General features: G+C 39.8%; 109 protein-coding genes, 5 pseudogenes and 1 other annotated feature (1 of these 115 only partly in view). Of the genes and pseudogenes, 81 read left to right on the top strand and 33 right to left on the bottom strand.

Annotated elements, in window-relative coordinates:
• Positions 1 to 18 precede the first annotated feature (18 nt).
• The 25 genes from spoIIR (at position 19) to spoIID (ending at position 22732) form a co-directional block, all read left to right on the top strand.
• Positions 19 to 663: a stage II sporulation protein R gene (gene spoIIR / locus NSR00_RS11985; RefSeq protein ID WP_063389029.1), complete on the top strand. Its 645-nt coding sequence runs from the start codon at positions 19 to 21 to the stop codon at positions 661 to 663.
• Positions 664 to 727: 64 nt separating this feature from the next.
• Positions 728 to 1159 (top strand): GNAT family N-acetyltransferase, encoded by a 432-nt coding sequence (locus NSR00_RS11980; RefSeq protein ID WP_340788995.1) that lies wholly within the window; start codon positions 728 to 730, stop codon positions 1157 to 1159.
• A gap of 174 nt (positions 1160 to 1333) precedes the next feature.
• Positions 1334 to 2377, top strand: a complete 1044-nt coding sequence (locus NSR00_RS11975) for an L-threonylcarbamoyladenylate synthase (RefSeq protein ID WP_340788992.1) — start codon at positions 1334 to 1336, stop codon at positions 2375 to 2377.
• Positions 2378 to 2639: 262 nt separating this feature from the next.
• Entirely contained in the window at positions 2640 to 3185 is a 546-nt protein-coding gene (locus tag NSR00_RS11970; protein WP_094244717.1) for a manganese efflux pump MntP, read from the top strand.
• A gap of 215 nt (positions 3186 to 3400) precedes the next feature.
• Positions 3401 to 3853, top strand: coding sequence for a low molecular weight protein arginine phosphatase (locus tag NSR00_RS11965; protein ID WP_082829607.1), 453 nt, complete (start codon positions 3401 to 3403; stop codon positions 3851 to 3853).
• 16 nt (positions 3854 to 3869) lie between these two features.
• Positions 3870 to 5165 (top strand): methyl-accepting chemotaxis protein, encoded by a 1296-nt coding sequence (locus NSR00_RS11960; protein ID WP_117016858.1) that lies wholly within the window; start codon positions 3870 to 3872, stop codon positions 5163 to 5165.
• Positions 5166 to 5181: 16 nt separating this feature from the next.
• Positions 5182 to 5628, top strand: a complete 447-nt coding sequence (gene rpiB, locus NSR00_RS11955; protein WP_340788988.1) for a ribose 5-phosphate isomerase B — start codon at positions 5182 to 5184, stop codon at positions 5626 to 5628.
• A gap of 12 nt (positions 5629 to 5640) precedes the next feature.
• Positions 5641 to 6189: a TIGR01440 family protein gene (locus NSR00_RS11950; protein WP_063389023.1), complete on the top strand. Its 549-nt coding sequence runs from the start codon at positions 5641 to 5643 to the stop codon at positions 6187 to 6189.
• 505 nt (positions 6190 to 6694) lie between these two features.
• Positions 6695 to 7936: a serine hydroxymethyltransferase gene (glyA, locus tag NSR00_RS11945; protein WP_063389022.1), complete on the top strand. Its 1242-nt coding sequence runs from the start codon at positions 6695 to 6697 to the stop codon at positions 7934 to 7936.
• A gap of 188 nt (positions 7937 to 8124) precedes the next feature.
• Positions 8125 to 8754, top strand: coding sequence for a uracil phosphoribosyltransferase (gene upp / locus NSR00_RS11940; RefSeq protein WP_063389021.1), 630 nt, complete (start codon positions 8125 to 8127; stop codon positions 8752 to 8754).
• 262 nt (positions 8755 to 9016) lie between these two features.
• Positions 9017 to 11263: a S8 family serine peptidase gene (locus NSR00_RS11935; RefSeq protein ID WP_340788984.1), complete on the top strand. Its 2247-nt coding sequence runs from the start codon at positions 9017 to 9019 to the stop codon at positions 11261 to 11263.
• A gap of 183 nt (positions 11264 to 11446) precedes the next feature.
• A complete protein-coding gene (locus tag NSR00_RS11930) occupies positions 11447 to 11674 on the top strand; it encodes an AtpZ/AtpI family protein (RefSeq protein ID WP_340788980.1) in 228 nt (75 codons plus the stop codon).
• A gap of 2 nt (positions 11675 to 11676) precedes the next feature.
• Entirely contained in the window at positions 11677 to 12060 is a 384-nt protein-coding gene (locus NSR00_RS11925) for an ATP synthase subunit I (RefSeq protein WP_063389019.1), read from the top strand.
• Positions 12061 to 12066: 6 nt separating this feature from the next.
• The gene (gene atpB, locus NSR00_RS11920; RefSeq protein ID WP_327873303.1) at positions 12067 to 12777 is read left to right on the top strand and encodes a F0F1 ATP synthase subunit A; all 711 of its coding nucleotides are present in this window, start codon (positions 12067 to 12069) and stop codon (positions 12775 to 12777) included.
• A 69-nt stretch (positions 12778 to 12846) separates the two neighbouring features.
• A complete protein-coding gene (atpE, locus tag NSR00_RS11915; protein WP_340788977.1) occupies positions 12847 to 13059 on the top strand; it encodes a F0F1 ATP synthase subunit C in 213 nt (70 codons plus the stop codon).
• A 282-nt stretch (positions 13060 to 13341) separates the two neighbouring features.
• On the top strand, positions 13342 to 13806 hold the full coding sequence (atpF, locus tag NSR00_RS11910) for a F0F1 ATP synthase subunit B (protein ID WP_082830384.1): 465 nt from the start codon (positions 13342 to 13344) through the stop codon (positions 13804 to 13806).
• Positions 13803 to 14342 (top strand): F0F1 ATP synthase subunit delta, encoded by a 540-nt coding sequence (locus NSR00_RS11905; protein ID WP_117016857.1) that lies wholly within the window; start codon positions 13803 to 13805, stop codon positions 14340 to 14342. Before atpF ends, NSR00_RS11905 begins: the two co-directional genes overlap by 4 nt.
• A gap of 15 nt (positions 14343 to 14357) precedes the next feature.
• Positions 14358 to 15866, top strand: a complete 1509-nt coding sequence (gene atpA, locus NSR00_RS11900; RefSeq protein ID WP_063389014.1) for a F0F1 ATP synthase subunit alpha — start codon at positions 14358 to 14360, stop codon at positions 15864 to 15866.
• Between the two features lie 90 nt (positions 15867 to 15956).
• Positions 15957 to 16814, top strand: a complete 858-nt coding sequence (atpG, locus tag NSR00_RS11895) for an ATP synthase F1 subunit gamma (RefSeq protein WP_340788974.1) — start codon at positions 15957 to 15959, stop codon at positions 16812 to 16814.
• A 36-nt stretch (positions 16815 to 16850) separates the two neighbouring features.
• Entirely contained in the window at positions 16851 to 18269 is a 1419-nt protein-coding gene (gene atpD, locus NSR00_RS11890) for a F0F1 ATP synthase subunit beta (RefSeq protein WP_094244710.1), read from the top strand.
• A 28-nt stretch (positions 18270 to 18297) separates the two neighbouring features.
• Positions 18298 to 18711 carry a F0F1 ATP synthase subunit epsilon gene (locus NSR00_RS11885; RefSeq protein WP_063389011.1) on the top strand — a complete coding sequence of 138 codons (414 nt, stop codon included), beginning with the start codon at positions 18298 to 18300 and terminating at the stop codon, positions 18709 to 18711.
• A gap of 384 nt (positions 18712 to 19095) precedes the next feature.
• Positions 19096 to 19326 carry a DUF1146 family protein gene (locus tag NSR00_RS11880; RefSeq protein WP_162877012.1) on the top strand — a complete coding sequence of 77 codons (231 nt, stop codon included), beginning with the start codon at positions 19096 to 19098 and terminating at the stop codon, positions 19324 to 19326.
• A gap of 112 nt (positions 19327 to 19438) precedes the next feature.
• The gene (locus NSR00_RS11875) at positions 19439 to 20173 is read left to right on the top strand and encodes a YwmB family TATA-box binding protein (protein WP_340788966.1); all 735 of its coding nucleotides are present in this window, start codon (positions 19439 to 19441) and stop codon (positions 20171 to 20173) included.
• Between the two features lie 32 nt (positions 20174 to 20205).
• On the top strand, positions 20206 to 21519 hold the full coding sequence (murA, locus tag NSR00_RS11870; RefSeq protein WP_340788963.1) for a UDP-N-acetylglucosamine 1-carboxyvinyltransferase: 1314 nt from the start codon (positions 20206 to 20208) through the stop codon (positions 21517 to 21519).
• A 193-nt stretch (positions 21520 to 21712) separates the two neighbouring features.
• Positions 21713 to 22732 (top strand): stage II sporulation protein D, encoded by a 1020-nt coding sequence (gene spoIID, locus NSR00_RS11865; protein WP_066251285.1) that lies wholly within the window; start codon positions 21713 to 21715, stop codon positions 22730 to 22732.
• Positions 22733 to 22986: 254 nt separating this feature from the next.
• On the opposite strand, the gene NSR00_RS11860 is transcribed toward spoIID, so the two are convergent.
• Positions 22987 to 23424 carry a VanZ family protein gene (locus tag NSR00_RS11860; protein WP_130157937.1) on the bottom strand — a complete coding sequence of 146 codons (438 nt, stop codon included), beginning with the start codon at positions 23422 to 23424 and terminating at the stop codon, positions 22987 to 22989.
• 134 nt (positions 23425 to 23558) lie between these two features.
• On the opposite strand from NSR00_RS11860, the gene NSR00_RS11855 reads away from it, so the two are divergent.
• From NSR00_RS11855 to NSR00_RS11800, 12 genes are all read left to right on the top strand, one after another.
• Positions 23559 to 24422, top strand: a complete 864-nt coding sequence (locus NSR00_RS11855; RefSeq protein ID WP_340788958.1) for a M23 family metallopeptidase — start codon at positions 23559 to 23561, stop codon at positions 24420 to 24422.
• 265 nt (positions 24423 to 24687) lie between these two features.
• On the top strand, positions 24688 to 25191 hold the full coding sequence (locus NSR00_RS11850; protein WP_340788956.1) for a GNAT family N-acetyltransferase: 504 nt from the start codon (positions 24688 to 24690) through the stop codon (positions 25189 to 25191).
• Positions 25192 to 25722: 531 nt separating this feature from the next.
• A complete protein-coding gene (gene pxpB / locus NSR00_RS11845) occupies positions 25723 to 26457 on the top strand; it encodes a 5-oxoprolinase subunit PxpB (RefSeq protein WP_117017303.1) in 735 nt (244 codons plus the stop codon).
• Positions 26454 to 27242 (top strand): LamB/YcsF family protein, encoded by a 789-nt coding sequence (locus tag NSR00_RS11840; RefSeq protein ID WP_340788954.1) that lies wholly within the window; start codon positions 26454 to 26456, stop codon positions 27240 to 27242. Before pxpB ends, NSR00_RS11840 begins: the two co-directional genes overlap by 4 nt.
• A complete protein-coding gene (locus NSR00_RS11835) occupies positions 27220 to 28179 on the top strand; it encodes a 5-oxoprolinase subunit C family protein (RefSeq protein ID WP_340788952.1) in 960 nt (319 codons plus the stop codon). The genes NSR00_RS11840 and NSR00_RS11835 overlap by 23 nt, the downstream gene beginning before the upstream one ends.
• A gap of 596 nt (positions 28180 to 28775) precedes the next feature.
• Positions 28776 to 29051, top strand: a complete 276-nt coding sequence (spoIIID, locus tag NSR00_RS11830; RefSeq protein WP_063388999.1) for a sporulation transcriptional regulator SpoIIID — start codon at positions 28776 to 28778, stop codon at positions 29049 to 29051.
• A 144-nt stretch (positions 29052 to 29195) separates the two neighbouring features.
• Positions 29196 to 30197 carry a rod shape-determining protein gene (locus NSR00_RS11825; protein WP_063388998.1) on the top strand — a complete coding sequence of 334 codons (1002 nt, stop codon included), beginning with the start codon at positions 29196 to 29198 and terminating at the stop codon, positions 30195 to 30197.
• A 289-nt stretch (positions 30198 to 30486) separates the two neighbouring features.
• Complete coding sequence (locus NSR00_RS11820) at positions 30487 to 31305, top strand: flagellar hook-basal body protein (protein WP_063388997.1); 819 nt, start codon at positions 30487 to 30489, stop codon at positions 31303 to 31305.
• A 16-nt stretch (positions 31306 to 31321) separates the two neighbouring features.
• A complete protein-coding gene (locus NSR00_RS11815) occupies positions 31322 to 32152 on the top strand; it encodes a flagellar hook-basal body protein (RefSeq protein WP_340788950.1) in 831 nt (276 codons plus the stop codon).
• A 188-nt stretch (positions 32153 to 32340) separates the two neighbouring features.
• Positions 32341 to 32607: a DNA-directed RNA polymerase subunit beta gene (locus tag NSR00_RS11810; protein ID WP_094244698.1), complete on the top strand. Its 267-nt coding sequence runs from the start codon at positions 32341 to 32343 to the stop codon at positions 32605 to 32607.
• 199 nt (positions 32608 to 32806) lie between these two features.
• Positions 32807 to 33229 (top strand): 3-hydroxyacyl-ACP dehydratase FabZ, encoded by a 423-nt coding sequence (gene fabZ, locus NSR00_RS11805; RefSeq protein ID WP_094244697.1) that lies wholly within the window; start codon positions 32807 to 32809, stop codon positions 33227 to 33229.
• Positions 33230 to 33707: 478 nt separating this feature from the next.
• On the top strand, positions 33708 to 33968 hold the full coding sequence (locus tag NSR00_RS11800) for a hypothetical protein (protein ID WP_094244696.1): 261 nt from the start codon (positions 33708 to 33710) through the stop codon (positions 33966 to 33968).
• Between the two features lie 357 nt (positions 33969 to 34325).
• Here NSR00_RS11800 and NSR00_RS11795 read toward each other — a convergent pair whose 3' ends face one another.
• Both NSR00_RS11795 and NSR00_RS11790 read right to left on the bottom strand, forming a co-directional pair.
• A complete protein-coding gene (locus NSR00_RS11795; RefSeq protein WP_340788945.1) occupies positions 34326 to 34784 on the bottom strand; it encodes a YwpF-like family protein in 459 nt (152 codons plus the stop codon).
• Between the two features lie 73 nt (positions 34785 to 34857).
• Positions 34858 to 35259 carry a helix-turn-helix domain-containing protein gene (locus NSR00_RS11790; protein WP_066248034.1) on the bottom strand — a complete coding sequence of 134 codons (402 nt, stop codon included), beginning with the start codon at positions 35257 to 35259 and terminating at the stop codon, positions 34858 to 34860.
• A gap of 260 nt (positions 35260 to 35519) precedes the next feature.
• Here NSR00_RS11790 and NSR00_RS11785 point away from each other — a divergent pair, with 260 nt between their 5' ends.
• Together NSR00_RS11785 and NSR00_RS11780 are read left to right on the top strand one after the other, a co-directional pair.
• Complete coding sequence (locus NSR00_RS11785; protein ID WP_117017298.1) at positions 35520 to 35915, top strand: hypothetical protein; 396 nt, start codon at positions 35520 to 35522, stop codon at positions 35913 to 35915.
• 148 nt (positions 35916 to 36063) lie between these two features.
• On the top strand, positions 36064 to 36447 hold the full coding sequence (locus NSR00_RS11780; protein WP_311066645.1) for a single-stranded DNA-binding protein: 384 nt from the start codon (positions 36064 to 36066) through the stop codon (positions 36445 to 36447).
• Between the two features lie 822 nt (positions 36448 to 37269).
• On the opposite strand, the gene NSR00_RS11775 is transcribed toward NSR00_RS11780, so the two are convergent.
• Entirely contained in the window at positions 37270 to 40014 is a 2745-nt protein-coding gene (locus NSR00_RS11775) for a DEAD/DEAH box helicase (RefSeq protein ID WP_340788943.1), read from the bottom strand.
• Between the two features lie 48 nt (positions 40015 to 40062).
• Positions 40063 to 41676: an SWIM zinc finger family protein gene (locus tag NSR00_RS11770; protein WP_340788940.1), complete on the bottom strand. Its 1614-nt coding sequence runs from the start codon at positions 41674 to 41676 to the stop codon at positions 40063 to 40065.
• A gap of 177 nt (positions 41677 to 41853) precedes the next feature.
• Here NSR00_RS11770 and NSR00_RS11765 point away from each other — a divergent pair, with 177 nt between their 5' ends.
• The 12 genes from NSR00_RS11765 (at position 41854) to NSR00_RS11710 (ending at position 53712) form a co-directional block, all read left to right on the top strand.
• The gene (locus NSR00_RS11765; RefSeq protein ID WP_186439282.1) at positions 41854 to 41997 is read left to right on the top strand and encodes a hypothetical protein; all 144 of its coding nucleotides are present in this window, start codon (positions 41854 to 41856) and stop codon (positions 41995 to 41997) included.
• A gap of 1015 nt (positions 41998 to 43012) precedes the next feature.
• Entirely contained in the window at positions 43013 to 43147 is a 135-nt protein-coding gene (locus tag NSR00_RS11760) for a hypothetical protein (protein WP_339210625.1), read from the top strand.
• A 163-nt stretch (positions 43148 to 43310) separates the two neighbouring features.
• Positions 43311 to 44057 carry a YveK family protein gene (locus tag NSR00_RS11755; protein WP_340788937.1) on the top strand — a complete coding sequence of 249 codons (747 nt, stop codon included), beginning with the start codon at positions 43311 to 43313 and terminating at the stop codon, positions 44055 to 44057.
• Positions 44047 to 44745 carry a CpsD/CapB family tyrosine-protein kinase gene (locus NSR00_RS11750; protein WP_340788934.1) on the top strand — a complete coding sequence of 233 codons (699 nt, stop codon included), beginning with the start codon at positions 44047 to 44049 and terminating at the stop codon, positions 44743 to 44745. The genes NSR00_RS11755 and NSR00_RS11750 overlap by 11 nt, the downstream gene beginning before the upstream one ends.
• Positions 44746 to 44840: 95 nt before the next feature.
• The gene (locus tag NSR00_RS11745) at positions 44841 to 45605 is read left to right on the top strand and encodes a tyrosine-protein phosphatase (RefSeq protein ID WP_340789248.1); all 765 of its coding nucleotides are present in this window, start codon (positions 44841 to 44843) and stop codon (positions 45603 to 45605) included.
• Between the two features lie 637 nt (positions 45606 to 46242).
• A complete protein-coding gene (gene galU / locus NSR00_RS11740) occupies positions 46243 to 47124 on the top strand; it encodes a UTP--glucose-1-phosphate uridylyltransferase GalU (RefSeq protein WP_340789246.1) in 882 nt (293 codons plus the stop codon).
• A gap of 67 nt (positions 47125 to 47191) precedes the next feature.
• Complete coding sequence (locus tag NSR00_RS11735) at positions 47192 to 47830, top strand: sugar transferase (RefSeq protein ID WP_445659581.1); 639 nt, start codon at positions 47192 to 47194, stop codon at positions 47828 to 47830.
• Between the two features lie 23 nt (positions 47831 to 47853).
• Positions 47854 to 49116: a UDP-N-acetyl-D-mannosamine dehydrogenase gene (gene wecC, locus NSR00_RS11730; protein ID WP_340788931.1), complete on the top strand. Its 1263-nt coding sequence runs from the start codon at positions 47854 to 47856 to the stop codon at positions 49114 to 49116.
• Positions 49117 to 49124: 8 nt separating this feature from the next.
• Entirely contained in the window at positions 49125 to 51119 is a 1995-nt protein-coding gene (locus NSR00_RS11725; protein WP_340788928.1) for an alginate lyase family protein, read from the top strand.
• On the top strand, positions 51119 to 52216 hold the full coding sequence (locus NSR00_RS11720) for a glycosyltransferase family 4 protein (RefSeq protein WP_340788926.1): 1098 nt from the start codon (positions 51119 to 51121) through the stop codon (positions 52214 to 52216). Before NSR00_RS11725 ends, NSR00_RS11720 begins: the two co-directional genes overlap by 1 nt.
• Position 52217: 1 nt before the next feature.
• The gene (locus tag NSR00_RS11715; RefSeq protein WP_340788925.1) at positions 52218 to 53516 is read left to right on the top strand and encodes a flippase; all 1299 of its coding nucleotides are present in this window, start codon (positions 52218 to 52220) and stop codon (positions 53514 to 53516) included.
• Positions 53503 to 53712: a hypothetical protein gene (locus NSR00_RS11710; protein WP_340788923.1), complete on the top strand. Its 210-nt coding sequence runs from the start codon at positions 53503 to 53505 to the stop codon at positions 53710 to 53712. Before NSR00_RS11715 ends, NSR00_RS11710 begins: the two co-directional genes overlap by 14 nt.
• An 8-nt stretch (positions 53713 to 53720) precedes the next feature.
• On the opposite strand, the gene NSR00_RS11705 is transcribed toward NSR00_RS11710, so the two are convergent.
• On the bottom strand, positions 53721 to 54890 hold the full coding sequence (locus NSR00_RS11705) for an ISL3 family transposase (RefSeq protein ID WP_021292746.1): 1170 nt from the start codon (positions 54888 to 54890) through the stop codon (positions 53721 to 53723).
• A gap of 131 nt (positions 54891 to 55021) precedes the next feature.
• Here NSR00_RS11705 and NSR00_RS11695 point away from each other — a divergent pair, with 131 nt between their 5' ends.
• The 7 genes and pseudogenes from NSR00_RS11695 (at position 55022) to NSR00_RS11665 (ending at position 61156) form a co-directional block, all read left to right on the top strand.
• Positions 55022 to 55282, top strand: a complete 261-nt coding sequence (locus NSR00_RS11695; protein WP_445659580.1) for a serine O-acetyltransferase — start codon at positions 55022 to 55024, stop codon at positions 55280 to 55282.
• 384 nt (positions 55283 to 55666) lie between these two features.
• Positions 55667 to 56803, top strand: a complete 1137-nt coding sequence (locus NSR00_RS11690; RefSeq protein WP_445659567.1) for an O-antigen ligase family protein — start codon at positions 55667 to 55669, stop codon at positions 56801 to 56803.
• Positions 56787 to 57190, top strand: a pseudogene (locus tag NSR00_RS11685) (IS1634 family transposase); the annotation flags it as partial. The gene NSR00_RS11690 and the pseudogene NSR00_RS11685, both read left to right, overlap by 17 nt.
• 229 nt (positions 57191 to 57419) lie before the next feature.
• Entirely contained in the window at positions 57420 to 58715 is a 1296-nt protein-coding gene (locus NSR00_RS11680) for a glycosyltransferase (RefSeq protein WP_340788921.1), read from the top strand.
• A 23-nt stretch (positions 58716 to 58738) separates the two neighbouring features.
• Positions 58739 to 59971, top strand: coding sequence for a glycosyltransferase (locus NSR00_RS11675; protein ID WP_340788919.1), 1233 nt, complete (start codon positions 58739 to 58741; stop codon positions 59969 to 59971).
• Positions 59958 to 60737: a WecB/TagA/CpsF family glycosyltransferase gene (locus NSR00_RS11670; RefSeq protein ID WP_235603549.1), complete on the top strand. Its 780-nt coding sequence runs from the start codon at positions 59958 to 59960 to the stop codon at positions 60735 to 60737. Before NSR00_RS11675 ends, NSR00_RS11670 begins: the two co-directional genes overlap by 14 nt.
• A gap of 23 nt (positions 60738 to 60760) precedes the next feature.
• Positions 60761 to 61156 carry a hypothetical protein gene (locus NSR00_RS11665; protein ID WP_340788915.1) on the top strand — a complete coding sequence of 132 codons (396 nt, stop codon included), beginning with the start codon at positions 60761 to 60763 and terminating at the stop codon, positions 61154 to 61156.
• Between the two features lie 154 nt (positions 61157 to 61310).
• On the opposite strand, the pseudogene NSR00_RS18110 reads toward NSR00_RS11665, so the two are convergent.
• Positions 61311 to 61508: pseudogene (locus NSR00_RS18110) on the bottom strand (IS1634 family transposase); the annotation flags it as partial.
• Between the two features lie 247 nt (positions 61509 to 61755).
• Between NSR00_RS18110 and NSR00_RS11655 the strand changes: the two are divergent.
• The 8 genes and pseudogenes from NSR00_RS11655 to NSR00_RS18105 all read left to right on the top strand — a co-directional run bounded on the left by NSR00_RS11655 (position 61756) and on the right by NSR00_RS18105 (position 67632).
• Positions 61756 to 61962 carry a DapH/DapD/GlmU-related protein gene (locus NSR00_RS11655; RefSeq protein ID WP_340788912.1) on the top strand — a complete coding sequence of 69 codons (207 nt, stop codon included), beginning with the start codon at positions 61756 to 61758 and terminating at the stop codon, positions 61960 to 61962.
• Positions 61963 to 62045: 83 nt separating this feature from the next.
• The gene (locus tag NSR00_RS11650) at positions 62046 to 63422 is read left to right on the top strand and encodes a sugar phosphate nucleotidyltransferase (protein WP_340788909.1); all 1377 of its coding nucleotides are present in this window, start codon (positions 62046 to 62048) and stop codon (positions 63420 to 63422) included.
• Between the two features lie 292 nt (positions 63423 to 63714).
• Complete coding sequence (galE, locus tag NSR00_RS11645) at positions 63715 to 64686, top strand: UDP-glucose 4-epimerase GalE (protein ID WP_340788907.1); 972 nt, start codon at positions 63715 to 63717, stop codon at positions 64684 to 64686.
• A 426-nt stretch (positions 64687 to 65112) separates the two neighbouring features.
• Positions 65113 to 65220 carry a putative holin-like toxin gene (locus NSR00_RS11640; RefSeq protein ID WP_044747468.1) on the top strand — a complete coding sequence of 36 codons (108 nt, stop codon included), beginning with the start codon at positions 65113 to 65115 and terminating at the stop codon, positions 65218 to 65220.
• Between the two features lie 283 nt (positions 65221 to 65503).
• The gene (locus tag NSR00_RS11635) at positions 65504 to 65806 is read left to right on the top strand and encodes a VanZ family protein (protein ID WP_327856133.1); all 303 of its coding nucleotides are present in this window, start codon (positions 65504 to 65506) and stop codon (positions 65804 to 65806) included.
• 360 nt (positions 65807 to 66166) lie between these two features.
• On the top strand, positions 66167 to 66730 hold the full coding sequence (locus NSR00_RS11630; RefSeq protein ID WP_340788901.1) for a BglG family transcription antiterminator: 564 nt from the start codon (positions 66167 to 66169) through the stop codon (positions 66728 to 66730).
• 187 nt (positions 66731 to 66917) lie between these two features.
• Positions 66918 to 67451, top strand: a pseudogene (locus NSR00_RS11625) (ATP-binding protein); the annotation flags it as partial.
• A complete protein-coding gene (locus NSR00_RS18105; RefSeq protein ID WP_327848440.1) occupies positions 67444 to 67632 on the top strand; it encodes an IS3 family transposase in 189 nt (62 codons plus the stop codon). The pseudogene NSR00_RS11625 and the gene NSR00_RS18105, both read left to right, overlap by 8 nt.
• A gap of 283 nt (positions 67633 to 67915) precedes the next feature.
• Here the strand turns inward: NSR00_RS18105 and NSR00_RS11620 are convergent, their stop codons facing one another.
• Entirely contained in the window at positions 67916 to 69454 is a 1539-nt protein-coding gene (locus NSR00_RS11620; RefSeq protein ID WP_340788898.1) for an amidase, read from the bottom strand.
• An 812-nt stretch (positions 69455 to 70266) separates the two neighbouring features.
• Between NSR00_RS11620 and NSR00_RS11615 the strand changes: the two genes are divergently transcribed.
• The 6 genes and pseudogenes from NSR00_RS11615 to NSR00_RS11590 all read left to right on the top strand — a co-directional run.
• A complete protein-coding gene (locus tag NSR00_RS11615; RefSeq protein WP_340788896.1) occupies positions 70267 to 71619 on the top strand; it encodes an AAA family ATPase in 1353 nt (450 codons plus the stop codon).
• Positions 71603 to 72160 carry a hypothetical protein gene (locus tag NSR00_RS11610; RefSeq protein ID WP_340788895.1) on the top strand — a complete coding sequence of 186 codons (558 nt, stop codon included), beginning with the start codon at positions 71603 to 71605 and terminating at the stop codon, positions 72158 to 72160. Before NSR00_RS11615 ends, NSR00_RS11610 begins: the two co-directional genes overlap by 17 nt.
• Before the next feature lie 81 nt (positions 72161 to 72241).
• Positions 72242 to 73018: a UDP-glucose 4-epimerase GalE gene (gene galE, locus NSR00_RS11605; RefSeq protein WP_445659566.1), complete on the top strand. Its 777-nt coding sequence runs from the start codon at positions 72242 to 72244 to the stop codon at positions 73016 to 73018.
• 38 nt (positions 73019 to 73056) lie between these two features.
• Positions 73057 to 73929 carry a HipA domain-containing protein gene (locus NSR00_RS11600; protein WP_340788894.1) on the top strand — a complete coding sequence of 291 codons (873 nt, stop codon included), beginning with the start codon at positions 73057 to 73059 and terminating at the stop codon, positions 73927 to 73929.
• 1 nt (position 73930) lies between these two features.
• Positions 73931 to 74677, top strand: coding sequence for an HIRAN domain-containing protein (locus NSR00_RS11595; protein ID WP_091705233.1), 747 nt, complete (start codon positions 73931 to 73933; stop codon positions 74675 to 74677).
• Between the two features lie 69 nt (positions 74678 to 74746).
• A pseudogene (locus NSR00_RS11590) lies at positions 74747 to 74975 on the top strand (UDP-glucose 4-epimerase GalE); the annotation flags it as partial.
• Between the two features lie 54 nt (positions 74976 to 75029).
• Here NSR00_RS11590 and NSR00_RS11585 read toward each other — a convergent pair.
• From NSR00_RS11585 to NSR00_RS11570, 4 genes are all read right to left on the bottom strand, one after another.
• Positions 75030 to 76400 carry a GntP family permease gene (locus NSR00_RS11585; protein WP_340788888.1) on the bottom strand — a complete coding sequence of 457 codons (1371 nt, stop codon included), beginning with the start codon at positions 76398 to 76400 and terminating at the stop codon, positions 75030 to 75032.
• Between the two features lie 50 nt (positions 76401 to 76450).
• Complete coding sequence (gene pdxA / locus NSR00_RS11580) at positions 76451 to 77467, bottom strand: 4-hydroxythreonine-4-phosphate dehydrogenase PdxA (protein ID WP_340788885.1); 1017 nt, start codon at positions 77465 to 77467, stop codon at positions 76451 to 76453.
• Positions 77451 to 78773: a four-carbon acid sugar kinase family protein gene (locus NSR00_RS11575; RefSeq protein ID WP_340788883.1), complete on the bottom strand. Its 1323-nt coding sequence runs from the start codon at positions 78771 to 78773 to the stop codon at positions 77451 to 77453. The genes pdxA (NSR00_RS11580) and NSR00_RS11575 overlap by 17 nt, the downstream gene beginning before the upstream one ends.
• 152 nt (positions 78774 to 78925) lie before the next feature.
• The gene (locus NSR00_RS11570; protein WP_327848436.1) at positions 78926 to 79693 is read right to left on the bottom strand and encodes a DeoR/GlpR family DNA-binding transcription regulator; all 768 of its coding nucleotides are present in this window, start codon (positions 79691 to 79693) and stop codon (positions 78926 to 78928) included.
• A 259-nt stretch (positions 79694 to 79952) separates the two neighbouring features.
• Between NSR00_RS11570 and NSR00_RS11565 the strand changes: the two genes are divergently transcribed.
• Positions 79953 to 81479 carry a YifB family Mg chelatase-like AAA ATPase gene (locus NSR00_RS11565; RefSeq protein WP_340788881.1) on the top strand — a complete coding sequence of 509 codons (1527 nt, stop codon included), beginning with the start codon at positions 79953 to 79955 and terminating at the stop codon, positions 81477 to 81479.
• 5 nt (positions 81480 to 81484) lie between these two features.
• The gene (locus NSR00_RS11560) at positions 81485 to 82030 is read left to right on the top strand and encodes a transposase (protein ID WP_340789239.1); all 546 of its coding nucleotides are present in this window, start codon (positions 81485 to 81487) and stop codon (positions 82028 to 82030) included.
• 532 nt (positions 82031 to 82562) lie between these two features.
• On the opposite strand, the gene NSR00_RS11555 is transcribed toward NSR00_RS11560, so the two are convergent.
• Genes NSR00_RS11555 through NSR00_RS11540 form a run of 4 tightly spaced genes read right to left on the bottom strand, consistent with a single transcriptional unit; the run spans position 82563 to position 86598 of the window.
• Positions 82563 to 83390, bottom strand: coding sequence for an energy-coupling factor transporter transmembrane component T family protein (locus tag NSR00_RS11555; protein ID WP_130158466.1), 828 nt, complete (start codon positions 83388 to 83390; stop codon positions 82563 to 82565).
• On the bottom strand, positions 83362 to 85092 hold the full coding sequence (locus tag NSR00_RS11550; RefSeq protein WP_340788878.1) for an ABC transporter ATP-binding protein: 1731 nt from the start codon (positions 85090 to 85092) through the stop codon (positions 83362 to 83364). Before NSR00_RS11550 ends, NSR00_RS11555 begins: the two co-directional genes overlap by 29 nt.
• A gap of 50 nt (positions 85093 to 85142) precedes the next feature.
• A complete protein-coding gene (locus tag NSR00_RS11545) occupies positions 85143 to 85697 on the bottom strand; it encodes an ECF-type riboflavin transporter substrate-binding protein (RefSeq protein WP_094244297.1) in 555 nt (184 codons plus the stop codon).
• A gap of 31 nt (positions 85698 to 85728) precedes the next feature.
• Complete coding sequence (locus tag NSR00_RS11540) at positions 85729 to 86598, bottom strand: SAM hydrolase/SAM-dependent halogenase family protein (RefSeq protein ID WP_094244298.1); 870 nt, start codon at positions 86596 to 86598, stop codon at positions 85729 to 85731.
• Positions 86599 to 86654: 56 nt separating this feature from the next.
• Positions 86655 to 86950 (bottom strand) — a binding site (T-box leader).
• Positions 86951 to 87687: 737 nt separating this feature from the next.
• Here NSR00_RS11540 and NSR00_RS11535 point away from each other — a divergent pair.
• The 4 genes from NSR00_RS11535 (at position 87688) to ltrA (ending at position 91414) form a co-directional block, all read left to right on the top strand.
• Positions 87688 to 88629 (top strand): Rpn family recombination-promoting nuclease/putative transposase, encoded by a 942-nt coding sequence (locus NSR00_RS11535; protein WP_412675388.1) that lies wholly within the window; start codon positions 87688 to 87690, stop codon positions 88627 to 88629.
• Positions 88617 to 88919, top strand: coding sequence for a hypothetical protein (locus NSR00_RS11530; RefSeq protein ID WP_327856123.1), 303 nt, complete (start codon positions 88617 to 88619; stop codon positions 88917 to 88919). Before NSR00_RS11535 ends, NSR00_RS11530 begins: the two co-directional genes overlap by 13 nt.
• A 133-nt stretch (positions 88920 to 89052) precedes the next feature.
• Positions 89053 to 89292: a hypothetical protein gene (locus NSR00_RS11525; protein WP_340788874.1), complete on the top strand. Its 240-nt coding sequence runs from the start codon at positions 89053 to 89055 to the stop codon at positions 89290 to 89292.
• Between the two features lie 862 nt (positions 89293 to 90154).
• Positions 90155 to 91414, top strand: coding sequence for a group II intron reverse transcriptase/maturase (gene ltrA, locus NSR00_RS11520; protein WP_094245397.1), 1260 nt, complete (start codon positions 90155 to 90157; stop codon positions 91412 to 91414).
• Positions 91415 to 91606: 192 nt separating this feature from the next.
• Here ltrA and NSR00_RS11515 read toward each other — a convergent pair.
• From NSR00_RS11515 to NSR00_RS18100, 12 genes and pseudogenes are all read right to left on the bottom strand, one after another.
• Positions 91607 to 91842: pseudogene (locus NSR00_RS11515) on the bottom strand (hypothetical protein); the annotation flags it as partial.
• Between the two features lie 122 nt (positions 91843 to 91964).
• Positions 91965 to 92873, bottom strand: a complete 909-nt coding sequence (locus tag NSR00_RS11510; protein ID WP_340789236.1) for a branched-chain amino acid ABC transporter permease — start codon at positions 92871 to 92873, stop codon at positions 91965 to 91967.
• Between the two features lie 97 nt (positions 92874 to 92970).
• A complete protein-coding gene (locus NSR00_RS11505) occupies positions 92971 to 93837 on the bottom strand; it encodes a branched-chain amino acid ABC transporter permease (protein ID WP_340788871.1) in 867 nt (288 codons plus the stop codon).
• Between the two features lie 19 nt (positions 93838 to 93856).
• Entirely contained in the window at positions 93857 to 94555 is a 699-nt protein-coding gene (locus NSR00_RS11500) for an ABC transporter ATP-binding protein (protein WP_340788869.1), read from the bottom strand.
• On the bottom strand, positions 94533 to 95306 hold the full coding sequence (locus NSR00_RS11495; protein ID WP_063388913.1) for an ABC transporter ATP-binding protein: 774 nt from the start codon (positions 95304 to 95306) through the stop codon (positions 94533 to 94535). Before NSR00_RS11495 ends, NSR00_RS11500 begins: the two co-directional genes overlap by 23 nt.
• Positions 95307 to 95365: 59 nt before the next feature.
• Positions 95366 to 96586: a substrate-binding domain-containing protein gene (locus tag NSR00_RS11490; RefSeq protein ID WP_340788866.1), complete on the bottom strand. Its 1221-nt coding sequence runs from the start codon at positions 96584 to 96586 to the stop codon at positions 95366 to 95368.
• 14 nt (positions 96587 to 96600) lie between these two features.
• Positions 96601 to 98445 carry a 6-bladed beta-propeller gene (locus NSR00_RS11485; protein ID WP_340788864.1) on the bottom strand — a complete coding sequence of 615 codons (1845 nt, stop codon included), beginning with the start codon at positions 98443 to 98445 and terminating at the stop codon, positions 96601 to 96603.
• Positions 98446 to 98451: 6 nt separating this feature from the next.
• Complete coding sequence (locus NSR00_RS11480) at positions 98452 to 99459, bottom strand: 3-oxoacyl-ACP synthase (RefSeq protein ID WP_340788862.1); 1008 nt, start codon at positions 99457 to 99459, stop codon at positions 98452 to 98454.
• On the bottom strand, positions 99456 to 99872 hold the full coding sequence (locus NSR00_RS11475; RefSeq protein WP_044894214.1) for a MaoC family dehydratase: 417 nt from the start codon (positions 99870 to 99872) through the stop codon (positions 99456 to 99458). The genes NSR00_RS11480 and NSR00_RS11475 overlap by 4 nt, the downstream gene beginning before the upstream one ends.
• On the bottom strand, positions 99872 to 101368 hold the full coding sequence (locus NSR00_RS11470) for an o-succinylbenzoate--CoA ligase (RefSeq protein ID WP_340788854.1): 1497 nt from the start codon (positions 101366 to 101368) through the stop codon (positions 99872 to 99874). Before NSR00_RS11470 ends, NSR00_RS11475 begins: the two co-directional genes overlap by 1 nt.
• 16 nt (positions 101369 to 101384) lie before the next feature.
• Positions 101385 to 101990, bottom strand: coding sequence for a TetR/AcrR family transcriptional regulator (locus NSR00_RS11465; protein WP_340788853.1), 606 nt, complete (start codon positions 101988 to 101990; stop codon positions 101385 to 101387).
• A 349-nt stretch (positions 101991 to 102339) separates the two neighbouring features.
• The gene (locus NSR00_RS18100; RefSeq protein WP_419177808.1) at positions 102340 to 102648 is read right to left on the bottom strand and encodes an aminotransferase class I/II-fold pyridoxal phosphate-dependent enzyme; all 309 of its coding nucleotides are present in this window, start codon (positions 102646 to 102648) and stop codon (positions 102340 to 102342) included.
• A gap of 488 nt (positions 102649 to 103136) precedes the next feature.
• Here NSR00_RS18100 and NSR00_RS11455 point away from each other — a divergent pair, with 488 nt between their 5' ends.
• Positions 103137 to 104465 carry an MFS transporter gene (locus NSR00_RS11455; protein WP_340788851.1) on the top strand — a complete coding sequence of 443 codons (1329 nt, stop codon included), beginning with the start codon at positions 103137 to 103139 and terminating at the stop codon, positions 104463 to 104465.
• A 464-nt stretch (positions 104466 to 104929) separates the two neighbouring features.
• Here the strand turns inward: NSR00_RS11455 and pdxA (NSR00_RS11450) are convergent, their stop codons facing one another.
• The 5 genes from pdxA (NSR00_RS11450) to gabR form a co-directional block, all read right to left on the bottom strand.
• Positions 104930 to 105925, bottom strand: coding sequence for a 4-hydroxythreonine-4-phosphate dehydrogenase PdxA (gene pdxA, locus NSR00_RS11450; RefSeq protein WP_311066615.1), 996 nt, complete (start codon positions 105923 to 105925; stop codon positions 104930 to 104932).
• Complete coding sequence (locus tag NSR00_RS11445) at positions 105922 to 107214, bottom strand: four-carbon acid sugar kinase family protein (RefSeq protein ID WP_311066614.1); 1293 nt, start codon at positions 107212 to 107214, stop codon at positions 105922 to 105924. The genes pdxA (NSR00_RS11450) and NSR00_RS11445 overlap by 4 nt, the downstream gene beginning before the upstream one ends.
• 56 nt (positions 107215 to 107270) lie before the next feature.
• On the bottom strand, positions 107271 to 108254 hold the full coding sequence (locus NSR00_RS11440) for a 2-keto-3-deoxygluconate permease (protein WP_117017418.1): 984 nt from the start codon (positions 108252 to 108254) through the stop codon (positions 107271 to 107273).
• A gap of 160 nt (positions 108255 to 108414) precedes the next feature.
• Complete coding sequence (locus NSR00_RS11435) at positions 108415 to 110208, bottom strand: sigma-54-dependent Fis family transcriptional regulator (RefSeq protein WP_117017417.1); 1794 nt, start codon at positions 110206 to 110208, stop codon at positions 108415 to 108417.
• 733 nt (positions 110209 to 110941) lie between these two features.
• The gene (gabR, locus tag NSR00_RS11430; protein ID WP_445206639.1) at positions 110942 to 112357 is read right to left on the bottom strand and encodes a MocR-like transcriptional regulator GabR; all 1416 of its coding nucleotides are present in this window, start codon (positions 112355 to 112357) and stop codon (positions 110942 to 110944) included.
• 339 nt (positions 112358 to 112696) lie between these two features.
• On the opposite strand from gabR, the gene NSR00_RS11425 reads away from it, so the two are divergent.
• Together NSR00_RS11425 and gabT are read left to right on the top strand one after the other, a co-directional pair.
• Positions 112697 to 114079 carry an APC family permease gene (locus NSR00_RS11425; protein WP_340788844.1) on the top strand — a complete coding sequence of 461 codons (1383 nt, stop codon included), beginning with the start codon at positions 112697 to 112699 and terminating at the stop codon, positions 114077 to 114079.
• A gap of 225 nt (positions 114080 to 114304) precedes the next feature.
• Positions 114305 to 115343, top strand: the 5' portion of a protein-coding gene (gene gabT, locus NSR00_RS11420; protein ID WP_066248811.1) for a 4-aminobutyrate--2-oxoglutarate transaminase. The gene runs 263 nt beyond the window's last position; only the first 1039 of its 1302 coding nucleotides appear in the window; the start codon lies at positions 114305 to 114307; its stop codon lies off the right edge, out of view.

Raw genomic sequence — 115343 nt, 5'->3', positions numbered from 1 at the left:
GAAGGGAGAGGAAAAACGATGAAAAAGAAATTATCTGTTATATATATTTTTTTAATGCTGTTTGGCAGCCTATTAACAGCTTATGAAATGCCGACAGACGCAAAACAAAATGAGACGGTGATCATTCCTGACGAAGCCATTCGTCTGCGAATTTTAGCAAATAGCGATTCTCCGGAAGATCAAGCTTTAAAACGGAATGTTCGGAATGCGGTCAATGAAGCAATTAATCAATGGGTTCAGGATCTAACTTCGATTGAAGAGGCGCGTAAAATCATTCGAGCAAAAATACCAGAAATTAAGGATATCGTCCAAAGCGTTTTAAAACAGGAAAACAGCAGCCAATCCTTTACAGTGGAGTTTAAAAAAATTCAATTTCCGACAAAGCTTTATGGAAATTTCCTTTATCCGGCTGGAAACTATGAAGCCATATTGATCACTCTTGGAGAAGGAAAAGGAGCCAACTGGTGGTGCGTGTTGTTTCCGCCGCTTTGCTTTGTCGACTTTTCAAGCGGTGAAGCTATTCAACAGGATGAAGAAAAGGATAAAGTAAAAGAAGAAAAGAAATTAGAGAAAACAAAAAACTTATTCGCTCCTGAAGAACATGATGAGGAAGTAGAAGTGAAATTTTTCTTAGTAGAATGGTTTACAAATCTGTTTTCATAGGTCTAATTCAGCTTTTGCCTCATACATTGATTACTAGATTTGTCCGAATAAAAGGGGTGAAAGCGTGTATTATTCATTGCGGTTTGCGGAAAGGGAAGACTTAAAAACCATTCAACAATTTGCAGATCAAGCGGGCGTTTCCACGGAAGGCTTCGACAACAGCCATTTTATTATTATGGAGACTGATCATGGTGAAATAGCGGGATGTCTAGGAATGGAAGTCATCAATCAGGATGGTCTCCTCCGCTCTTGCGTTGTGTCCAGCAATTTGAATCAAGGACATATCATTTCCCTATTAAAATCGGCAGACTTATTAATGGAACAGTTTCGTTTGAAAAATATTTATTTTGCAGTCAACAAAAATTCTGTAGCAGAGTTATTAGAAATATTGGGATTCAAGAGGATTCAAGCGGATGAATTGCCTTCCCACATGCTTGCGTCAAATCTGGTGAATCAGTTGGTATCCGTTCCAAATGTAGAGTTTATGGTAAAATAACGCTAAGGATACGTATAAATTATACACAATATCCACAATATTTATCCACTGCAATCAGCAGCTTTATCCACAATTTGTGGATAAAACTTGTTCTTGAAAAATAATTGAACAGTTTCACTATTGCTTAGAAAGATTCATAACACTCGTTCATGTATTAGCAAAGGAGTAAACGAAATGAAAACGAAGCATTGGATTGTGGATAATTTAGAGCATGTTACAAAAAATTCTCCACAAATTGTTCAGGCAGCCGAACTATTGAAAAAAAATGAATTGGTTGCCTTTCCAACAGAAACAGTCTATGGACTAGGAGCAAACGCGAAAAGCGATGAAGCAGTAGCAAAAATTTATAGCGCGAAAGGAAGACCGAGCGATAATCCGTTAATTATCCACATTGCTAAAAAAGAACAGTTAACAGAGATTGTGGATAGCTATCCCGATTGGATTGATCCATTAATTGACCGTTTTTGGCCAGGCCCTCTCACCCTTGTTTTGCCAAAAAAAGAAGGTCTGTCGAATCTTGCCACAGCAGGATTATCAACAGTAGCAGTGCGCATGCCGGATCACCCTGCAGCATTAGCATTAATCGAAGCAGCAAATCTGCCGATTGCAGCTCCGAGCGCCAATCTTTCCGGAAAGCCAAGTCCCACTTCTGCTAAACATGTCATGGATGATCTCGAAGGGCGAATCCCGGGAATTGTCGATGCAGGCCCTACTGGACTTGGCGTAGAATCAACAGTACTTGACTGCACCGAGGGTATTCCAGTGATCCTGCGTCCAGGTAGTGTTACAAAGCAGCAATTAGAAGAAGTCATCGGTTCGGTGCGCATAGATGCTGCGCTGCTGAATCAGGAGGAATTGCCGAAAGCGCCGGGCATGAAATATACACATTATGCACCTGATGCTCCTTTAACGATTGTCGATGGAAGCAAAGAATTTATTGAACAATTAATACAAAAAGAGAAAGAAAAAGAAAAAAAAGTCGGGGTGTTGACAACAGAAGAAAATAGTCGTTTTTACAGTGCGGATAAAATTGTTGTCTGCGGAAAAAGAAGCGATTTGCGAACAGTTGCCAGCGCACTGTATGATTCGCTCAGAAAGTTTAATGAAGAACAGCTGGATGTATTATTCAGCGAAGCGTTTCCTACGGAAGGAGTTGGACAAGCTATTATGAATCGCTTGTTAAAAGCTGCATCCCACCGGATCATAAAAGAACGGTAAACTTTTAATGCCTTGAACAAAAATCGGCGCTCAGGCCGGTTTTTTTGAGTCCAGACTTTCTGATCCTTTGTTTAACAGGCGGAATTGACAGATCAAAAGCAAATATAAAAATGGTAAAGGCTCATCTGCCATCGCACGAATAGGCAGAAACAGATCGCGCAGTTAAATAAACAGAGATCAATGAACCGGGCGCCATTCTTTGTCATAATGTCCCTCTGACGTGCATATCGTTCAATATGCGTGTCCGGGGGAGGTTATCTATATGGCTGCAGAAATAGTAACTTTATTTTTAATGGCATTTGCATTAGGGATGGATGCCTTTTCAGTTAGCCTTGGGATGGGCTTAGTTCGTTTGCGATGGAAGCAAATTTTTGACATCGGTATATACATTGGGATTTTTCATATGATCATGCCGCTTATCGGAATTGTCTTGGGGAAAGTACTATCGGAAAAGTTTGGTTTAGTTGCCATGTATATTGGAGGATGTCTGCTCACTCTTTTAGGAATTCAAATGATTTATTCGTCTTTTAAACGCGATGAATCGCCTTTCATTGCACCGGTCGGCATCGGCCTGTTCCTTTTTGCGCTGAGCGTCAGTTTAGACAGTTTTTCGGTAGGATTAAGTCTAGGTATCTACGGAGCGGAGGTTTTGTTAACCGTCGTAATGTTTGGTTTTATGAGCATGGTGCTCACTTGGAGCGGGTTATTGATCGGCAAACGGGTTCAAGATTGGTTCGGCTCATATAGTGAAGCTTTTGGCGGGAGCATTTTGCTTGTATTTGGCTTGAAATTATTATTTTCAATGTAGAAAGCTGTATTGTCTAAACCAATCATTTGAGCACAGTCATTGGACGTGCTTTTTTTTGTTAATTTTTTTGGTTAAATATGCCTATTATGCAAAAAAATTGTGACTTTTTGTCGATAATAAAAATAAAAAAAATTCCTCATGGTTTCCATTCTTTCGAACTTTTTGATTATAATGAAGGTAACATCAAAAGGGAGAGATAGAAGGGAGAAAACCTTGTGACAAACATTTTATTCGTTTGCACCGGAAATACATGTCGAAGCCCGATGGCGGAGGCTATTTTTAAGCATTTGCAAAAAAACGGCCGATTTAACGTTCGTTCAGCAGGCGTGTTTGCATTGGATGGGCAAAAAATTTCAGAAAATGCAAAAAAAGTGCTGGAGGAAAAGGGAATACATGTTGAGCACAGTGCTTCAAAACTTACGGAAGAACATATCGATTGGGCAACATATGTATTTACGATGACTAAAGATCATAAAAACATATTATGCCAATTTTTTCCTAAAGCAGCTGAAAAAACATTTACGGTAAGCGAGTTCGTTGTTGGAAAAGATGAGGAGATACGTGATATTACCGATCCGTTTGGCAGTTCCGTGGAAAAGTACAGAAAAACAAGGGAAGAGCTGGAGCAATTGCTTCAAAAGCTTATTTCAAAATTAGAAACAAATTAGCAGGCAGGTGGACTCTGTGAAAAACAAGAATCGATACAAATTCAGCATCCGTTTAAAAATTGTCATCTTTATTACGATTGTTGCTCTTATTACATATTCAACAAGCGGATTTTTCATTTATGTTGTATACGAGTATGTGAAACAATATATTGACCGAACATCTTTTACCATTTTGACGTTGACTCTTGGAATTATATGGTCAGGGGTTTTAACAGCTATTGCAGCTGGATTTCTTATTTCTCCGCTAAAGCGGCTTGAAAAAGCTGCTCTTATAGCGGCCGATGGCGATATTTCCGTAAATGTTCCTGACATCAAATCAGATGATGAAATTCGGTCCTTAAGCAGAGCCTTTAATGAAATGCTTTCCAATTTAAGACATATGGTGAAAAACATTGAAATAAATTTTGAGCAAACAAATGAGCAGGTGAAACAAATACATGCTGCAACAGAACAGGCAACAAGACAAGCTGAAAGCATTTCATATACGATTAAGGAAATTTCAACAGGAGCCGACCAATCGGCGGCTGCTATTCAGGAAACAGCAGAAGCGGTGGAAGATACGGTAGAGCTTGCTAGTCAGGTAAAAGAAAAAGCAAAAGTATCCGAAAAAATGGCGAATGAAATGGTTCAATCACTTGACCAAAGCAAAAAGATATTTCAATCTTTAATTAAAGGGATTCAATCGTTGGCCGAAAAAAACGAGCAATCTATTTTGGCGGTACAGCGTCTTGAAGAAAATGCCAAAAAGGTGGAGACTATTGTATCCCTTGTCGGCGATATTGCCGATCAAACAAACCTGCTGGCGCTGAACGCGTCAATTGAAGCGGCAAGAGCAGGTGAACACGGCAGAGGGTTTGCTGTCGTTGCGGAAGAAGTTCGAAAGCTTGCTGACCAAAGCGCCAAAGCTGTTCAAGGAATTTCCGAGCTGATCTCTAACATTCAAAAAGAAGTAAGCAATGTTGTTGAACAGATTGGAGATCAAGTGAAAACAGCTCGACAAGAAGCGCAAAGAGGGAAAGAAACAGAGAAAATTCTTGTCGAGATGTCGAAATCGATTTTGCATGTTGCCGAAGCGGTTAAGGTGATCAGCGAGCTGATGGACGAACAGCAAAAAAGCATTCAACAAACAGGAGCGCAATCCGAAGAAGTGGCAGCGATTGCCGAAGAGACATCTGCTGGTGCACAGGAAGTGGCCTCATCTGTACAAGAACAAGCTGATAATATTTCTAACATTAATCAATTAACGAGAGAGCTTGAAGCAAGCGCTCAGCAGCTAAAGAAAGTAATCGATCGATTTACTTATGAAAAATAAAAAGGAGGAGCAGCTAGTGAAAGTTATAATTGCCTCAGATCACGGAGGGGTCAACATACGTGAAGAAATCAAAAAATTGCTTGACGAGATGAATATCGAATACGAAGATATCGGCTGCGACTGTGGGACATCAGTTGATTATCCTGATTACGCATTGCCAGCAGCTGAACGAGTAGCGAAAGGCGAATTTGACCGCGGTATTTTAATTTGCGGAACAGGGATCGGAATGTCAATAGCGGCCAATAAAGTAAAGGGTATTCGCTGCGCCCTTGTACATGATGTGTTTAGCGCAAAAGCAACCCGGGAGCATAACGACAGCAACATGCTTGCAATGGGTGAACGTGTCATCGGGCCGGGACTTGCCCGCGAAATTGTGAAAACGTGGCTGACAACTGAATATGTGGGAGGCAGGCATGCGAATAGACTAGAAAAAATTTCAAAATATGAAGAAACCCATTTATAAGGTGATGATCGAATGCCGGAATTGCAAGAATACCGGGAACAGCTTTTAACAGTGTTGGCCGATTTTAAAGAAAAAGCACCAATTCAAAAAGGGCAGCTGATTGTCATAGGGTGCTCAACGAGCGAAGTAATCGGAGAAAAAATCGGCACTGCCGGAAATACGGATGTTGCCGAAATGATATTTTCTGCATTATCGGAATTTCAAAAAGAAACAGGTGTAGAGCTCGCTTTTCAATGCTGCGAGCATTTGAATCGCGCTCTTGTCGTTGAACGGGAAACAGCAGAAAAGCGCAATTACGAAATCGTTTCTGTCATCCCAATCCCGAAAGCAGGCGGTTCCATGGCAGCGTTTGCTTATGAGCATATGAGGGATCCGGTTGTTGTTGAATTTATTAAGGCAGATGCAGGCATTGACATCGGAGATACACTTATTGGCATGCATTTAAAGCATGTTGCTGTCCCTGTTAGAAGTTCGGTCAAGCAAGTCGGACAAGCCCATGTAAACTTAGCTTTTAGCCGGCCGAAGCTTATCGGCGGTGCGCGGGCAGTTTATACAAAATAAACATTCGAATATTAGCAGTGCGAACTTACGTCATGGTTTGTGCTGCTATTTTTTTATAAAAGAAGTGGAGCGGAACGAAAAAAAACATGCACATCATTTCTTTGAAGTATCGGGGCCCCTCCATCTTTAGAAATTGTAAGCAAAAGTCGTATCAAACTTTGATGCGATTTTGTTTCACTGAAAATACAGGTTGCCGATCATTTCCTGCTTGACGACTCTGTGCATTGAGCTAGGTATAGAAGCTCCGCTGGTCGAGTTGTACAAGACATGATTCATTTTACAAACTGATAGTTTAAGTATACAGGCAGAATCGAGGTTTTAAGAAATTCCGAATTAAAAACTATTCATGCCAAAAAAAAGTTTGGGAAGAATGCGCTTACATAAAAGAAAAGGGTTGCCAAAGGATGAGCAATACGGTTATTCTGATTAATAAGTAGATCGGCATGACGATTTTGTCGCTCGCCTGTGCCGTTCAATCGATGAAAGACTAGAGGGGGAACATTTCATGAAATATATTCAACAACAGGATCCTGAAGTATATGAAGCGATACAGAACGAATTAAAGCGCCAGCGTACGAAAATCGAACTGATTGCGTCAGAAAATTTTGTCAGTGAAGCGGTAATGGAAGCCCAAGGTTCTGTATTAACAAATAAATATGCAGAAGGTTATCCGGGACGTCGCTACTATGGAGGATGCGAATATGTTGACGTTGCGGAAGATTTAGCTCGCGAACGGGCGAAAAAAATTTTTGGAGCTGAGCATGCAAACGTTCAGCCGCATTCCGGTTCTCAAGCCAATATGGCTGTTTACTATGCTGTCTTAAATCATGGGGACACTGTTCTCGGAATGAATTTGTCTCACGGCGGCCATTTAACGCATGGAAGTCCGGTAAACTTCAGCGGAATGCAATTTAATTTTGTTGAATACGGTGTTGATCCTAACACTCATCTTATCGATTATGATGATGTTCGAGCTAAAGCTCTTGAGCATAAACCGAAAATCATTGTTGCTGGTGCCAGCGCTTATCCTCGTGAAATTGATTTTAAAAAGTTTCGGGAAATCGCTGATGAAGTGGGAGCTTACTTAATGGTTGACATGGCTCATATTGCCGGCCTTGTTGCTGCAGGTCTTCATCAAAATCCTGTGCCGTACTCCCATTTTGTAACAACTACGACGCATAAAACACTTCGCGGTCCAAGAGGCGGAATGATTTTATGCAAAGAAGAATTTGCAAAACAAATTGATAAAATCATTTTCCCAGGCATTCAAGGCGGTCCGTTAATGCATGTTATTGCAGCAAAAGCGGTAGCATTGGGAGAAGTTTTACAAGAAGAATTTAAAACATATGCGCAAAACATTATCAACAATGCGAAGCGGCTGGCAGAAAAATTAAAAGAAGAAGGACTGACTTTAGTATCTGGAGGAACAGATAACCATTTGATTTTAGTTGATGTCCGCAACTTGCAATTAACAGGAAAAGTTGCTGAACATGTTTTGGACGAAATCGGCATTACTGTGAATAAAAACGCGATTCCATACGATCCTGAATCACCTTTTGTTACAAGCGGAATCCGTATTGGAACGGCAGCTGTCACAAGCCGCGGTTTTGGTTTGGAAGAAATGGATGAAATCGGATCGATTATTGCATTTGCATTGAAATTCCATCAAGACGAAGCTAAATTGGAAGAAGCGAGAAAACGGGTGCAAGCTTTAACAGAAAAATTCCCGCTCTACCCAAATTATTGAGGAAATATTGAGTGTTCGAAGCCACATGCTTCGGACGCTCTTTTTTTATTTTAATTTTCTGCCTCTTAAAACTATTTAAAATGGATTTCATCGTTTGGAATGTTGTCGAAAAAGGTTGATGAAAATGTTGAAACTCAAAAATTTTTTCTGTAAAATCTATTGAGGCAAAAGAAAAGGAGATGTGAAACTTGGGCAAAGTGTTTGTATTTGATCACCCGTTAATTCAGCATAAGCTATCCTATATTCGCGATAAAAAAACCGGAACAAAAGAATTTCGAGAGCTTGTGGATGAGATTGCTACATTAATGGCGTTTGAGATAACACGAGATCTTCCGCTGGAGGAAGTGGAAGTAGAAACCCCGGTAGGAGTAGCGAAAACAAAAATCTTGTCAGGAAAAAAACTTGGGGTTATTCCCATTTTGCGTGCGGGGCTAGGAATGGTTGACGGCATTTTGAAACTGATTCCTGCCGCAAAAGTCGGCCATATCGGGTTATATCGGGATCCGAAAACATTAAAGCCTGTAGAATACTATGTAAAACTTCCTTCTGATGTGGAAGAGCGGGATTTCATCGTTGTTGACCCAATGCTGGCTACCGGCGGTTCAGCAGTTGAAGCAATAGAGTGTCTAAAAAAACGCGGTGCAAAAAATATCCGTTTCATGTGTCTAGTAGCTGCTCCTGAAGGGGTAAAAGCAATGGAAGAAGCTCATCCAGATGTCGATATTTACATTGCCGCACTTGATGAGAAATTAAACGACCATGGCTATATCGTACCAGGTTTAGGAGATGCAGGAGACCGTTTATTTGGTACAAAATAACAGGAGAGGGCGAAGTGAAGTGCCCTCTCTTTCTTTTTAGATTCATTAATATAAGGAGCTGTCTTGAAAGTCAAATCCCCATTAAAAACACAAAATCATAAACATCGATATATCAACGTTTCTAAAACATTAATGGGCGTCAATAAGCCGTAAAAACGACTTATTAAACAGCTCCATCAATTTCTCACTTTTCCCTTAAAACGACTTTTTTCATGCAATAAACTGATGTTCATAGCGAACAATAAGTGCTGAGGTGATAGAAATGGGAAACCCTTCAGTGCGAATTTGTTTGCTTTTTTTCTTCATTTTCCACGTTTTTGATGTAACTGCTTTTGCAAAGACCTTCCCCGAACATCCGCAAATCCCTGAAGAGAATGCGGATGAACAAGTGACAATGATCATTGTTTTGTCAGATCAGAACCTTTCAAAAATAAAAGAGTTGATTCAAAAAAAATATCCGGAAATAAACATTTGCTGGGAATATAAAAAAACGTTTACCGGATTTTCAGTAAAAGGGAAAAAAAGAGATCTAGATCAGCTAGTAAAAGAGCCTTACATTGAACATGCAGAGCCTGTAACGACTTTTCAAGCAACGGTTGAAGAAAGTGTTCCTTTTATAGGCGGCATCGATGCACGCGGCTATTTTGACGCGAAGGATGAAAGATTGACGGGAAAAGGAGTGAAAGTAGCTGTTATAGATACGGGGATCGACTACAACCACCGAGATTTACAAAAAAATTATCAAGGCGGATTTGATTTTGTAGATCAAGACAAAGACCCAATGGAAACAGTCGCGAAAGACAATTCGAGGACAATTCACGGCACTCACGTAGCAGGAATTATAGCCGCAAATGGAAAATTGAAAGGGGTTGCTCCGGATGCCTCCATCATTGCCTATAGAGCGCTTGGCCCTCATGGATACGGGACGACAGACCAAGTTATTGCAGCGATTGAAAAATCGATTGAGGATCAGGTAGATATCGTAAATCTTTCTCTTGGCAATGATGTGAACGGCCCGGATTATCCGACAAGCCTGGCGTTAAACCGAGCCGTTGAAGAGGGGATAACTGCAGTTGTATCAAGCGGAAACTCTGGTCCTAACATTTGGACCGTCGGTTCGCCTGGCACTGCAAGCAAAGCAATTTCCGTCGGCGCATCGACACCGCCGCTTGACGTAAAGTATTTAACCCTTTCAGGATTTCAAAAGAAAATGCCAGCTGACTCTTTGTTCAATTCTGCCCCTTGGACAACAATTAGAGGACGAATAGAATATGCAGGCTTAGGGGAGAAAAAAGACTTTAAACCTTCTGTTAAAGGAAAAATAGCCTTGGTGAAGCGCGGGGAAATCACGTTTGCCGAAAAAGTGAAAAATGCAAAATCAGCCGGAGCCCAAGCGTTGATTATTTACAATAACATGAAAGGGAGATTTACCGGCAATTTAGAAGAAAAATTGGACTTTCCTGTTGTCTCCATCTCAAAGGAAGATGGCGAATGGCTGCTGAAACAATTGAATAAAAAATCGTTCATCAAAACAACCATTCAGATAGAACAAGATCGCCTCGCACCCTTTTCATCAAAAGGGCCGGTAACAGTCACATGGGAAGTGAAGCCCGATCTTGTCGCGCCTGGTGTAGCAATTGACAGCACAATACCTAAAGGGTATATGGCTCTTCAAGGAACAAGCATGGCTGCTCCGCATATAGCAGGTGCAGCGGCATTGATCAAACAAAAGCATCCAGATTGGTCGCCGGAACAAATAAAAGCAGCTATGATGAATACTGCTAAACCGCTTTATGATCAAAATGGAAGGCTGTACAAGGTGTTTGAGCAGGGGGCGGGAAGAATCGATATTTTATCGGCTGTTCAGACAAGAGCTCTCGTTTATCCGGCATCTCTATCATTCGGTCAATTTCACAAAAATATCGGCAGGAAAAAGAAAGAGATCACGTTAACTCTTGAAAATCTCTCCGATCAAGAAAAAACGTTTGTTTTTTCTAAACCGCATTATCAAAAAGGGGTTCAATGGCAGCTCCCTATTTCCGTAAAGGTTCCTGCTAACGGGAGAAGAGAAGTATCCGTCTCGATTGATGTTGCACCAAAATCATTGAGGGAAGGATTGTATGACGGGACTCTTGTTGTGACAGCCGGCAGCCAGACAATCCGCCTTCCATATTTATTCGTTGTTGGCGAACCGAATTATCCAAAAATCATGGGATTTGAATTTGGGCTTGCCGATCAAGGGAATATGTACCATTATGAGCTTTATTTGCCGCAAGGGGCGGATGAATTCGGGATTGCCCTGTATGATCCGGACACTTTAACATTCAAAGGCTTTTTAGACTGGCAAAGAAATATTCCGGGAGGTTTGTTGAAAAGAGACATTTCCGGGCAATTTAAGGACATTCCAAACGGCGTTTACAAAGCGCTTATTTTTGCAAAAAAAGACGGGGAAGAAAGCAGCTATGAAACGACAATCATTTTAGATAAAAAAATATTAAAAAGTCAATAGAAACGGCAAAAATATTTGTGAACAAATTGTGATATTCTTAACAAATAGCACAACTTTTGACGTGAAACAGATTGACATTGATTGGTGCCTATTGTATGCTAAACGGGGTGGGATGATAAGGTTTTCAACAGCCTTTTGATATAATAAAAAATAAGGTAATTTTATATTGTGAGGACATACCCAATGCGGCAAAAAGAGCACCATCCGCTCCGAGCATACGCTTTAATGACCGCCATTCTTTCCTATTTGGCAGGATCAGTGCTCGTTGGGATTTTTGCAGGAAGATGGCTTGATCGACAGTTGCATACAGAACCCGTTTTTTTGATCATTGGTCTTCTAATTGGACTGGCTGCGGGAATAATTGCGATGCTGAGATTAGTCCAACATTTTTTTCAGGAGAATGAACGGTAACTATGGATCGTATTGAAAAATTGTTTGTGCGCAGCAAAAAATATTTGCTGTTTTTGCTTGCCATCTATGTGTTAGCATGGGGGTTTACTCCTTATCAAGATATTTTCCTCGGTCTTGCCCTTGGTACAAGCTTTAGCCTCTATAATTTATGGATACTAGTGCGTAAATCAAAGCAAATACAGCAAGCAATCGAAGAAGGCCGTACAGCACGTTCGCTTGGAACGGTTTCAAGGATGGCAGCCGCAGGATTGGCGGTATTAATCGCACTCAAATTCCCTGAACATTTCCATTTAATTAGCGTGGTTATTGGTTTAATGACAATCTATATTGTCATTATGATAGATTCTATTCTATACATTTGCGGACAAGCTTGGGAAGAGAGGTGAATTTTGTTGGGTCACGAAGCGCCGATAGTAAAATTATTAGGACTTGAATTTAATTTGTCCAATATTTTGATGATACTTGTTTCTAGCGCAATTGTATTTATCATCGCCGTATTGTCGACCCGCTCTTTGGCAATGAAGCCAACGGGTATGCAAAACTTTTTGGAATGGGTCATGGATTTTGTGAAAAACATTATTAACAGCACGATGGACTGGCAGACAGGTGGCCGATTCCTTACTTTAGGAATGACGCTCATCATGTACATTTTTGTTTCCAATATGCTTGGTTTACCATTCGCTATCGTTGTTGACCATGAGCTTTGGTGGAAATCGCCTACGGCTGATCCTACCATAACGCTGACACTGGCCATTTTAGTCGTCGGTTTATCGCATTATTACGGGATTAAATTAAAAGGCTTTTCCGCCTATGGAAGCGACTTTTTCAAGCCACTGCCGTTTTTGTTCCCGCTTAAAATTATTGAAGAGTTTGCAAACACGTTGACGCTTGGTCTTCGTCTTTACGGTAACATCTATGCTGGGGAAATTTTGCTAGGTTTGCTTGTCAGCTTGGCAACTAGCGGAGCATTCGGCTTCATCGGGGCAATTATTCCGATGATGGCGTGGCAGGCATTCAGTATTTTTGTAGGTGCAATCCAAGCTTTTATCTTTACAATGTTAACAATGGTTTATATGGCGCATAAAGTTAGCCATGACCATTAAAAATAAATGACTTCATCACAATGTTTGTGTAAAAAATTATTTTTAAACAAATAAAGGAGGACTTTATTCATGAATTTATTAGCAGCTGCAATTGCAATTAGTTTAGCGGCACTTGGTGCTAGTATTGGTAACGGACTTATCGTATCTCGTACATTAGAAGGTATTGCTCGTCAACCTGAGGCGCGCGGTATGCTTCTAACTACTATGTTTATCGGGGTTGCGTTGGTTGAGGCGATTCCGATTATCGCGGTTGTTATTGCATTTATGGCTTTTGGTGCGTAATTTGAAAATTTCAAAAGAGCCTTGCCTAGATTGGTGTTGAAAAAGGCTTTTTAGAAATCGACATGCAATCAATTTGCGTGAAGTCCGAATCGAAAGGACAGCAAGTGAAAAAGAGGAAATGGCGAAGTTATTTAAGCATCTTCGCCATTCCTTTATGTTGTGAATGGTAAAAGAGTCCCAATATAGCCGGTAGTTGGAAAACGGAAGTTTTGAAGGGAGTGAAACGAAGCCGTGTTAACAGTTGAATTTGCCCTCGGAGCTGGAGGCTTCGCAGCAGGAGATATGCTCGTTCAGCTCGTTGTATTTTTAGTTTTGTTAGCATTGCTCAAAAAATATGCTTTTGGTCCGCTTATGGGCATTATGAAACAGAGGGAAGAATTTATTGCAAATGAAATAAATGCTGCGGAAGAAAAGCATGCGGAAGCCAAAAAGCTTGCCGAAGAGCAGCGTGAGCTATTAAAGCAAGCCCGCATCGAAGCACAGGAGCTTGTTGAAAATGCGAAAAAACTCGGCGAACAGCAAAAAGAAGATATCATCCAAGCGGCTCGTGCGGAGGCAGAAAGACTGAAAGAAGCAGCCAAGAAAGAAATCGAACACGAAAAAGAGCAAGCTGTTGCTGAATTGCGTAATCAAGTGGCATCATTATCCGTTCTTATTGCTTCTAAAGTGATTGAAAAAGAATTGAATGAAGCTGAGCAAGAGAAGCTGATCAATGATTATATTAAAGAGGTAGGAGAACAGTTATGATTGGCGGAGTGGCAAAGCGCTATGCGTCAGCTCTTTTTCAAATTGCAAAGGAAAAAAATCAAGTGAAGCAGTTTGAAGAAGAATTGCGGATTGTAAAGCAGGTGTTTATTGAAAATCAAAAATTGCTGCAAATTTTAGAGCATCCGAAGGTGTTGCTCGAAAATAAAAAATCATTGGTCAATGAAGCGTTTTCTTCATTGAGTGCTGAAATTATCAATACTCTTCTTCTGCTTATCGATCGCCATCGCATCCGCTTAGTTCCTGAACTTGTAGATAACTTTGTGGAGCTTGCAAATGAAGAACAGCAAACAGCAGAAGCAACGGTTTACTCCGTCCGTCCGTTGAAGGATGAAGAAAAGCAGGCTCTTTCAGAAGTATTTGCGCAAAAGGTCGGAAAAAAATCGCTTAAAATCACAAACGTCATTGATCAGAACTTAATTGGCGGACTGAAACTTCAAATCGGCAATCGTATTTTTGACGGTAGCATCAAGAGTAAGCTCGAACGAATCGGGCGGAATTTAGCGAAAAGTTCGTAGATAGGGGTGAAACTCATGAGCATCAAAGCTGAAGAAATTAGTGCACTGATAAAAAAGCAAATTGAAAACTATCAGTCTGAAATAGAAGTTAGCGATGTCGGCACAGTTATTCAAGTAGGTGACGGGATCGCACGTGCTCATGGCCTCGACAATGTCATGGCCGGTGAGCTTGTCGAATTTTCAAACGGCGTTATGGGATTAGCCCAAAACCTTGAAGAAAATAACGTCGGTATTGTTATTTTAGGCCCTTTTAAAGACATTCGTGAAGGCGATGAAGTGAGAAGAACAGGACGGATTATGGAAGTTCCTGTTGGAGAAGAGCTGATCGGCCGCGTTGTAAATCCGCTTGGACAACCAGTGGACGGGTTAGGCCCGATTGAAACAACAAAAACACGTCCGATTGAAAGCCCTGCCCCAGGCGTCATGGACCGGAAATCTGTTCATGAACCGCTGCAAACGGGTATTAAAGCGATCGACGCTCTTATCCCAATTGGCCGCGGACAACGCGAGCTCATCATCGGTGACCGTCAAACAGGTAAAACACAAATTGCGATCGACACAATCATTAACCAAAAAGAAGAAAACATGATTTGTATTTATGTTGCGATCGGACAAAAAGAATCAACAGTTCGAAATGTTGTTGAAACACTCCGTAAACACGGTGCATTAGATTATACGATCGTTGTAACGGCATCTGCGTCTCAACCGGCTCCATTGCTTTATTTGGCCCCATATGCCGGTGTATCTATGGGCGAATATTTTATGTACCAAGGAAAACATGTCCTTATCGTATATGATGATCTTTCAAAGCAAGCTGCCGCTTACCGTGAGCTTTCTCTATTACTACGCCGTCCACCTGGACGTGAAGCGTTCCCTGGGGATGTCTTTTACTTGCACTCCCGTCTATTGGAACGCGCAGCAAAACTTAGCGATGCAAAAGGCGGCGGATCTTTGACGGCATTACCATTTGTTGAAACACAGGCTGGCGACATCTCAGCGTACATTCCTACGAACGTAATTTCCATTACAGACGGACAAATTTTCTTGCAATCTGACTTATTCTTCTCAGGTGTGCGCCCTGCGGTAAACGCCGGATTGTCCGTTTCCCGCGTCGGCGGTGCAGCGCAAATCAAAGCGATGAAAAAAGTTTCGGGTACGCTTCGGTTAGACCTTGCAGCATACAGAGAGCTTGAAGCATTCGCTCAATTCGGTTCTGATCTAGATAAAGCAACTCAGGCGAAGTTAAACCGTGGTATGCGTACAGTTGAAGTATTGAAGCAAGGCATCAACAAGCCGATCCCAGTTGAAAAACAAGTTATGATCCTTTACACCTTAACAAAAGGATTTTTAGATGATATTCCTGTTGAGGATATTCGCCGCTTTGAAGAAGAATTTTATGCTTATTTAGATCAAAATGAAAAAGAGCTTCTTGAAGAAATCCGTTCGACAGGAAATCTGCCTGAAGACGAGAAAATGGAAAAAGCCATCAAAGGATTCAAAAAAACTTTTGCAGTTTCTGAATAAAGAACGATAAGGCTGTGAAAATACGGGGATTCTTTTCACAGCCGTTTTCAAAACATGATCGGCTATTTTTCAAAAAGGTGGTGAGAACCTTTGGCATCGTTGCGCGATATTAAAACACGCATCAATTCGACGAAGAAGACAAGCCAAATTACAAAGGCGATGGAGATGGTTTCAGCTTCGAAGCTGAATCGGGCGGAAACCAGCGCCAAGTCATTTGTGCCTTACATGGAGAAAATTCAAGAAGTTGTGGCAAACATCGCCCTTGGGAGTACGGACGTAAGCCACCCGATGCTTGAAAAGCGTCCGGTCAAAAAGACAGGATACGTTGTCATTACATCGGATCGCGGGCTTGCCGGTGCGTTTAACAGCAACGTGCTGCGCGCTGTTTATCAAACGATTCAAGAACGGCATCGTTCGACGGATGAATATGCCGTGATTGCCATCGGAAAAGTCGGCCGCGATTTTTTCAAAAAACGCGGTATGCCTGTCGTTGAAGAAATTGTCGGATTAGGCGATGATATAAACTTTTCGGATATTAAAGAAATTGCTTCCAATACAGTCAAGCTGTTCGAGGATGGAAAAGTAGATGAAATTTATATGTTCTACAACCATTATGTCAGCGCCATCCAGCAGGAAGTAACGGAGAAAAAGCTGCTGCCGCTTTCGGACATCGCTGCGAATAAAAAAATGACGTCTTATGAATTTGAACCGTCTCAGGAAGACATTTTGGCAGTGCTTTTGCCGCAATATGCTGAAAGTTTAATTTACGGCGCCTTGCTTGACAGCAAAGCAAGCGAACATGCTGCGAGAATGACGGCAATGAAGAATGCAACAGACAACGCAAAGGAACTGATCAATACGCTGACTCTTTCCTACAACAGAGCTCGTCAGGCAGCGATTACGCAAGAAATTACAGAAATTGTTGGCGGGGCATCAGCGCTTGAATAGATCACTGAAACAGTACGTTAGGAGGGAAACAGGAACATGAAAGGACGCGTAGTTCAAGTAATGGGTCCGGTAGTGGACGTAAAGTTTGAAAGCGGACATTTGCCGGAAATTTATAACGCCCTAAAAATTTCACATAAAGCGCGCAATGAAAACGAGGTAGACATTGATTTAACGTTGGAAGTAGCGCTACATTTAGGGGATGACACCGTTCGGACAATCGCTATGGCTTCAACGGACGGCGTAACGCGCGGAATGGAAGTCGAAGACTTAGGCGCTCCAATCTCCGTGCCAGTTGGAGATGTCACATTAGGACGGGTATTCAATGTGTTAGGGGATCATATTGACCTTGGAGACCCGATTCCAGCGGAAGCGCGCCGGGATCCAATTCATAAGCCTGCTCCGAAATTTGAACAGCTGTCAACACAAGTTGAAATTTTGGAAACAGGAATCAAAGTTGTTGACTTGCTTGCTCCATATATTAAAGGTGGAAAAATCGGCTTGTTCGGCGGTGCAGGAGTTGGAAAAACAGTTTTAATCCAAGAGCTGATCAATAACATTGCACAAGAGCACGGCGGTATTTCCGTATTTGCTGGAGTTGGGGAGCGTACTCGTGAAGGAAACGATCTATACTTTGAAATGAAAGACTCCGGCGTTATCAGCAAAACAGCAATGGTGTTCGGACAAATGAACGAGCCGCCTGGAGCGCGTATGCGCGTTGCATTAACAGGTCTGACAATGGCTGAATATTTCCGTGATGAGCAAGGGCAAGACGTTCTCTTCTTCATCGACAACATCTTCCGCTTTACACAAGCTGGTTCCGAAGTATCTGCGTTGCTTGGACGCATGCCTTCTGCTGTTGGATACCAACCGACGCTTGCGACAGAAATGGGACAATTGCAGGAGCGGATTACATCAACAAACGTAGGTTCTGTTACATCGATTCAGGCCATTTACGTGCCTGCTGACGACTATACAGACCCTGCTCCGGCTACAACATTCGCACACTTAGATGCGACAACAAACCTTGACCGTAAGCTGTCAGAGATGGGTATTTATCCAGCGGTGGATCCACTTGCTTCAACGTCACGTGCATTGGCTCCGGAAATCGTCGGTGAAGAGCATTACAACGTTGCCCGCCAAGTTCAGGCAACATTGCAAAGATATAGAGAGTTGCAAGATATTATTGCAATCCTTGGTATGGACGAGCTTTCAGATGAAGATAAGCTAGTTGTACATCGTGCTAGAAGAATCCAATTCTTCTTATCACAAAACTTCCACGTTGCTGAGCAGTTTACAGGACAGCCTGGTTCATATGTGCCTGTAAAAGAAACTGTACGTGGATTTAAAGAAATTCTTGAAGGTAAGTACGACCACATTCCTGAAGATGCGTTCCGCTTAGTGGGCACAATTGAAGATGTCCTTGAAAAAGCGAAGCAAATGGGCGTTGAAGTATAATATTTTGGGACCCTAGGAGGAACTGAATATGAAGACCGTACAAGTCAGTGTCGTCACTCCCGATGGCCCAGTTTATGATGCGGATATAGAATTGGTCAGCGCCAAAGCTCAAAGCGGCGAGCTTGGAATCTTGCCTGGTCATATTCCAATGGTTGCGCCGCTTGCAATTGGCGCAGTTCGGCTGAAAAAAGGAAATAATACAGAACTCGTGGCTGTCAGCGGAGGTTTTTTGGAAGTTCGCCCTGATAAAGTCACGATCTTGGCACAAGCAGCTGAAAGAGCTGAAGATATCGATGTTGCCCGCGCGGAAGCTGCAAAGAAACGTGCTGAGGAACGCTTGCAGCGCAAAGGTCAAGGGCAGGAAGACATAGATTTTAAACGTGCTGAGCTGGCGCTGCAACGTGCCATCAATCGTATTAACGTGGCGAAGAAGAACTTCTAATTTCTCATTTAAGACGTCCCGGCGTTTAAGTTCGGGCCGTCTTTTTTGAAAAAACTAAGAAATCATGATCATGGCTATTTTGCAATGTTGGCTCTAGCCTGGATGCAAAAAATCGGCAACTTACTTTTATTGACAGCAAAAAATGGACAACATGTAATCGCATCATTCAACTCTAAAACTGCAAATCCAAAAATAACGAATTGACCTCCTATCTACATTCCACATCAATGAATGCTTCATTTATAAGAAATAACAACATGAAAAAACTGCCTAACCATTGTTTTTCACAAAATCAAATAAAAAGTGTGCATGAATAGGAAAGATTTTTATATAATAAAGTGGGTTTGTGAAACAAGAAAGGAAGATTTCGGAAGGAGGAGTAATGTGGCGGGGCTAGGCCAGCAGGCGCTCATTAGCATCATAGTAAATTTAGTATTTATTTTTCTAACTTGGCGGGCTTTACAGGCTCTTCAAATTGAAAAAATCATTCGTAAAGGAAGAGTTGTCGAGACAAGGCTTTTGCTCATTTTATTGACCATCGCCATTGCGTCATCAGTGAGCAATTTTTTCTTGAACTATTTTTTTTGGTCACAGCAGCTGCAATATCTTTTTTAAACATGTCGAGGGACAATGAATACATAAAGGCTGTTGTCTAATCTTGACGACTTTTTCCACGTATGCCAAAACCCTTTCCGGCAACACTTTTAATAAGGAAAGGGTGATGGCGGTGAAAAATTTATATTTTGTCTTTATTTTCATATTTTTATTCGGTTTTCTTTTGTCAGCTTGGCACACAGAACGAACGAATGCTGAAAGACACGATATTCATGTAGTGGAAATCGTGGAGCAATTTCATCAACAAAACATAGATGTGGCAGAATGGTCAATTTTTGCAAAATTTTCTTTTTCTCAAAAAAGCAAAAAAGTGAAACGAATCTACACACAGTTTCGTCAATTTAATTGGTCTTACTTGGAAAGTGGTAATTTTGAAAAGTGGACCGGCACTTATTACAACAGCGATAAGCAGATCACTGAAACATTGCAAATTATTAAACCTCATGCAAAAGCAAGCCCGAAAATTCAAGTTATATATGATGCAACAGGGAAACGTTGGAATGGCCGTGCATGGATGAAGCTGGAGCGCTATTTTAACCGTCACATTTTCGACAAAATTCCTGGAAATCCTACATTTTTCACTTGTGTCAAAGGCTATACAGATGATAAGATGAAAGGTGTTTTGTTTTTTGAGGCAAATAACCTTTTAAAAAGGTTTCATGCAAAACCGGTGGAAAGCTTAAACGAGCAACGCTTCGTTTCCATATCCGGTTTTACAAACGATTGGGATCATTCTATTGAAACGAAAAATGGAAAGATGAACATTCAAATTTCGCTCAGAAGTGCAGGAATGGGCGAAAGAACTACTGTAACAGTAGGAACACCTATTATTACAACTGAATATTAATATAGAGAAAATGGGACGCGGAGGGGAATACCTTGGAAAAAATCATCGTCCGCGGCGGTCGAAAGTTAAACGGTACAGTAAAGATCGAAGGAGCTAAAAATGCCGTTTTACCTGTCATCGCTGCATCTTTATTAGCTAGTGAAGGAAAGAGTGAAATTTGTGATGTTCCTAAGCTCTCCGATGTTTACACGATAAACGAAGTTCTCCGCTATCTCGGAGCAGAGGTTCGTTTTGATGGTAATCAAGTAGTTGTCGATGCATGCGGAGAGCTTTTAACGGAAGCATCATTTGAATATGTTAGAAAAATGCGTGCATCTGTGCTTGTTATGGGACCTCTTCTTGCCCGCAAAGGCCGTGCACGTGTTGCTTTGCCGGGAGGATGTGCCATCGGATCCCGTCCGATTGATCAGCACTTGAAAGGCTTCGAAGCGATGGGTGCAACGATAAAAGTCGGCAACGGCTTTATTGACGCAGAAGTGAATGGCAGACTTCGCGGAGCCAAAATTTATTTGGATTTCCCAAGTGTCGGCGCAACAGAAAACATTATGATGGCAGCCGCACTTGCAGAAGGAACAACTGTAATCGAAAACTGTGCAAAGGAGCCTGAAATTGTCGATCTTGCGAATTTTATAAACAAAATGGGCGGAAATGTCCGTGGCGCAGGCACTGGTACTATCAGAATTGAAGGTGTAGATTCCTTGCACGGTGCAAAGCATTTAATTATTCCAGATCGTATTGAAGCAGGAACATTTATGGTTGCTGCTGCCATTACGAAAGGGAATGTCCTTGTAAAAGGAGCAGTTCCGGAGCATTTGACATCATTAATTGCGAAAATGGAAGAAATGGGCGTAACCATTATCGAGGAAGAAGAAGGCATTCGTGTCATTGGTCCGGAAACATTGAAGGCAGTGGATATTAAAACAATGCCTCATCCAGGTTTTCCTACTGACATGCAGTCTCAGATGATGGCCCTGCTGCTTCAGGCAAACGGAACTAGCGTAATTACCGAAACGGTATTTGAAAACCGCTTTATGCACGTAGAAGAATTTCGTCGTATGAACGGAGATATTAAAATCGAAGGCCGCTCTTGTATCATCAACGGTCCTGTAAAGCTTCAAGGTGCAGAAGTAACGGCAACCGATTTAAGAGCGGCGGCTGCATTAATTTTAGCCGGGCTTGCTGCAGAAGGGTATACACGGGTTACGGAGCTGAAGCATTTAGATCGCGGCTACGTCCGTTTTCATGAGAAGTTAAAAGAACTTGGCGCATATATTGAACGCGTCAATGATGAAGCAGACATCCCGGCAATTGAACAACAAGCCGTTGCAACGAATTTAAATGCATAATTTCACAAAAGAAGCTAGCCTCTTTTAGGAGATGCTAGCTTCTTTTTCGTATTACCCGCTTATTTTTTTCATATTTTTTCGTTTTATACTTAAAACTCCCCCTGCAAACAGCATCTCCGATTTCAGTCATAAAAGGTTGTCCTTCCCCATAAACTTTACTGAAGTCAGCGATAAAAGAAATGGGGGCTGTAATATGAAACGAGTGAAACCGTTCTTTCTTTTTTTTGCAGCAATATTTTTCATTATTTTGATGGTGCCAAGTTTGCTGGTAGCCCCGTTTGCCGAAAAGACGAAAGCTACGCTTGGCGAGGAACTAGCCGAGAAGAAAACAACGGATGTGCTACAAAAGGAATCAAAAGTTTCTGTACCGATTTATCGTTCCCAAGAAAAAAAAATTGATGAAGTTCCGCTTGAAGAATATGTGGTTGGTGTTGTCGCCGCCGAGATGCCCGCAGAATTTGAAAAAGAAGCGTTAAAGGCTCAAGCTTTAGCTGCTAGAACGTACATCGTGAAAGAGCTGTTTACGGGCCAAAATGTCGGCTCTCCCAAAGGAGCGGTAGTCACGGATACTGAGCTCCATCAAGTTTATAAAAATGAAGAAGAATTAAGGAGAATTTGGAAAAAAGATTTTGATTGGAAAATAAAAAAGATTAAAGAAGCTGTTGCCGAAACAAGAGGCCAAATTTTAACGTATGACGACAAGCCGATTGATGCTTCTTTTTTTTCAACGAGTAATGGATATACGGAAAATTCGGAGGCCATTTGGCCGAACGCCCTTCCTTATTTAAAAAGCGTGGAAAGCCCTTGGGATGAGAAATCGGAAAAATTTCTCGCCAGAGAGGTATTCACCGTTCAAGAGTTTGAACAAAAATTAGGGATTAAAATAGGGAAAGGCAATTCAATTGGAAAAATTATCGAAAGGACGCCAGGACACAGGGTCGCTCTAGTCGAAATTAACGGGAAAAAGTTTACTGGAAGAGAAATAAGAGAAAAGCTAGGTCTAAGGTCAACGGATTTTTCGTGGACATTGAAAGGCGACCAAATTATTGTTACGACAAAAGGATACGGACACGGAGTCGGCATGAGTCAGTACGGTGCCAATTTTATGGCGCAGGAAGGGAAAAATTATAAAGAGATTGTCTCACATTACTACCAGGGAATTGAAATTTCGCAAGCCAACCCGTTTTTATCAAAATATATGGCGAAAAAATAAAAAATCGGTGCGTTTTGTGAGAAAATCGGTAATCGGTGTTCTCACATTTGTTTCTTTAGGGCTACCGCTGATAGTGCCATTAAGCTGCCAACTTCATTTCGAACTAAATGAAATATTGATCGATTCGATAAATTCTTTTTTAGAGGGGCTGTCCAGAAAGTCAAATCCCCATTGAAAACAAAAATCATAAACACCGATATATCAACGTTTCTAAAATATTCATGGGGGCGTCAATAAGCCGTAAAAACGACTTATTAGACACCCCCTCTTTTTAATGCTGCTAATTTGCAAAAAAACGTTTTCAGCTTCGATTCGTCTTTTTGGAAATAAAAGATTTTGACGATATAGTAGGATACGAAAACACCGATTGTATCTTTAATAAGATCAATGATTGTCGCAGATCTTGAAGGAACGAAATATTGATGAATTTCATCACACAGCCCGTAAAAAACAGCGATCATCGCTGAGGCGAAACTTAATTTTTCTGTAAGCTTTTCATGGACAGCGAAGGCGAAAATGAAAAGCCAATAAAGAATTCCGAACTCAATGAGATGAAGCGACTCTTTCAATAAATGGTCGAACGAAAACGGCGTTTTGACGAAAGTGTCAGCTGGATAGCTAGATAAGATCCAAATGACCGCCATATACATAATCGGTAAAATACTGATTACATATACCGCAAACTTCTTCATGATCCAAACTCCTTCAAATATTTTTCAACAATATGCATAGAAAAAAACAAATAGCAAAAAATAAAAGAAAAAATTTTATTTTGATGTATAGATTCTCTCAAACTTGTTCACAATGGTTGCTGAGGTGATGAACAATGAGAGAGGAAGAAAAGAAACGTACTTCTCAAGGCTCGAAGTTCCAACAGTTTTTCAGAAAAAAATGGGTTTTTCCTGCTATTTATTTAGTCAGTGCAGCCGTTATTTTAACAGCCGTTTTATGGTATCAAGCAATCCGCAACAATGATGCAAACGATTTATCAACGGACGATGGTACAGACGTTTCCTATAATGAAGAACAATCGGTGGAAGTAAATCAATCCGTCGAAAACTTCAAAATGCCGGCCATCGATCCTGATGCTGTGAAGGTAGTAACAAACTTTTATGACTTTAATGCTTCAGAAAAAGAACAAGAAACGGCACTTGTCTTCCATAATAACACATACCATCCAAACCAAGGTATCGATATCGCATCAAATGATGGAAAAGCATTTGAAGTCACTGCATCTTTAAGCGGAACGGTTGCAAAAGCTGAAAAAGATTCTCTTTTAGGATATGTCGTAGAAATTGAACATGAAAACGGTGTAAAAACCATTTACCAATCGCTTGCCGATACGAAAGTACAGACCGGCGACAAAGTTAAACAAGGAGAAATTATCGGACAAGCTGGGAAAAACCAATTCAATAAAGACGCTGGCGTCCATGTTCACTTTGAAATCCGCAAAGACGGTAAAGCCTACAATCCATTAAACTACATGGACGAGCCGTTAACAAGTTTAACTGAAAAATCTGTTGAAGAGCCTTCTGACGGGGCAGCACAAAAAGAAGATAATAAAGATGGAGAGGAAGCTACTTCAGACGAAACAGCCCCATCAGATGAAACTCAGCCTGATGAAGAACAATCTCAGTCAAAGGAAAATTCAGAACAAGAAAAATCTGATAATTCTACAACTAAACCTTAACTAATACAATCCTACTCAAACGAGTAGGTTTTTTTTTGTCTAAATCATATCTGGTAAAAATTAAATGAGCATAGGCTGCTGAATTTTTCATAAAGAACAGACCGAAAAATTTTTCATAAACGGTACAAGAAACAACGTACGGTAAGGTGCAAGCGAGAAAGAGGCTTGCCGAAGCATTTTTTCAAAACATAATGTGAAGCGATCGAAAATTCACTTTATTCCATATATAATAGAATCAATCTAAGCAAGAGAAAGGAAGAAGCACGTGGAAAATATTCTCTTTCGAGATGCAACGATACATGACTTGCCTAAAATCGTCTCGATCTACAATTCAACGATCCCAAGCCGGATGGTGACAGCTGATACTGAACCTATTTCAGTGGAAGACCGCATACAGTGGTTTCATGAGCACAATCCAAAAACGAGACCGTTGTGGATGATCGAGCAGGATGGGAAGGTAGCTGGCTGGCTCAGCTTCCAATCTTTTTATGGAAGGCCTGCATATAACGGAACCGCGGAAATTAGCATTTACATTGATGAACAGTACCGGGGAAAACAAATCGGCGATTTTGCCTTGAAGATCGCTATAGAAAAGGCTCCAAGCCTCCAAATAAAAAATTTGCTTGGCTTTATTTTCAAGCACAACATCCCGAGCTTAAAGCTGTTTTACAAAAATGGATTCCGAGATTGGGGGCACTTTCCCCGTGTGGCGGTACTGGACGGTGTTGAGCGAGATTTAGTGATAGTGGGGAAACGTGTAGCCGATTGAACGTATTAACAGTGTCTCCGCTCGCAATATAGTATTTTAGCTTCTTTTTCATTCGCCAGTTGAGAAAAAAGCGTCTTTTTAGCAAACTGCAATCCTTTTTTAGGATAGACATGATTGTTCGACTGTTTAAATTTGTTTGAATCTATAGACTGATGTTGAGTTTTCCTGCGGAAAATTGTTCGCTGCATGATTATGGGCGATCCTGTTTTCTGGCAGTTTGTGCAGCGAAAGAAATTCAATCAGATCTGCCATCTGCGAGTATGTATAATTTAATTGCGTACCAGAGTATTAAATAAATGTTTGCTTCCATTGAGTGATCGGGGCTTTTTTATGCCGATTTCTTTTTGATACGAACGCTTCGATTAACGGTTTATGTGGACTGGAAAACTTGCTTAACAGCAGCAATCCACCAGTGCTGAAAAAAACATCCGCAGCAGCCGTTTTGGCCGGATTGACAAGCTTTACACAGAAGCAGCAAAAGTAAGTGTTTTGCTGCGTAAAAGCACTTTTTCAAAAGGAGGGTGGAAAACGGTGGAATTTTCGATTCAACCGCTTGGTGATACAGGAATCATCATTCAATTTGGTACGGAGATTTCCGAAGCAATTTATCAACAAATCCGTCAATATGTATATTGGCTGGAACAAAGCTGCATTGAAGGAATAGTCGAATGGGTTCCTGCTTACACCACCCTTGCTGTTTTTTATCGACCAAATATTATTTCGTACGATGAACTTTCTCAAAAGCTTTTAAAAATTGGAGAAAAGATAGAAAGCATGCCAGTGCCGGATCCAATAGTCATTGAAATTCCGACATTATATGGCAAGGAGGCAGGGCCAGATATTCAGTTTGTTGCTGAAACGAATGGATTGTCGGAAGAAGAAGTAGTGAAGATTCATTCATCCTCCGATTATTTGATTTATATGATTGGGTTTGTTCCAGGTTTTCCATATTTAGGCGGAATGGACAAAAGAATTGCGGCGCCGAGGAAAAAGACACCCAGATCTAGAATTCCTGCCGGTTCAATCGGAATTGCCGGGGAGCAAACAGGGATTTATCCTTTGGAAACACCGGGAGGCTGGCAAATCATCGGGAGAACACCTGTCAAATTGTATGATCCGCAGAAACAAGATCCAATATTGCTAAAAGCCGGTGATTACATCCGATTTGTCCCCATTACGGAAAGAGAATATGAAAAAATTGAACAGCAGGTGCTAAAGGGTTCATATAAAGTGGTCAAATATAAAAAGGAGGCGGCAGAAACATGATATCTGTTGACTTAAACAGCGATTTAGGGGAAAGCTTCGGCCATTTTAAAATTGGCAATGATGAAGAACTGCTTCGCTGTATTTCTTCAGCCAACATTGCTTGTGGATTTCATGCCGGCGACCATAATGTCATGATGCGGACTGTAGAGCTTGCGAAAAAGTTTGATGTGGCGATAGGCGCTCATCCAGGGTTGAACGATTTAGCCGGATTCGGACGAAGGGAGTTGAAAGTATCTCCTGAGGAAGTCTACAATATGGTCGTTTATCAAATTGGAGCTTTGCAGGCTGTGGCGGCATCAAAAGGGATGAAGCTGAACCATGTGAAGCCCCACGGCGCTCTATACAATATGGCTGAAAAAGACAAGGCGTTAGCGGAGGCGATTGCTCAAGCAGTAAAAGATGTTGACGAGTCGCTTATCCTATATGGACTCTCAGGAGGCGTCCTTTGCCGTGCGGGGGAAAAGATCGGGCTTACGGTCGCGCATGAAGTCTTTGCCGACAGAACGTATCAGCCTGACGGAACATTAACTTCAAGATCAGAAAAAAATGCAATCATACACGATCTAGAGGAAGCGGTAGAAAGAGTTCTCCGTATGGTGAAGGAGGGAAAAGTAGCGGCAATAAACGGGCATGACATTCCCATTCAAGCTGATACAATCTGCATCCATGGCGACGGTCCAAAGGCATTAGCAATTGCTGAAGCTTTAAAAAGCAAACTGGAAGAAGAAAATATTCGTATTGTCAATCCGGGAGCGAAAAAAGATGAAAGAAATATTGTTAGTTGAAAAGCCTGGTTTGTTAACGACTGTTCAAGATTTAGGAAGAACGGGCTATCAGCAATACGGAGTTGTTGTTGCCGGCGCTATGGATTCGTTTTCCATGCAAATCGCAAATCTTTTAGTCGGCAACCGAAAAGATGAAGCGGTGCTGGAGGCAACAATCGCAGGTCCTTCCTTAAGGGCCGTCCGTGATATTGTGATTGCGATATGCGGAGGCGATCTAGCGGCAAAAATCAATGGGAAAGACGCTCCGTTATGGAAAAGCGTGCTGCTGAAAAAGGGAGATCAGCTTTCTTTTACCGGTTTAAAAAGCGGAGCGAGAGCCTATATCGCAATCGCAGGCGGAATTAGCGTCCCTAAGGTCATGGGAAGCAAATCAACGTACTTAAAAGCGGGAATAGGAGGATTAAATGGAAGAGCCCTTCAAAAAGGGGATGTAATCATGGGTTCAGATGCTGTAAAAACAAGCACGATTGGCCGAATGTTATCCCCTTCCCTTATCCCGAAATACGAAAAGCACATGACCATTCGCATTGTCCCGGGTCCACATGAAGAGGCGTTTACAAAAGAAGGAATCGATACTTTTTTTTCTTCTGTATATGAAGTCACACCGCAATCGGACAGAATGGGTTATCGGCTGAAAGGGCCGAAAATTTCTCATAGAAAGCCTGCCGACATTTTGTCGGAAGCTGCTCCCCTTGGCGGAATTCAAATACCTGCTGACGGACAGCCGATCATTTTAATGGCTGATCGGCAAACAACGGGCGGATATACGAGAATCGGAACAGTCATTACAGTGGATTTGATGTACGTTGCTCAAGCAGTGCCAGGGGCAAAGATTCGCTTTCAGCCGGTTTCCGTTCAAGAGGCTCAAAAGCTTTATTTTGAGCAGATGCGCATCATACGCCAAATTTCAGTCGGAGCTGGCATATATGATGAATAAACGAAAGTTGGAAAGTGAACATGTAGGATCATTGAACGAAATTTTATTAAATAGACCCGATAAGGTCTGAACAATTTCGGTATCTGCGCTAATAAAAGCCTGAACAAGTCAAATATTTTAGGAACATAAAAAAGCAAGAGAGAACTTGTCCACATTGCCGAAGAGCTCATCAAACATGTTTTTCTGTTTTGTCATAAGAATCAAACCATTCTCCATTTCTCGACATCTGTTCCAAAAAGGAGCAGATGTTTTCTTTTTTTCACTGGAATTATACATATTTCCCGGAAAATGATTGGCGCATATCGTCGAAAAACTAATCAATGAAAAGTGTCGAAACATGCCCTCGACTTTAAGTGGAAAATAAATTTTCATAAATCCCTTGTCCTTCTTGACTTTTCAAGAATATATCTTCACCCAAGCTAATAAAATGTTACAAACCTAACAAGAGAGTGTTTGAGGTGAGGGATCGTGGAGATAGATGATCAATACAGCAAAAATGGCAACTTTAGATTCTACATCATGTATATAGCTGTATACACTGTGCATGCGAATCTCATTTCACACTTCTCACATCCACATTAGGGAGGTCGAGTGGTGTGCACGATTACATCAAAGAACGCACAATCAAGATTGGAAAGTATATCGTGGAGACGAAAAAAACTGTTCGTGTAATCGCGAAAGAGTTTGGCGTTTCCAAGAGTACTGTCCATAAAGATTTAACGGAAAGGCTGCCGGAGATAAATCCTGATTTAGCAAACGAAGTAAAGAAAATACTAGATTATCATAAATCGATTCGCCATCTTCGTGGCGGAGAAGCAACAAAATTAAAATATAAAAAAGAAGAACAGCAAAAAGAACCGATAAAACGATGATGATTCTCGACGCCAACCGACAAAACTCTCCGAAAATCTTGTCTTTTTTTACAAAATCATACTTTTTATGCAATTATATGATACAATAAGAAATTAGGATATTAGTTGGAGAGATGATGATTGGCAAGGGAGGATCATAGTAATATGTTTTCAAAAGATGTAGGAATCGACCTAGGAACAGCAAATGTGCTGATTCATGTAAAGGGCAGAGGCATTGTGTTAAATGAGCCTTCTGTTGTGGCGCTTGACCGCAACAACGGAAAGGTGTTAGCGGTTGGCGAGGAAGCGAGACGTATGGTTGGCCGTACACCTGGCAATATTGTTGCCATACGCCCGCTGAAGGATGGTGTCATCGCAGATTTTGATATTACAGAAACAATGCTCAAACATTTTTTGAATAAGTTAAATGTCAAAGGCATTATATCAAAGCCGCGGATTTTAATTTGCTGCCCGACAAACATTACTTCAGTGGAGCGGAAAGCGATCCGAGAGGCAGCTGAAAAATGCGGCGGCAAGCAAGTCTTTTTAGAGGAAGAACCAAAAGTAGCTGCAATTGGCGCTGGGATGGAGATTTTCCAGCCTAGTGGAAACATGGTGGTGGATATTGGCGGCGGGACGACGGACATAGCTGTACTATCCATGGGTGATATCGTTACCGCCTCGTCCTTGAAAGTGGCTGGAGACAAATTTGATCTTGAAATTTTAAATTATATTAAACGGGAGTATAAGCTTCTGATCGGTGAACGAACTGCAGAAGATATTAAAGTGAAAGCGGCAACAGTATTTCCAGGTGCACGCGACGAAGAAATCGATATTCGGGGTCGTGATATGGTCACAGGACTGCCTCGGACGATCACTATTAGGTCGAAAGAAATCGAGCAAGCATTAAAAGAACCTGTCGAAGCCATTATTCAAGCAGCTAAAAATGTGTTGGAGCGCACACCTCCTGAGCTGTCTGCAGACATCATTGACCGCGGTGTTATTTTAACAGGCGGCGGAGCACTCCTGCATGGGCTTGATCTGCTCTTGTCTGAAGAGCTGAAGGTTCCGGTTACCATAGCGGATGATCCGCTGCACTGCGTTGCTGTCGGAACAGGAATCATGCTTGAAAACATGGACAAACTGCCAAAAAGAAAGTTTATATAACAAAATCGTAGCAATAAGTTTTTTAGAAATCGGCTTTTACGCCGATTTTTTTACTTTCAAATCTGAAAGACCAATTCTTGCTTTTACATACCCATTCAGCTCCCAACATCCAAATGATATTTATCTTTATGAACAGTTTGGAAAGGAGACGGAAGATAAAAGACCTATCAGAAAATTGTGATCTTTTACCTATAAGATAATAAAAAAATTGTAATGAGAATCATCGAAAAGTCCTTTATAATATAAAATTAGGAGAACATGTCGGATTTGTTGGATGGGGTGAAAAATCATGCTTCGAGGATTCTATACAGCTGCAGCAGGAATGCTCACACAGCAGCGCCATGCGGAAATGCTTTCAAACAATATAGCCAACGCTAACACGCCGGGATATAAATCTGACCGGGCTGCAATACGGGCTTTTCCGGAAATGCTTTTGTCAAGAATTGAAACAAAAAACGGTGTGACAAATATTTCGGAAGTTGGATCTGTCAATACAGGCGTTTATATGCAAGAATTGATTCCACTATTTACCCAAGGGGATATCCGTGCAACTGATTTGCCGACTGATGTAGCTTTAGTGGAAGAAGCGGTTCCAATTCATGAAGAAACGAATTTAAAAGGCACTCTCTTTTTTGCTGTTGAAACGGGAAATGGTGAAGTGAAATATACGAGAAACGGCCACTTTACGATTGATGAGCAAGGCCGCCTGACAATGGCAGGAAACCCTGTCCTGTCTGTAGCCGGAACGCCGATTATTATTGAAGGTAACGATTTTACTATTACGCCTGAAGGAGAAGTGCTGGAAAACGGACAATACACAGGTCAAACGATCGATATTCGGTTTGAAGATGATGTCCGCAATCTTGTCAATGAAGGGAACGGCTTGTTTCGAACGGCTGACGGAACAGAGCTGCCAAGTGCAATTGGAAACGGCAATGTGCAATATGTGCTGCGCCAAGGATATATTGAACGTTCCAACGTTGATGTTGCAAGGGCTTATACGGATATGCTGACAGCCTATCGTTCTTTTGAAGCAAATCAGAAGGTGCTGCAAGCATATGACAGAAGCATGGACAAAGCAGTCAATGAAATCGGCCGCATCGGCTGACAAAGAGGTGTTGTAAATGCTCCGCTCAATGATTACAGCGACTAATACGATGAATCAGTTACAGCAGCAATTGGATGCAATCGGTCATAACTTAGCGAATATCGATACAAACGGCTATAAAAAAACGAGCACAACCTTTCACGAATTGATGAGACAAGAGCTGAACAACCAGCCGGATCTTGAAAAAGAAACAGGCAGATTGACTGATTACGGCCTTCGTCTTGGCGCCGGCGCCAGACTGGATAAACAGCTTGTCTTTCATCAAGGCGCTATTAAAACGACAGGCAGAGAGCTAGATGTTGCGCTTTTACACAAGGATCAGTTTTTACAAGTGGAAGTAGACGGCGAGGTCCGGTATACAAGAGACGGTGCTCTTTATTTATCTCCTGCAAACGATGGTACGAACCGCCTTATGCTTGTGACGAAAGACGGCTACCGAGTGCTTGATGAAAATCAAAACCCGATTTACTTGGACGGAGATATTCGAGATATTGTCATTTCTGCAAACGGGACGCTTACAGCAGCGTCACGGAATGAAGGAGAACTGCCGCAAACGGTTAATCTTGGAGTTGTCAGAGTAGATCGTCCGAGCATGATGATTTCACTCGGCAATAATATATACGGCTTACAGCAATTAGGAAACGTGCCCATCACAGATGTGCTGACGAATTTGGAAGGGGATTTGCGGACGGAAATCGGCATGCGGCAAGGGGCTCTGGAAAGCTCAAATGTCGATCTGACTCAAGAAATTACAGACTTAATGATCGCACAACGCTCCTACCAACTAAATGCTCGGTCAATCACGATCGGCGATCAAATGCTTGGACTAATCAACACCGTGAGGTAATAGAGCGATTTCTGCAATTGTGTTGAACAGTTGAAAATCGGCAAAAATTCAATTTAACAAGTTTTACCTCTAGCCTTAAACGGGTGTTCACCGTGAATATAGAAATAGGTCTTTTTGATCTTTGACCTTAAAAGAAGCTGCTGTATCAGCTTTTTAAAACTTGTTATTTTTTTAAGGGAGTTTTTATGATGGCTGCTCAGGAAAAAGTTGATATTTTAACAAGGGAAGAACGGAAAAAAGCGAAAAAAGAGGACGGAGTCAAGAGAAAAACGCGCACACGAGTCCGGCTTATTCCAATTTGGCTTCGTCTCATTTTACTTGTTTTTGGAATGGTCATCAGCATGGCAATCGGTGCGATAATCGGATATGGAGTGTTGGGGGACGGACGTCCACTAGATGCACTTAAACCGTCTACATGGCAGCACATCATAGATCTTGTTGAAAAGGACGCGTAATTCTAATATACTTGATGAAAGGCTGGGAGAATTTTCCTTCTTGTTAAGATCTTCTGCAAGACTGGTTCTAAGAAACGAGCTGATGCATTGCTCAGATGCCGGAGATCGGGAGACGAAAAAATGGGGCATAAATCGTTTATTAGAGCCATAAAAAGCTGCGGAAACAGACTATCGTTTTAATCCTTAAGGAGGCATCTTCATGTTGGATATTCAGCAAATAAAAGAGATCATACCACATCGATATCCGTTTTTGCTAGTCGATCGAGTTGTTGAATTAGAGGAAGGCAAGCGGGCGGTCGGCATCAAAAATGTCACAATTAATGAACCGTTTTTTAACGGACATTATCCGGATTATCCGGTTATGCCAGGCGTTTTGATCGTTGAAGCACTGGCTCAAGTAGGCGGCGTTGCCATGATGAAAAAAGAAGAATATAAAGGGAAGCTCCCTCTTTTTGCTGGCATTGATAAATGCCGTTTTAAAAGACAAGTACGCCCCGGGGATCAACTAAAACTGGAAGTGGAAATGATCGCACAGCGGGGTCCGATCGGAAAAGCAAAAGGAATTGCAAAGGTTGATGACGAAATCGCTTGTGAAGCTGAATTAACATTTGCTGTGAAATAAACGGGTGCCTTCAAATGGCATCTGTTTTTTATTAAATAAGCACATTAGACAGCCGCTTTTTTCATAAGTTCAAGAAGGCTGTTGTATTGACCTCGTTTTGAATGTACTTGCATCTTAAAAGATCTTCTTTCTGTATTCTCTCCCAAAATTTTCGATGTGCTCCAGTACGGTGTATTCATCTCTATATCTTCATTTTTTATTTCTTCTGATGTTGAAAATATGGCTTTCGTTTGTTTTTCCCCGATTATGAGCCCTTCTAAAGTGTTTTCTCTTACATTTCGATATGAAAATGTTGGATTGCAAAAGTTTATTTTCGAAATCGTTCTTTTACGAATATTTCTTCTTATCCTTTCTTCAATCTATGTCATCATATACTGAAGGTTGAAAAATTCAATCTGTGTTTTAGAAAAATTTGTTGAATGTGTTAAAAATACTTGGGCATGTTAAGAACGTATAACAATAAGAAAGGAGCAATCATATGAAAAAGAAATGGATGTACATGTTATTTAGCATGCTAATGGCGTTGATGGTGGTGACAGGGTGCAATACGAATGATGAGGTCCCTCCGGACAATAATGACGATACAGAAGAAAATCTAGGTCCAACAGATGAAGACAATGACGGGAATACATTAGATGAAGAATTGCCACCGGATGATGAAGAAGGTGCTGATAACAATCAAGATGATACTGCCGACGATAATAACGACGAAAACAACGAAGAACAAGAAAATCAATAATAAAGAAGGCCGTTCGTGCCTTCTATTTTTATTTTTAGGAATCAAACGAGACGAAAAAAAAATTAATTTTACCTCATAACTGATTCAAGTTAAATTGTATAAAGGTGCAAACTCTGCATAACGTTCCAACCCGAAAAATTGGAGATTATCAGAGGCCAATTATGCGCAAAGATGAGCCGGTAAATAACGACTCGCTCGTAAAGAAATCGTTGCCGCAAAACAAAAGCTTGCGGATGTGATCCGTCATGTTATGTAAAATGGGATCAGCGGAAAAAGGCATGAAATATTGTACACAAATGTGACTTGGACTAAAATAATTTCCCGACTTTTTTATCATAAAGTTGCAAGACTGTCCTTTCAATTTTTTTTAAATCGGGATTTTACTTTCGGATCATTGATTTTATGGATTGTTTTACTAAATGCCTCCAGCAGCTCTTGTCCGGATAGACCTTTTGAAATTAGTTCTCTGAGGACCATTTCTGCTTCCTGCTTGGAAGTTCGGTTATTATAGATTCTGCCGTCAAAAAGGACAGAAATATGATCCTTTAACATAGTGATCGAACGAATTTTTGCAATGATATGAGCGGGTCTATTATTTTTTTTAGTAATCGTGGCTAAAAGCTTGAGTTCATCATTATTTTGCAAATGGTGTTCAAAATAAGGACGAAACTGTTTAGAAAGAAGCGCCTCAATTAACCACGAATTTTCGCCGTCCTCTTTATTAATGATCAGCCCATCAGCAAGAGGTAAATTTTCGATGCGGTTTTCCTGATCTTTCCTCTCAACTTTCAATTCGACAAGCTTAAAGGTTTTCATGGTTCAAGGCCCCCAACTAGAGTTTATGCTTTATTATAACATAAAATAAAAAAGGCTTGACAAAAGTCAGCCTTTACTCTATTTTCAACAGTTCATGAATCATCGTAGCAACATACTGGGATAATTGCTGTTGATTATGATTCGTTTTCGCTAATTTTTTAATCGCATCGTATAAATTGGGATGTTTTATTAAAAAGTCAATTACTTCCTCCAAATGTTTTTCTGACCGATATGGTTCAAGCACTTCTGCCAACATGCTCGGGGTACCGCCTTGACCAACTAGATGATCAATGCTGATTTCGAGTGCTTCACTAATCGAAACAAGCTGCTCCAGACTAGGCTGCTGCACTCCAGTTTCCAATTTGCTGATTACTGATCTTGTCATATTCAATTTTTCGGCCAGCTGTTTCTGAGTCCATCCTTTTTCTTTTCGGAAAAATTTCATATTCATTTGAAATTTTTGCTGTGCGTTCACGATTCCACCAACTTTTCCATACCATTAAAAAATATGGTAAAGGAAAAAGAAGGCATCGTCAGATCGTAATAAGATCAATAAAATAAACGTTCAGTATTAGAACGAAATTGAAAAATGAAGAAAATACAAGAGATAAGGAGAATTTTCGACATTTTATAGGAAAAATGAACTAAAATACATATATTACAAATATTTCGTAAATATAGATGATTTTGACATTAAGGATTATACTTTTTTAAAAAGGCCTAAGGGGGGATTTGATGACGAAATATAAACTCAAAAAAATTCATATTATCCGCGGTCATGAAAATAGAACTAGAAATAAGGAATTCATGATGTTGAGGATTGGCGATTTTTCCGAAAATGAGCTTAGCTATCATTATTTTCAAATCCCGAGCGATGCGGTAATTGATGTATATTTTCAAATGGAGGATAAATTGTCAATATTGCGGGTAATGTTTGGTATGCAAGAAAAGCAGTTTTATGTTCAATTGTTTACATACGACCACACAACTCTTCGCTATAAAGAAGAAATCATCGATGAGCAAATGAAATCTTCTCCAATCTTCTCAAAGCTCTTGCAGAACATACACATCTATGGGTCGAATCATTTTTCCTTCATTGCGACAAAAAATATGAAAAATCGCGAAAATTAATAAATCGTTGTTTATTTTCGAAAAATAGCTATAGGAAAATGAGAAAATCAACGTCGTTAAAGGCGGAAAAATCTAAAAATAGACATTTTTCTATTTTTTTAACTTCAGCTACAATAAGGGTGCACATTTACGAGAAGGGAGGGATGATGTGATCAACCATGTGACGCTCGTCGGTCGATTAACGAAAGATCCTGAAATCCGCTATACAAGTGAAGGGGCTCCTGTTGCCAATATTACGCTGGCTGTGAGCCGCAACTTTCGCAATGCGGCAGGGGAAATCGACACAGATTTTGTTCATTGTACACTTTGGAGACGAACAGCTGAAAATACTGCAAATTACTGCCGGAAAGGATCGATCGTTGGCGTAATCGGAAGAATTCAAACGCGCAACTATGAAAACAGCGAGGGCAAAAAAGTTTACGTAACAGAAGTTGTTGCGGATTCCGTTCGATTTATGGGCACTCCGCCGCAAAGAATACGGGCAAGAGAGCTTTTCGATCCGGAATCCGCACCTGAACAGTCTGAGGCATAGTAAGTCTGACTTTAGAGGAAAAACAATCCTTTTCGTCCTCAGCAAAATAAGGCATGTTTGAAGTAAAGTAAGTTTGCTTTTGATTCCGCAGAAGAAACGAAAATCAATCTTATGAGAAGAAAAGTCCACCTTTTGACTCAAATCGAAAATGGACTTCCGTTAGCTAAGTCGTCCGATTTTTTTCCTTCCAGTGAAAAGAAAAAATCACAAGGCATCCCCTAAAAGCTCCCTCAACCTTTGGCCAGCCGTTTTTTTGAGGCTGGCTGTTTTGTTGAGAGGAAAGGCATTATCAGCTAATGAAAGGCAAGAGCCGTTTTTTAGAAATGACGTTTTGATCCATTTTGTTCAAATTTTTTAGAGATGAAAATGATGCTTCATTTTATAAAAGCTTCAACCGCTCCATTCTTGGCTTCCTTTTAATGTATTTATGCTGTTTCGTCGAGACTGCTTCCAGCTTCCGGTCTTTGCCTCAGCCTCATTAAAATTGATAAGACTCCCAGATATTTTTTTGTGGTGTATAGACGCCGCTGCTCACTCCCAAAAAGAGTAGTTAAAAGAGTTCTTATTTATTTGCAGCTTTTATTAATTCTTCATAAAGTTTTTCCCATTCCGGGGCATGTGCTTCCGTTTTAGAATCTTTTTTTGCCAAGAAGATTCCCTCCTTTTTTAACAGCTTAAGAATGGAATAATCCCTTTGCTTTCAAACTTTGATAAAAGAAGTCGCTAAAGTAGACACGGTCACTTTTTAAAAAGCTTTACATTTTAACACTTTATCTCTTTTTTCATTCCTCAGTCGTTTTCGATCGATGCAGACACGCTTTATCACCTTTCTTCATTCCTCAGCGTTATTAAGTCCTTCAATTCTTCTGTGGAAAGTTCGGTGATCCAATTGTCGCTTTGGATCAATTCTTCGTTTAAAGCTTGTTTCTTCTCGATCATGTCGTCGATTTTTTCTTCAATTGTGCCGGTAGTAATCAGTTTATGCACGTGGACAAACCGCTTTTGGCCGATGCGGTAGGCGCGGTCGGTTGCCTGGTTTTCAACGGCCGGGTTCCACCAGCGGTCAAAATGGATAACGTGATTGGCGGCTGTCAAATTTAATCCTGTACCTCCAGCTTTCAGCGACAAAATAAATAAGCGGCTGTCTCCTCTTTGGAACTTCTCGACGAGCTTGTCCCTTTCTGTTTTGGATAAGCTTCCGTGCAAAAATAAAACGTCTATTTTAAATGTTTTTTCAAGCAAGTTTTGCAGCATTTTTCCCATTTGAATGTATTGGGTAAAAATTAAACAGCTTTCGTCTTGATTCAAAATAGCTTCAACTAATTCAAGCAGCTTATCGATTTTATGAGACCGGCCTTGAAGAGGAGAAGAAGCCTCTTCCTTCAAATAAAGAGCGGGGTGATTGCAAATTTGTTTCAGCTTGCCCAGCATTTTTAAAATGAGCGCTTTCCGCTCGAAGCCGTCCGCTTTCATAACTTCATCAAATGTGTCTTTGACAAGCTGTTCATATAATGATGCCTGCTCGACGGTGAGCGGCACGTACTCCTTTTGTTCTTGTTTTTCCGGTAAATTCAGGGCAACATGCTCATCGCGTTTCGTTCTTCGAAGCAGAAACGGCCTGATGATGCTGCGCAGTTTTTGAATTTTGTCCGGTTTTTCCCCTTTTTCGATCGGAAGCACATATTGCTTCTGAAATTGGTGAAGGCTTCCTAAAAGACCTTTATTGATAAAATCAAAAATGGCCCAAAGCTCCGTTAGGCGATTTTCTATCGGCGTTCCTGTTAGCGCAATGCGCTGATGGCTGTTCAATTTCCGGATAGATCGCGATTGTTTCGTATGGGCGTTTTTAATATTTTGCGCTTCATCGATGCAGAGGCTGGACCAATGAACGGAAGAAAGTTCGTCAAAATCTACGTGGCTCAAGCCGTATGACGTCAAAACAATATCGGAGCCCAAAACCTTTTTTTGAAATGCTTCGCCTTTTTTCCGGTTTTGGCCGTAATGTAAATAAACGTTTAATTGAGGCGCGAATTTTTCTATTTCCTTTTGCCAATTGCCGAGCACGGACGTCGGCACGATGATCAGTGCGGGCGTTTCCGGCTTCTCCCGTTCCTTTACATATTGAAAATAAGCGATCATTTGTACTGTTTTCCCGAGCCCCATGTCATCTGCTAAACATGCGCCAAAACCGAAGCGGCGTAAAAATAACAGCCAATCCACGCCTTGTTTTTGATAAGGGCGGAGGGTTCCGGTGAAATGTTTCGGCAGGCTTACCGAAGGAATTTCCGAAAGCTCACCCAGCTGTTTCACCATTTTTTTCAATGTGCTGTTCAATTTGATTTCGATCCCAGCAAATGGACGCTCTGGCTCGTCCTCTTCTGCGTGATTTCGCCCAAATTCCTGCTCTAAAATATCAAAAATGTGGAGGCCCTCTTTTTCTGCACGCTTCAGCATTTTCTTCATCTGTTCGATCATTGACGGATCAAGCATGATCCATTTTCCCCGTATGTTAACGAGCCGCCGTTTTTGCTCAACCAGCTGCTCAAATTCTTCTTCGGTCAGCTCCACGCCGTTTGTTGCAATCCGCCAATTAAAGTCGATGAGGGAATTCATCCCGACAAACGATCTTCCTTTTGGAGCGGATTTCACATGCGCTTTTAATGCCAAGCTCGATTGCTTCACCGCCTGCCACCAAGATGGAAGGAGAATCTCGACGCCTGAATTGATGAATGTTTCGCTTGCTTCAAATAAAAAACGCCACGCCTCCTGTTCGCTTAATAGAGCTTCTCCATTTTCAAATGCAAGCCATGGGACGATTGTAGAAAATCGCTGCTGTTCACGCTCAATCGTGTCCGTATATTTCCGCCATTTAGCCGGCAGAGAGCTTTTCCCTTTGTATAAAAGCAAAGAATTTTTGTCTGTTTGATCACGCAAAAACATTTCCAGTCTCCAAATGCCGCCATCCTGTTCAGGTTCATTTAAACGAAAGCCGATTTGAAACGGCTGATCGTTTAATCGCCAGCCTATTTTCTCAAGCCAGTCCTGTTCATCAAGAAAATGCCCTTCAAATGATGTGAGCAAAGGATATGTTTCGACAAGCTGATCCCAAGCACGTTTCGCTCCTGCGCTTCTTTCCAAAAGGTCAGAAACGGCAGCGGAAAACCATGGAAGATCAATTTCCTTAACCGTGTTATCCTTCGGCTTCCAGCCCAGCTTTCCTTTTTGCCAAGATGAATAGTCAGGCATGAAGTTACCGGTCTGAACAAGCTGAAAAATCAGTTCAGCTGTTTGCGATGTCTGGTCAAGATCGCTAGAAAAGGAAATATTGAGCAAAGAGTTGACCGGTCGTTTGGCAAAAAATTCGACCGCCTGCCACGGCGAAAGCAGAATACAATTGTCTGATACACGCAAATCGGTGCCATAAAAGGAAGAAGTATGCCAAATAAATGCGTATTGCTGCCATTGCTTAAGCGAAAGAAAGGTGCCAGCTTCATCTGTACACCAAATGCTGTATTGATGATCTCCGATTTTCTCAGCACAAATCACAAGACTAGTTGTGGTGAACATGTCCCCACTTCCTTTTCTGTTGAATACTTTTGATATTTAAGCTGTGTATTACATCAATTTTCCTTTTACGAGCTCCTCTTGAAAAGCGCGAAGGCGTTTATACTCGCTCGTAATATGCTGAAAATAGTGTTCCCAAGTGTCCATATCGCCCATTTTTTTATAAACGCGTTTCAGCCTTTTTAAATATTTCACAGCGTCTTTGTAGCTTGATCGTTTTTTTACAGCGATTTTGCCGGCAATTTCTTGATGCAATAGGGGAAGCAGCACACCGGGTGCTTTTTTTTCAATGACAGTAAGAAGCCGGCTCTCTACATCATCTAGAGAGAAACCGATCGAAAGCTGAAGCTCCGCCCATGTATGAAACAGGCCTTTTTCTATTAAATATTCATGATAAACTGCATAGCTGTACGGAAGAAGCTTTCGGCAAGCGTGTTCGAACGTCTCGTCATCCCCAACTTGAGCACGGTAATGTTCAAACTCATTTAATAAATAATATATCGTTTCTTGTCGATCGTAAAAATATTCTACTTGAATATACAAATTGGCTTGATCAAGAATTACCGGAACCCATTTTCGGAACCGTTTAAATTCTTTTCTTTTATTCATCGATATAATCCAATCAAACAATAACGGCAAAAGTGGAAGCTCAGTTTCGTTCAAATAATGGATGATGCGGTCATCTTTTTTGTCCAAAAAATCAAAATGGAAAATAGCGAGTTCGCATTCAAGAATGAACAAACCGCCTTTTTTCATTTCATCATCTTTTCGATGTTCAAGAATCGTCCGCTCTTCTTCTATCCACTTTTTTCGGTTCAGCAAATGCTCCCAGATGATCCGGTAAATAACGACTCGCTCATAGAGAAAAGCTTTGCCGCAAAACAAAAGCTCGCGGATGTGATCCCTCATGTCATGTAAAATGGGATCAGCGGAAAAAGGCAAAGGCGTTGTTTTGATTTGCTTTACATGTTCAATGATCTCAAGCTGCAATTCTTCTATCACTTGAGCAGCGTATTGGAAAAGAGCTGGCGAATTTGTATTTGTTTCGTTTTGATGGCAAAAGCGGCAAATTTCAACAAGCAGACTACTTGCCAGCATGATATGGTAGAGAGGTTTTAACCCTCGGTTTTTAGGCTCCTTTTTTTTCAGAAGAGGATACACTTTATGCCAAATCGCATAAATTCTTTGTGTACCGAAGAGTGTTTCAACATTGTCCAGTTCGCCTTTAAAAAGCTCCGCCCAATCGTCGGCCGGTTGTTCACTCGGCTTCATTCCTTTTTGAATCAAGCCTTCCTCCTTCCACATGGCAAGTTTTTTGTTTGGATTTTCTTTCAATTTGCTAAAAAAATTACCGAGATCGTCTGTAAATGCATAAATATATAAAAAAACAGCAATGAGATGACGGCATGGAAACTCATTAGAACAGGAGCAGCTTGACAGCTGAAAATATTCCAAATCAAGCTTGACATGAGCGCGTTTTACGTCCTCAACTGCCGCCGTAATAAATATTCCTTCTTGCTTGACATTAAACACGTTTCCTTGTCTATATAAAAGAAACCCTTTTTTCATCCATTCACGTTGTTCCTCTGTTTCAGGGGAAAGCATGTTTATCACTTGTTCTGAACAATGAAGCACTAATTGTTTATCGAATATATGGGAAGGCATGAGAAGTCCGCTCCTTTGTCGTTTATAGCAACACGTTCCTTACGATTATAGCGCAAAATGCGAAATTAAACACGATTCTTGTCTAGTAAACTATTGCAACTTTGATTTGATGTTTGTATAATTGTCATATCTTGCTGTTTAATTTTGTAAAAATTTGAAGAAAGGAAATTTTTCAGAATGAAAGAGACAAAGAAGATCCAGGACGAATTTCTGAAAATTCTCCTTAATGCGTATAAGCAAGGTGAAACGAACGAACATGTCACAACGAAAGAGTTATTAAAACAGCTTGAACACGAGATTAAAAAGGTGTATGTATCATAGCTGTGGGATTGTGGCATTATCCCGCAACATACTGAAAGTAGCTGGCATCCGCCAGATACTTTCAAACAAAAATAGAAATATACGAAATCAAGTAGAGAAAAACGGTTTGTTTTTCTCTACTTGATTTATGTGCGCCCGGCATGTACATGAACTATAGGGTGTAAGTCCCGAACCCCGAAGACAGAAGTAGAGGTTAGCCAAGAGCAAGGGTGTCCGTGGTGACGCGGAATCTGAAGGAAGCTGGAGGCAAAACACCGGTCCGAGGAACACGAACCTCATATAAGGCTAGGTATGATTGAGTGAGTTTGCATAACAAAACAAAGCTCTTTCTGTCGAAGGTCATATCGAGTAAATGAGGCGGATAGATGGTGTGAAAGTGCATGTACTTACCCGGGGAGGTCTGGCGGATATGTGAAGTACTCTTCATAACCTACTTAGTGATAAGTAGCTGAACCGTCAGAAGTCAGCAGAGGTCATAGTATTAGTTGGTCTAGAACAACTAAGAAGGACCGAACAATTAAGAGAGAATAGCCCTTGGCATTCAGTGAGTCATGATGAACACAGAAAACGTAGTACCTCACTTGAGGGAGGAAGCGGTGAATCCCGTGGGAGATCTCTTGGAGGGTGGAGTGACCACTGGCATAAAGAGAACAGCTATTCACGGAAGTTATAAAGACTTGCGTCAATTATCTTAATTGAACCGCCGTATACGGAACCGTACGTACGGTGGTGTGAGAGGACGGGAGTTAATCGCTCCCTCCTACTCGATTTTAAGCGACTTATCTGACATCTCCTTTCATTCTGCATGTTTTAAAAGCTAGGGAACGTTTGATTGTTCTATCTCCTCCGAACTAAAAATAAGCCTTTTTTCCTGTAAACATCATAAGGCGGCTGACCGATATGGGTAATGTAGTTCTTACTTCATATTATTTTTGTAAGGATTTGTGAAGTTTTTGATGACGCTTTCTTGGTATTTGCTAGGAGAAGCGCATCAGGGGAAGGAGAGGGTGAAGGGTTGAAAGGTCAATGGTTGACACCGGAAGAAATCGAGGCGAGAAGAAAAATTAAAAAAATGTGCCTTTATATCATTTTTCCGGTTTTTGCTGTTGCCATTGGGGTGGCTTCTGCAATTTTGCTGAATACGATGTAGGAAGAAAGTGTCAGGAGGTGAATTGAAGCGATTCGCCTCCTTACGCTTTTTTCTGAAAAAGGACAAAATTCTCTATAAAAATTGTCGAATCAACTAGATGTTGGAAGAATTTAATATTATAATAAATTGATAGGTAATGACATTTTTTGCAACGGAGGTAAACATGGAAGAAACAATTAGTTTAAAAGAGATATTGGATACATTGAAAAAACGGATCAGTTTAATTATTCTCATTACGGCGATTGCAACGGCGGCAAGCGGCATTGTCAGCTATTTTTTTATGACTCCGATTTATCAAGCTTCCACCCAAATTTTAGTCAACCAAACGAAGGATGACCAAGCCGCTTTTCAATACAACGAAATTCAAACGAATTTGCAACTCATTAATACATACAATGTCATTATTAAAAGTCCAAGAATTTTGGAGCTGGTGATTGAAGAGCTGGGTTTAAACGAGACGGTCGACGAATTAAATGAAAAAATTACAGTCGGAAGCGAAAAGGACTCGCAGGTCGTCAACATTTCCGTTCAAGATCCTGATCCGAATCATGCAGCAAATATTGCCAACACGATCGCGAGCGTTTTCCAAAAGGAAATTAAAAATATTATGAACGTTGACAACGTCAACATTTTGTCGAAAGCGGAAGTGAAAGAGAATGCTTCCCCTGTCAAGCCGAAGCCTGTCTTAAATATGGCGATTGCGTTTGTTGTCGGATTGATGGCCGGCGTCGGACTTGCGTTTTTGCTTGAGTATCTTGACAACACGGTAAAGACGGAGCAGGATATTGAGAAGCTTTTGGAGCTTCCTGTGCTTGGGGCAATTTCTGAAATGGATAATGAAATGAACAGTTCGACAATGAATCAAGCGGTCAAAAAATCGAGAGTCAGGGGTGAGACGTATGGCGCCTAGAGCGAAAGGAATGAAGCAAAAACAGCGCACATTGATCACGGCGCTCAACCCGAAATCGCCGATCTCTGAACAGTACCGGACGATTCGGACAAACATTCAATTTTCGTCTGTGGACCATGAAATTCGTTCAATCATGATTACATCAACTGGCCCTGGAGAAGGGAAGTCGACAACGGCGGCAAACTTGGCTGTTGTGTTTGCTCAACAAGGGAAGCAGGTGCTGTTAATTGACGCTGATTTGCGCAAACCGACAGTTCATTATACATTCCGTCTGCAAAACATTCACGGATTGACAAGTGTGTTGTTGAAAAATGCGACTTTGCAGGAAGCTGTGTCGGTAAGTGAAGTTGATCATTTGGACGTTTTAACGAGCGGACCGATTCCTCCGAATCCAGCCGAGCTTTTGTCATCGAGAAGCATGGTGGAGCTGCTCAAAGAAGCTTACGATCAATACGACATTGTAATTATCGACTCTCCGCCTCTTTTAGCGGTAGCGGATGCGCAAATTTTGGCTAATCAAGTCGATGCGTCGATCATGGTGGTGGCAAGCGGAAAAACCGAAAGAGAAGCAGCGTTAAAAGGAAAAGAATCATTGTTGTCGGCAAAAAGCAAGCTGCTAGGAGTTGTATTAAACGGCAAGCCGCAGAAAGACAGCCATTATTACTATTATTACGGCGGGAAAAATTAGGTATTTTTTCCTATTTTTCTTTGAAAAAAACAGTCTACTTGTTTAAAATGAGAATATCTGATTTTTTTCCGTGATTTGAAGGATGGTGTCGTATGATGATTGATCTGCACTGTCATATATTGCCGGAAGTGGACGATGGAGCGAAGCATTTGACGGAAAGCATCGAAATGGCGCGAGCGGCTGTCCGTCAAGGGATTTCGGTCATTACCGCTACACCGCACCATAAAAACGGGAAGTTTGACAATGAATGGAGCTTCGTTAAAGAAAAGACAGAAAAATTGAATGAAACATTGAAACAGGAAGGAATTCCGCTTACAGTTGTTCCCGGCCAAGAGATCCGGCTGTACGGGGAACTGCTTGAAGACTTTTCGGCTGGGAACTGCGGCGGTTTAAATCAGTCAAACTATATTTTAATTGAGTTTCCTTCAAACCATGTGCCAAGATATGCGGAACGGTTGATATTTGATATGATGATGGCCGGGCTGAATCCGATCATTGCCCATCCAGAGAGAAACAGCGAAATTGCGCAAAATCCCGACCTTTTGTACAAGCTTGTAAAGCAAGGAGCGGCAGCCCAGCTGACAGCAGCAAGCCTTACGGGAACGTTTGGCAGCAAAATTAAAAAATTTTCTTTCGAGTTGCTAAATTCCAATCTTGTTCATTTTATTGCTTCAGATGCGCACGATTTGAAGTATAGGAGCTTTCACATGCAGGAAGCTTTTGCGGAAGTGGAAGAACAATTTGGCATAGATGCGGTCGAATATTTCAAAGAAAACGCCGACTGCGTCATTCGAAACGAAGCGATTTACAAAGAACCGCCCGAGCGCATCAAAAAAAAGAAGTTTTTTGGAATTTTCTAAATTACAATATATGACTGGCTATTTGACAGATTGTTTTGTGAAATAAAAGATGCCTAAAAAAGGTGATGTCTCTTTACCTTTATCAATAGAGGCACTCGGCCGCGCTGTGGGTGCTTCCAAAAGGACACCTTAGACGCTAGTCGTCGATGGTGCGGTGTGAGGGCGGGTTAGATGCCCGGTTTATAAACAAAAGAAATTATTAATGGGTGCCAAAATGAATGAGCAGCTGTTAAAGTATCCTTTGATCTGTATTAAAGAAGGATAATACTAATTCATGATGATAAATGTGAAACAAGTGCAAAAAATAGAAAACGTCGAGGAATGAAGCATCGTAATACATAAGAAAAAATTTTTTGATAAAAACTTGCTCAAAAAGATATTGAGCTTTGATCATAAATGAGATGCCTGAAAAACATACAGAATAGAAAGCAAAACAATTACTGAACTAGGGAGAGCTATGGATGGTGTATTTTAGCAAAAAATGTTAAAACTAAGGAGTAAACTGGAAAACCACTGGGGACGACATCAAGTGGTTATTTTTTTTCAAAACCGATATGTATCTACGTATGCTCTATGATGAATAGATTATACGTAGGTCCGTATAAACAAAAAGTACAAAGGGAAGTGAGTGAGTATATTGAAAAAAGTGAGGAAAGCCATCATACCAGCTGCGGGGCTCGGAACAAGATTTTTGCCCGCAACGAAAGCGATGCCGAAAGAAATGCTGCCGATCGTTGATAAACCGACGATTCAATACATAGTAGAGGAAGCGATCGAATCCGGAATTGAGGACATCATCATCGTCACCGGAAAAGGAAAAAGAGCGATCGAAGATCATTTTGACAACAACTTTGAGCTTGAACACAATTTAGTGGAAAAAGAAAAATTTGATCTCTTGGAAAAAGTGCGCCAATCTTCCAAAGTAGATATTCATTACATACGGCAAAAGGAACCAAAAGGGCTTGGACATGCCGTCTGGTGTGCCCGAAAATTCATCGGCGACGAACCGTTTGCGGTGCTTCTTGGAGATGACATCGTGCAGGCGGACAAGCCTTGCTTAAAACAGCTGATGGACGAATATGGAAAAACGGGAGCATCGATCATCGGCGTACAGCCTGTTCCTGAAGAAGAAACACACCGCTACGGCATCATCGAACCGCTCGAACAAACGGGCCGCCGGTACGAGGTCAAAAACTTCGTCGAAAAACCGGCAAAAGGAACCGCGCCATCCAATCTCGCCATCATGGGTCGGTACATACTAACACCTGAAATTTTTCAATTTTTAGAAGAACAAAAAATTGGAGCCGGCGGGGAAATTCAGTTGACTGACGCCATCCAAAAACTAAATGAAATCCAACGTGTCTTCGCCTACAACTTCGAAGGAAAACGGTATGATGTCGGAGAAAAGATCGGATTTATTAAGACGACGATTGAGTTTGCGATGAAAAACGAAGAACTAAAGCCAGATTTGATACAGTTTATGGAAGAGTTGATAAAAGAGGAAAGGATAACAAAATAGAGAAAAAGGGTGAGTCGATTTGGCCTTTGTGAAAGCATCTAATCAAGAGGATACAAATCATCAGCTATTGTTAATTGACAAAACAGCGGTTAATCATAAAAGAGGATATTTGCTTGTGAAGCGAATTATGGATTTATTGGGAGCGTTTCTTGGAATTATACTGTTATTACCTGTCTTTATCATTGTCGCTATTTGTATCAAACTTGAAGATCCAAAAGGCCCTGTGTTCTTCAAGCAAGTGCGTGTCGGCAAAGACGGCAAAAATTTTTATATGTATAAATTCCGATCGATGGTTGTAGATGCGGAAGAACGACTAAATGATCTATTAAAATATAACGAAGTATCCGGTGCGATGTTTAAAATAAAAGAAGATCCAAGAATAACAAAGATAGGAAAATTCATCCGAAAAACAAGTATTGATGAGCTTCCACAACTTTGGAATGTATTAAAAGGGGAAATGAGTTTAGTAGGTCCAAGACCGCCGTTGCCAAGAGAAGTAGCGGAGTATACGGAGTATGACAAACAACGGTTGCTTGTGACACCGGGGTGTACCGGACTTTGGCAAGTGAGTGGGAGAAATGATTTAGGATTCAACGAGATGGTGGAATTGGATTTGAAATATATTCGTGAACGTTCGATTTTATATGATTTAAAAATAATATTGAAAACTATTAAAATAATGATTAAACCTAATACTGCCTATTAAATAAGAAAAGAGGAATGTTTAAAATGAAAAAGGTTTGTGTGGTTGGCTTGGGGTATATTGGATTACCAACAGCGACTGTATTAGCGAACAACGGATTTGAAGTTTACGGGGTTGATATTAACGAAAAAGCGGTTGAATTAATCAATAATGGGCAAGTACATATTTATGAACCCGATTTAGATATAATGGTCAAAAAAGCGGTAGAGAGCGGGTATTTGAAAGCATCTGTTGTACCTGAAAAAGCAGATGTTTTAATTATTGCCGTTCCGACGCCGTTTAAAGAAAATCATAAACCGGATTTGACTTATGTGGAACAAGCCACAAAATCCATTGCTCCTTACTTAGAGCCAGGAAATATTGTTATTTTAGAGTCAACAAGTCCTGTTGGAACAACAGAGAAAGTCGCAGAATGGATTTTAGAAGAGAGAGAAGATTTGAGTATCGATGAAAATCATGAAAACCGTATATTTGTTTCTCATTGTCCAGAGCGAGTTCTCCCAGGAAAAATTTTAAAAGAGTTAATTGAGAATGACCGTATTATTGGTGGCATTAATGAGGAATCGACGAAAAGAACAGTTGAATTTTATAAGAGATTTGTAAAAGGGAAAATATTAGAAACGAACGCGAGAACGGCAGAGTTATCTAAATTAGCAGAGAATGCGTTCCGCGATGTAAATATCGCGTTTGCCAATGAACTCTCTATGATTTGTGATGAACTAGACATTAATGTATGGGAATTAATTAACTTAGCAAATCATCATCCACGTGTAAATGTTTTGCAGCCAGGCCCTGGAGTAGGAGGACACTGCATAGCGGTCGACCCTTGGTTTATCGTGGATGCAGCTCCTAAAACAGCAAATTTAATTCGAACAGCTCGTATGGTAAATGACTCCAAACCGTATTTTGTCATTGAAAAAATTAAAGAAGCAACGAAAAATCTCCAAAACCCAACAATTGCATGCCTAGGTTTAGCGTTTAAGGCAAACGTTGATGATTTGAGAGAAAGCCCAGCTGTGAAAATTGTAAAAGAATTATCTGCTATTTATGATCAAACTATATATGTAGCTGAGCCGCATATTGAGGAGCTTCCAAAAGATTTACTAGAATTAAATGTCCAACTCGTAAAAACAGAGGAAGCGATTGAAAAAGGTGACGTGGTTGTTTTATTGGTGGATCATGATTATTTTAAAGTAATAGATAAGAAAACACTTTCGAATAAAATTGTTATTGACATGCGTGGGGTGCTCCCGATAACAAGTAATATAGATGTATCGATGACAATTTAGGAGGAAATATGGGAGAGCTAACACGAAAGATACAAAATTTAAGAAAACTGCCAATCGATAAAGCTTTAAAGAAAATTGTGATTAAATTATATGAAATACTTTATTACAAGATAAGAAAAGAAATAATTAAGCTTAAGCCAATTGATATAGATGATAAATATTTTATTAATTTTAAACCCAACTGTAATTTTTTCTTTAGTACTACAGATAAACAATTATTAATAGAAAAAATTAAACAGCTAAATATTGAAATGCAAATTATTAATGATGCTGATAAAATTTGTTCCCATATATTTAACCTGCTGGGTTCAGGCGATATATATCTTGGAGAGCAGTTGCCTTGGAATACAGACTTTAAAACAAACTTTGTTTGGGAAAACAAGTTTTATAAAGATATTAAAATAATAGACTTGTCAAACAATGCAGATGTTAAAGTTCCTTGGGAATTATCTCGTTTTCAACATCTATTTACGTTAGGTAAGGCTTATTGGTTAACTAACGATGAAAAATATGCCATAGAGTTTAAAGAAGAAATAGAAGATTGGATAGAAAAAAATCCGGTTGAGATGTCGGTCAATTGGACCTGTACAATGGATGTTGCAATAAGAGCTGTGAATTGGATTGCAGCTTATTTCTTTTTTAAAGACTCTCCATCAATCGATAAGAATTTTTGGACTCAATTTCATAAGTCTCTATACCTACATGGTCGATTTATTATTAAAAACTTAGAAAATAAAGGACCACATACCGGCAACCATTACTTATCCAATATTGTTGGATTAGTTTGGCTTGGGCTTTACTTCGGTTCATTTATTGTTAATGACCGAAATAAGAGCAATAATCCTAAAAAATGGCTTGACTATGGACTTAGTGAATTAGAAAAAGAAATGTTTGTTCAAAATAATCCAGATGGTACAAACTACGAAGCCTCTACGTCTTATCATCGGTTAGTAACAGAGTTATTCTTAAAGACTACGGTGCTATGCAATAAGAACAATATACGTTTCTCCAAGGATTATATGGATAGGTTGGAAAAAATGTGTGAATTTATTATGAATATCACTAAGCCAAACGGGTTAGCTCCAATTATTGGTGATGCTGATGATGGCAGGCTATTAATTTTATCTATTTATAGTGCATGGGTAAGAAATGATTTCCGGCATTTACTAGGGATAGCAGGAGAGTTGTTTGATCGTGATGATTTCCGCTATTATGGAAAAGACTACATTGAGGATGCACTATGGATTTATCAAAATTATAAGAGTAATGTAGAAAAACCCAAACCATTAACATCCGTTTCCTATACAGACGGAGGGTATTATATTTTAAGAAATGATCGAGTTTATTGTTGTATTAGATGTGGAGAGCTTTCATTCAGAGGAGATGGAGTCCATAGTCATAATGATCAGTTAAGCTTTGATCTCAATGTAGATGGAGAGGATTTTATTGTTGATCCAGGTTCGTATGTCTACACGGCTGATTATAAAATGAGAAATCTCTTTAGAAGTACAGAAATGCATAATACAGTACAAGTAGAAAAGCTTGAACAAAACGATTTTGAAGAATATAACCTATTTTATATGAAAGAACAAACACATGCTAAAAATCATGGATTTAACATGAACTTTTTTGAGGGGACGCATATAGGATTTAAAGAAAAGTGCAACGTTATTCATAAACGAACCGTATTATTAGAGGAAAGTAGTGTTTTAATAAAAGATCAGTTAATTGGGGATACAAATAAAAATGCTCAACTCACGTTAATCTTATCTCCAGATGTAGTGGTCAAACTAGAGGAAAATGAAAATAAAATTGTACTTGAAAAAGGAAGTATATGTATCAAATTTGATTATATACGAGATCTCAAAATAGAAAATTGTTGGGTTTCGAATTCATATGGTTATAAGCAATCGAGCAAAAAGATAACCATACCTTTTAGCAAGGAACTTTCAATTAAAATGACTATTGAAACAAAAGATAAATTGAATTGGATGGAGAGTTAATGGTAAAAAAAATAGCTTTATTTGGAACTTATCCTCCTCCCTATGGTGGCCGATCAATTCATGTAAAAAGATTGGCAAAGAATTTAGTAGACCAAAATGTTGAAGTCCATATATATTCCAATACAGGAGTTTTAAAGAAAAGAAAAGGGATTAAATTACGCAAAACAAAAAGCATATTATTTTATATTTTAAAAGAAAAATATGATATTTTACATTTTCACGATAGAAATTTTAAATTAATTGCTATACTTGTCTTTCTATCAAAAATCCTTAAATATAAAACAGTTTTAACTTATCATAGCTTTAGAGACGATCCACAGTCTTATAATCTTATAGAAAAATTACTTTTTAAATACTGTATTAAACGAATTGATCAATTTATATGCGTTGGTTCGAATGAAAAAGAAAAATTAAGTCAATTTGTTTCTAATTCAAAAATTAAAGTCATCCACAGCTATATACATCCTTTTGAAGACGAAGGGGATTATCATTTAATACCAGATAATGTAAAAGATTTTATTCAAAATAGCAACTTTTTAATTACCGCCAATGGAAATATAAAGTTCTTTAATAATGAGGATATGTATGGTTTCGATTTATTAATAGAACTGCTAAATTACTTAGTTAATCATAAGAGTTATAATGTACAATTGCTACTAGCAGTTCTTGGAGTAAATGAACAGACTAAGGATGAAAAAGAATATTACAATCTCCTTCAGAAAAAAATCCAACAGTATAAACTCAATAAATATATTTGTATTTATGAAGTAAAAGACACAGAGTTATTTCCGATATTAAAAAGATCAAAATTATTTATAAGACCAACAAATACAGATAGTTATGGAATTTCGATAGCTGAGGCAATCTATGCGGGTATTCCAGCTATAGCAAGTAATGTATGCGAAAGACCCGAAGGGACAGTATTATTTGAATCGAGAAATATAGAGGATTTATGTAGTAAAACGCTGGAGATAATAGAGAATTATGAATATTCCAAGCAAAAGATTAATAACTTTAAATCTGAAGATTGTTTTAATTCCATTTTTTCTCTGTATAAACGAATATATGATGATATTAAAGATATGAGAGAGGATTAGAGTGGTACATATAAAAGAACGTCTTTTATCACTTTTAGGAATTGCTCGGAGAATAGGATTTTTTCATCTTTTATCTGCAAATCTATTAATCCAAATAGCTGGTTTTGGAGGACAGATATTTTTAACAAGGATATTAAGTGTTGAGGATATTGGAGTAATAAAAATTTTGCAATCTTATTTGAACATCTTTCTAATAATTGCATCGTTGGGAATAAATACATCTATTTTGAGGTTATGTTCAGAGGATATTGAAGATAAAGAGAAAATAAACATTTTTAATATCGGATTTATTTTGACCATATTCAGCTCTTTTAGTTTAATCATATTAATTTTAGCTATTGAGCATTTTTCATTATTAAATATTGATAGTACTATTAATAAGCTCTTGAAAATATATATCTTCTTAGTTCCAATATTAACTCTAATAAATTTAATTATTGTTTATTTACAGGCGCAGCAAAAAATAAAACAGATGTCTTATATCCAAAGCTTATCAAAGATTATTATAATTATATTTAGCACACTATGTGCATACTTATCAGGATTACATGGTTATATATGGTCTTTAGTTATTTTAAACTTCATTTCATTGTTAATGACCGTTCCTTTTATTAAAAATGAATTAGTATCAATTTTTTCTATTAAAATCTCGACAGGAATTGTAAAGAGGATCTTTAATATTGCGTTTTTTGCATTTGGTGCTAATTTATTAGGAGTCTTATTATCAAACATAAATATAATTATGGCAAATCACATAATAAATGACACTAAAGAAATTGGATATTATGGTATAGCACAATTAATTGTTACAACAATGATGTTGATACCATCTACTCTAGGACAAATTATGGTACCAAAAATCTCAAAGGTCTCTAATAATATAAAGGATGTTCAGGATATTCTTAGGATTTATCAAGTGCGTAATACATTTCTCGCAGTTTCGGTGGCAGTATTAGCAGCAATATCTGCTCCATTCATTCTTCCTTTTGTTTTTGGTATTAGTTATCAGAATTCAGTTGTTTATTTTGAAATACTATTAATAGGGTTTGTGTGTTGGAGTCTATATTCTCCCAAGGGAATGACACTAATGAGTATTGGGAGATCAGACATGAATTTTTATGTTAGTTTAATTTCTCTTGTTTTTAACATTATTTTGAATTATATACTAATAAATAATTATGGTATGTATGGTGCAGCTATTGCAAATTCTTTTACTTATTTTGTGACAATTTTTATAAATGCTTATTTCTTTAATAAAATTTTTAAAGCGAAGGGGGATTCTAAGTATGGATGCTTATAGACTTTATAAAATTTCAAGAAAGCTATACCTTAAAGGGTTTAGAAGACTTGCTAACTTAATAACAAAGTTTAATAATGTACTTCATAACTCTTATATTCCACATACAGCCGATATAGGAGAGAATACAAAGTTTGCTTATGGTGGAATTGGTGTTGTTTTACATAAAAATTGGTTCATCACCAAAAGATGTACTTGATTTTTACGTTAAAATGTGATAGAGGTCTCTAGACGGACACGCAAAGTAAAACGCTGGATATTTCGATACCCATATCCTCGCCTTTTGATCAATTTTATTTTGTTGTTGATTCCTTCCATTGGACCATTTGAGTAAGAAAAAACGATGCAAGAAAGCACTGCGTCTCTTCGGGTGATGAGTGCCTTGGCAATACTGCGTACGGCGGCACAGTCGCTAAAAAGGTACCGGTCAAACCATTGGGTCAAACGAGTTTCGGCTTGCTTTCTTGTTTGGCTTTTGGATACGTAACGGAAATGTTGAAGTGCTTGATAGACATCACGTAAATAAGCACTTTCTTGGCACCATTGTCGAACTTCCTGTCTCTCTTCTTCTGTTAATTTTTCTGGACGTTGGCTTAACAATCGGCACACGCGGCGAACGCTTCCATGTTTGGTTCCGCCTTTGGCAAGGTATTTGCGACAACGTTCCAGTGCATCGGTGAATAACTGAATCACATGGAAGTGGTCAAGAACATGGATGGCTTTTGGACATACCTTTTCAATGGCTTTTCTCATGGCAGGAGCCAAGTCGCTGACAACATACTTCACTTTGGAGGCGACGGGTTGAAGCGCCTCCACAATGGCTTCTTCATTTTTTCCAGAAGCAATGGAAAGGACATTCCGAGTCTGTGTGTCCATCACCGCTACTCCGTAATCATGTCCCTTTCGGAAAGCGAATTCATCCACACATACTACTGTAGGATTCGATGTTGGTAAAAGAGCCGGGGCATATTGATAAAACCAGCGTTCTACTGTCGTATAGGCGAGTTGTAACAAGCGAGCGACTTCTTGAATCGTTTTTCCGATGCATAACTGGGCGACCCAATGTTGAAACGATTCCGTCGCGATACTGTGAGACGGAAGTCCCGGATAAGAAACGGTGAACGTCAGAAAACAGGCTTGGCAACGCCGTCTTTCTATGGGAAGTTCAATCCAAAATAAACCGACCGTATTTGTATAGCCATGAATCCATTGTTTTCGTTTCGATGATATTTTGGTTGTCCGTCCGAAGCAAGTCGGGCAGATCGGACAATGAGGAGGGAGGGAAAGTTCAAAAATCCATCGTTCTCCCTCTTTTCGTTCTCCATGAATAAGAAAGCCTGGTAAAGTGATCAAATCTTTGATAAACTGAGATTGCATGCGAAATTTCCTCCATGGTTGATGGTTTGGTCACCTTTACCATACAGGAAATTTCGCATTTTTTGTACCCTTGATCAGAAAACAACCTGATTGTCAAGTACATTTTGTGGTGAAGAGCCAAAAATTGTAAAATAGGGAAAAACTGCACTATCGGTCAGAACTGTACTATAGGGGGGAGAACTGGTCACGGTGGACCTCCTGAGATTGGAGATAATGTGTATATTGGGCCAGGTGCAAGATTAGTTGGAGGATTTAAGGTTGGGAATAATGTAGTTATTGGTGCTAATGCAGTTGTAATTAAAGATGTACCTGATAATAGTGTGGTTGCAGGTGTTCCTGCCAAAGTAATTAGTAATAATATTGGAAAGTTTAAGAAGGAGAACATTATATAAATTTTATCACTATCGAGAGAATGAAACGGAATGTTATCGATGATCTCTTGTATTTGGGAACATGGGTCGTTGGCGTTTATGGGTATACTAGAAGTCCTATAGACGGTTAGGTTCCAGTAAAGAATGGTAATTATTGTGACAAGAAGTGTTTATCTACGGGTCAGTTAAAAAATATTGTAAGGTAAGGGAAGTGGTTGTTTGTATAGAAGCTCATTAGTTTCAAGGTATGGATTCAATAATAAAAATTACTTAAAGATTAATTTTAGCATACTGTTTTTTTTGTCCCTATTTTTATTCAATAATTGGTTAAGATCTATATTATCATATGAGCTATCTAATTATAATGTTCTTTTTTTTATAACGTCTATTTCTTATATAGTTATTATGTTAAAGAAAAAAAATATAAGTTGGTTTTTATTTTTCTTCATTATGGGTTTGTATTTATTTATTAGCTTTGAATATCTTTTTATATGGAACTATTCAGCAAATGTGTTAGTTATGTCTATTACATCTATTTTTTTAGCTTTATTAATAACTACAATCTCAATTAACAAGGATTCGATTATGCAAGGATTATTAAGGTTTTTGAAATTTTATAATCCTTTAGTAATCATTTCATTAATTTTAGCAGTCATAGATTATATAACAGGAAGTAAAATTCAATTTTATTTAGCCAACATTTCAGATAACAACGAATTTTCTGAACTAATAATATTGGAGCATAATTATTATAATGTTTATAGGTATTATTCATTTTTAGGGCATCCACTAACAAATGCAACTTATTTCCTTATTTTTATTATACTTAACAATATATATGGTAAGTTTAAGAAATATATAATTAACAAGTATTTAATTATACTTATAGGTTTAACTGGTTTATTGTTGAGCGGTAGTAAAACAGGAATTGTTTTGGGTATATTAGCTATTATATTAATGTTTGATACTAAGAAGAATAAATTTATTCTACTATTTTTTTTAGTGATAGGGATTTTATTCTATTTTTCTCCTCTATTTCAGCATAATTTATTAGTTAGGTTTGTTGAAGGTGTTGAAACTGGTGATATTACTACAGGAAGAAATACTCTTCTTAAGGATTTAATCGAGTATGGTAAGGAAAAGCCGGCGTTATTTATAGGTGGTGGAGTAAACTATTCAAGGAAAGTAGCTATGAATTTAGAAGGAGATATCCATAATTTTGAATATCCTTTTATTATGTTGGCTTATGATTATGGTATTGTTATTACTGTACTCATATACCTAATTATATTTATAATTCCTTTAGTGAGAATAATTTATAATAAGAAATATTTTATTGCAATTAATTTCTTAATAATATTCATTATGTTTAATAATAATAATGGCATCGCGAATTTGGGCTCTGATTCATTAGCACAATTATGTTTTTTAATCTTTTTATGTAATAATCTAACTAAAAGAGATGCGTATGGGGGATGGAGAAACGCGTCAATGTTAAGTCTTGGTGTACAATCCCAACGAAGCCGAGCAAGCAGTTCATGAGGATGAGAAGTATGATGGGAAATATCTCATCCGAACGTTTGACAATATGTTGTCTGCCGAGGATGTCGTGCTGGGATATAAGCAGCTGGTCGAAGCTAATTGGCACTTGAATTGCGCCCGATGTATCACCCCTAGAAGACCGCATTCGTGCGCATGTGCTGCTCAGTTGGCTGGTTCTCTTGCCGGTTCGCATGGTGGGGATTCGGACTGGAGAATCGTGGACAAAGGTAAGAGAAGAATGCCAGCGTCTCATACTCGGACATTTTTTCTTCGAAATACGGCGACCTTTATCAGCGTACAGAACTGATGTCCAAACAAAGGCAAATCTTTGCGGCTCTAGGGCTGGAGCCTCCACCGAGGATCCTAGACATTCATCCTCGCTCCTAGATACACGCCCGAAGTATACCCAATCGCCTCTGATCCCTTATCTATCAAGGGTTGAACGGTTCATCTCATAAGCGACAGATATAGAATTTTGCTATATTCCATTTTAACTGAGGTGAAGGAAAGTATTGCTTTTTAGGGTCGAGTGGTATGGGTAAGTTCCACTTTTAACTGCGACAATTATAAGAATCGAAAACCGATTAACTTTTATATTCCTATGGGTGAGACAAATATGAAGATACTTGTAATAGCCACGTTATTACCTCCATACAGAGGTTCAGCGAATATTAGAGCTCTCAATTATATTAACTATTTATCAAGGATGGGGCATCAAGTAGACGTGTTAGGGGTGAAATATCCAACAGATTCATTACAATATGATGAAAGCCTTGAAAATGTCTTCGAATCAAATGTGAATGTCTATCGTATTGATCCAGGTGCATTATATAAGCTATTTTACCAAAAGAAAAATAAAACTCCAAGCTTGAAAGCTACTAAACAGAAGAAAGGATTATTTCAAAGAATAAAACCAAAAATAAATAGTTTTATAAGAAATAATGTTTTGATATTGGACTCTTATATTCAATGGATAAAACCTGCATATAAAATGGCAGTTAGTTTACAGAAAAAAAATCAATATGACTGTATTTTTTCAATGCATGAAACTCCATCAAGTCATATCGTAGCATATAAATTAAAGAAAAAGTTTAATTATGTGAAATGGATTAGTTACTGGAGTGATCCTTGGATTGGGGATAGTTTGAGGTCTTTTTCTAAAGCAAGGTTATTAATAGAAAGATTTTTAGAAAAAAAGATTATTAATAACGCTGATAAATTTCTTTTTACATCAATAAAGACAAAAGAAATGTATAGGGAAAGATATAATATAGATGAAAAAAAACTTGATATTGTATATAGAGGCTTTGATGATAGGTTATATAGTAAAATATCTTGTGAGAAGGCTGATTTGAATGGTTTAAAGAAAGAAAAAATCAATATTGTTTATTTAGGTACAATATATCGTAGTTTAAGAGACATTACACCCTTTTATGAAGCATTAGTAAAGTTAAAAGAAAAAAATTATGAAGTTTTTAGTAATTTAAATATTTTATTTATAGGAAGTTTTGATAACAAAGAAGATGAAAGTAAATTGGGTGAACTAGAAAATGTACAGATAATACCACCAATTCCGCATTATCAAGCCTTAAGATACATTGTTAAAGCTGATGTATTATTGCTGCTCGGAAATAAAAAAAGTACGCAAATTCCAGGAAAAGTATACGAGTACTTAGGTAGTAAAGCAATAATTCTTACGATATTGGGCGACGAAACAGATGAACTATCGACTCTTATGGGGAATATTAACAAAGGACTGGTAATTTTAAATAACTCAGATGAAATAATTAAATCCCTTAATGATATTTATTTTTCTATTAAGAACAGAACTAACAATGAATGGAATCAAGTTATTAAGCAATTTACATGGGAAAATGTAGTAAGGGATTTAGAGTCAAAATTAAAAACTTAAATTCTAACTGAGGAAGTGTAAAGATGAAACCTAGAATACTTTTTTTGACTACTTTATTACCTTTCCCTTTGGATAATGGAGGTAAGATAAAAACATATAATACTATAGAGGCATTATCCAGAAATTATGATATAGATTTGGTGTGTTATGTTAATAAAAAAGAGGATTTAGTATATCTAGAAAATATTAAGAACATTGTGAAGGATGTACAAGTTGTTCAAAAGAATATGATAAGAAGTACATCTACAAAAAACTTTCTTATTGATTATTTTAAAAGTTTAATTAGTGTTTATCCGTATAGTATAAATAAATTTTATACATCAGAGCTTGAGATTAAGATTATTAATAAATTAAAAGAAGAAAATTATAAATATATCTATATTGATCATTTACCGATGATGGTCTATCAACACCTTTTCCCAAAAAACAAATTAGTACTCGATCAGCATAACGTTGAAAGTCTAATTTTTAAAAGATTCATTGAAACAGAGTCAAATTTTATAAAAAAAGCATTAGGTTTACTGGAGTTTATTAAGCTTAAACGATTCGAAATAAAATCTTTACAACTTGCACAACAGATTATTTGCTTAAGTGAAAATGATAAGGAAGTCTTCAAAGGATTTGGTATAAAGGAAGAAAAATTAAATGTTATACCTATACATTTAAAGTTAAATAAGAAATACGAGTATCAAAAGAAGGAAAAGGATAAATTGAAAATTTTATTTCTTGGTTCTATGTCTTGGTATCCTAACCAAAATGGGATTAGATGGTTTATGGAAAATGTTTGGGTTAATCTTAATCAAAATGATTATGAGATGTATATAGTTGGAAGTAATCCACCCAGCTACATCCAAAAATATCATAATGGACAAAATGTATTTGTAACGGGTTATGTTAATGATGTTGATGAATACATTAGACAATGTGATGTTAGTGTTGTTCCTTTATTTATGGGAAGTGGTCAAAGAGTGAAAATTATAGAGTCTTTTGCCAAAGGCATACCAGTCATTTCGACTTATATAGGTGCCGAAGGTCTGGTATATGAGAAAAATAAAAGTATAATCATAGCTGATAATGCAAAACAATTTATAGAGTCCCTTAATATGTTAAAACAGGATAGCAATAAACTAATCGAACTATCAGAAAATGGAAAAAAGCTTTTTTACAAACATTATTCATTTGAAAATTTACCTCACAAATTAACATATGTATTAAATAAATTGGATTTAGAGGATGATTTAGTTGAAAAGAAATAAAGTTACTCTGTTTAATGTTACATTTGATAATCTAACTATGGATGAGGCTGTTAGAGAGATTGATAATATTATAGTTCAAAATAAAAGGCATAATAAAGCAGATTTTGTAGTAACACCTAATGTAGACCATATAGTTAATATTCATAAAAATAGGCTTTTTAAAGAAGCGTATCAAAAAGCGGCACTAACTTTAGTTGATGGTGCTCCAATTGTCTTTTTGTCAAGAGTCTTCAATAAATCTTTAAAGGAAAAAGTATCTGGATCAGATTTAACCCCTCGTCTTTTTGAATTAGCCCAAAAAAAGCAGTACAGAGTTTTTATTTTTGGTTCCCTGCCGGGGGTAGCGGATTTAGCAATAAAAAGAATAAAGGAAGAACATGGATATAACTTCCCGATATCTTCGTATTCACCTCCTTTTGGATTTGAAAATGAGGCGCATACCTTAAATAAATGTATTAATATTATTAAAGAATTTAATCCAGATATACTATTAGTTTCCATTGGATCACCTAAAGGGGAATTATTCATATATCAAAACTTAGAAAAATTAAAAGTACCTTTATCTATCCAAGTGGGAGCCTCTATAGACTTTATTGCTGGAACGGTCAAAAGGGCACCCCTATGGATGCAAAAATACGGTTTAGAATGGTTTTATCGATTCTTAAAAGAACCGAAGAGATTGTTTAAAAGATACTTTGTAAACGATAGTTATTTTTTTCTATTAATAATAAAAGAAATTTATTCAATTTATTTAAAAAGAAAGTGATTTTTTGGGGGTAATAAAAATAAATGAGAAAGAAAATAACTTTTGAAAACTTAATCGCAATGTTTCGAGGAATAATTTTATTAAAAATACATGCTTCTTCAGTTAAAAAGCTCCCAAGAATTCGTGGAAAAATTTACTTAAAAAATAATGGAAAATTGATAATTGGGAATAACTTTTCTGTTACATCAAAACCATTACCTGTTTCTATTACAGTTGAAAATCAAGAAGCAATATTAATAATTGGTGATAATGTATTTATTAATTATGGAGTAGATATCGGCTGTAATTTATCTGTATTTATAGCCCGAGTTCGACAGTCACTAGGCAAACAAAATGCCTCTCGCCCCTTGATACAAAAGGGATCGGAGGCATTTGGGCACACTTCGGGCGTGTATCTAGGCGCGAGGGTGGATGCCTAGAATCTTTGGAGGAGGTTCCAGCCCTAGAGCCGCAAGGAATAGCGCTTGTTTGGCCGTCAGTTCTGTTCGTTGATAAAGGTCGCCGTTTTTTGAAGAAAAATGTCCAAGCATGAGACGCTCGCATTCATCTCTTACTTTCGGCCACGATTCATGAGTCAGGGGAAAGGAATCGCGAAATGCTTTTGGCCAGACGCTCCAAGACGGCGCGATCCACTTCATCTTCGCGACCGAACGAATCCATCACCTTCGCTTTCGCCTATTTGGCCTTTGGATCCCATTCATTATGAGCAAGCTGGGGATCCGCCACAGTCGTTCCGTCTTTGTTTTTGCGTGTCACTCGTCGTATGTACATGCCTATATTATAAGCGATATTAGGCTTTTTTTAAAGGATAAATTATGAATTCGTGTGCCTATGAAATTCAGTGTTTTTTTCTAGGATCCGCATCGCGAAATCTTTGATATAACAGCATTTTGGCCATTTTCATTTGCCTAAAATGGCCTCAAAACTGTCGAACTCGGGTATAGGGAATAACGTCAAAATTGGTCCACTTACAAATATTATTGATAGTAACTATCATCAGATTGATATGGATGACGAAATGAGACCGAGGAAAATTAAAATTTCTGATAATGTTTGGATAGGAAGACAGTGTATTATATTACCAGGAGTTACTATAGGGGAAAATTCAGTCATTGCCTCTGGGAGTATAGTTACTAAAGATGTACCACCTAATGTTTTAGTAGCTGGTTCACCTGCTAAAGTAATACGTCAGTTAAATATAGGAGATAATTGGATAAGAAAGTAATTAAATTTTAAAAAAGCGAGTTAATTATAAATTATAAAAAATATTACCATGAAATTTTAAATAATAAAATAGGGGGAGTTTTTTTGAAACTAGTACTTTTGTCAGGCGGCTCCGGAAAACGCCTTTGGCCGTTATCAAATGATGCTCGTTCAAAGCAATTTTTGAAAGTATTGGAAAACAAAAATGGCGAGTTGCAGTCGATGGTACAACGTGTATGGGAACAGTTAGGGAATGTTGGCCTAGCTGATTCCGCTGTGATTGCTACAAGCAAATCCCAAGTCGATATGATTCAAAGCCAACTAGGACAAGATGTACCGATTATTATTGAACCGATGCGGCGCGATACGTTTCCAGCGATCGCTCTAGCATCGGTTTACTTGTATAGTGTAGAAGGAATTCGTTTAGATGAGGTCGTTGCGGTGTTGCCTGTTGATCCGTATGTAGAGGATCGTTTTTTTGATAGAGTGAAAGATTTAGAGGAAACCGTACTCGCAAGTGGGGCTGATTTGGCGTTAATCGGTGTGGAGCCAACGTATCCATCAGCGAAGTACGGTTATATTGTCCCGGCTTCTAAATCTAGTGATAGTGATTATTTAAGAGTAAGTCATTTTACAGAGAAGCCAACTGAAGAAAAAGCAGCGGAATTAATCGAACAAGGTGCACTTTGGAACTGTGGCGTGTTTGCTTTTAAACTTGATTATATTATTTCGTTATTACAAGAAAAGGGATTTCCAATTCAATATGATGAGTTATTAAAACAATATGGAAAACTACCAAAAATCAGCTTTGACTATGAGGTCGTAGAAAAGACAGAAAATATTGTTGTGTTGCCGTATGATGGCTATTGGAAAGACCTTGGCACATGGAATACGTTAACAGAGGAAATGGCAACAAACCAAATCGGCAAGGGTGTTATTAGTGCTGATTGTGAGAATACCCACCTTATTAACGAACTTGATATTCCTGTGACAGTATTGGGAGTATCTAATGCGGTTGTTGCAGTAAGTCCAGATGGTATTTTAGTCGCTGACAAAGCGAAGAGCCCAAAAATTAAAGAGTTAGTAAATGGTTTTGACCAGCGTCCAATGTATGAAGAACGCCGCTGGGGTTGGTATCGTGTATTAGATTATACAAAGTTTGAAGATGGAAGAGAAGTATTAACAAAACGAATCGGCGTTACCGCAGGGAAAAATTTAAGCTATCAAATGCATCATCATCGCAGTGAAGTGTGGACCATCATTAAAGGTGAAGGGGAATTTGCTTTAAATGGAGAAATTCGCCGCGTGAAGCCGGGGGATGTGCTTGAAATTCCTGTCGGTGCGAAACATGGAATTAAAGCGATTACTGATTTAGAATTTATCGAAGTGCAAACAGGAACACAGTTAATTGAGGAAGATATTGTTCGTATTTATATGACGTGGGAAGAAGTAGAGGCAAATTGCTTCTCTGCGAGTAAATAATGGTTTGGCTGCTAGAAGGATGTGTTCCTTCTAGCAGTTTCTTTTTTTGTTAGTAAGAGAAAAAGGAAGGGTTTTAATCAATTTTCATGCACTCTGTTTTCTAGGAATGCATCTGGTGCGGTACGAAATGGCGGGATTTGTACGGGTATGACATTCCTTCTGAGCAAACGGGAGAGTGTTGGCCAATTCGCCGCATCTATACAAGAGAGCGAAGAACTTGTTTCCGTATTAGAAAACTCAGTCATGACAATAGTCCATCAAATAGTTAACGTATTAAATTGGGGGATTGTATATGATTCTCGTTGTTGGCGGAGCCGGTTATATCGGCAGTCATTTAGTGAAAGAGTTAGTGGAAAAAGAGCAAGTAATCGTGCTTGATAACTTATCGACTGGTCATCGATATTTAGTGGATGATCGCACGGTGTTTGTGCAAGGGGATTTAGGAAACAAAGCGGATCTTGAACCGATTTTTGAAAAATACCCGATTCAAGCTGTCATGCATTTTGCGGCGAACAGCTTAGTTGGCGAATCAGTGGTGAATCCGCTGAAATATTATCAAAACAACGTTGCTGCTACATTAACGTTGCTAGAAACAATGTTGAAATATAATGTGAAAAACTTTATTTTTTCGTCTACTGCGGCAACGTATGGGATTCCGAATGTCGAATTAATTACGGAAGATTGCCCAACAAATCCAATTAACCCATACGGCCGTTCGAAGTTAATGATCGAACAAATTTTAGCGGATTTTGCTTCTGCGTATGGGCTAAACTATGTCGTCCTTCGCTATTTCAATGCGGCTGGTGCGCATGAGTCGGGAGAAATTGGTGAGGACCATAACCCAGAAACGCATTTAATTCCGATTGTCTTGCAGCATTTGTTAGGTCAGCGCGACAAAATTTCTGTCTTTGGTACGGACTATAATACACCAGATGGGACATGCATTCGTGACTATATCCATGTCACCGATTTAGCGAAGGCGCATATTTTAGCGCTGGAAGCATTGTTGACTGGTAAAAAGAAAACTGCTATTTACAATCTCGGCAACGGCTTAGGTTATTCCGTTAAAGAAGTGATAGAAACATGTGAAAAAGTCACGGGACGTAAAGCCGTCATTGAATACACTGACCGCCGTCCGGGCGACCCGGCGCGTCTTGTCGCATCCTCGCAAAAAATTTATGAAGAACTTGGCTGGAAAGCGGAATATTCATTGGAACAAATCATCGAAAGCGCGTGGAAATGGCATGGTCGAAATGTGAAGTAAACACGAAAGCCTCCTGTTGAAAAAGTTTCAACAGGAGGCTGAATTTGTTTTTGAAGGGAAGGAGAAGAGATAGATAGGTGATGAAGCTAAGCTCTATTTTTTTATGAAAAATTCAAATAAAATATCAATGAGAACGACGAGAGTGGACTGGACAGATAAATCATAATGTGTTTAAATGTTATCTTTTAAAAATTATTGTATATATGGAATAATCGTTTGATACGATTGTTCCATTCTTATAGAGCGAGTACACTGTACCGCTCGAAGTTTGTCGCCAAAATTGATAGGATAGCAGAGAAGGAGAGCTTGAACGGCTCTCTTTTTTTGATTGAATAGAATCTGCAATGGAAAAATGCTAGAATCATAGTAGCAGCTACATAAGCAGGGTGGGCGGTTGGCCACTTCCCGATTAAGGGAGGTGGGAAAATGACGACATACGAAGCATTAAGTCTAGTCGCTCAATTCAGTCTAGTGCTGATAGGAGTGCTAACATTGATTGTTACTATGGTCGTCTATATAAACAAAAAGAAATAACCGTCCCCCCCCTCGACCAAAGGTATGACGGTTATTTCTCTATTTAAACCTCATATCTTGAAGGTCAGCCGCTCTTCTTGCGGCATGTAGTTGCGCTGACCGGGTGTTCGCCGCACTCGGTCTTTTTCATTTTATGTTTTTCTTACGATTTATTATACACATAACAAGGTGTATGTTCAAATTTTTCGGGCTGCGTGCACTGTAACTCCTGCTGAATGAATGAGTATTAGCGGGAGGCTGAATTTGTTTTTAAAAGGAATAGAAGAGATCAATAGGTGAGTATATGAAAAACCAATGGCTTCGCTGGGGACTTGTACTTCTATGGTGCGGCATGATTTATTACTTCACTGAATCTCCGACTTTTACCGGCGAAAATACGGCAGGCATGCTCCGCGATATTGTACAAAAACTGCAATTAAAACATATGAACAATGTTAGTGACGGTTTTTTGTCATGGAATTACATCGTCCGCAAATTGGCGCATCTTTCTATTTTCGGCATGCTTGCTGTTCTTGCATGGAAGGTGATATATCCGCATCTTTTTGCTTATGTTGGTGCATGGGGCTGTGTGATTTTCGATGAATGACACCAATCGTTTCAACCGGGACGGACGGCTCTTGCTTTATTATTGGTTCGCATCTATTTACGAATGAAGCGTTCTTAGGAGCAATCACTTACTTGGATTTCAACAGCAATGTGCCACTTCTCTATCCTCTCTTTCCTGGTTCTATCCGAAGTTAGTCCATTCCTTTCCTTGCGCTTCCTTCATGATAGTACGATAAATTAGAGTTAATATAGGAAAATGAAAGTTCACCAAAATGAGAAGCTCTTAATAGGGATGCACACTTCCTCCCATTCTTGTAAACTATTTACACACCGATGTATAATGAGCAAGGAGAAAAAGAGTAGATGAGACATCATGTCTATTTTGGAGTGAGTGCTTTATATGAACGATAGGCAGAAAGGTATTTTGCAAATTTTGTTAACTGAACAACGAGAATACTTTTTAACGAAACAGTTAGCTGAGAAAGTGAATTGTTCAGAAAAAACGATCCGTAATGATTTAAAAGTTATTGAACAATATTTAAAGGAACATACAAATGCGCTCCTTATTAAAAAGCCAAGCTTAGGGATTTCTTTACATATCGATGAAGAAGAAAAAGCCAAGCTTTTTGAACAATTGCATATAGTTACCCCTATTGATGACCGAAATGAAGAAGAGCGTTTAATTGAAATAGCGTATCGGCTTTTAATGGAAGGTAAACATACGACTCTGCAATCTTTAGCCGAACAATACTATATCCACAAAAGTGTTGTGAAAAAAGATTTGAACAAAATCGAAAAATGGTTGAAAAAATATCATTTGACTTTAATTTCAAAACAAAAATTAGGCTTGGTTGTTGAAGGAAGTGAACAAAATAAGCGAACGGCATTAGCTCATCTTTTTCAATTAATCAATCCTTTTATTCCCAACCGTCTCTTTATAAAAAGTCAATTTCCCTCTCATTAGGTTCGGTGCCTGTCACGTCCCGATATATGTCGAGATTTGTAGAAACAGAGGGTCATAGATTGGCTCTCTGCTTTTGTTTAAAAAATTCATTTCCAAGTAGGAATTTGGTTCGTTTTGTCGAAAAAGTATGTAAAATTTTTGGAGGTGAGGTAAATGTATGGCCGTCGATCACGACCGCTTGTTTAATCATGATGCACAGTTAGAGGTGATCAGTTTGTACCAGCTGGCAGGGGAAAAAATCGAGAGTGGCCATCCGCCTTTTCGTCATCCGCATCATTCCGCTTCATCGGTTTCTTTAATTGGCGGGGGAACGCACCCAAAGCCTGGCGAGGTGTCGCTGGCACATCGCGGTGTTTTGTTTCTCGATGAAATGGCGGAATTTGCGAAAAAGACGCTGGATATGCTTCGCCAGCCGTTAGAGACGGGGAAAGTGACGATTAGCCGTATTTCGTCGACGGTGACATATCCTGCGGACTTTATTTTGCTTGGGGCGATGAATCCGTGTCCGTGTGGATATTTAGGCTCAAGAACGCGCTATTGCACATGTAGTGCGAAACAAATTCAAGCGTATCGAAATCATGTTTCCGGGCCGATTTATGACCGGATGGATGTTTTATTACCATTGGAAGTCATTGATTTTTCCACAGAAACGAGAGTTTCGGAATCTTCGGAAACCATAAGGAAAAAAGTGGAAGAAGTAAGAAGAAAGCAAAATGAACGTTGTTTTTCTTCAAGACTATCAAACTCGTAAGCAAGCGGAACAAAGCATATTTGAATATATTGTGAGTTTTTATAATGATCAACGGATTCGTATGAAAAACTCTATTACAGTAGGAATCAAGATATTACAAAATGGCATTGTCGAAACAGATAACGATTATCACGGAGTTGGATCCTATTAACGCAGATTATAGATATTCTTTAGCTAGATAGAGACTAGAAAGAGGGAAATATATTTAAATAATTAGATGATATAAGGATCGAATATATTATTATTTCAAATAAAGTTTCAGAGAGTCTTATTTTATAAATACAATTGTTCGGTGTTAGGCTAACATAGGAGGATGAAGGGACGGTTTTGATTGCTGAAAAAGAGACTGCTTTGAGGTATTCAATTATATCTGCGTTTTATTTAATAAAGAAAGCAGGCGAATCATCTGGATTATATAGATGATTCGCCTGTTTTTACCTGATTAATGTAGGAGCCTTTCTGTGTTTTGTGGCTTGTTCGTAAGCGTAGGCCATTCCAATTAGTGCGGCTTCGCTCCACATTTTTCCGAAGAAGGCTAGGGCGAACGGGGATCCGTTTTCGTAATAGCCAGCTGGAACTGTGATCAATGGTAAACCGCTGATATTTATTTCTGATATTGTTGTTGATTGTATATTTTCCTCTTGGATGTTTGGAATTGCAGTCGGCATTTGAGGATAGACAAATCCGTCAAGCTGTTGGTCCTCCATCACTTGATAGATAATTCGGAGCAATTCACCTTTCACTTCATTGAATTCTGTCAAATCTGGTAAAACACTATGATCTGCCATAGCTTTCTCTTCATTGACAAAATCCGAAACTAAAGCAAGTGGTCCATCTTCTGTCCATGGGACCGCCCCCGCTTTGTCGAATACAGTTTTAATGGAAAGGGTTTTATCCTCTGGATTCAGATTTTTTAGGTACTTTTCAAGGTCATAAAAAAATGTTTCCATTCCTAAGAAAGTATTTTTGGATGAAACATACTCAGCGAGCCCTGTCCCGGCAAACGGATCTTCAACTACCTCTGCACCTTGTGCTTTTAGTATTTCAATGGCAGAAGCATAAAGCTTTTTCGTTTCATCAGAGAGTTCCTGTGTACGCCATCCCGGTCCGTACAAGCCGACTCGTTTGCCTTTTAGATAATTTTTTTTAAGAAAAGCAGTGTAGCCTTCTTTAGGAATATTCCCGATTGCAGCAATTGTTTTAGGATCTTCTTTTGAATACCCAGCCATCACACTCAGCATAATTGCAGCGTCTTGGACAGTACGAGCGTGCGGTCCCAAGACATCCCGGGTACTGCCGGCAAGAGGTGTCACCCCAGTTGTTGGGATTAATCCGAAGGAAGTTTTAATTCCAACTAAGGCTTGAGCTGCTGCAGGAACTTGAATGGATCCGGCCGTTTCTTCGGCGACGCCCAGCACAGCTAAGTTTCCTGATACAGCAGTCGCCGTACCACTGCTGCTTCCGCCTGGTGAAATCGACCGATTTACTGCGTTATATGTCGGACCGTCCCAGCTATTGTTTGCATTATAGGCACAACTAAAAGCAGGAATATTAGTCTTACCAAGAATAATCGCTCCCGCTTCTTTAAGTCTTGTTACAACCGGGGCATCCTTTGTTGGCATTAATTCGATCCCGCCTGCTTTTTTACAAAAAGGTGCCCAGCCAAATGTCGATGGATATCCTGCCATATCCACCGCTTCTTTTATAACAATTGGAATCCCTGCCAGTGGTCCAAGTTCAGCTCCTTCTTCATACAGACGATCCATTTCTTTCGCGTCTTCCAAAGCATTAGGGTTCATGAAGGTGAATGCGTTATAAATCTTTTCAAATTGTTCAATTCTATTTAAATAGGATTGAACAACCTCTTGAACTGTGTATTCACGATTTTTGTACCCGGCTATGAGTTCGTCTACAGTCACTTCTTCAAATCGGAAACCTTCGCCAACAGATTTTAGTAAAGAACTTTTTTCCAATTGTAATAACACCTCTTTGTTTTTATTTTTATATTCCCTAATACAAATTTAAAATCCTATTATTTAAGATTGACTTAATTTTATTACATATATAAAACTCACTGTATTAACTTGGTAGATCATCTTACATAAAAATTTGAAAAATCAAGAAATGTGTGCTAATGTTTGGCGTTGGCAATCCAATAACCCGAACGTTTAAGATCAGTAAACCCTGCCTTAATTTTAATTAGATGAAACATAGGTCAATATAACAACCTCGCAATTCTGAAAAAGGAAGAGATCTACAGAGTCAACTATTTAAACTTTCAAGCTGCCAGAAGGGCCTTATTCGAATTTATAAGGCTGGTACAACTGGTACAATCGGAAACGGATTCATAGCTGCCTGGGCTATATGACGTCACAAGAAACAGAAGACAGTATCAAAGGGGCAGCGTAGTGCTCTTCACAATTTTACAAACATCCGCTTTACATGGAGTGGCGGGTGTGGTAGGCTTGTTTGCCATGCGAAAGAAATTATTGCCCCTTTCGCCCTTCGCATAACACCACGCCCGCAGAGGCTCCATGTCAAGCGACCAGCGATGTCAATGAGATCAAAATTAAATTTCACTTATTGGTGTCCAAAATATTGACTTAAATCCAATGATCAACAGCAAAAGGGTGTAATGTATAGTGTATGCTTGCAAAGCTGTCGCGTTTGATTTTCATGTCATGTGGAGAAAATGGGTAGTGGACAATGTTCAAAGGAATAGAAATCATTATACAGTTTATATTATGATGATGTTAAATGTATGATATTTATTGGAGTGATGATGGTGAAACTGACATTCACTAATATTGGTATGGTTGAAAAAGCAGAAATTGAGTTAAATGGCTTAGTATGCATTGCGGGCGAAAATGATACTGGAAAAAGCACCGTTGGCAAATTGTTATTTTCGATTGTCTATGCGCTTAATCATTTTGAGGAAATGTTTGAACAAGATCGCACCCATTATTTATTAAATCAAGCAGAACTGTTTTATTTCAGGCTTCGCCGCTTAATTCGTTTATCTGACGAAGATCGTTTGTTTTTTGGAGTGGAATTTCAACATGAATTATCGCATTGGCTTAATTCTGGTGAAAATGTGACGGAGAAATTAACAGCAACAATTGAGAAGCGTCTATTGAAATTAGAACATTTGCACTTAGATGAAGAAGGAAAGAACCTATTAGCGGATATGCTCACGGAAACCATTGACTTTTTGAATGTTGCTCGTGATGAGGAAAAAATAAAGCAAGAAGCAGTGGAAATGGTGATGAGAAGCGAATTTCAAAAATCCATTTCACGTCTTAACAATGAAAACGCTGAATCGCTTGTTTCGATTACGGAAAATCATCAAGAAATTCTTCGCCTGGCTTTAAAAAACAATCGTTTGACGGAATTTAAGTTGGGAGATCCTCTCTACTATAAGGATGTTATTTATATTGAATCTCCATTTGTATTTTACTTTATCGATTTGCTGCAACGATTTATGGCTAGACGCCTAATGCAAAGAACAAATCGGGACCAAAGCATTCCATATCATTTAAAAGATTTATTTGAAAAGTTGAAATCGAAAAATCCGCAAATGTTTTCGATGTCAGAACATATTGCGAAAGATGCAAGTGAAAATTCACTATATCATTCTCAACTTGAGAGCTTAATGGGCGGGAAAATGTATTATAAAGAGATGGAAGATGAATTTGTTTTTCAACGGTCAGGCGGGCAGGAAGAAAAGTTTGCATTAATCAATACAGCCACAGGAATTAAAGCGCTGGGAATTTTCCAATTGTTGTTGCAGTCGGGATGGTTGACGAAGAGAACGCTTCTTATCATTGATGAACCTGAAGTTCACTTGCATCCTAGCTGGCAAATAGAGTATGCGCGAATTTTGGTCGAGCTAGCCAAAAGTGAAGGGGTCCATATATTAGTAAATTCCCATAGTCCATATTTTATCGAAGCTCTTAAAGTTTATAGTGACCAAAAGGGGCTTGAAGAGGATATGAAATTTTATCATGCCCAAAAAATTAGCACGTCTTCATCTGTCATTCGAGATGTTACAAATCAGCTCGAGGAAGTTTTTCATCTATTAACAGAACCTTTTCACCAATTAGAAGAGGAGACATTGCGGGATGATGAAGATAGATGAGTTAAAAGCGCTATTGCAAAACAAATACAGTGAATTTTTTCAATCCATCGAGGATATCAGCAGGGATGATCAAAATAACGAAAGTCTTTGTTCTTCTCCATTTGTTTGTTTAGCATTTGATAATGCTATTCAAGATTTAGCAAGTAAAAAGGGGGAAGATGCATTAAAATCCCCCGACCTTCTTCATATTCAAGACAATCAATTGTTTTTTGTGGAATTTAAGAATGGAAAAATTGATCAAAAAGAGCGGCAAAGCCTTAGATTGAAGGCAATCGAGGGACCTTTCATAGGTCTATATGAAATGATAAAAGAACATGATCCTTCTATATCATTTCATGACATCGTCAAAATAGATAAAGTATATTACGTAGTGTACAATGAGGAAAAAAATCCGCAAAAAAGAACAGCCGGGTTACTTAGACATTTGGGAGGGCAACAAATCCGTTTTTCTTTAAAAAAATATAAAGGCACTTTCATGAAGGACGTAAAAACGATATGCGCAACCGTATTTTTAGAATCGGTTGTTTCGAAGTGGAAATAGATGAAGAGTGTCTATGATTGATTAAAAGTTTAGTAGTTTTCATATCGATGGTGCTGGCTACATTGGCAGGGCAGTCACGGGATGAAAGAGCTGTTGCATAGAAAAAGGTCGCTGTGCTGCAACTTATCGACTGGTCATCGCAATTTAGTCGATGAACGAGCGGTATTTGTTCAAGGAGATTTAGGGAACCGAACTGATTTGGACGCAATTTTTGAAAAATACCCGATTCAAGCTGTCATGCATTTTGCGGCGAACAGCTTAGTCGGCGAATCAGTGGTGAATCCGCTGAAATATTATCAAAACAACGTTGCTGCTACATTAACGTTGCTAGAAACAATGTTGAAATATAATGTGAAAAACTTTATTTTTTCGTCTACTGCGGCAACGTATGGGATTCCGAATGTCGAATTAATTACGGAAGATTGCCCAACAAATCCAATTAACCCATACGGCCGTTCGAAGTTAATGATCGAACAAATTTTAGCGGATTTTGCTTCTGCGTATGGTCTAAACTATGTCGTCCTTCGCTACTTTAATGCGGCTGGGGCGCACGTGTCGGGAGAAATTGGCGAAGACCATAACCCAGAAACGCATTTAATTCCGATTATTTTGCAGCACTTGTTAGGCCAGCGTGACAAAATTTCTGTCTTCGGTACGGACTATAATACACCAGATGGGACATGCATTCGTGACTATATCCATGTTACCGATTTAGCGAAGGCACATATTTTAGCGCTTGCAGCATTGTTGACGGGTAAAAAGAAAACTGCCATTTACAATCTCGGAAACGGCTTAGGTTATTCCGTTAAAGAAGTGATAGAAACTACTGATGAACAGTTTGTATCAAATTTATGTTAAAATGAATATAAGATTTATACAAAAAGGAACGATTAGCATTGTTGAGAGATGTTAGTGATTGGGAACGGATCGGATATGGTAGAAAAAGTACATTGGAGAAAGAGGAATTGATATCTCCAGAGAAAATACATTATCTTATAAAATATCCTCGACAATTTAAAGAAGGAGTTTCTTGGGAGGATATTACAGAATTAATTGCCGCTGAAATTGGAGCGATATTTGGTTTGGAAATGATGAAGGTAGAAATTGTAACTAGGAACGGTAGAAGAGGATGTCTTCTGCGAAATTTTGTAAAAGAATATGATGCAAAAATGGCTGAAGAAGGCGGAGTTTTATTATCAGCACTAGTAGATGATTATACGAAGCTCCAAGAATCCTCATTGAAGGGCATGGAACTTATTGATGCTGGATTCAAAATAATGAGGGAGTTTGCATATTGGAAGGCCATAAAATCAGAATTTATAGATATGCAATTGTTTGATATTCTTATTGGCAATCAAGATAGGCATCCATTTAATTGGAAATTACTATTTCTCGAAACAGGAGCAAAGTTCTCCCCCATTTATGATAACGGTGCTTCCTTAGGTTTTCGATTTGATGATGAAAAGCTCATGCAAATGGTTTCGAATCCCCAAGAAATGAACAAATATACCGAGAAAACAAAGGTTAAGGCGGGTATATTTGAAAAGAAAAAAGTCAAAGCTAAAGACTTGTTAACATATATTAGTAAAAACTTTACAGATGAGTTTCATCAAAGTATCCAAAAGTTAGTTGAATTTGATTTAATAAGGTATTCTGATTTTATTCAATCATTAGATATTTTTAGCGAGGCACAAAAAGACTGGTTATTGAGTATAGTGCCTTTTCGAAGAAAGAAAATATTGGAGTGGATTGGAAGGGGTGATCAATAACATGAAAAAAGTTCATACACTTTTAGTGGTTTGGCAAAATCCCAAAACCCGTTCTTTTTATCATATAGGAACTCTTTCTCATTATGATGGCTATTATGAGTTCACTTACACCTATAATGCCTCTGGTCACGGAAAACTGAAAGATGCATTGAATAACGGGTATATGTTGCATCCAGCTTTCCCAGACCCAACTAAAATATATCGATCAAAGGAGCTGTTTCCGGCGTTTGAACGCCGATTGCCGTCACCAGATCGTGCGGATTTTAAAGCCATTTTGTCCGATTTAGGTCTGGATGAGAATTCCACTAAGATGGACTTGCTTCAACAAACACGTGGGCGGTTAGCCAGCGACACTTATTCTTTTGAGCAGCCGCTGCGTCTTGAAAACGATGGCAAGCTGCGCGTCAGCTTTTTTGTTCATGGCATGCGCCATCAAAATCTTCCTCAAAATTGGGCAACATGGCTGGCCATTAACGAAACGTTGAAATTAGTACAAGAACCAACAAACGCTTATGACCCTCATGCTGTTGCTATTTACACTCATGGGGGGAAGAAGCTTGGATATGTTCCGGCTTTTTATAGTAAGGCCATCTTTTCCTTGTTAGAAAATGGAGTGAACCCTTCTGTTCGTGTTGTGTATATGAATGAAAAATCAACACCTCATTGGTGGTTGAAAGTAGCCTTTGAGTGCGAGATTCCTTCTTTCCAAGGTGCAACATTGGATGAATTAGCCCCTGTTATGGGATAATACCTGCCGTGCTTCGAAGTTTATCAAAGATTTAACATTAGGGGGGATGGCTTGGTCATTGCCATGGATATTGATAACCTCGGCAACGGCTTAGGCTATTCCGTCAAAGAAGTGATTGAAACATGTGAAAAAGCACCGAACGCAAAGTCATTTGAATCCATCGATCGCCGCCCAGGCGAACCGGCGCGCCTTGCCGCCTTATTCACAAAAAATTGATGAAGAACTTGGATGGAAAGCGGAATATTCGTTGGAATCAATCAGTGGAAGCGTGTGGGAATGGCATCAGCGGAAAAGGTAAGGAGGACAAGCCACCCCGTAACAAGGGCGGCTTGTAAGTTTCATTTTTGTTGATTTATCCGAAAAATGCATTGACGATGAGTAACGTAACCAGAGACGCTGCCCATGCCAGTGTGGTTGGAATAGACCATGTCAAAATTTGTTCTTTCACTTCTTTAATTCCTAACATGCGGTTAATGACCCAAAATAAGCTATCGTTAAAATATGAGAAGACCATTGCACCTAAGGCGGCTGCCTGTGCAGCCAATGCCATATTGACATCTAATTGTTGCAAAATAGGTGCTGAGATGGAGGCGGCGGTAATCATGGCCACGGTTCCGCTGCCTTGAATCAGTCTCACAATCGTTGCGATGATGAAAGGGATTAAGATGGCTGGGAGATGTAATTGCGCAACTTGTTGGGCAATATAATCCCCGCTTCCACTCTCCCTTAGGACGTTCCCGAGCGCCCCACCGGCACCGGTGACGAGGAGGATGATTCCGGACGTTTTGATTCCTTCCTCCATTTGGTCAAGCGCTTCAGAGCGCTTCACATGGTGATATAATCCGTATATGGAGAAGATCAATCCGATTCCAACTGCAATAATGGGCGAGCCAAGAAATGTGATGTAGTCGTAAATTCCTCCCTTTAATTTGAAGGCGGTGACGGTTGTATTCGCAAAGATTAATATAATCGGAACGAAAATAGGAAGCACGGATCGTGTTAGCGAAGGTAAGTCTTTCTTTTCCTTAGATTCAAGAAATTCCTGGACCGTGATCGGATTAACCGGTCGTACATAATCTAAGCCTGTTTCATCAGGGATTTGATATATTTTCTTTCCAAGCCATTTGGCATATAGGACGCCTACGACGGTAACGGGGATGGCAAAAACTAATCCCCACGCAATCATCAATCCGACGTCAACTCCAAAAATTCCCGCAACACCCAATGGACCGGGTGTTGGTGGCACCGCATGGTGGGTGGCGACGAGCCCGGCTCCGAGTGCCACGCCAATGGTGAGAACGGATTTCCCGGTTTTTTTAGAAAGGGCTTTCACGAGCGGCGTTAAAATCACAAAGGCTGAGTCCACAAAGATAGGGATGGAAACGATATACCCTGTGATCGCCATTGCCCATTCTTCTTTTCGTTTTCCGACCCATTTTACAAGCGTATATGCCATTTTTTCAGCAGCACCGGATACTTCTAAAATGCGTCCCATCATCACTCCGAATCCAATCACTATTCCTATAGATCCTAAAGTGGATCCGAATCCTGCGGTGATCGCGTTGATGACGTCGGGAGCAGACATGCCCCCAACCAGTCCAGTAATGGAAGCTGCTATGATCAGAGCCAAAAATGCGTGAATTTTCGTCTTAAGTACTAGGAAAATGAGGATCGCTACCCCTAATACGAGCCCGAATATCATTTGGGCGCCCGATGCTTCCAACGCTTATACCCCCTTTTCATTCCCCTTTTGTTGCCTAGACCATAGAAGAGTTATGCCCATGAAGGCTGAAATTTTGGCGCATATTTTGCTGCAAGTGTAATGGCTTCTTCCATACTTACGCTGCTTGCAATTCCCTTTCCGGCAATATCGAAGGCTGTTCCGTGGTCGACAGATGTGCGCAAAAATGGAAGACCGTTTGTAATCGAAATCGTTCTTTCAAAATCCGCCATCTTCGCGGCAATATGACCTTGATCATGGTAAAGGGATAGTACAGCATCATAACGCCCATTTAGTGCGTGATGAAAAACAGAGTCAGCAGGGATTGGCCCAACGGCGTTAATCCCTTTTTCTTGAGCCATTTGAATGCCTGGGAGAATCTCATCGATTTCTTCCCTTCCAAACAGCCCGTTTTCTCCGCCGTGTGGGTTTAATGCTGCTACGGCGATTTCGCGATTTTCCACTCCTAGGCGTTGCAATGCTTGATCACAACGAATTAAATAGTCACAAACTCTCTCTTTTGTCATTGCGGCGATGGCGTCTTTTAGGGACAGGTGTCTCGTTAAAAAGAAAATTCTCATGTTTCTTACTTCAAACATCGTCAGTGGATCATGGGTGTTGGTCAATGCGGCTAATATTTCTGTATGTCCGATAAAAGGAACGTTTGCCGCTTTCAACGATTCTTTATTGATCGGCGTCGTGGCTAAAGCTGACACTTTTCCGTTAAGGGCTAGATGGACAGCTGTTTCAATATATTCATAAGCTGCCTTCCCGCATTGTGCCTGAACTTTCCCCATTTCAAGGGTGTCTACGTTTACGTTGTTTAATGAGATAACATCTATTGTTCCATGTTCGTATTTTCCATCTGAAGGATCTTTAATTTCACGGATGTTCAGCGAGATACTTGTAAAATTCATAGCCATTTTCAATACTTCACTATGACCAATAACAAGGGGTGAGCAAACTTCATATATTTTCGGGTTATTCAAAGCTTTAACTGTGATCTCTGGTCCGATTCCTGCCGGATCTCCCATTGGGATTGCGATAATCGGTTTAGTTTGTGCTGACATGTTTTCCACTCCTTTGGTGATTGATTTTCATTTGTAAAAACCGTAGACTTTTGTAAATGGACCGTTGGTCGCCAATCATGCCTCCCTTTGTGACGACAGGGAGTCCGTCCAAGTATCCTCCCGAGAAGTATCCGAATGATGTCAATGGGAGAACTTCGTCTTCAATTTCAATGCCATTTGCTCTTCCTACGGCGCAAAGGGATGCGGTTACATCGCCGCCGCTTGTGAAGCATCCAGAAATGGGATATTTGGAACTCTCAATAATTTTCCTGCTAATTACGGCAAGTCCGTCTGTTATTCTTTTAGCTAGAGCATCTTCAGATACTTGCTCTATCTCAGATAACGCTTTCAAGTTGATCAGTTTATTCGCGGGGTGGTACGTAGTCACAATTAAGATGTTTTCTGTTTCTAATCTTTTTAGGCCAATGGATACGGCCCATTCAACTTCTTCATTCCAGCTATTTGTGAAACTCGCTAATTTTTCTGGATTTACGTATACCGGGTTAGCGTTTGTTTTAGCTAAGAGATAATGAAGTTGTCGGCCGGTTAAAGAGGTCACACTTCCGATGACGATTAATATTTTTTGTGTGTTGAGTTCTTGATGTAAGTATAATCTTGCATAGTAAGCGGTTAAGGGACCTGGATCGACGGGAACAATGATTTTATCTTTAATCTTTGTCATCGCAAGGGCAATTGTTTCGATATGTTCATCGTTTACTGCATCAACCACGATGATTCGGTTTCCCTGTTCGATTTCTTCCCGTAATTTATTGGTGATTCTCCCGACGCCGGAAAGAACGGCATCCAGCCCTATCAATGAGACTGAATGGATGCTTTGTTGTCGAATGATGTCTGGGACAAACGACTGATTGACGGGCATAAGAGGATCTTTGGCTACATCGGTTTCCTGGACAGGTACACCATCAACGAGCAAATATCCCCCGGTTGTTATTCTTCCCGAGTCGGGAAAAGAAGGGACGACGATGGCGATAGAATGTTCGCCGAGTTCATTTAAAACGGTATCAATTTCGATCCCAATATTGCCACGGATGGTGCTGTCAATTCTCTTGCAAAATATCTTCACATTCCATTGTTTGAGGTTTTTGATTGCCTGGCGTACGCGATTTTCCGCAATCTCCCTAGAAGCGTATCGGCTATCGGTATCAATACAAATAGCATCGTAGTTTTCTATATTTGTCAAAGGTACGTTTCTGACGAAGGTAGCTGTTTTGAATCCTTGTTTGGCCAATCTGACTCCTGTTGCATTAGCGCCGGTCAGATCATCTGCAATTACTCCTATTCTCATAAGTATTGTTCCCCCTCCCTGTCTATCAAAATCGTTTATATCGCTGCCGATGGATCACCTCCCTTATTTTTGTTTATCACCAAGCAGGACAGTAAGGGGTTTTTTATATGACGTTGATTTTTAGTTGAAGTTGGGACTGCTTATACTCATTCTCATTCAATAGGGCGTACAACAATCACGTTTACATGTTCACTATATTTACACTGGTCTTCTTGGCTTAATCCCGTGTCTGTAATAATCCCTTCCAACTCTGAAAGTTGGCAAACGAGAGAAAAAGCCTTTTGGTTAAACTTGCTGGAATCGGCCAGCAACCAAGTAGATTCGGCCGCTTGCATCATCAGTTTTTTGATTAGCGATTTTTCAAAAGTGGGCGATGTTACTCCTGATGCAATATCGACAGCATGGGCCCCTAAAAAGAAAATATCTGCATGGATGTTTTTCAGTAACTCTTGGGTAGGCCAGCCATACAAAGTACCAACTTGGTTTTGCAATTCACCTCCCGTCACGATCACCTTTAATTTACTTTCCATTAATTCGGCTGCAATCTTAATGTCATTAGTAATAACAGTTAAATCTTCCCTGTCTTTAATCAACCTAGCGACTTCAATAGTGGTCGTTCCTGAATCTAAAATGACATTAGCTCCTTCTGGAATCAATTCGACTGCTTTACAGGCAATGGCTTTTTTCTGCTCGATATTTTTTTCTTTTTTCGTTGAGTACGGTGTTTCTTGAATTAGCGATTTCGGATGAATGGCACCCCCATGTGTTCGGACGATCTTGCCCTCTCTTTCAAGAAGAGCCAAATCTCTTCTGATCGTCATTGTTGACACGTTTAATTGTTGCGACAGTTCTTCGATATCCACTTTACCTTGGGTGACCAATTGTTTTTCAATCCATCGGCGTCGTTCTTTTGGTAACATGTGTATTCATCCTTTAAAAAATGTTCGATTTTAACAATATTTTGTTAACTTTTAACGATATTTTATTTCAATTTGTTTACTTTTGTCAATAAGGGAAGTAGAAAATTTTTTTCAATTCTAAGATGGGTTAGATGGGTAGATGGGTTCGGTGCCTGTCACCGCCCGAAATTTGTCGAAATATTGGTAATTGAAAGATAAAAGGGAGGGTATTACAATAATGGGTAAGAACTAATGTTCTGTGATTGGGAGGGATGGATGAGTGACGGTGAAGATTTTAAGCATTGGGTTAAGGGGGTTAGAAGGGTATCGAGTGCAGGTGGAGGTGCAGGAAGTGCCGGGGATTGCGGCGATGGTGATTGTTGGGTTGCCGGATGCATCGGTGAAAGAGGCAAAGGAACGTGTTCTTGCTTCGCTTTATGCTTTCGGATGCGACTTTTTTGATAAAAGGCTTGTTGTTCATTTGTCTCCGCCGGAGCGGAAAAAGCATAGCCCGATGTTTGATTTGGCGATGGCGATTGGGATTTTGAAGGCAATGGGCAAGCTGACAGCGCCGGCTTCCTCCGATGCAGCGTTTTTAGGTTCGTTATCGTTGGATGGAACGATTCAGCCGGTGGATGGCATGCTTCCAGCGATATTGGCAGCAAAGAAGCTCGGTTTTCAAAAAATATACCTTCCGTATGATCCCACACTTCCGCTTCATCATTTGAAAGATCTCGATTGTATCTTTGTTCAGACGTTGGAAGAAACGGTGCAATATCTGCAAGGACAACGTGTTCTTTCGTTATCCCCAGCTTTTCGCTCTCCTGAAATTATGGACTCCCCTCGAAAGCATCATCGAGATTTTCAATCGATTATTGGCCATCATCAAGCAAAGCGTGCATTGGAGATCGCAGCGGCAGGCGGACATAACGTGTTAATGGTTGGACCGCCTGGGTGCGGGAAAAGTTTGTTAGCGGAAACGTTTCCGTCGATTTTGCCGGGTCTTTCTCATGATGCGCAGTTAGAGGTGATCAGTTTGTACCAGCTGGCAGGAGAAAAAATCGAGAGCGGCTATCCACCTTTTCGTCATCCGCATCATTCCGCTTCATCGGTTTCTTTAATTGGCGGGGGAACGCACCCAAAGCCTGGCGAAGTGTCGCTGGCACATCGCGGTGTTTTATTTCTCGATGAAATGGCGGAATTTGCAAAAAAGACGCTGGATATGCTTCGCCAGCCGTTAGAGACGGGGAAAGTGACGATTAGCCGTATTTCGTCGACGGTGACATATCCTGCGGACTTTATTTTGCTTGGGGCGATGAATCCGTGTCCGTGCGGATATTTAGGCTCAAGAACGCGCTATTGCACATGTAGTCCGAAACAAATTCAAGCGTATCGAAATCGTGTTTCCGGGCCGATTTATGACCGGATGGATGTTTTATTACCATTGGAAGTCATTGATTTCACCAAAGAAACGAGGGTTTCGGAATCTTCGGAAACCATAAGGAAAAGAGTAGAAGAAGCAAGAAGAAAGCAATATGAACGTTACGGAAAAGAAATAACGAATGGGCGTGTTCCTTTTGAGTTATTAATGGAAAAAAGCCCGCTTGCTAAAAGGCAGCAACACCTGTTGCAGCAATGGGCATCCCAGCATCAATGGAGCAATCGTGTGCAAACGAAAATCATTCGGCTGGCAAGGACTATTTCCGATTTAAAGGGAACCGAAGAGATAGCAGATGAATCGCTTTGGGAAGCGATGACGCTAAGATGGCTGAAAACATATACGAAGCAACAGGCAACAGCGAGGTAAAAAGAATGGGACGGCAAAAGCGGATCTGGGTGCCCCATCGGTTTTATCATATCGTTTGCCGCGGCAATCGGCGTGATCCCCTATTCAAGGAAACAAATGATTTTCTCGCTTTTCTCCATATCCTCCACCAGCTACATGAAAAAATCCCGTTTGAAATAGCCGCATATTGCCTTATGACGAATCACTTTCACCTGCAGCTGCGCTCAAAACAGGAGCCGATTTCGAAAGTCATGGCGCTCATGAACAAACGGTATGCGAATTATTATAATACTCGCTATCGTTTGATGGGACATGTATTTGAAAAGCGTTATTATGGTAAATTGATTGACAATGATAGCGGAATGTTGGAAGTGAGTCGATATATTCATCTCAATCCTGTAGAAGCTCATATGGTGCATGCGCCGGAACTTTACCGATGGAGTAGTTTTTATTTGTATATGCATCCAAAATCCCTGCCTCCGAAATTTATGAATATGGATGCATTATTAGATTACCTTTCAGGCACAAAAACAGAGCGGAAGAAAAAATATGCTGAATTTGTGAGGGGGTGAGGCTGCCTGTCACTTGTCAGCCATCGAAAGCGCGTGGAAATAGCATCAGTGGAAAGGGTCCAAATGGTCGAGACGCCCTTGATGGGGCGGTTTGTTTTTATGGGTGCTGTTAACTGAATATTCGGTCTATTAATTGGTTAATAGGGCGTGCTGGCGGTCGGTTATGGAGCAGTCCATACGTCACAGGTATATTTTCGTAAAAAGTTTATGGAGGAAAAAGGATGAAGAAGAAACGTGTAGGAATAAAGGGATTGATGTCCATATCACGAATATGGGAAGATGAACTAGGAGTGATTGGCGTAACAAATGTGGGCAGTTCTGTTTAGGCGATGCGCATGAGTGTTTATTGCAAAATAAAAATACAGAGTTCTGCAACAAAAAATGCAGAACTATTGCATAAAAAAAGGCTTGCCAGCTTAGTGGCCCAAGGAAGCAACCAGCCCACCCCTAAAATAGGGCTAATTTAAATGTTTTCATAAAATACGCATCCAGCAACAAACAGCGTTACTGGATGCGATCAGTAGGAGTATTTTTAAAACGGATTATAAAACCGGCTTCCATCATGGAATGTGATGATTAAGGTGACCATGAACAGAATAGTAAATAGAGCGATTGCAAAGTAGTCGCTTTTTTGGAAAGGTCTTGCACTATACCATGTGCGTTTTTTGTTTTTGCCAAAGCCGCGCAGTTCCATTGCATTGCTGATGGTATCAATTTTATTTAGGCTTGATAAAATAAGCGGTGCAAGGATGGAGGCGGCATTTTTGATCCGTTTAGGAAGTTTTTCTTTGCGGGACATGTCAAGGCCTCTGGCTTGTTGGGCGCGTGCTATATTCCGAAAATCCCGCTGTACGTCCGGTATATATCTTAATGCCAAAGAAACAGCATACGAAATTCGATAACTCACACCGATGCGATTGAGGGAAGCGGCGAATTCGCTCGGATGAGTCGTCACAATAAAAAGCAAAGCCGCTGGGATCACTGTGAAATATTTTAACGTAATATTCAATTGGTAAAAAAGTTGTTCCAATGTGACGTTATACCTTCCTGATATTTCAAATAACACATGGCTGGAGCCGTAAATTTTTACTCCTTCTTGCGGTGAAAAGACATAAATGGCAACATTGTTTATGAAAAGAAATACTAAAATAAATACAAGAACAAACAATATCTCTTCAAGTTTAATTTTTGAAATAATAAAAATGAGAATACTAATTAAAAATAAAAATAGTAGAATACGAGTGTCGTATGTCAGCATAGCTGCAGTCGACCATAAGATAAAGCATATTAGCTTTGTTACACCTGTCAACTGATGAACAGGAGATTTTCGGTCAATATAAGATAGCATCTCGGCTGCCAACCTGCCTTACCTCCCGATCATATTCTATGAAACGTTCCACAAACTTCCTCGGTTCTGGTATCCCTGTTTTTAATGCTAGGTTATAAAGAGACGTTTCCTTTAAATTTGCCTGTTCGATGATGTCAATATCAGAAAGGACATTGACAGCTGAGTCATCGGCAATTTTCCTGCCTTCTGCAAATACTATCGCTCTTTCTGTATACTCCAGCATTAAATGCATATCGTGAGTAATCATCATAATTGTGACGCCTTGCTGATTTAATTGAACAAGAAACTCCATAATATCAGTATAATGGCGAAAATCTTGTCCGGCAGTTGGCTCGTCCAAAATAATGATGTCTGGTTCTAACACTAAAATGGAACCAATCGTAACCCGCTTTTTTTGACCGAAGCTTAATGCTGAAATCGGCCAATTCCGAAATGGGTACAGCCCGCAAATTTTTAATGTATTGTCGACGCGTTCTTTTATTTCAGCTTCCGCTACGCCGCGAACCTTTAAGCCTAAGGCTACTTCGTCAAAAATCATATGCTTTGAAATCATATGATTTGGATTTTGCATGACCATGCCGATTTTTAACGAGCGTTCTTTAATCGTTTCGTTTGTTATATCCTTGCCGTTAAACAATATGCTCCCTGAGGAAGGCTTTTCAAATCCACAAATTAATTTTGTAATTGTAGATTTCCCTGCTCCATTTTTTCCAACAATGCTCACCATTTCCCCTTTGTTAATTGAAAAAGAAACATCCTTTATCGTTTCGTGACCTGGTGAATAGCTAAACGAAATATTTTTCAGCTCTAAAATTGGTTTTCCTTCTTTACTTGGCGTTTTTGGATTTGAATCTTCAAACCATTCCAACAAGTTTTTTCGGCATAAATCCGCTTTAAACTGATTGAAATCAGCAGGATGCATATCTTCAGTTAGTTCGCAACCGGCATATTTGACCGCTTTAATATATAACGGCTCCCGTATATTCGTCTCTTCTAAAATGTTAGTTGTTAAAAGTTGGTCAGGGCTCATATCAGCTACTATTGAGCCGTCATTGACCACAATAATGCGATCGACATGGCGATATAAAACATCTTCTAAACGGTGTTCAATAATGACAACGGTTGTATTCGTTTCTTTTTGGATTTTGTCGATTAAAGCCATTGCATACTTTCCAGTAGCGGGGTCAAGGTTTGCGAGCGGTTCATCAAACAACAGGATATCCACTTTGTCAACCATTACACCAGCGAGGGAAACCCTCTGCTTTTGCCCGCCTGACAAATGATGGACAGAGGCAGGCAAATAATCATCCATTTCGACCATTTGGGAAGCATCTTTTACGATCTCGAACATTTCCTTTTGCGGAGTGCAATCATTCTCCAGTGCAAAAGCTATGTCTTCACCAACAGTTAATCCTATAAACTGGCCATCAGGATCCTGTAAAACAGTACCAACCATTTTTGATAAAGCAAAAATATTTAACTCCTTTGTTTCCTGACCCATTACTTTTAAACTTCCGGTCATTTCTCCTTTATAAGAGAAGGGGATTAGACCATTGATGCAGTGGCCAATGGTGCTCTTCCCAGATCCTGAAGGCCCAACGATTAAAACTTTTTCCCCTTCGTAAATGTTTAAATGAATATTTTTTAATGTTGGATTTTTTTGGCTATAATACTTAAAGCTAAAATTATGAAATTCAATCACTCGTTTTCTCATTCGTAAAAGCTCCTGTAAGTAAATATGTTGTCAAAACTCACAATGTGCTTTTATTCTTTATCAAGACTTCCTTTTTGACTGCGTGTTTTTGCATAGAGTAAAAGAAGAAGTGTTCCAATGACGGCAACTGTTACCATATTGGAAATTCCAACAACTAATCCTTGCAGGAAGACTTTATTTGCTGGCTCAGCATAAATCAGTATATCAAGAGAAGGTGCGACAAGGAACCAGCCGATTGCTTGAACAATCACCTGAACAATATTAAATGTAATAATTTTTTTAGTGCCGAATTCACCAGATTCGATATCGATGCTTTTAGAAGCCAGACCAATTAAAAATCCGACAAGCAAGCTGACAACAACCCAACTCCACCAAATAGATCCATAAAATATTAAGTCTTTTAACGCATGACCGATAAGTCCGATGAAACCGCCTGCGACAGGCCCAAAAATAATTGACATAAGTGCTAAAAATGCATAAGTTGTTTCAATATTGGAATTTGGTATCCCTGTTGGAATGGACGCAAATCTTCCCAGAATAACAAAGACAGCTGCTCCAATTCCGATTGCTACGATTGTTTTGATCGATAGATTGTTTTCTTTCATGAACTTCCTCTCCCTTTTTTTATTTTTATGATTATATTGAATTTCCATTATATACGAAATTCGGTACTTTGCAGATAGTGATTTTCCATTTGGCACCTGCTTCAATATGGTAGGCCTTCGCAAATGATCCTTGATTGATTGCCACACCGATTTTGTCGAGCGAATTGACGTAAAGCAAAGGCTCGCCCAAATGACTATCCGCAAATGATCTGCCAAACGTCATAATATTTTTATATACTTGTCTTGTTTCATTTTCAATCGTTACTTCAAAAGAATCTCCGTAATCTACGTCTAACTTCTGAAACAAGCTGCGATCAATATTGGTCCATAAGTTTCCAAAGCGGACATCAAGTATATCAATATTCCCTTTAATCGCACCATTTTGAATATAGGCTTCTAAAACCGGCAGTTCAATTAGCGAATCGATTGGAATTTCCGGCCCCACCTGTTCAAACGTAATCACTTCGGATGCAAGCCGTGCGCCGGTATAAGCGTAAATATCACGTCCATGGAAGGTATAAGAATGCCCGGAATTTGGCAGCCGGTTTACCTTTTCATCGATCAGCCTTGCTTCTTCGATCCCAATATACTTCTTTATATGTGTGATCGTTCCATTGTCGGGTGTCACAATATATTGGTTTGATTTTGTCTTCACAACAATGCTTCTCCGTTCTGAACCGACACCCGGATCAACAACAGAAATAAATACCGTCTCCTTTGGCCAATACGATATCGTTTGGTACAGCCTATAAGACGCTTCCCAAATATTATATTGGGGAATATCGTGGGTCAAATCAAAAATCCTCAGGCTGGGATTAACATTCAAAGCGACTCCATACATTGCACTGACAGCTCCATCGCTTAATCCAAAATCAGTTTGAATAACTAAAAAACGATTCATAAATTTTCCCCCATACATTGTTGTTTTATAAAAAAAACCACGTCTTTATCTATATAGATAAGGACGTGGTTTTGCTCACGTGGTACCACCTTACTTCACTGTTTGTTCGCACAAAACAGCCTCTGCCAGTACTACGGGCTTAATCCCTTCATACTGTGGTATTTGTAACGAGTACCAAACTCGGCGGAACCTACTCGTACCTTCGTGCTTTGTTGGGATAAAACACGAAAATAATACTTTCAGCACGCAACTCAGAGGCCATTGTTCGGGTTCGTATTTTTGCTTCTTCTCAGCTACCGAAGCTCTCTGTGAAAAATAACTGAACCTTACTTTTCCTCTTCATAGTTATTGTAAGAAAATTATTAACAATTTTTTAATTAATTATAATCACCGCCGAGAATATGTCAAGCGTTGGAATACGAAAAGTATGGAATGAGGCGGGGATTTGGTGCGGAGTGCTGGATATTAGGCTTGATGTGGAACTTTTTTAGGTCTGATGTGGAAAAGATTTAGGTCGAATGAAAAATATGTTTGTGCGTATGTGGAATAAACTTGGTTCGGATAGTGAACAACCTTTTGCACGGCTGTACTTCACCCGTAGTGGGCTTGAAAGCTCAGATATGCTTCGGTATACTGACGGTTATCTCCTTTCCCGACGGTCACCACGGCAGGATTAAACACACCGGCACTTTGCTAATTAAAATGGTAACCTAAGAAAAATGAGGAAGGATTACTCATGTTCTTGTTTTTTGGAAGACAACTAGGATCTATTTCTAAGGAAGGAGGAACTTGCTGTGTAAAAGGGCTTACCTTTTGGTATAGTTTTTGGCTCTGTGCAAAATTTGTCGAATCATTGGTGATTGAAAGATAAGATAAGGTGTATTACAATAACATTATCAGAACATATGTTCTGAATGTATATGGTGGCAAATTTTTCATTAAAACGGCTGCTGGTTGAGATTTGTCAAGAAGTGCGTTTTGTAAGGCGATGCGCTTTCTTTTGTCTGAAAAATCTGTAAATAACTTCGGCTTTTCTTTAGATAAACCTCAGCTCCCCTCCAAATTCTCCTTGAAAGGATGATTCCCATTATGAAGGAATACCTCGATTTAAAATTGGATTTTATGTTTAAACAATTGTTCGGCCATCCGAGCCGAAAGCAGCTTACAATCGCTTTTTTGAATGCGGTTTTGCATCGGACAGGCCATGATCGTATCATCGATGTGCAGTTTGATAACACAGAGCTGGCAAAAGAGTTCGAAGAAGGGAAAATGAATCGGCTTGACGTGCTCGTGTGGACCGACCGAGGCGAGCGGATTAACGTGGAAATTCAAATCATTGACCAGCACGATATGCCGGAGCGGATTTTGTATTACTGGGCGAGGCTCTTTTCCCAGTCGCTCTTCAAAGGCCAAGGGTACAGCGAACTTCCTCCCACCATTATGATTGCAATTCTCAACTACCCGCTCTTTCCGCATGAAACCGATCGGTTTCACACCATCTTTCATATCCGCGAAGATAAAGAACAATTTCTTTGGAGCGCGCATCTTGAATTTCACGCCATTGATTTATCACAATTTATGGTAAAATGGAAGAAATATAGACGTGATGTGAAGCGATCTTCGGAGTGGCCCTGGTTAATGATGCTGTCAGCGGTGGATGCCCGGAAACAAGAGATTGATGAGACGATTCTCAAGGAACTGGAGGTGTTGGCGATGAACGAGCAAGAAATTCGCGAAGCATTGGAAGAGTGGGAGAAGCTAAGCGTCAGTTCGGAAAATCGCTACGCGTATGAAATGCGGCTGAAATGGCTGCGGGATCAATTGTCCAATCTTCTTGGCGAGCGGCGTGCTGGGATGGAGGAAGGGTTGGAAAAAGGATTAAAACAAGGGTTGAAACAAGGGCTAAAGCAAGGTCGGGAGGAAGAACGGAAGAACATGATCCAGCATATGTCGGCGAAAGGAATGGCAGCGAAAGATATTGCCGATCTCACTGGACTTGCGGAAGAGGAAGTGCGAAAGTGGTTGAAATAGATTGCCTGTCATTTGTTGAAGCCGTTTGGCATTCATCCGAAGAAGTAGTGGAAACGTTAGAAAACCTGCCGCCTAATAAGGCTTTGCTGCTCCATCGAAAAAAAACAGATGTAGCACTCGGAAGGGTAAAAAAAATGAAAGCGCACTTGCATGGAACTGAAGGATCTCACTTTCCTTTTAAAGGACTATTCCATGCAAGAGCTATTTTATATCCCCTAATTTTTGAGCTACGGGTATTATTCAATAGAAACCATGCTGGTCACTCAGCATGTTGGTATCAAAGACTTTAGCGATTGTGCAAACCGTCGAATTCCCTCAGGAATGGATTTTGTTTCTACTCGGCCGTAGGTAAAACGTATATATTTAATTAATCAAATCGAAAATAAAAAAGAGTCACAATCTGTATCTCAAATATTAAGAAGTATGCCAGTTTGGGGAAACTGGTACGGACCTGGACATGGTGGCGGTGTACCAAAAAATAAATTAGATTCTTTATGTATGACACATGATCTTTGTTATAAAGTAAAAGGATATTTCGATTGTGGCTGTGATAAAGCTTTAGTAGCTGGGATAACTGCCGCTCTTCTATTTATGAAATCTGACGAAAAAAGAGCTGCCTTAGCAGTAGCAGCTTATTTTAGTATAGCACCTTGTAAAAAATAATAGAGTGGGGAATTAAATGATTTATAAACTTATCATGTTTATAATATTTTGTATTTTAATGTTTATAGGATATTTAATTGAATGGATTACAGGAGGAAGACCTTGAATTTAGGATCATTATCTTAGTCAGTTCTTGAAAAATACAAAACATCAGCTAGTACTTTCGCTTGTTGACAAAGTCTCTGCTTAGACAGTCTCTATATCTAAAAGTTTGACAGAGTACACTAAAGAAAAGCCCGAAAATACTGGTGTTTTGGACTTTACCCACAACACGTACCACTACACTTGTTAGTGGCACGTGTTTTTTTCGTGCGCCCGGCATGTACATGAACTATAGGGTGTAAGTCCCGAACCCCGAAGACAGAAGTAGAGGTTAGCCAAGAGCAAGGGTGTCCGTGGTGACGCGGAATCTGAAGGAAGCTGGAGGCAAAACACCGGTCCGAGGAACACGAACCTCATATAAGGCTAGGTATGATTGAGTGAGTTTGCGAAACAAAACAAAGCTCTTTCTGTCGAAGGTCATATCGAGTAAATGAGGCGGATAGATGGTGTGAAAGTGCATGTACTTACCCGGGGAGATCTGACTGGCACGCCAAGTAACCTTGGTAACCTATCTAGTGATAGATAACTGAACAGTCAGAAGTCAGCAGAAGTCATAGTACTCTTTTCGAGCTCGAGACGAAAGAGGAAGGACTGAACAATTAAGGAGAACGAATCGCTAGGCGTTCACCTTCTGTGTGGAAGCAGACAATCCGATAGGACTTACTTGAAGGAGGAAGTGGTGAATCCCACGGGGGACTTCAAGAGGGTGGAGCAGAAGATGGCACAAATAGAAGAATTCGTTCACGTGGAGAGGATATCAATGTTGATGGAAATGATTTTGTCACGGGAAAATCTCCTGGCGGCACTGAAACGAGTCGAACAGAATAAAGGAGGTCACGGAGTAGATGGCATGTCCGTAAAAGACCTACGAAGACACCTCTACGAAAATTGGGACTCCATTCGACAGTCGTTGAGAGAAGGAACCTACAAGCCCTTACCCGTCCGTCGAGTCGAAATCCCGAAACCGAACGGTGGAGTAAGGCTTCTAGGGATCCCTACCGTGACGGATCGTTTCATCCAACAAGCGATTGCCCAAGTGTTGACGAAAATCTTTGATCCGACCTTCTCGAACCATAGCTATGGTTTCCGCCCAGGTAGAAGGGGACATGATGCGGTTAGGGAAGCAAAGGGTTATATCAAAGAAGGATATCGTTGGGTAGTCGATATAGACCTAGAGAAATTCTTTGACAAGGTGAATCACGACAAACTGATGGGGATCTTGGCGAAAACGATCAAAGATCGAATTCTACTGAAGGTAATTCGCCGGTATCTTCAATCAGGCGTGATGATCAATGGAGTGGTAATGGAAACGGACATGGGAACGCCTCAAGGCGGCCCGCTTAGTCCACTTTTATCAAACATCATGCTTCATGAATTGGATAAAGAGCTTGAGAAACGTGGACATAAGTTTGTTCGGTATGCGGATGACTGTAACATCTATGTGAAAACAAAGAAAGCAGGAATTCGTGTCATGAACTCCATTACGAACTTTATAGAGAAGGAGTTAAAGCTCAAGGTAAATAAAGAGAAATCGGCGGTAGACCGTCCTTGGAAACGGAAGTTTCTCGGTTTCAGCTTCACACTCAATAAGACTCCAAAGGTACGGATTGCGAACGAAAGTGTGAAACGTTTGAAGAACAAGATCCGTGAAATTACATCAAGGTCGAAACCGTATCCAATGGAGAAAAGGATTGAGAAACTGAATAAGTATTTAATGGGATGGTGCGGATATTTTGCCTTGGCAGAAACACCAAGTAAGTTCAAAGAATTTGATGAATGGATTAGACGAAGGCTTCGGATGTGTTTGTGGAAAGAATGGAAAACCCCGAAAACAAGAATTCGGAAACTCAGAGGATTAGAAGTTCCAAGCCATAAAGCATTCGAATGGGGCAATACACGCAAGAAATATTGGCGGATTGCCTGCAGTCCCATTCTACACAAAACCCTCGACAACTCCTATTGGAAGCGTCGAGGGTTAAGAAGTCTATTCGAAAGATATCAAGCACTACGTCATACTTAATTGAACCGCCGTATACCGAACGGTACGTACGGTGGTGTGAGAGGTCGGGGGTTAGTCACCCCCTCCTACTCGATTAATACTCTAGGAGGCGCTTGTGTGACAAGTGCTTCAAATGCTAGATTTGCTTGACCTTGTAATTCTGTCGAACATTTGCTCTTCACCATTCACGCGTATTTTCGAGGCTTTCATCTTAAATAACCATTCATTTAGCGCAGCGCTGTCAATATCTTCGCCAATTCCATCATCAAATGTTTCTTCGAACCGTTCTTTTTCTTCATCCAATAAGTCATCATAATGTATACCTTCTTCAGGAAATTTTAATTTTGTTTCAATCGTGCGATAATCTACTAAATATCCATCCTGAACAGCTTGATTTCTAATTCATAGGCATAGGTCGGTACTCCGTTTTCTAAATCAAACACTTCGTAACGAAATTTTTTCAATTTCATCCTTGATCAGCGACCAAGGCGCCGGATGCAGCCATTAAGCAATCATTTTGCTTTTGGCAACAGCGACGCCTGAAATACTGGAATCTTTATAATTTGCTGATTTATGCTGAATGTTTTAATAATCCTTTTTTCTCTTTCCGGTTTTCCTTTCGCTTTATAACGGTGCTTTTGAAAGTGCCGACAATGCCTTTAGGAAAACCTAAAATAACAATTATATAGAGGAGACCTAAAAAAATCGGCCATCGTTCAAAAATCGAATACTCGGTCCCAAGCTCCGATAAATAGTGCTGAATAAATTCAACCGCTCCGCTTCCTAAAATTGGCCCAAATAAAGTACCGGCGCCGCCGATCATTGTCATAAGAAGTGCATCTAATGTGGTTTCAATGGAGAAGACCGACGGATCCACAAAGCGAAGGGTCACTGCATATAAAGCTCCGCTGTATGCGGCCACCACCCCGGCTATGACGCTTGCGATAATTTTATAATGAAGAACTTTAAAGCCAAGGGCTTCTGTTCGCTTTTGATTTTGCGAAATCGCTTTTAATACTTTTCCAACAGATGAAGAAGTGAAAGTACGAAGCAAAATATAGATAAGAACAAGGCTGATTAATGTAAAAAAGTAAAAAGTAAACCGGTCTCTCAAAAATTCCGGCACCTGGAAGGTAAATCCGTCACCCCCCTGCGTCATCGATCTCCATTTTTCTGCAATAATAAGAAATAATTCAGAAAATCCCAAGGTAAGCATGGCATAAAAATGACTTTGCAGCCTTAACGACAGCATTCCGATTAAGAAGCTGATTAACACAGCTGCAATAACAGCAATAGCGATGCCGAGAAGGAAAAATCCTATTGTATTATCATTGGCATTTAGTATAATCGCTGTGCTATAAGCCCCGATGCCAAAGAATAGACAATGACCAAAGGAAACGATACCGGTATAACCTAAAAGAATATCATAACTCATCGCAAAAATAGCAAAGATAAAGATTTGCGTAAATAAAATGAGCATGCTACGGGAATCATTGACGAAAGGGAATATGCTTAAGAAAAGAATTGCGATTATGCCGGCAATGAGCGAAAAACGATTATATTTTGCTAAAGCCACTTTAGACTCCCCCCTTTTCTCCTAAAAGTCCGGACGGCCTGAGCAATAAAATAACAATAAGCAATAACATATTTACAGCAAGGGACAGATCAGGGTAGTAATAAGCGGTATATGCGCCTGCCAAGCCGACAATGATTGAGGCAACGGCTGCCCCCTGAATGCTTCCCAGGCCACCAATAATAACGACAATAAATGCTAATACCGCATATTGCATTCCCATATCAGCAAAAATCACGCCGGAATATGGCCCCAGCAAAAATCCACCCAAAGCGGCCATTCCCGCTCCCAGCAAAAAAACAAAGGAGAAAACGCCTTTAATATTTATGCCAAGCGCCTGTACCATTTCTTTGTTGTCCACGCCTGCGCGGATCATAATCCCGATTTTCGTTTTATTTAATAGAAGCAAAATCATAACGTAAATAACCAGCCCGACAAGAATTACAAACAAACGGTATTTGATAAAAATCACACCGCCAACATCTATGCTACCTTCAAGCCATTTAGGCAAGCCAGCGCGAATGGGATTCGAGCCCCAAAACACACGCAGCAACTCAATCAGCACAAGCATTCCGCCTAAGGTTACAAGAAGCTGCCGAATGTGATTGCCATAAACCGGCCGGATTAATAGTTTTTCAACAATCCAGCCGAGCACCATGCCGCCTATCACCGTAGCGACAAAGGACAGCAAAAAGTTGTCGGTAACTGTAAAGAGCCATACCCCTAAAAAGGCGCCCCATGCAAAAAAACCGCCATGGGCAAAGTTTAAGACACTCATAAGTCCGAAAATAAGCGTAAGACCCGATGCTAAAAGAAAGATCAGCATACCTGTCGAGAGACCGTTGATCAAAAGATTCAGCAATGTATTCAAATTACTCCACCTCACGTGATCAGGATATTCCCAAGTACTTCCTTACCGTTTCTTTATCCTCCCTCAAATCATTCATAAACCCTTGATGGACAATTTTCCCATCGTCCATCATGTAATAGTAATCACCTATGTGGTTGGACATAAAGAAATTTTGTTCAACGAGCAAAATGGTAGTTTTTTCCTTTATTTTCACGATCGATTCCATGAGTTTTTCAACCATCAGCGGGGATAGTCCTTTGCTGGGCTCATCAATTAAAAGCAGGCCGCTGCTGTTAATATACGCCCTAGCAATGGCAAGCATTTGTTTCTGACCTCCGCTTAAATAGCCGCTTTTTTTATGCCAGTATTTCTTTAAATCTGGAAAAATCTCCAGCATCCATTCAGCCTTTGCTTCTCCTTCAGGGTCTTTTTCCTTTTTTGCCAGCGCAAAAGTTTCTTCCACCGTTAAATGTTGAAAAATACCCTGATCTTCCGGTACATAGCCGATTCCTTTCGAGGCAATCACATGAGTTGGGAGACCATTCAGCTTTTCATTTTTATAGTAAACACCCCCCCTCGAAACATGGTAAAATCCCATGATCGTTCGAAGTGTTGTAGACTTTCCTGCCCCGTTTCTCCCGAATAAAACAGTAATGGTTCCTTCTATTACCTCGAAAGTGACACTTTGCAAAATATGAAATTGTTCAATATAGGTTTCAAGATTTTCCACTCGCAGCATGTGAAAGTCCCCCTAAATAAGCATTTTGTACACGTTCATCCTGCATAATTACACCCGGTTCTCCTTCTACCAACAATTCCCCATTGAATATGACTACAAGATAGTCCGACAAAGCAAGCACCATTTCTATTTTGTGTTCAATTAAAACAATGGTATTCTCTGAATCTTTTTTGATATTTTCAATCACTTCCAAAATCACCGGAACTTCTTCCACCGATATTCCTGCTGTCGGTTCATCAAGAAGAAGCAGATTGGGCTTCAAGGCTAAAAGCATGGCAATCTCCAGTTTTCGTTTTTCCCCATGGGTTAAATTTATAGCTAAATAGTCCTCTTTTTCCTTTAAAAACACCATATCAAGCAGCCTTCTTGCTTCTTCAAGCTGTTTGCGGTATTTGGCAGGTTTCGGTAAAATACTGTAAAAATCTTTTCTTTGCGACTGGACAGCAAGTCTGACATTTTCAAGAACCGTCAATTCCGGAAAAATATTTGTTAATTGAAAAGATCTCCCCATCCCCATTCGTGCTCTCTCTGCCGCTGATAAATTGGTAATGTTTTGTCCTTTGAAATAAATCTCTCCCTTTGTCGGTGAGAGCTGTCCGCTCAGCAGGTTGAATAAAGTAGTTTTTCCTGCCCCGTTCGGCCCGATGATGGACAAAAATTTTCCCTTAGGCGCCTTAAAATTGACATCCCGGATTACTTCCTGTTCGCCAAATGAAATGGAAAGATTGCGAGTCTCCAATAAAGCATCCAAGTCTTGCGCCCCCTTCCTAAATTTTTATAAAGAGGAGAATACAAGATTCTCCTCTCGCTTTATTGATTTCGAATCGGTGGCTCGGTTTCGTTCATATCCAATTCGCGGATCAACACCGGAACCGGATGGTCAACGCCTTCCTGATTTTCCAGAGTTATCGAATAGAGACTTTGTAGAGCCTGATGGTCTTCTTCACGGAATTTCATTTTGCCTTTTGGGGAATCAAATTCCATGCCTTCCATTGTTTCAATCAACAGCTGAGCATCCGTGTCTCCCTCCGTTTTCTTTAAGGCTTCTACAATGGCGATGGCTGCCGTCATGCCTCCGGCAGTAAACAGATCCGGAATTTCACCGTCAAACCGTTTCTTATGTTCTTCCACCAGCCAGTCATTGATTTCGTTATCCGGAAGTGTATGATAATAAATCGAATAGCCTTCCATGCCGATTAATGCATCCATGGTTTTCAGCGATGCAATATCCTGTACGGCCGTTGAAATTTTTATTCCCTTCTCTTGAACCTTCATATCTTTTAATTGTTTCCACGGCGCGTTGGAGCCTGCCCAGACGATATACAAGTAATCCGGTTTTTCGCTGAGGGCACTTTGAATATTGGCTGTAAAATCGGTTGCATTCGGGTCCGCGTAAACTTCAGCCACAATTTCCGCGCTGCGTTCTTTAGCTGCTTCAATAAAGGCTGCTATACCATCCCGCCCATAAGCATTGTCCTGCGCTAACGTTGCAATTCTAACGCCTTCTTTAGCGATCGCAGCTGCACCTGCAACTGCATCTTGAGAAGAGTTTCGTCCTGTCCGGAAAATATATGGGTTAAAATTATCGCCTGTTATGCTGTCGGCAGCTGCTGGCTCTACGATCATGATTCTTTTATATTCTTTTGCCAGCGGCAAAACGGCGAGCGTATCGCTGGAACTGGTTGAGCCGACAAGGAAATCTACTTCATCCTCTTCCAATAGTTTCGTAGCCTTTTTCACAGCAACATCCGGTTTTGTTTCTGTATCTTCCACAATAAATTTGATTTTTTTCCCTACAACTTCACCTGTTCCGTCCGTCGCATAGTCAAGCCCAAGCTCAAATCCTCGAACAGTTTGTTTTCCGTAAGCTTCCAGCGCTCCTGTTAAAGAAGCCAATACACCGATCTTGATTGTATCTTTTTCTTCTTCTGAACTTGAACTGTCGCTGCCGCATGCCGAAGTCAATAGGAGCGACCCGATTACACATGTAATAAGAAAACTTTTTAGTACGGCTTTTTTCTTATTGATCATGTTTCCTATCCTCCCTAATTATTTTGATTTTTATAAAACTGAATGCGGTGAAGCAATCCATCGACGACTATTATTTCACCATCATTTGTAAAACCAATGCCTTGCGGTGAGAAGAAATCTCCCGCACGTCCGCTGAAACTTCCAAACTGCTCTATAAATCTTCCATTGGTGTCATACACATTCACGCGATTATTTGAAGTATCCATTACATAAACCAGATCATTTTCGTCAATTGCAATACCTGTTGGTAAGAATAGGTCTCCCGGTCCTTCTCCCCAATTTTCCAATGGATCCAGATTGCCGCTGCCGTTATTGGTTCCCCATTTTGCAAGAAAATTGCCGTTGTTATCAAACTTTTGGACTCGGTTGTTGATTCGGTCTACAACATATACATTATCCTGGGAGTCGATGGCAATCTGCATCGGCTGGAAGAATTCTCCGTCACCTGTGCCTTTTTTGCCCCAGCTTTTTTGGAAAATAAAAAGGGAATTGAACTTCTGAATCCGGTTGTTCTCCGAGTCAGCGACAAAAATATTTCCTTTTCTGTCAACCGCTACCCCTGTCGGGAATTGGAAGTATCCATTTAACGTTCCATAAGATCCATAGTAAGCAAGCAGCACTCCAGAATTTGAAAACTTTTGAATCCTGTGATTGACTGAATCCGCAACATAAACGTTGTCATATTTATCGATTGCAATTTGTCTTGGTACGAAAAATTGTCCTGGATAGCTGCCATAGCCAAGCGGACCCCCCGTTCCGTACATGCTGCCCCATTTGCTGACCAGTTCGCCTTCGGAGTCATACTTTAAGATTCTGTGATTAAAGGAGTCAGAGATAAATATGTTTCCTTCCGAATCCACTTCGGCATCGAACGGACCTGCATATTGTTTATCGTGCCAACGGTCATTGCCAACAGACATAATGTAGCTTGCAGAAAGACCCATTTCAAAAAAGTTCACCAGACGATTGTTGCCCGTATCTGTCACATATAGATTTCCATCTCCATAAGGCAATACTTGATTCGGGTAAACAAGTAGCGGAAAAACGCCTGTCTGGTACAAAAATAGATTATCCATGCTAAACTTCATAATGCGGTTGTTGTACGTGTCCGCTACATAGAATGCACCTGTTTCCCGATCAAAATTGATTCCTCTCGGATGGTAAAACTGATAAGGTCCCATGCCCGGTTTAGGTCCGCCAATTTTCCGCTTAAATTGGCCATTTACATCAAAAACCTGTATCCGGTTATTGTAAGTATCCGCTACATAAACTTCGTTGTTATTGCTTATAGCAATTCCTTGCGGCAATGCCAGTTGTCCGTCTCCTTTTCCGTATTCGCCAATAGTTAATAGATATTCGCCATCAGAATTGAATTTCTGTATGCGATGGTTGAATTCATCGGTGATATAGTAATTGTTGTCCTGATCAACGGCTATTTCTCTTGGAAAACCGAATTGATAGTTTTCCTTACCTTTTGTTCCCCAGCTTTTTATAAACTGGAATTGTGCATTAAACTTTTGAATCCGGTAGTTTCCTGTATCGGCAACTAATATATTGCCCTCATTGTCAACGGCAACGCCAAACGGCATATTAAACTCTCCGGGTCCATCACCGAGCTTTCCATATGTAGCCAGTATGTTCCCGTAGGAATCCATTTTTATAATCCGATGGTTGCCCATATCAGACATATAAATATTCCCGCTGCTGTCTTTCGCTAATGCAACAGGGCTTCGAAACAGCTCTTCGCTGTCCTCCTCAGCACCCCAAGACTCTTGATATACTATTTCTGCAGAAGTCTCCGCCCCCAAAAAGCCGAAGCATATAGCGAATATTAGTAAAGATTCCCAGATTTTTTTCATTGGACATCACCCCAGCCATTTAATTACCGTAGCTGCCCAGGTATAGCCGGTGCCAGCGCTTACTGCCACTGCGATATCGCCGTTCTTTAGTTTTCCCTGCTCACTAGCAAAGTGGAGTCCGATACAAGGATCCAAAGCAGACATATGGCCATAATGATCAAGATATATCGCCTTATCATTAGACAAATTTAGCCCGTCCAGTAATTCTCTTAACATGGATCGTTTCGTATGCAGCGGCAGCAACAGCTGTATATCCCCAACCGAAAGCCCGCTTTTTTCCAAAGATTTCTTGATGACTTTGTGAAAGTTTGGAACGGATACCGGATCGAGTTTTTCCTTCATGCTTAAAGGGTCTGTCACATCAATAAAATGCTGGCGGTTTTCAACGGTAACGTAGCTGGCAAAATGGACCGATCCACCTGCAGGCACCCGGACATCATTATGGAAAGAACCGTCCGTTATGATAGCGCTTTCAAGAATCTCACTCTTAGATGCCCCCCTCTTTACAAGTGCAGACGCTCCCCCGTCGGCAAAATTGAACATAAATCTAGCCCGTTTATTGCTGTAATCTAGAATTTGCGATTCCTTGCATCCGCCGACCAGCAAGATGTTTTCAATGGAATGATCGGAATTCAGCATGTCCTTGGCAACTTTCAATGCAATCGGAAAGCAGGAGCTTACGTTCATAATTTCAAAGGCATATGCGTTCCTAGTCCCCAATTCATAGCTAATTTTCGGAGCACTGGACCAGACGTAGTAATCTTTATGGGGGCTGCCAAAATAAATCACCACGTCAATGGATAATGGATCAACCTTTGCCAAAATATTTTTTGCTGCTTCAATTGCCATGTCGGATGCATGCATCGTCTGATCCGCCACATGCTTTTCATACAAACCAAATTTTTCAATGATGACCGATTCCGGTATGCCTGTTTTTTCAGCCAATGTGGCTGCGGTTTCCACATCCTTTGGAAAATAAACACTTGTTTCTTCGATTCCGATCCGCTCTGTCATACTTTCTCTCCTTCCTTTGGCACGAGCATAACTGCTGATCCCATTAGCACCAGCTCACCCTTCTGGTTCCGGCACTCTGTTAATAGTTTTATAATGTTCTTTTCTTCAATAAACTCCTGAACCGTGGCTGTAGCCGTGATTGTATCCCCGATATATACCGGAGCGGTAAAACGAAGAGTCTGTTCCATATAAATGGCACCTTTTCCCGGTAGATACATGCCTAAAAGCTGTGACAAGAGACTGGAAGTTAACAGGCCATGGGCAATGCGTTCTTTAAATCTAGTATTCTTTGCATACTCTTTATCAATATGGATCGGATTAAAATCACCGCTCAAACCGGCGTACAATACAACGTCAGCTTCCGTAATTGTCTTGCTGCAAGAAGCTGTCTGTCCTTCAGTGAATCTTGCCATTATTGTTTCACCCTTTCCCGCATTTCTGGCAGGTTGCTCTTTTGGATTTTTCCTGTCGCATTTTTCGGAAGTTCATCAATGAAATAAATTTCTTTCGGCACTTTATATTTTGCTAAAAATTTCAAGCAGTAAGTTTTTACATCCTCTTCAGTTATCGAAGCGCCTTCTCTTTTCGCAATAAAAGCAACCGGAACTTCCCCCCAGCGCGGATCTGAAATGCCGACCACCGCCGCCTCCCTGACTTCCGGCAGCTGGTTGATGACTTGTTCCACTTCAAGGGGATAAATATTTTCTCCGCCGGATATGATCATTTCTTTCTTCCTTCCCACAATATAGAAGAAACCTTCGTCATCTGTCCGTGCCAGATCTCCTGTATGGAACCAGCCGTCTTTTATCGCCTCGTTTGTAGCTTCCGGTCTATTCCAATATTCTTTCATAACAATTGGGCCGCGGACAAGCAGATTGCCGACCTCGCCCGGCCTAACCTCATTTCCTTCCTCATCCACCAGCTTCACTTCGCTGAATAAGACCGGTTTTCCAATCGATCCTTTTTTCCTACGGGCATCTTCTCGGCTCAGCATAAAGACTGTCGGAGAAGTTTCAGTCAGTCCGAACCCTTGGCCTAATAAATAGCCTTTATCCGTAAACGCTTGAATCAGTTCGCGAGGACATGGCGCGCCCCCGCTGTAGAACCAGCGCACGGAACTCAGATCAGCTACATTAAACGCCGGGCAGTCCAATAAAGCCTGGTGAATGGATGGCACGCCCATCACAACCGTAGCCTGGTGTTTTTCAATCATCTCGATGGCTTTGTACGGATCAAATTTTCCCGGTATAATGATCGTTCCTCCGACAAAGAGTGTCGGCAAGGCGAATAAGCCAATTCCGCCGATATGAAACAGCGGAAGCAACACCATGGAACGGTCCATGGATGTTAAATCAATGGCAAGAATATTGTTAATCGCATTCCAGTACATGTTGCTTTGTCTGAGCACCGCTCCTTTTGGCTTCCCGGTTGTTCCCGAGGTGTAGCAAATAATGTAAGGGTCATTCTCATCAATTTCTTCATCAGGCAGTTCTGCCTCCTTCTGTTTTATATCATTCAGCTTCTCGATGGAAAACAGCTTAACCCCGGTTTCTTTTTCGATGCTTTTTGCCATTTCAAAAAACGGCTCTTCCGCAGCTAATATAGAAGTTCCGCTGTCTTGCAGCTGAAAAATCAGTTCGTTAATATTCAAACGGATATTTAAAGGAACGGCGATGCATTGAAGCCGTGCAATGGCAAACAGCAAAACGACATACTCGAGACGGTTTTGGGAAATTATTGAAATCCGATCTCCTTTTTTCACTTTCAGTTCATTCAATAGGAATAGGGCTGCATTTTGAATGCTTTCATTTAATTCCTTATAAGTTAATTGTTCCTGATCGGTAATAACTGCAATTCGCCTCGGATTAATGCTTGCTCTTTTTTCAATCCAATAAGCGATTCCCTGCATAAAATCCCCATCTCCTTTATGTTTTTTTGATTCCATTAAAGATCAGCGTCATCGCGGCATCAAAAACTTCCTCCGGCACATTCTGTCCTTCCCAAAACACCCAGCGCATGCCTAAAAATTGTCCGATAGACATTAGGCAATACGCCACGGTTTCCAGATTGATATCTTTAAACTCTCCGTCTTCCACCCCCAATGACAAACTTTTTAAAAAACCGGAAGCAAGTTTGTCATAATACCAGCGATATAAATCCTTGTCGACAACAACTGCTTGCTGAACGATGCTGTATAGCTCAGGGTAGTCTTTCACCCAACGGAAAAATGCCTGGAATCCCTTTCGTTGGGCATCTTCATGATTCTCCGCATCCTTCATTTCCTCTTTTATTTTGAATCTTAATTCTCGGCTGTACATTTGAATCAGTGCATCAAAGACTTCCTTTTTTGATTGAAAGTAATTATAAAAGGTACCCTGGCCAACGCCTGCTTCCTGAGTAATGTTGACGATGGAAGTTTCATAATAACCTTTTTTGCCAAAAACCTTTTCTGCTGCCCTTAATAATTTTTCCCTTGTTTCCATGCCCTTTTTTGTTAGATTAAGAGTTTCTGCTGTAGCATTTTCTGACATATGAATCACCTCTCAGTTTTTATTATATTCAGAATATTTTTTATTGTCAATATCTTTCTTTTTAACTACTTTACAATCGGATGAAGGAGAAAACCAGTTATTCTCCGACGGTTTTTTTAGTCTTTTCAGCCCAAAACGCCCAACTATTCGAAAATGCTTAGGTGGAAGTGCTGTAAAAGGGCAAGAAGAAAGGAATAGACTGGTTTCAATTCGATGCGAAGGCCTGAAGCGATAATTTTAGTCAATGAACTAATGTAGACCCAACCTTCTTTATCCATAGATTTCATAATATTATCGATACTTGCACCATCATAACCGGTGATACTGTACGGATCGTCTTCTACAATGGCTATACCAAATTTTGAGCATATTTCAAGAATTCTACACTTTTTTCAAGATCAAGTGTCGCTCCTGTAGGATTTTGGTAAGTGGGATTCAGGAACAACATTTTGAGGCGGTGTTTTTTGTGCAGTTCGACAATTTGATCTGGGTCAATTCCTCCATTTTGTACGGGTAATAGATGGGTATTTAATCCTTCCGAATGGAAAATCGGGAGCGAATAGGCATACGAAGGATCTTCAATGGCAACTGCGTCTCCAGGTTTAAGTAAACCTCGAATAATGAGATGAATGGCCTGCTGGGCTCCGGATGTAATCAAAATGGAAGAAGGAGCAGATTCGATACATCAATAAGTTTTCATATGCTTGGAAATGGTTTCGCGCAGTGTAGTATTGCCTTGAATGTGTTCGTACCCTAAATCGTTGCACAATTCTATGGAGCTATTAATATCTTGCATCAATTTTATAGGTGTTGATTGCTTTTTATTCGGCTGTGATGAGCCTTGGAGCGATTATGAAAGTGAGTTTGGAGAATTCAAGGCGCCCGTGTTGTGTTTGAGTGATTACAGTCATCCTCTCCACACATTCATTGTCCGGAAAACGATGCTCATACACAAATGCACATTTATTTGTTAAAATATTAATTATATTCTGACAAAAAATGAAACCTATCGTTTTTCGGAAGCAAGAGGTATTCTTTCGAAAAATTTACATTCATGAAACAAAATCATTAAATATAAAAAGTAATCTATATATGGAATAAACGGTTTGCGGCCGTTTTATCACCGACAGAATGGGGGAGGGTGTAGTGGAGAAGATTGCCTCGCATGCGTATGAAAAGCCGGGCTGGAAACTGTATGTTTCGTTGCCGATTTTATCGTGGGCGTTGTATGATTTTGCGAATACGATTTTTTCCTCGAATGTGAATACGATTTTTTTCCCGCTTTATGTTTCGGAAACGGTGGGAAAAAGCGAGAGCTTGAACCAAATCGCCAGTACATTTATTTCGTATGCAAATGCGTTAGCCTCTTTCTTTTTAGTGATATTTTCACCTTTATACGGCACATGGATTGACCGGACCGGCAGAAGAAAGAAATGGCTTGGGATTTTTACGACTCTTTCGGTTATGGCAACTTTGCTTATGGGTGTTGCCGGATATTTGAATCTTGGGAATGCCATGTTTGGATTGCCGGCGTCTTTTGTCATAATCGTGCTTTTATTTGTCGCAGCAAAGTTTTTTTACCATTCGAGCCTTGTTTTTTACGATTCCATGATTTCCAGTTTGGGGAATAAACAGGAAATTCCGCTTATCTCCGGTTTTGGCGTTGCTGTCGGATATGTCGGAACGCTTGTCGGGCTAGCTGTGTATCCGTTTGTTGGAGAAATGGATTACTATCGGGCTTTTATTCCAAGCGCCCTTTTGTTTCTCCTCTTTTCTTTCCCGCTGTTTTTCTTTGTCAAAGAAGAAGCCGAAAAAGCCGATGCCTTAAAGCGAAAGGCCGGATTTTTTGCAGGCTATCGGGATATTTATGCAACATTGAAAGAAATGAAAAAGTATCAAAACATTTTTACTTTCATGATTGCTTATTTCTTTTTGAATGATGCGGTGGCGACGACGATCGCCATCATGTCCGTTTATGCCAAAGTCATTGCCGGGTTTACGGCAGGGGAGTTCATCCTTTTATATTTAGTCTCCACAGTTTCGAGTATTATCGGTTCCTTTCTTTTTGGCTATATTACGAGAAGCAAGGGAGCCAAAAAAGCGGTTTTGTATGTCGGCATCGTGATGTGCATCGCACTGGCGATAGGGGTGCTTGCTTTTTCCAAGCTATCTTTTTGGATTGCTGGGAGTTTGTTCGGCGTCAGTTTAGGAGCGATGTGGGTCACTTCGAGAACATATATAGTCGAACTTTCCCCGCCAGATAAGCAAGGGCAATTTTTCGGACTGTTCGCTTTTTCTGGAAAAGTGTCAGCCATCATTGGTCCAGCGATTTATGGAAGCATTACCCTCCTTTTTCATTCATATGGAAACATTGCCAATCGGTTGGCGATGGGATCGCTTTTGATGATGGTGCTCCTTGGCATTTTCTTTTTGCTGAAGGTAAAGCCACAGAAGCCTGCCGCGCCGAAAAGCTGATGAGAGGTTTTAAGGAGGACATTGCCGAAAGCTATTCCGTCATTGAAATCATGGAAACAGAAATAACTACCAGCCGCCATCTGGGCGCTCTTGTTCGTCTTTCTTGTTGCCTCATCGCTAAAAATTTATGAAGAACTTATTTTAAAAATTGGTTCTAAAATGAATTGACTTAACCGGACAAAAAATTAAGGTCAAGTAGATGAACAACCATATCTGAGCATACTGCTTATTTAGCATAAATGATCCGAATAGAAATTTTACATGGAGTGGCGGACATGTTAGGCTTGATGCCTTGCGAAGCAAGGATTGGCGCTCGCTCCTTTCGCTAGGAAACATGTCCGCAGAAGCTCCGTGTCAAGCGATATAGACCTAAAATTTTATACAGGGAATGGAATATTCGTATTTTGTCATTCATACATTTTTTAATTGCCAAAAACAGATAAATAAAGCAAAAAGGTTGGTGTTTAAACTTTCGGAGCCAGTTCGACAGCGGCGCGAATGGCTTCGAGCATGCTGCGTTCGTCCGCCAGATTTTTTCCTGCGATATCAAAGGCTGTTCCATGGTCGACAGATGTGCGGATGATACCGCCTTTGAGGCCGACGGTGATGTTTACTCCGGCTTCCAGCCCCAGCACTTTAATAGGGGCGTGCCCTTGGTCATGGTAGCAAGCGACAACAATATCAAAATCTCCGCGCACCGCACGGTAAAATAATGTATCTGCCGGATATGGTCCGGTTGCATTGATTCCTTCCACTTGTGCTTTTCGGATGCCGGGAATGAGTTTTTCCTCTTCCTCTCCATTGCCAAACAGTCCGTTTTCTCCAGCGTGAGGGTTGATGCCGCACACGGCGATGCTTGGGTTTTCTTTTCCAGCTCTTGTCAACGTTTCATGAGCCAGTTTAATGACTTTGTAGGTCCGATCGGGATTAATCATTTCTATCGCTTTAATTAACCCGACATGGGTAGTAATATGAATGACTTTAAGTTTTGGAGAGGATAACATCATCGCATAATCTTGAGTGCCCGTTAAATCGGCCAAAATTTCTGTATGTCCCGGGTATAGATGTCCGCCTTTGTGCAGGGCTTCTTTATTTAAAGGAGCTGTACAAATGGCCTGTATATATCCGTTTTTAGCTAATTCGATGGCACGTTTTAAAAATTGGAATGCGGCATCTCCTGCAGCTGCTGATACTTGTCCAAAAGACAAATTGGCAGGAAGCAAATTTAAATCAATGCAATCAATTGTACTGTATTGGTAAGTTGCTTCCTTTACAGATGAAATAGGGTGAATGGTCAGTTTGGAATTGGTAATTCTAGCTGCCCGTTCTAATATTTTTGCATCTCCTATCACTAAAGGATTGCATTGCTCATAAATGGATCGGTTTTGTAGGGCTTTTACGATAATCTCCGGTCCAATACCGGCAGCATCTCCCATCGTTATTCCGATGATAGGTTTCATTTGACATCTACTCCTTGTAATTGGTGAATTGCTTGAATAAATGTATTTTCCGAACCAAAGGCTCCCGCCTTTGTCACTACATGCATTCCTGAGTCATGAATTAATTTCGCTATTGGCACTCCTGTTTCCACTTCATCCAGCAATTCAAAACCCGAAGCTCCGATTTTCTCGCATACATGTTTTGCAGTATCCCCGCCTGTTAATATCATCCCTCTAAAATAGCCCTTGTTGATCAATGTGGAGGCAACTTCGCCTAATTTTTGAACAATGAAATTGCTTATTTCTATTGTGCTTAATCCTTTCGATTTTCCTATTTCCTGTACCTGTTTTATTTCATTGGGTGAAGCAGAAGAATATAGTGCGACATGATAACCCTGTTTGACCCAATCCTCTGCCTGGTGAATGGCTTTTTTCATTTCATCGCAGCGAATTTGGTCATCACTAACCAATCTTATGGAATCAAGCTGTACACCTTTGACATTCGTTAAAGAAAGGGCAAGATCTAACTGTTTGCGGGATACTTGGCTGACGCTACCAACTACTAGCAGGATGGGCTGTCGATTTTGATCAATCTTGATCGTTCTTTTTGCTTTTTGAAGCTGATAAACCTCGGGAAGGTAATTAGCCAGACCTGCCGACCCGACCCATACGACTTTTTCGTTAATGTGGCAAACGTATTGTGCGATACAACACAAATCTTCTTCAGTTAAAGAGTCAAAGACAATGTAAGGAATATGATTCGCACGATAATCGTTTAGTCTCTCTTTTACTTTATCAAATCCGAGACGAAGTGTTTGATAGTCAATTAATCCTATAGGACGCTTTGTCTGTTTGGCAATTAAACTGGGAATATACGACTCTTTAACTGGACATTTAGGGTCTCTTGATATTTCTGTCTCATGTAGCAATGTATCGTGTAAAAAATGATATCCTTTATAAGTGGTTCTTCCGTTTTTGGGATAACCTGGCGCAATAATCATAAATGTCGGCTTTATTGCATCGTAAACAGCATCGATTTCCGCTCCGATATTTCCTCTAAGGGTGGAATCGATTTTTTTGTAGATAATCGGGAAACAATCTTTTAGTTTTTCCGATACGACCTTTACTTTCTCATAGGCTTCTTTCTTAGATAAAGAGCGGCTATCAGTATCAATGACAACCGCATCGTTTTCGTCTAGTTGGCTCGAATGCAGTTGAAATAGTACGGATGTTTTTAAACCGTAATGAGCAAGCTGAACGCCGCTGTCGTTGGCTCCTGTTAAATCATCTGCGATGATTGCGATCTTCATGGTGCATCTCCTTCCTTAAATGGAGGAGCCCAAGTCATAGACATGGGCTTTATGGGTTAGTTTGGTAATTGGTAGTATTGCTGCAATTTATTTTTCTTTTCCAATCGTTTCGCCAAAAACGCGATGTAAATTGGTAGTAAAATCGCTGTCGTGACCGTACTTGCCGCTACTTGGACTGTCGCTAAATCAGCTACGCTTGCGAAAGAAGCATTCGCTGCCGCGATCGCAGCAGGAGTAGCTACAGCGTTTCCTGCGGTAGAGCCTTCAGCAGCACCGACAAGTGGATTCCAGCCGAATGCTTTAAAGATTAAGTATCCGGCAGTTCCTGTTAACAATACTGTAGCTACGCCCAACAATACGCCACTTAATCCCCCTTTGATGATGGCCCCAAAGTCGATCCCCATTCCTAAGGCGAACGCAAAAAATGGTATTAACATATCGCTGCCTTTTGCTAAAAATTCTCTCATTTCATTGTCTAAGTTTCCAAGTATCATGCCGATTGCAATTGGAAGTAAAACGGAGATAAAGGAGACAATGGAAAACATTCCATCGACAAACCCCATTGCGCCGAAAATAGATAACGCTACCATTGTTAAGAATGGTCCATCATTTAATGCTAATAGAGAATAGGCCGCTTTGTCATCTTCTTTCCCATACTGACCGACAATCGCCATATAAAGACCGCCGTTACTGTTGGTCATTGCCGCAATAATAGCCAGTGGTGTTAAACCTAAAAATAAACCACTTGGACCAGCTGCTATATAGGCGATTAATCCTACAAGTGCCCCTACCGCCCACTTGACGAACAGTAATGTAAACCCTTTACCAAGCGCAATGCCTGCGCTTCTTACATTAATTTGTGCTCCTGCGCAAAGTAAAAATAGAGCGATTAAAGCACTTGCGCTGTTGACGAATAGCGCTTCTGTAAAGTTGCCGATTCGAAGCAGATTCGGTGCGAACGTATTGATCGTCGCGGCCAACAGCAATGGCACGACCATCATTCCACCAGGAATGCGGTCTAATGTTGCCTTAATTTTCATTCTTTCTCCTCTCCTTTGTTGTTGTTTTAAAATGAAACAATTTTATAAATAATATAATAATAAACCGCTTTCAATTTAATTTTATTAGGGTATGTTTTATTTATCAACAATATTTTTACATAAAAATAATAAAGCTGAAATAATGTTGCATTATGCAACGTTATTTCAGCTTTCTCCATAACGTACTTCGATTGATCCCCAATCTTTTGGCTGCTCTTGTCTGATTCATTTCTTCTTCTTGTAACACTTTCCAGATAATATCCTTTTCAATCTCAGCTAGCGGTTTATTGAGATCAATCACGGAACAACCTAGTTGAGCGTGTTCATCTGTATTTTTCCAAATGTTGTTTAAATCTTCTTTATTAATATACTCATTATTCGTAAACTGGACGGCTTGTTCAATCACACTGCTTAATTCTTGTAAATTATTTTTCCAAGTACGGCTGTACAGCCATTTTAGCGCTTCTTCCTGCACGCCTACGATTTGCTTTCCATATTTGACGTTATATTGCGCAATAAATTTTCGAACATATTCGTTTAAATCTTCCGCGTGTTCTTTCAGAGACGGCAATCGAATTTGGTTTTGTTTAAATTGTTTAAAAATTTGAACCGATAATTTTTTTTGCTGCAACAAATCAATCGGGTTATCATGAAATAAAAAAATAATGCGTGCTTTTGTCTGGTGGATCAGGTGCGCTAGATGATTTTGGTGTTCCAACCGCAAACGTTCAACGCCTTCGAAAACACATGTCCCTATGTCCAAATGGACTAAGATAAGCTTGAGATAGTCTGCTATCTCGCGATGATCTTCTAAGACTCGGATGAGCAACAGAAAACTATCTTTCGCCTCGCTTTCACAATGAATGATTCCTGCTAGTGTTTTTTTTCCAGTTCCTTTTTCTCCGTATAATGCAACTGGCTTATTATGTGCAGCAGCCTTTTTCCCTTGCTTAATAACAGCTTTCATCAATTGGCTATTCCCGAGAATCTGTGAAAAGGAAGTCATGATTGGTTGTATGGCAGCAACGGATAGGCCATAATCTTGTTGGTCTTCCTTCTCTTCGGCTGAAAACCGCAGGTAATACTGGTGGTTTTCGGAGTTATCTATTTTAAGATACCCTTGCCGAAACTGCATATGTTCATCATCTGTAACGAAAGTGTACAATATTTCTATTGGTTCAATTTTTTTGCATAATTGTGTGCATGCATTGTTGAGAAATGGAAAATACGAATAAATAGTAGATTTATCCGAATCATTTTTGAGTGCTGGAAATATTTTTTGAAAAGAAGAACTAGTAAATTGTATCATGCCATTTTCGTCATAAACAACTAAAGGTTCTTTTGTTTTTTGCAGCAGTTGTTGATATACCTTTGTTTGTTTGGCAGTGTTTTTAATAATTTGATAAGTTTGTTTTGCTTGTTCAAACGCTTCGATTATGGACTCTCTGCCTGAAGTAATCAGTATGCTCTGAAGCCCGTTCGCTTCCGCAGTCTTGCAAGTAATCGTGTCTCCGATGATCGCTTGGGCGCCGTTGGCTTTAGCTTGTTGGACTGCCTCCTCTACCTCTTCTTGGTCATGGATAATGGTATAAGGAATTTTAACATCTAAAAGATTGGATACAGAAACAAAACCTTGGCATATGTTTAGGAATCCAATAATGTGAAGATGTGCGTTATGGTCTTTAACCAATGTCAATATACGTAATAAGTCATAGCCTGAGACTTTTATTTCAATAACTGGCAATGAGATATGCTGGCGCAGCAACTGAGCGGTGCCGCCGCGACTGATAATGAGATCATAACCTTCTTTTTCATATTGTTTCGCAATGGGTATAGCCTCTTGTAAATCTCCTTGTACAACTGTAATGTCCAGGGATTGTTGTTCTTTACCGAGAGTTAAGGCTAATTCTTTTAAACCGGGGTAGGGAGCAATCAATAATGTTTTTATTTTCATGTTTATCAATCCACCCATCTCATTTGTTTCTGCTACCATTCATTATAGCCTAGTTTCACTTTGAGGTAAGTTTCCTTATTGTTATTTTAGCTTTTGTCCTCTATCTCTCCCGACCCGGAATAATGGTTCCATTTTTGTAAATGTTGATGAATATTTTGGAAAGGCTGACAGTGGTGAACGGCGTCTTTGCACAGAATTTTGTACAGCTAGCAAGAAATAGGGATATAAAAATGTTTCGTGATGTAGATCTATGGCAATTAGCCGACTTAGCCGGCTTATGAGTGAATCATAACCGTTGTAGATGTAAGGAGATATTTTCGGGAGAGGATAAAGGAAAGCAAATAGAAAATATTTCGTTAGTGAATTTATTGAGGATTTGACAAGATAAGAGATTGAGGTAAAAGAGAATTAAAAGAAGAGGTAGTTTTTTCGGTTGTGTGCTTCGCTTTCTAGCATGACTAGTGGGAAAAAGGCTTTTAAGAACCTTCCCCATTTAGTCATGTCAGATCGAAAAATTTTAAATAAAATTTCTTTTGCTCTTAAATGGGTTGTGCGTATAAAAGCTGATAGTTCTCTTTTAACTACGGACAGATATTATAAGTGAAAGGGAAAAGGTCACAGCGGAAAATAGAAATTGAGCATTCTTAACCAAGATGAATCATTTTAAAACATTATGGCATTGTTCCTAAAGCGGCTATTCGTCCGATGTAAAGTTGTTGTTGTAGAAATCTTTTTAATAAATAACACGGTACAATCTATCTACGGCAACTGGTATGTCTTCATTTTTTATATTGGCAAATCCGATAATCAAAATAATTTTTTTTCCTTCTTCGATATTGCCTAGTAAATTAAACCTCTTCATGGAGTATATTTCAAGTTTTTCTTTTTTTGCTCTTTCTTCAATTTCTTTATACCCTTTATCTGTTTTGAATTCCGCAATGAAATGAAGTCCTGCCGGCACATTTTTAATCTTAATGTCATTTCGAAATTTCCATTTCAATTCCTTAATCAGGTTTTCTCTTTTCATCTCATAGTGATTGTTCATGCGCTTGACGTGTTTTGCGTACTCGCCGCTTTCAATAAAATAGTGAAGCGTAAATAAATTCAGTGTATTGCTTCCCTGTATCCAATATGAAAAATGTCTTTTGTACTCTCTTAATAAATCGGGAGGCAAAACGAGATAACTGATTCGGAAACTTGGCATGATCGTTTTGGAGAATGTTCCTGCATAAATCACTCGTTGATTCCGATCTAGACTTTGCAGCGACGGAATATTGTCCGTTCCGTATTTAAATTCGCTATCGTAATCGTCTTCTACAATATACCTTCCTTCAGAAGCCGAGGCCCAATTCAAAAGTTCAATTCTTCTTGAAATAGGCATAATGATTCCGGTCGGGAATTGGTGTGACGGGGTGATAAAAAGGAAATGTGGATTCAAAGCTTCCACTTTCTTGATGTCTATTCCTTTTTTATCAAGATCGATTGGAAAAACTTCAAAATTCATATCTTTTAATAATTGGTAGATGCGAGAATACCCAGGGTTCTCAATTGCAGCTTTTATATTTTCCCTCTGCATGCCCAACACTTGACGTAACAAGGGCTGTGTCCCGGGGCCGATAATCACTTGTTCTGGTTCGCATTTAACGCCGCGTGTAAGCGCAATCATACGTGAGATGGTTTTTCTCACAAGGTAAGGACCTTGAGGATGAGAAATGTCCGAAAGTTCGTTTTTGTGATTTTTTATTGCTATTTTTTCACACTTCATCCATTCTTTAAACGGGAACATGGAGATGTCAGCCGTCATATGTGATAAGGAAAGCCATCCCTCATCTTTCTTGGAGAATTCTTCTTTTAAATCATCTGGAAAGTTCATTTTAGCCTCTTTTTGATTGTTGAACTGTGTAATATTTTCCACATAGTAGCCTTTTCTTTCAATTGCGTAAATATATCCTTCAGCCAGGAGCTGCTCGTACGCATTTGAAACCGAATTAATGCTCACTCCTAATTTTTCTGCTAATTTTCTTTTGGAAGGCAATTTCTCATTGGTAGGAATCTTTCTCTCTAAAATCGCTTCTTTTAACGATTTATAAATTTGTTGATAGATATGATTTGACTTATCCTTTTTATCTATTTGAAAAAATATCATGATCTATCTCTCCTCTGGTACCTGAAAAATCAGAAAACTGGTACTTTTCTTTTAATGTATTTATCATAATATTATTTATTATCAATGTAAATTATCAGGATAAATGATGTTAGAAATAGTAACATAAAAAGAAGATAAAGTGTAAGGGGATTCAGGCTTTTATTTTTCCTTAGAATTGTTTTTAGTCTATGCGATTTCCGTTATTAATGCAAAAGCTGTGGAGATGGTTATAGAAATGTGCATTTTCTAATTATGTATTCGTATGTGACGGAACAAAGCTTTTGTTTTCTACAATGTTTTATAATAATACTTTCTTAATAAATTTAAAAGGGAGTGAGAGTAATGAGTAATAAATTTTCAAAATCAATGTCAAGAGCCGATGTTCTATTTCTTTCTGCTGGAGCAATGCTTGGATGGGGATGGGTTGTTCTTTCTGGTGATTGGATAAGTAAAGCAGGTTTTCTAGGAACGGCAATTGCCTTTTTGTTAGGTGGACTGCTTGTTACTTTTATTGGTCTGACCTATGCAGAGTTAGCAGCTGCAATACCTGAAACTGGCGGTGGATTAGTGTTCGTCCAGCGAGCCTTTAATGATAGGTTGGGATATATTGCTGCATGGAGTGTCTTGTTTGGATATGTATCAGTTATTACCTTTGAGGCAGTTGCATTACCTACCGTCATTGATTATATAATTCCTGTTGATCACCAACTCTTTTTATGGAATCTCGGAGGATGGGATATTTATTTAACTTGGGTTTTGATTGGATCCTTTGGTTCGCTGTTGTTGACATCGATGAATTATTTTGGAATTAAACCGGCTGCTATTTTTCAAAATATTTTAACTATTGCTGTTATTTTAATAGGCTTAGTTTTAGTTTTTGGAGCATTTGCAAATGGAGGTTCAGTGCATACGAATTCAATTCTTGGAGAAGGAGTGGGGGGAGTGATGACTGTTCTTATCATGATTCCATTCCTATTTGTAGGGTTCGATGTTATCCCGCAAATCGCTTCAGAAGTAAAAGCACCACCAAAAGTAATAGGTAGGATACTTATTTTTTCTATTATACTGGCCATTGTTTTCTACATTTTAATTGCATATGGGGTATCAGTTGGATTAACACCGTCTCAACTCGAGGTTACCCGACTTGCTACTGCTGATGCAATGACGAATCTATTTAGAAGTCCAGTGTTTGGAACAATTCTTGTGATTGGTGGGGTTGCCGGAATCGTGACAAGTTGGAATGCATTCATTATTGGTGGAAGTCGAATTTTATTTGCCATGGCGGAGAGAGGGATGATTCCAAAATGGTTTGCTTACATTCATCCAAAATATAAGACACCGACACATGGCATTATCTTTTTAGGATTACTTGGTTTTTTTGCACCATTTTTAGGGCATTCAGCTTTAAACTGGTTTGTAAATGCTGGTGGCATTGGAATTGTCATCGGTTATATGCTTGTTTCCATCTCATTTATGAAACTTAGAAAAACAGAACCTGATTTAGAACGTCCATATAAGATACGAAATTGGAAATTAACTGGAGTTATCGCCATAATTTTAAGTATTATATTTATTACTTTTTATTTACCTGGAATGCCATCTGCGCTTGTTTGGCCTATGGAATGGTTAATTGTGTTTGGGTGGTATGGAATCGGAACAATCTTGTATCTGTTTGGTTCTAGAAAAGACTCTGTAAAAAAATTTAAAGATGTCTCGTCGACTTAGCCTTTGACGAGAATCCCCTTTGAAGGATTTCTAATTTATATAGAAAGTGAATTGGAAGGTAAATGAGAACAGTGTGCATTTTAAGTTTTTACCATACCCCTAGCTTTATAAAGAGTGTTTAACGTTTTAACTGGTACCTGAAAAATCAGAAAACTGGTGCTTTTCACTATAACAGAAAATTGACATAATTCGTATATATATTGATTTTGAGGAGGCAATGAAAAAATGGCATCATCGACAACGATGGAAGACTTGCAGGCTAAACGGAAAAAGTATGTTCCTAAAGGGGTGAGCAATGGAAATTTAAGTATTGCGCATCATGCAAAAGGGGCTACCATCGTAGACATTGATCAGAATGAATGGATAGATTTTGCAGGGGCAATCGGAACTTTAAATGTAGGGCATAGTCATCCTAAAGTAACGGCTGCGGTAAAAGAACAGGTTGATAAATTTTTGCATCCTGGTTTTAATGTGATCATGTACGAAGGATACATTAAGCTGGCAGAAAAATTATGCAAGATTACTCCGGGCAATTTTGATAAACAAGCAATTCTTTTTAATTCGGGGGCTGAAGCAGTTGAAAATGCAGTTAAAGTGTCCCGTAAATTTACAGGCAGACAAGCGGTCGTTTCATTTGTCAGAGGGTTTCATGGAAGAACGAATCTGACGTTGAGCATGACGAGCAAAGTCAAACCATATAAATTCGGATTTGGTCCTTTTGCTTCAGAAGTGTATCAAGCTCCTTATCCATACTTGTACCGAAAACCGGATCATATGACAGATGAACAATATATTGATTGGACGATTGAAGAATTCAAGAGGTTTTTCGCTGCTACTGTGGCACCTGAAACGGTTGCTTGTATCGTAATGGAACCTGTTCAAGGGGAAGGCGGTTTTATTATCCCACCGAAGAAATTTGTCAAATTTGTCAGGGACTTCTGTGATGATCACGGTATTGTTTTTGTGGCAGATGAAATTCAAACTGGTTTTGGCCGTACAGGCAAATTATTTGCAATTGAACATTTTGATGTTGTCCCGGATTTGATTACTGTTTCCAAGTCATTGGCTGCCGGGTTGCCTTTAAGCGGTGTAGTAGGCAAGGCGGAAATTTTAAATGCTGCCGATCCGGGTGAACTGGGTGGGACGTATGCTGGGAATCCTGTAGCTTGTGCCGCCGCACTGGCAGTCATTGATATCATCGAAGAAGAGGATTTGCTCACAAAATCAGAAATACTGGGACAAAAGATTGAGAAAAAACTGCTGG

This window comes from Aeribacillus sp. FSL K6-8394 (assembly GCF_038008865.1).
Taxonomy (GTDB): Bacteria; Bacillota; Bacilli; order Bacillales; family Aeribacillaceae; genus Aeribacillus; species Aeribacillus composti.
The sequence above is the reverse complement of the archived record's forward strand: the minus strand, read 5'-3'. Positions and strand labels throughout refer to the sequence as shown.

Excerpts from the sequence above, each read along its gene's own strand:
- NSR00_RS11885 (WP_063389011.1), top strand. The coding sequence starts at position 18,298 with ATGAAGACCGTACAAGTCAGTGTCGTCACTCCCGATGGCCCAGTTTAT.
- NSR00_RS11855 (WP_340788958.1), top strand. The coding sequence starts at position 23,559 with ATGAGAGAGGAAGAAAAGAAACGTACTTCTCAAGGCTCGAAGTTCCAA.
- NSR00_RS11425 (WP_340788844.1), top strand. The coding sequence starts at position 112,697 with ATGAGTAATAAATTTTCAAAATCAATGTCAAGAGCCGATGTTCTATTT.
- ltrA (WP_094245397.1), top strand. The coding sequence starts at position 90,155 with ATGTTGATGGAAATGATTTTGTCACGGGAAAATCTCCTGGCGGCACTG.
- NSR00_RS11465 (WP_340788853.1), bottom strand. The coding sequence starts at position 101,990 with ATGTCAGAAAATGCTACAGCAGAAACTCTTAATCTAACAAAAAAGGGC.
- NSR00_RS11950 (WP_063389023.1), top strand. The coding sequence starts at position 5,641 with ATGCCGGAATTGCAAGAATACCGGGAACAGCTTTTAACAGTGTTGGCC.
- NSR00_RS11925 (WP_063389019.1), top strand. The coding sequence starts at position 11,677 with ATGGATCGTATTGAAAAATTGTTTGTGCGCAGCAAAAAATATTTGCTG.
- NSR00_RS11905 (WP_117016857.1), top strand. The coding sequence starts at position 13,803 with ATGATTGGCGGAGTGGCAAAGCGCTATGCGTCAGCTCTTTTTCAAATT.
- NSR00_RS11810 (WP_094244698.1), top strand. The coding sequence starts at position 32,341 with ATGGCTGCTCAGGAAAAAGTTGATATTTTAACAAGGGAAGAACGGAAA.
- NSR00_RS11705 (WP_021292746.1), bottom strand. The coding sequence starts at position 54,890 with ATGCAATCTCAGTTTATCAAAGATTTGATCACTTTACCAGGCTTTCTT.
- NSR00_RS11750 (WP_340788934.1), top strand. The coding sequence starts at position 44,047 with ATGGCGCCTAGAGCGAAAGGAATGAAGCAAAAACAGCGCACATTGATC.
- NSR00_RS11755 (WP_340788937.1), top strand. The coding sequence starts at position 43,311 with ATGGAAGAAACAATTAGTTTAAAAGAGATATTGGATACATTGAAAAAA.
- NSR00_RS11765 (WP_186439282.1), top strand. The coding sequence starts at position 41,854 with ATGAAAGAGACAAAGAAGATCCAGGACGAATTTCTGAAAATTCTCCTT.
- atpA (WP_063389014.1), top strand. The coding sequence starts at position 14,358 with ATGAGCATCAAAGCTGAAGAAATTAGTGCACTGATAAAAAAGCAAATT.
- NSR00_RS11510 (WP_340789236.1), bottom strand. The coding sequence starts at position 92,873 with ATGCTCATTTTATTTACGCAAATCTTTATCTTTGCTATTTTTGCGATG.
- NSR00_RS11595 (WP_091705233.1), top strand. The coding sequence starts at position 73,931 with ATGAAAAAAGTTCATACACTTTTAGTGGTTTGGCAAAATCCCAAAACC.
- NSR00_RS11550 (WP_340788878.1), bottom strand. The coding sequence starts at position 85,092 with ATGAGAAAACGAGTGATTGAATTTCATAATTTTAGCTTTAAGTATTAT.
- NSR00_RS11745 (WP_340789248.1), top strand. The coding sequence starts at position 44,841 with ATGATTGATCTGCACTGTCATATATTGCCGGAAGTGGACGATGGAGCG.
- NSR00_RS11440 (WP_117017418.1), bottom strand. The coding sequence starts at position 108,254 with ATGAAAATTAAGGCAACATTAGACCGCATTCCTGGTGGAATGATGGTC.
- pdxA (WP_340788885.1), bottom strand. The coding sequence starts at position 77,467 with ATGTCAGCACAAACTAAACCGATTATCGCAATCCCAATGGGAGATCCG.
- NSR00_RS11680 (WP_340788921.1), top strand. The coding sequence starts at position 57,420 with ATGAAGATACTTGTAATAGCCACGTTATTACCTCCATACAGAGGTTCA.
- NSR00_RS11710 (WP_340788923.1), top strand. The coding sequence starts at position 53,503 with ATGGATGCTTATAGACTTTATAAAATTTCAAGAAAGCTATACCTTAAA.
- NSR00_RS11535 (WP_412675388.1), top strand. The coding sequence starts at position 87,688 with ATGAAGGAATACCTCGATTTAAAATTGGATTTTATGTTTAAACAATTG.
- NSR00_RS11975 (WP_340788992.1), top strand. The coding sequence starts at position 1,334 with ATGAAAACGAAGCATTGGATTGTGGATAATTTAGAGCATGTTACAAAA.
- NSR00_RS11840 (WP_340788954.1), top strand. The coding sequence starts at position 26,454 with ATGATATCTGTTGACTTAAACAGCGATTTAGGGGAAAGCTTCGGCCAT.
- NSR00_RS11480 (WP_340788862.1), bottom strand. The coding sequence starts at position 99,459 with ATGACAGAGCGGATCGGAATCGAAGAAACAAGTGTTTATTTTCCAAAG.
- NSR00_RS11470 (WP_340788854.1), bottom strand. The coding sequence starts at position 101,368 with ATGCAGGGAATCGCTTATTGGATTGAAAAAAGAGCAAGCATTAATCCG.
- NSR00_RS11785 (WP_117017298.1), top strand. The coding sequence starts at position 35,520 with ATGACGAAATATAAACTCAAAAAAATTCATATTATCCGCGGTCATGAA.
- atpF (WP_082830384.1), top strand. The coding sequence starts at position 13,342 with ATGCTCGTTCAGCTCGTTGTATTTTTAGTTTTGTTAGCATTGCTCAAA.
- NSR00_RS11485 (WP_340788864.1), bottom strand. The coding sequence starts at position 98,445 with ATGAAAAAAATCTGGGAATCTTTACTAATATTCGCTATATGCTTCGGC.
- NSR00_RS11630 (WP_340788901.1), top strand. The coding sequence starts at position 66,167 with ATGAACGATAGGCAGAAAGGTATTTTGCAAATTTTGTTAACTGAACAA.
- atpE (WP_340788977.1), top strand. The coding sequence starts at position 12,847 with ATGAATTTATTAGCAGCTGCAATTGCAATTAGTTTAGCGGCACTTGGT.
- NSR00_RS11930 (WP_340788980.1), top strand. The coding sequence starts at position 11,447 with ATGCGGCAAAAAGAGCACCATCCGCTCCGAGCATACGCTTTAATGACC.
- NSR00_RS18105 (WP_327848440.1), top strand. The coding sequence starts at position 67,444 with ATGAACGTTGTTTTTCTTCAAGACTATCAAACTCGTAAGCAAGCGGAA.
- NSR00_RS11665 (WP_340788915.1), top strand. The coding sequence starts at position 60,761 with ATGAGAAAGAAAATAACTTTTGAAAACTTAATCGCAATGTTTCGAGGA.
- NSR00_RS11575 (WP_340788883.1), bottom strand. The coding sequence starts at position 78,773 with ATGAGAATAGGAGTAATTGCAGATGATCTGACCGGCGCTAATGCAACA.
- NSR00_RS11835 (WP_340788952.1), top strand. The coding sequence starts at position 27,220 with ATGAAAGAAATATTGTTAGTTGAAAAGCCTGGTTTGTTAACGACTGTT.
- NSR00_RS11435 (WP_117017417.1), bottom strand. The coding sequence starts at position 110,208 with ATGAAAATAAAAACATTATTGATTGCTCCCTACCCCGGTTTAAAAGAA.
- NSR00_RS11475 (WP_044894214.1), bottom strand. The coding sequence starts at position 99,872 with ATGGCAAGATTCACTGAAGGACAGACAGCTTCTTGCAGCAAGACAATT.
- NSR00_RS11525 (WP_340788874.1), top strand. The coding sequence starts at position 89,053 with ATGCCAGTTTGGGGAAACTGGTACGGACCTGGACATGGTGGCGGTGTA.
- NSR00_RS11725 (WP_340788928.1), top strand. The coding sequence starts at position 49,125 with ATGGGAGAGCTAACACGAAAGATACAAAATTTAAGAAAACTGCCAATC.
- NSR00_RS11970 (WP_094244717.1), top strand. The coding sequence starts at position 2,640 with ATGGCTGCAGAAATAGTAACTTTATTTTTAATGGCATTTGCATTAGGG.
- NSR00_RS11935 (WP_340788984.1), top strand. The coding sequence starts at position 9,017 with ATGGGAAACCCTTCAGTGCGAATTTGTTTGCTTTTTTTCTTCATTTTC.
- spoIID (WP_066251285.1), top strand. The coding sequence starts at position 21,713 with ATGAAACGAGTGAAACCGTTCTTTCTTTTTTTTGCAGCAATATTTTTC.
- NSR00_RS11570 (WP_327848436.1), bottom strand. The coding sequence starts at position 79,693 with ATGTTACCAAAAGAACGACGCCGATGGATTGAAAAACAATTGGTCACC.
- fabZ (WP_094244697.1), top strand. The coding sequence starts at position 32,807 with ATGTTGGATATTCAGCAAATAAAAGAGATCATACCACATCGATATCCG.
- NSR00_RS11800 (WP_094244696.1), top strand. The coding sequence starts at position 33,708 with ATGAAAAAGAAATGGATGTACATGTTATTTAGCATGCTAATGGCGTTG.
- NSR00_RS11640 (WP_044747468.1), top strand. The coding sequence starts at position 65,113 with ATGACGACATACGAAGCATTAAGTCTAGTCGCTCAATTCAGTCTAGTG.
- NSR00_RS11540 (WP_094244298.1), bottom strand. The coding sequence starts at position 86,598 with ATGAATCGTTTTTTAGTTATTCAAACTGATTTTGGATTAAGCGATGGA.
- NSR00_RS11490 (WP_340788866.1), bottom strand. The coding sequence starts at position 96,586 with ATGATCAATAAGAAAAAAGCCGTACTAAAAAGTTTTCTTATTACATGT.
- NSR00_RS11815 (WP_340788950.1), top strand. The coding sequence starts at position 31,322 with ATGCTCCGCTCAATGATTACAGCGACTAATACGATGAATCAGTTACAG.
- NSR00_RS11655 (WP_340788912.1), top strand. The coding sequence starts at position 61,756 with ATGAGACCGAGGAAAATTAAAATTTCTGATAATGTTTGGATAGGAAGA.
- wecC (WP_340788931.1), top strand. The coding sequence starts at position 47,854 with ATGAAAAAGGTTTGTGTGGTTGGCTTGGGGTATATTGGATTACCAACA.
- NSR00_RS11545 (WP_094244297.1), bottom strand. The coding sequence starts at position 85,697 with ATGAAAGAAAACAATCTATCGATCAAAACAATCGTAGCAATCGGAATT.
- NSR00_RS11635 (WP_327856133.1), top strand. The coding sequence starts at position 65,504 with ATGAAAAACCAATGGCTTCGCTGGGGACTTGTACTTCTATGGTGCGGC.
- NSR00_RS11610 (WP_340788895.1), top strand. The coding sequence starts at position 71,603 with ATGATGAAGATAGATGAGTTAAAAGCGCTATTGCAAAACAAATACAGT.
- NSR00_RS11860 (WP_130157937.1), bottom strand. The coding sequence starts at position 23,424 with ATGAAGAAGTTTGCGGTATATGTAATCAGTATTTTACCGATTATGTAT.
- glyA (WP_063389022.1), top strand. The coding sequence starts at position 6,695 with ATGAAATATATTCAACAACAGGATCCTGAAGTATATGAAGCGATACAG.
- pdxA (WP_311066615.1), bottom strand. The coding sequence starts at position 105,925 with ATGAAACCTATCATCGGAATAACGATGGGAGATGCTGCCGGTATTGGA.
- galE (WP_340788907.1), top strand. The coding sequence starts at position 63,715 with ATGATTCTCGTTGTTGGCGGAGCCGGTTATATCGGCAGTCATTTAGTG.
- spoIIR (WP_063389029.1), top strand. The coding sequence starts at position 19 with ATGAAAAAGAAATTATCTGTTATATATATTTTTTTAATGCTGTTTGGC.
- galE (WP_445659566.1), top strand. The coding sequence starts at position 72,242 with ATGAAAGAGCTGTTGCATAGAAAAAGGTCGCTGTGCTGCAACTTATCG.
- NSR00_RS11825 (WP_063388998.1), top strand. The coding sequence starts at position 29,196 with ATGTTTTCAAAAGATGTAGGAATCGACCTAGGAACAGCAAATGTGCTG.
- NSR00_RS11820 (WP_063388997.1), top strand. The coding sequence starts at position 30,487 with ATGCTTCGAGGATTCTATACAGCTGCAGCAGGAATGCTCACACAGCAG.
- NSR00_RS11560 (WP_340789239.1), top strand. The coding sequence starts at position 81,485 with ATGGGACGGCAAAAGCGGATCTGGGTGCCCCATCGGTTTTATCATATC.
- NSR00_RS11675 (WP_340788919.1), top strand. The coding sequence starts at position 58,739 with ATGAAACCTAGAATACTTTTTTTGACTACTTTATTACCTTTCCCTTTG.
- NSR00_RS11775 (WP_340788943.1), bottom strand. The coding sequence starts at position 40,014 with ATGTTCACCACAACTAGTCTTGTGATTTGTGCTGAGAAAATCGGAGAT.
- NSR00_RS11690 (WP_445659567.1), top strand. The coding sequence starts at position 55,667 with ATGTTAAAGAAAAAAAATATAAGTTGGTTTTTATTTTTCTTCATTATG.
- NSR00_RS11720 (WP_340788926.1), top strand. The coding sequence starts at position 51,119 with ATGGTAAAAAAAATAGCTTTATTTGGAACTTATCCTCCTCCCTATGGT.
- NSR00_RS11500 (WP_340788869.1), bottom strand. The coding sequence starts at position 94,555 with ATGCTGCGAGTGGAAAATCTTGAAACCTATATTGAACAATTTCATATT.
- NSR00_RS11445 (WP_311066614.1), bottom strand. The coding sequence starts at position 107,214 with ATGAAGATCGCAATCATCGCAGATGATTTAACAGGAGCCAACGACAGC.
- NSR00_RS11770 (WP_340788940.1), bottom strand. The coding sequence starts at position 41,676 with ATGCCTTCCCATATATTCGATAAACAATTAGTGCTTCATTGTTCAGAA.
- atpD (WP_094244710.1), top strand. The coding sequence starts at position 16,851 with ATGAAAGGACGCGTAGTTCAAGTAATGGGTCCGGTAGTGGACGTAAAG.
- NSR00_RS11795 (WP_340788945.1), bottom strand. The coding sequence starts at position 34,784 with ATGAAAACCTTTAAGCTTGTCGAATTGAAAGTTGAGAGGAAAGATCAG.